The organism is Burkholderia lata (assembly GCF_902499335.1).
GTDB lineage: Bacteria > Pseudomonadota > Gammaproteobacteria > Burkholderiales > Burkholderiaceae > Burkholderia > Burkholderia lata_B.
Genome location: NZ_CABVQK010000022.1, coordinates 1 through 104177, shown reverse-complemented (window position 1 = coordinate 104177; position 104177 = coordinate 1). Strand labels below are relative to the sequence as shown.

At 67.3% G+C, this 104177-nt stretch carries 84 protein-coding genes and 1 riboswitch; of the genes, 40 read left to right on the top strand and 44 right to left on the bottom strand.

Features of this window, described 5'->3' with window-relative positions; genetic code table 11:
• Positions 1-143: 143 nt before the first annotated feature.
• Both BCO18175_RS38080 and BCO18175_RS38075 read right to left on the bottom strand, forming a co-directional pair.
• Positions 144-1736, bottom strand: coding sequence for an inorganic phosphate transporter (locus BCO18175_RS38080; RefSeq protein WP_174988756.1), 1593 nt, complete (start codon positions 1734-1736; stop codon positions 144-146).
• Positions 1737-1921: 185 nt separating this feature from the next.
• Positions 1922-2509 (bottom strand): histidine phosphatase family protein, encoded by a 588-nt coding sequence (locus tag BCO18175_RS38075; protein WP_174988754.1) that lies wholly within the window; start codon positions 2507-2509, stop codon positions 1922-1924.
• Between the two features lie 49 nt (positions 2510-2558).
• Positions 2559-2696: riboswitch (cobalamin riboswitch) on the top strand.
• Positions 2697-2729: 33 nt separating this feature from the next.
• On the opposite strand from BCO18175_RS38075, the gene BCO18175_RS38070 reads away from it, so the two are divergent.
• Together BCO18175_RS38070 and BCO18175_RS38065 are read left to right on the top strand one after the other, a co-directional pair.
• Complete coding sequence (locus BCO18175_RS38070; RefSeq protein WP_006488502.1) at positions 2730-2939, top strand: CbtB domain-containing protein; 210 nt, start codon at positions 2730-2732, stop codon at positions 2937-2939.
• Positions 2940-2952: 13 nt separating this feature from the next.
• A complete protein-coding gene (locus tag BCO18175_RS38065; RefSeq protein WP_174988752.1) occupies positions 2953-3675 on the top strand; it encodes a CbtA family protein in 723 nt (240 codons plus the stop codon).
• 22 nt (positions 3676-3697) lie between these two features.
• Here BCO18175_RS38065 and BCO18175_RS38060 read toward each other — a convergent pair whose 3' ends face one another.
• Positions 3698-4606, bottom strand: a complete 909-nt coding sequence (locus BCO18175_RS38060; protein ID WP_174971938.1) for a LysR family transcriptional regulator — start codon at positions 4604-4606, stop codon at positions 3698-3700.
• Positions 4607-4733: 127 nt separating this feature from the next.
• Here BCO18175_RS38060 and metE point away from each other — a divergent pair, with 127 nt between their 5' ends.
• Positions 4734-7028, top strand: coding sequence for a 5-methyltetrahydropteroyltriglutamate--homocysteine S-methyltransferase (metE, locus tag BCO18175_RS38055; RefSeq protein WP_174988750.1), 2295 nt, complete (start codon positions 4734-4736; stop codon positions 7026-7028).
• Positions 7029-7127: 99 nt separating this feature from the next.
• On the opposite strand, the gene BCO18175_RS38050 is transcribed toward metE, so the two are convergent.
• Positions 7128-8453 (bottom strand): MFS transporter, encoded by a 1326-nt coding sequence (locus tag BCO18175_RS38050; protein WP_174971942.1) that lies wholly within the window; start codon positions 8451-8453, stop codon positions 7128-7130.
• 55 nt (positions 8454-8508) lie between these two features.
• On the bottom strand, positions 8509-9465 hold the full coding sequence (speB, locus tag BCO18175_RS38045) for an agmatinase (RefSeq protein ID WP_174971944.1): 957 nt from the start codon (positions 9463-9465) through the stop codon (positions 8509-8511).
• A gap of 138 nt (positions 9466-9603) precedes the next feature.
• On the opposite strand from speB, the gene BCO18175_RS38040 reads away from it, so the two are divergent.
• A complete protein-coding gene (locus BCO18175_RS38040) occupies positions 9604-10515 on the top strand; it encodes a LysR family transcriptional regulator (protein WP_174971946.1) in 912 nt (303 codons plus the stop codon).
• Positions 10516-10641: 126 nt separating this feature from the next.
• Here BCO18175_RS38040 and BCO18175_RS38035 read toward each other — a convergent pair whose 3' ends face one another.
• Positions 10642-11106: an Lrp/AsnC family transcriptional regulator gene (locus BCO18175_RS38035; RefSeq protein ID WP_174917129.1), complete on the bottom strand. Its 465-nt coding sequence runs from the start codon at positions 11104-11106 to the stop codon at positions 10642-10644.
• Between the two features lie 134 nt (positions 11107-11240).
• On the opposite strand from BCO18175_RS38035, the gene BCO18175_RS38030 reads away from it, so the two are divergent.
• From BCO18175_RS38030 to BCO18175_RS38020, 3 genes are all read left to right on the top strand, one after another.
• Positions 11241-11867, top strand: a complete 627-nt coding sequence (locus BCO18175_RS38030) for a LysE family translocator (protein WP_174971948.1) — start codon at positions 11241-11243, stop codon at positions 11865-11867.
• A gap of 248 nt (positions 11868-12115) precedes the next feature.
• Complete coding sequence (locus BCO18175_RS38025; RefSeq protein WP_174988748.1) at positions 12116-13720, top strand: S53 family peptidase; 1605 nt, start codon at positions 12116-12118, stop codon at positions 13718-13720.
• Positions 13721-13795: 75 nt separating this feature from the next.
• The gene (locus BCO18175_RS38020; RefSeq protein ID WP_174988746.1) at positions 13796-15472 is read left to right on the top strand and encodes a S10 family peptidase; all 1677 of its coding nucleotides are present in this window, start codon (positions 13796-13798) and stop codon (positions 15470-15472) included.
• 75 nt (positions 15473-15547) lie between these two features.
• Here BCO18175_RS38020 and nadE read toward each other — a convergent pair whose 3' ends face one another.
• From nadE to BCO18175_RS38005, 3 genes are all read right to left on the bottom strand, one after another.
• A complete protein-coding gene (gene nadE, locus BCO18175_RS38015) occupies positions 15548-16396 on the bottom strand; it encodes an ammonia-dependent NAD(+) synthetase (RefSeq protein WP_174988744.1) in 849 nt (282 codons plus the stop codon).
• A 242-nt stretch (positions 16397-16638) separates the two neighbouring features.
• The gene (locus BCO18175_RS38010) at positions 16639-17508 is read right to left on the bottom strand and encodes a DMT family transporter (protein ID WP_174988735.1); all 870 of its coding nucleotides are present in this window, start codon (positions 17506-17508) and stop codon (positions 16639-16641) included.
• A gap of 191 nt (positions 17509-17699) precedes the next feature.
• Positions 17700-17885, bottom strand: a complete 186-nt coding sequence (locus BCO18175_RS38005; protein ID WP_006480515.1) for a hypothetical protein — start codon at positions 17883-17885, stop codon at positions 17700-17702.
• Between the two features lie 208 nt (positions 17886-18093).
• Here BCO18175_RS38005 and BCO18175_RS38000 point away from each other — a divergent pair, with 208 nt between their 5' ends.
• Together BCO18175_RS38000 and BCO18175_RS37995 are read left to right on the top strand one after the other, a co-directional pair.
• A complete protein-coding gene (locus BCO18175_RS38000; RefSeq protein ID WP_174988733.1) occupies positions 18094-18852 on the top strand; it encodes a DeoR/GlpR family DNA-binding transcription regulator in 759 nt (252 codons plus the stop codon).
• A gap of 105 nt (positions 18853-18957) precedes the next feature.
• The gene (locus tag BCO18175_RS37995) at positions 18958-20751 is read left to right on the top strand and encodes a phospholipase D-like domain-containing protein (RefSeq protein ID WP_174988731.1); all 1794 of its coding nucleotides are present in this window, start codon (positions 18958-18960) and stop codon (positions 20749-20751) included.
• Between the two features lie 75 nt (positions 20752-20826).
• Here BCO18175_RS37995 and BCO18175_RS37990 read toward each other — a convergent pair whose 3' ends face one another.
• From BCO18175_RS37990 to BCO18175_RS37980, 3 genes are all read right to left on the bottom strand, one after another.
• On the bottom strand, positions 20827-21501 hold the full coding sequence (locus BCO18175_RS37990) for a TetR family transcriptional regulator (RefSeq protein ID WP_011353990.1): 675 nt from the start codon (positions 21499-21501) through the stop codon (positions 20827-20829).
• A gap of 116 nt (positions 21502-21617) precedes the next feature.
• Positions 21618-22886 carry an NAD(P)/FAD-dependent oxidoreductase gene (locus BCO18175_RS37985; protein WP_174988730.1) on the bottom strand — a complete coding sequence of 423 codons (1269 nt, stop codon included), beginning with the start codon at positions 22884-22886 and terminating at the stop codon, positions 21618-21620.
• A gap of 144 nt (positions 22887-23030) precedes the next feature.
• Positions 23031-24611 (bottom strand): amino acid permease, encoded by a 1581-nt coding sequence (locus tag BCO18175_RS37980; RefSeq protein WP_174988728.1) that lies wholly within the window; start codon positions 24609-24611, stop codon positions 23031-23033.
• A gap of 634 nt (positions 24612-25245) precedes the next feature.
• Between BCO18175_RS37980 and amaB the strand changes: the two genes are divergently transcribed.
• Positions 25246-26757: an L-piperidine-6-carboxylate dehydrogenase gene (gene amaB / locus BCO18175_RS37975; RefSeq protein ID WP_174988726.1), complete on the top strand. Its 1512-nt coding sequence runs from the start codon at positions 25246-25248 to the stop codon at positions 26755-26757.
• A 105-nt stretch (positions 26758-26862) separates the two neighbouring features.
• Here amaB and BCO18175_RS37970 read toward each other — a convergent pair whose 3' ends face one another.
• Positions 26863-29310 carry a DUF3772 domain-containing protein gene (locus BCO18175_RS37970; protein WP_174988724.1) on the bottom strand — a complete coding sequence of 816 codons (2448 nt, stop codon included), beginning with the start codon at positions 29308-29310 and terminating at the stop codon, positions 26863-26865.
• A gap of 451 nt (positions 29311-29761) precedes the next feature.
• Here BCO18175_RS37970 and BCO18175_RS37965 point away from each other — a divergent pair, with 451 nt between their 5' ends.
• The 4 genes from BCO18175_RS37965 to BCO18175_RS37950 all read left to right on the top strand — a co-directional run bounded on the left by BCO18175_RS37965 (position 29762) and on the right by BCO18175_RS37950 (position 35216).
• A complete protein-coding gene (locus BCO18175_RS37965) occupies positions 29762-31180 on the top strand; it encodes an MFS transporter (RefSeq protein ID WP_174988723.1) in 1419 nt (472 codons plus the stop codon).
• A gap of 421 nt (positions 31181-31601) precedes the next feature.
• Positions 31602-32879, top strand: coding sequence for a hypothetical protein (locus tag BCO18175_RS37960; protein ID WP_174988721.1), 1278 nt, complete (start codon positions 31602-31604; stop codon positions 32877-32879).
• Between the two features lie 161 nt (positions 32880-33040).
• Positions 33041-34153 carry a porin gene (locus tag BCO18175_RS37955; protein WP_124629489.1) on the top strand — a complete coding sequence of 371 codons (1113 nt, stop codon included), beginning with the start codon at positions 33041-33043 and terminating at the stop codon, positions 34151-34153.
• A gap of 10 nt (positions 34154-34163) precedes the next feature.
• Positions 34164-35216, top strand: a complete 1053-nt coding sequence (locus tag BCO18175_RS37950) for a nucleoside hydrolase (RefSeq protein WP_174988719.1) — start codon at positions 34164-34166, stop codon at positions 35214-35216.
• Between the two features lie 6 nt (positions 35217-35222).
• Here BCO18175_RS37950 and BCO18175_RS37945 read toward each other — a convergent pair whose 3' ends face one another.
• Positions 35223-36134, bottom strand: a complete 912-nt coding sequence (locus tag BCO18175_RS37945; RefSeq protein WP_174988717.1) for a LysR family transcriptional regulator — start codon at positions 36132-36134, stop codon at positions 35223-35225.
• Between the two features lie 94 nt (positions 36135-36228).
• Here BCO18175_RS37945 and BCO18175_RS37940 point away from each other — a divergent pair, with 94 nt between their 5' ends.
• A complete protein-coding gene (locus tag BCO18175_RS37940; RefSeq protein WP_174988716.1) occupies positions 36229-37578 on the top strand; it encodes an NCS2 family permease in 1350 nt (449 codons plus the stop codon).
• A 46-nt stretch (positions 37579-37624) separates the two neighbouring features.
• On the top strand, positions 37625-38725 hold the full coding sequence (gene add / locus BCO18175_RS37935) for an adenosine deaminase (RefSeq protein WP_174988714.1): 1101 nt from the start codon (positions 37625-37627) through the stop codon (positions 38723-38725).
• 30 nt (positions 38726-38755) lie between these two features.
• Here add and BCO18175_RS37930 read toward each other — a convergent pair whose 3' ends face one another.
• Positions 38756-39208 carry a nuclear transport factor 2 family protein gene (locus BCO18175_RS37930; protein WP_174988713.1) on the bottom strand — a complete coding sequence of 151 codons (453 nt, stop codon included), beginning with the start codon at positions 39206-39208 and terminating at the stop codon, positions 38756-38758.
• A 258-nt stretch (positions 39209-39466) separates the two neighbouring features.
• On the opposite strand from BCO18175_RS37930, the gene BCO18175_RS40715 reads away from it, so the two are divergent.
• Together BCO18175_RS40715 and BCO18175_RS37920 are read left to right on the top strand one after the other, a co-directional pair.
• Positions 39467-40729 carry a hypothetical protein gene (locus tag BCO18175_RS40715; RefSeq protein ID WP_254608233.1) on the top strand — a complete coding sequence of 421 codons (1263 nt, stop codon included), beginning with the start codon at positions 39467-39469 and terminating at the stop codon, positions 40727-40729.
• Between the two features lie 48 nt (positions 40730-40777).
• Positions 40778-42664 (top strand): WG repeat-containing protein, encoded by a 1887-nt coding sequence (locus BCO18175_RS37920; protein ID WP_174988711.1) that lies wholly within the window; start codon positions 40778-40780, stop codon positions 42662-42664.
• A gap of 33 nt (positions 42665-42697) precedes the next feature.
• Here BCO18175_RS37920 and BCO18175_RS37915 read toward each other — a convergent pair whose 3' ends face one another.
• Positions 42698-44926: a penicillin-binding protein 1A gene (locus tag BCO18175_RS37915; protein WP_174988709.1), complete on the bottom strand. Its 2229-nt coding sequence runs from the start codon at positions 44924-44926 to the stop codon at positions 42698-42700.
• A 194-nt stretch (positions 44927-45120) separates the two neighbouring features.
• Entirely contained in the window at positions 45121-46626 is a 1506-nt protein-coding gene (locus BCO18175_RS37910; protein WP_174988707.1) for a PLP-dependent aminotransferase family protein, read from the bottom strand.
• 123 nt (positions 46627-46749) lie between these two features.
• On the opposite strand from BCO18175_RS37910, the gene BCO18175_RS37905 reads away from it, so the two are divergent.
• Complete coding sequence (locus BCO18175_RS37905) at positions 46750-47388, top strand: FMN-binding negative transcriptional regulator (RefSeq protein ID WP_174988705.1); 639 nt, start codon at positions 46750-46752, stop codon at positions 47386-47388.
• Between the two features lie 55 nt (positions 47389-47443).
• Here the strand turns inward: BCO18175_RS37905 and BCO18175_RS37900 are convergent, their stop codons facing one another.
• Positions 47444-48025 carry a thioredoxin family protein gene (locus BCO18175_RS37900; protein WP_174988703.1) on the bottom strand — a complete coding sequence of 194 codons (582 nt, stop codon included), beginning with the start codon at positions 48023-48025 and terminating at the stop codon, positions 47444-47446.
• Between the two features lie 227 nt (positions 48026-48252).
• Here BCO18175_RS37900 and BCO18175_RS37895 point away from each other — a divergent pair, with 227 nt between their 5' ends.
• Both BCO18175_RS37895 and BCO18175_RS37890 read left to right on the top strand, forming a co-directional pair.
• Positions 48253-48993 carry a response regulator gene (locus BCO18175_RS37895; protein ID WP_034190595.1) on the top strand — a complete coding sequence of 247 codons (741 nt, stop codon included), beginning with the start codon at positions 48253-48255 and terminating at the stop codon, positions 48991-48993.
• Positions 48990-50312, top strand: a complete 1323-nt coding sequence (locus BCO18175_RS37890) for an ATP-binding protein (protein WP_174988701.1) — start codon at positions 48990-48992, stop codon at positions 50310-50312. Before BCO18175_RS37895 ends, BCO18175_RS37890 begins: the two co-directional genes overlap by 4 nt.
• A 72-nt stretch (positions 50313-50384) precedes the next feature.
• On the opposite strand, the gene BCO18175_RS37885 is transcribed toward BCO18175_RS37890, so the two are convergent.
• The 4 genes from BCO18175_RS37885 to BCO18175_RS37870 form a co-directional block, all read right to left on the bottom strand.
• On the bottom strand, positions 50385-50996 hold the full coding sequence (locus BCO18175_RS37885; RefSeq protein WP_174988699.1) for an alpha/beta fold hydrolase: 612 nt from the start codon (positions 50994-50996) through the stop codon (positions 50385-50387).
• A gap of 52 nt (positions 50997-51048) precedes the next feature.
• On the bottom strand, positions 51049-51783 hold the full coding sequence (locus BCO18175_RS37880; RefSeq protein ID WP_174988697.1) for a metallophosphoesterase family protein: 735 nt from the start codon (positions 51781-51783) through the stop codon (positions 51049-51051).
• 111 nt (positions 51784-51894) lie between these two features.
• A complete protein-coding gene (locus BCO18175_RS37875; protein WP_174988695.1) occupies positions 51895-52431 on the bottom strand; it encodes a GNAT family N-acetyltransferase in 537 nt (178 codons plus the stop codon).
• A gap of 12 nt (positions 52432-52443) precedes the next feature.
• Complete coding sequence (locus tag BCO18175_RS37870) at positions 52444-53076, bottom strand: LysE family translocator (protein WP_174988693.1); 633 nt, start codon at positions 53074-53076, stop codon at positions 52444-52446.
• A 304-nt stretch (positions 53077-53380) separates the two neighbouring features.
• On the opposite strand from BCO18175_RS37870, the gene BCO18175_RS37865 reads away from it, so the two are divergent.
• The gene (locus tag BCO18175_RS37865; RefSeq protein WP_174988691.1) at positions 53381-54574 is read left to right on the top strand and encodes a porin; all 1194 of its coding nucleotides are present in this window, start codon (positions 53381-53383) and stop codon (positions 54572-54574) included.
• Between the two features lie 100 nt (positions 54575-54674).
• Entirely contained in the window at positions 54675-55106 is a 432-nt protein-coding gene (locus tag BCO18175_RS37860) for a GFA family protein (RefSeq protein WP_174988689.1), read from the top strand.
• 143 nt (positions 55107-55249) lie between these two features.
• Here the strand turns inward: BCO18175_RS37860 and BCO18175_RS37855 are convergent, their stop codons facing one another.
• Complete coding sequence (locus tag BCO18175_RS37855) at positions 55250-55510, bottom strand: hypothetical protein (RefSeq protein WP_174988687.1); 261 nt, start codon at positions 55508-55510, stop codon at positions 55250-55252.
• A 59-nt stretch (positions 55511-55569) separates the two neighbouring features.
• Between BCO18175_RS37855 and BCO18175_RS37850 the strand changes: the two genes are divergently transcribed.
• The gene (locus BCO18175_RS37850; protein WP_174988685.1) at positions 55570-57492 is read left to right on the top strand and encodes an SMP-30/gluconolactonase/LRE family protein; all 1923 of its coding nucleotides are present in this window, start codon (positions 55570-55572) and stop codon (positions 57490-57492) included.
• A 52-nt stretch (positions 57493-57544) separates the two neighbouring features.
• Here the strand turns inward: BCO18175_RS37850 and BCO18175_RS37845 are convergent, their stop codons facing one another.
• The 6 genes from BCO18175_RS37845 to BCO18175_RS37820 all read right to left on the bottom strand — a co-directional run bounded on the left by BCO18175_RS37845 (position 57545) and on the right by BCO18175_RS37820 (position 64206).
• Positions 57545-58486 (bottom strand): c-type cytochrome, encoded by a 942-nt coding sequence (locus tag BCO18175_RS37845; RefSeq protein WP_174988683.1) that lies wholly within the window; start codon positions 58484-58486, stop codon positions 57545-57547.
• On the bottom strand, positions 58483-59169 hold the full coding sequence (locus BCO18175_RS37840) for a c-type cytochrome (RefSeq protein ID WP_174988681.1): 687 nt from the start codon (positions 59167-59169) through the stop codon (positions 58483-58485). Before BCO18175_RS37840 ends, BCO18175_RS37845 begins: the two co-directional genes overlap by 4 nt.
• Positions 59170-59227: 58 nt before the next feature.
• Positions 59228-60286 carry a molybdate ABC transporter substrate-binding protein gene (locus tag BCO18175_RS37835; protein WP_174988679.1) on the bottom strand — a complete coding sequence of 353 codons (1059 nt, stop codon included), beginning with the start codon at positions 60284-60286 and terminating at the stop codon, positions 59228-59230.
• Between the two features lie 7 nt (positions 60287-60293).
• Positions 60294-61085 (bottom strand): transcriptional initiation protein Tat, encoded by a 792-nt coding sequence (tetH, locus tag BCO18175_RS37830; protein ID WP_174988677.1) that lies wholly within the window; start codon positions 61083-61085, stop codon positions 60294-60296.
• Positions 61086-61306: 221 nt separating this feature from the next.
• Positions 61307-62602, bottom strand: coding sequence for an MFS transporter (locus tag BCO18175_RS37825; protein WP_174988675.1), 1296 nt, complete (start codon positions 62600-62602; stop codon positions 61307-61309).
• A gap of 140 nt (positions 62603-62742) precedes the next feature.
• The gene (locus tag BCO18175_RS37820) at positions 62743-64206 is read right to left on the bottom strand and encodes a mannitol dehydrogenase family protein (RefSeq protein ID WP_174988673.1); all 1464 of its coding nucleotides are present in this window, start codon (positions 64204-64206) and stop codon (positions 62743-62745) included.
• A 157-nt stretch (positions 64207-64363) separates the two neighbouring features.
• On the opposite strand from BCO18175_RS37820, the gene BCO18175_RS37815 reads away from it, so the two are divergent.
• The 5 genes from BCO18175_RS37815 to BCO18175_RS37795 all read left to right on the top strand — a co-directional run bounded on the left by BCO18175_RS37815 (position 64364) and on the right by BCO18175_RS37795 (position 69975).
• A complete protein-coding gene (locus tag BCO18175_RS37815; protein WP_174917093.1) occupies positions 64364-65095 on the top strand; it encodes a GntR family transcriptional regulator in 732 nt (243 codons plus the stop codon).
• A 21-nt stretch (positions 65096-65116) separates the two neighbouring features.
• Positions 65117-66325 carry a D-mannonate dehydratase ManD gene (gene manD / locus BCO18175_RS37810; protein WP_174972011.1) on the top strand — a complete coding sequence of 403 codons (1209 nt, stop codon included), beginning with the start codon at positions 65117-65119 and terminating at the stop codon, positions 66323-66325.
• 29 nt (positions 66326-66354) lie between these two features.
• Positions 66355-67386, top strand: coding sequence for a Zn-dependent oxidoreductase (locus BCO18175_RS37805; RefSeq protein ID WP_174988671.1), 1032 nt, complete (start codon positions 66355-66357; stop codon positions 67384-67386).
• 179 nt (positions 67387-67565) lie between these two features.
• Positions 67566-68600: a 3-dehydro-L-gulonate 2-dehydrogenase gene (gene yiaK, locus BCO18175_RS37800; protein WP_174988669.1), complete on the top strand. Its 1035-nt coding sequence runs from the start codon at positions 67566-67568 to the stop codon at positions 68598-68600.
• Between the two features lie 85 nt (positions 68601-68685).
• Positions 68686-69975, top strand: a complete 1290-nt coding sequence (locus BCO18175_RS37795) for an MFS transporter (protein ID WP_174988667.1) — start codon at positions 68686-68688, stop codon at positions 69973-69975.
• Positions 69976-70011: 36 nt separating this feature from the next.
• Here the strand turns inward: BCO18175_RS37795 and BCO18175_RS37790 are convergent, their stop codons facing one another.
• Complete coding sequence (locus BCO18175_RS37790; RefSeq protein WP_174988665.1) at positions 70012-72201, bottom strand: TonB-dependent siderophore receptor; 2190 nt, start codon at positions 72199-72201, stop codon at positions 70012-70014.
• Positions 72202-72600: 399 nt separating this feature from the next.
• Between BCO18175_RS37790 and BCO18175_RS37785 the strand changes: the two genes are divergently transcribed.
• Positions 72601-73047 carry a hypothetical protein gene (locus BCO18175_RS37785; RefSeq protein ID WP_174988663.1) on the top strand — a complete coding sequence of 149 codons (447 nt, stop codon included), beginning with the start codon at positions 72601-72603 and terminating at the stop codon, positions 73045-73047.
• 25 nt (positions 73048-73072) lie between these two features.
• Here the strand turns inward: BCO18175_RS37785 and BCO18175_RS37780 are convergent, their stop codons facing one another.
• The 5 genes from BCO18175_RS37780 to BCO18175_RS37760 all read right to left on the bottom strand — a co-directional run bounded on the left by BCO18175_RS37780 (position 73073) and on the right by BCO18175_RS37760 (position 78922).
• A complete protein-coding gene (locus tag BCO18175_RS37780; protein ID WP_174972023.1) occupies positions 73073-74167 on the bottom strand; it encodes a porin in 1095 nt (364 codons plus the stop codon).
• Positions 74168-74269: 102 nt separating this feature from the next.
• Positions 74270-75613, bottom strand: a complete 1344-nt coding sequence (locus BCO18175_RS37775; protein WP_174988662.1) for an MFS transporter — start codon at positions 75611-75613, stop codon at positions 74270-74272.
• A gap of 156 nt (positions 75614-75769) precedes the next feature.
• Positions 75770-76831: a Rieske 2Fe-2S domain-containing protein gene (locus tag BCO18175_RS37770; RefSeq protein WP_174988661.1), complete on the bottom strand. Its 1062-nt coding sequence runs from the start codon at positions 76829-76831 to the stop codon at positions 75770-75772.
• A 49-nt stretch (positions 76832-76880) separates the two neighbouring features.
• Complete coding sequence (locus tag BCO18175_RS37765) at positions 76881-77846, bottom strand: PDR/VanB family oxidoreductase (protein WP_174988660.1); 966 nt, start codon at positions 77844-77846, stop codon at positions 76881-76883.
• Positions 77843-78922, bottom strand: a complete 1080-nt coding sequence (locus tag BCO18175_RS37760; RefSeq protein WP_174988759.1) for an aromatic ring-hydroxylating dioxygenase subunit alpha — start codon at positions 78920-78922, stop codon at positions 77843-77845. Before BCO18175_RS37760 ends, BCO18175_RS37765 begins: the two co-directional genes overlap by 4 nt.
• A gap of 198 nt (positions 78923-79120) precedes the next feature.
• On the opposite strand from BCO18175_RS37760, the gene BCO18175_RS37755 reads away from it, so the two are divergent.
• Entirely contained in the window at positions 79121-79609 is a 489-nt protein-coding gene (locus tag BCO18175_RS37755; RefSeq protein WP_089426730.1) for a MarR family winged helix-turn-helix transcriptional regulator, read from the top strand.
• A 62-nt stretch (positions 79610-79671) separates the two neighbouring features.
• Here BCO18175_RS37755 and BCO18175_RS37750 read toward each other — a convergent pair whose 3' ends face one another.
• Entirely contained in the window at positions 79672-80418 is a 747-nt protein-coding gene (locus tag BCO18175_RS37750) for a TetR/AcrR family transcriptional regulator (RefSeq protein ID WP_174988659.1), read from the bottom strand.
• 170 nt (positions 80419-80588) lie between these two features.
• On the opposite strand from BCO18175_RS37750, the gene BCO18175_RS37745 reads away from it, so the two are divergent.
• The 6 genes from BCO18175_RS37745 (at position 80589) to BCO18175_RS37720 (ending at position 88935) form a co-directional block, all read left to right on the top strand.
• Complete coding sequence (locus BCO18175_RS37745) at positions 80589-81770, top strand: isovaleryl-CoA dehydrogenase (RefSeq protein WP_041493178.1); 1182 nt, start codon at positions 80589-80591, stop codon at positions 81768-81770.
• A gap of 31 nt (positions 81771-81801) precedes the next feature.
• Positions 81802-83409, top strand: a complete 1608-nt coding sequence (locus BCO18175_RS37740) for a carboxyl transferase domain-containing protein (RefSeq protein WP_174917080.1) — start codon at positions 81802-81804, stop codon at positions 83407-83409.
• A gap of 19 nt (positions 83410-83428) precedes the next feature.
• Complete coding sequence (locus BCO18175_RS37735; protein WP_174917079.1) at positions 83429-84214, top strand: enoyl-CoA hydratase/isomerase family protein; 786 nt, start codon at positions 83429-83431, stop codon at positions 84212-84214.
• A gap of 45 nt (positions 84215-84259) precedes the next feature.
• Entirely contained in the window at positions 84260-86257 is a 1998-nt protein-coding gene (locus BCO18175_RS37730; protein WP_174988658.1) for an acetyl-CoA carboxylase biotin carboxylase subunit, read from the top strand.
• A 317-nt stretch (positions 86258-86574) separates the two neighbouring features.
• A complete protein-coding gene (locus BCO18175_RS37725) occupies positions 86575-86778 on the top strand; it encodes a hypothetical protein (RefSeq protein ID WP_174917077.1) in 204 nt (67 codons plus the stop codon).
• Between the two features lie 42 nt (positions 86779-86820).
• Positions 86821-88935, top strand: coding sequence for a phosphocholine-specific phospholipase C (locus tag BCO18175_RS37720; RefSeq protein WP_174988657.1), 2115 nt, complete (start codon positions 86821-86823; stop codon positions 88933-88935).
• A gap of 176 nt (positions 88936-89111) precedes the next feature.
• Here BCO18175_RS37720 and BCO18175_RS37715 read toward each other — a convergent pair whose 3' ends face one another.
• Both BCO18175_RS37715 and BCO18175_RS37710 read right to left on the bottom strand, forming a co-directional pair.
• Entirely contained in the window at positions 89112-89810 is a 699-nt protein-coding gene (locus BCO18175_RS37715; RefSeq protein WP_174972039.1) for a class I SAM-dependent methyltransferase, read from the bottom strand.
• A 100-nt stretch (positions 89811-89910) separates the two neighbouring features.
• Positions 89911-91233: a galactosyl transferase GMA12/MNN10 domain protein gene (locus tag BCO18175_RS37710; protein ID WP_174988656.1), complete on the bottom strand. Its 1323-nt coding sequence runs from the start codon at positions 91231-91233 to the stop codon at positions 89911-89913.
• Positions 91234-91676: 443 nt separating this feature from the next.
• Here BCO18175_RS37710 and BCO18175_RS37705 point away from each other — a divergent pair, with 443 nt between their 5' ends.
• The 3 genes from BCO18175_RS37705 (at position 91677) to BCO18175_RS37695 (ending at position 94921) form a co-directional block, all read left to right on the top strand.
• Complete coding sequence (locus BCO18175_RS37705; RefSeq protein WP_174988655.1) at positions 91677-92819, top strand: DUF2827 domain-containing protein; 1143 nt, start codon at positions 91677-91679, stop codon at positions 92817-92819.
• 788 nt (positions 92820-93607) lie between these two features.
• Entirely contained in the window at positions 93608-94411 is an 804-nt protein-coding gene (locus tag BCO18175_RS37700) for an EAL domain-containing protein (RefSeq protein ID WP_174972045.1), read from the top strand.
• A 93-nt stretch (positions 94412-94504) separates the two neighbouring features.
• Positions 94505-94921 carry a hypothetical protein gene (locus BCO18175_RS37695; protein ID WP_174988654.1) on the top strand — a complete coding sequence of 139 codons (417 nt, stop codon included), beginning with the start codon at positions 94505-94507 and terminating at the stop codon, positions 94919-94921.
• 205 nt (positions 94922-95126) lie between these two features.
• Here the strand turns inward: BCO18175_RS37695 and BCO18175_RS37690 are convergent, their stop codons facing one another.
• The 6 genes from BCO18175_RS37690 to BCO18175_RS37665 all read right to left on the bottom strand — a co-directional run.
• On the bottom strand, positions 95127-96263 hold the full coding sequence (locus BCO18175_RS37690) for a DUF2827 family protein (protein WP_174988653.1): 1137 nt from the start codon (positions 96261-96263) through the stop codon (positions 95127-95129).
• Between the two features lie 28 nt (positions 96264-96291).
• Entirely contained in the window at positions 96292-96759 is a 468-nt protein-coding gene (locus BCO18175_RS37685) for a DUF4019 domain-containing protein (RefSeq protein ID WP_174972049.1), read from the bottom strand.
• Between the two features lie 25 nt (positions 96760-96784).
• Positions 96785-97939 carry a DUF2827 domain-containing protein gene (locus BCO18175_RS37680; RefSeq protein WP_174917068.1) on the bottom strand — a complete coding sequence of 385 codons (1155 nt, stop codon included), beginning with the start codon at positions 97937-97939 and terminating at the stop codon, positions 96785-96787.
• Between the two features lie 14 nt (positions 97940-97953).
• The gene (locus BCO18175_RS37675; RefSeq protein ID WP_174988652.1) at positions 97954-99099 is read right to left on the bottom strand and encodes a DUF2827 domain-containing protein; all 1146 of its coding nucleotides are present in this window, start codon (positions 99097-99099) and stop codon (positions 97954-97956) included.
• A gap of 403 nt (positions 99100-99502) precedes the next feature.
• The gene (locus tag BCO18175_RS37670; protein WP_174917066.1) at positions 99503-100171 is read right to left on the bottom strand and encodes an OmpA family protein; all 669 of its coding nucleotides are present in this window, start codon (positions 100169-100171) and stop codon (positions 99503-99505) included.
• 124 nt (positions 100172-100295) lie between these two features.
• The coding region (locus BCO18175_RS37665; protein ID WP_174988758.1) for a YadA family autotransporter adhesin at positions 100296-104177 on the bottom strand (3882 nt) is incomplete at its 5' end.

Sequence of the window (104177 nt, the reverse complement as noted above, 5' to 3'; positions counted from 1 at the left end):
GCGGAGAAGCGGAGAAGCGGAGAAGCGGAGAAGCGGAGAAGCGGAGAAGCGGAGAAGCGGAGAAGCGGAGAAGCGGAGAAGCGGAAAGGCGAATCTTTTGCAGCAGGCAGCCGGCTCCTGCCGGCCACCCACCGCATCACCGCTTACGCCACCGTCCGGAACAGCCAATAGAGCCCGCCAGCGAGCACGATCGACGCCGGCAGCGTCAGCACCCACGCCAGCACGAGGCTGCGCACCGTGCCCCATTGCAAGCCCGATCCGTTCGCCGCCATCGTGCCCGCGACGCCCGACGACAGCACGTGCGTCGTCGACACCGGCAATCCGTACACGTCGGCCGCGCCGATCGTGAGCATCGCGACGAGTTCCGCCGACGCGCCCTGTCCGTAGGTCAGATGCTGCTTGCCGATTTTCTCGCCGACGGTCACGACGATCCGCTTCCAGCCGACCATCGTGCCGAGGCCCAGTGCGATCGCGACCGCTACCTTCACCCACGTCGGAATGAACTTGGTCGCGTGGTCGAGCTGCTTGCGATAGTTGTCGATCGCGAGCTTGTCGTCGGCAGCGAACGCGGGCTGTCCGGACTTCTCGATCAGGCGGATTGCTTCGGATACCAGATACATCGTGTTGCGCACGTTGTCGACGTCGCGTTGCGGCACGGCCGCCATCGAGCCCGACGCGCCGACCGCGGTCGCGAGCGACGTGGACAACTGCTGCACGGCGGGGATCACGGCCGGCGTCAGTTCGCGATGCTGCACGTAAAGCTCGACGTCGGCGCGCGGGTTCGCGGACGGCGCGACGCCGTTCGTGTACTTCCCGAAGGTCGCGGCTGCCTGGTTCGCGACCGCAACGAAGGTCTGCGTCTCGGCCGGCGTCACGGCCTTGTTCAGTGCATAGGCGGTCGGCACCGTGCCGATCAGGATCAGCATGATGAGGCCCATCCCTTTCTGACCGTCGTTCGAGCCGTGCGCGAACGACACGCCCGTGCAGGTCAGGATCAGCAGGCAGCGAATCCAGCACGGCGGCGGCTGGTCCTTCGGCGGCTCCTTGTACAGTTCCGGAATCCGCACGAGCGTTTTCAGCACGAGCAGCAGCAGCGCAGCACACAGGAAGCCGACGATCGGCGAGAGCAGTAGCGACTTGCCGACACCGAGCGCCTGGCCCCAGTCGACGCCGCTCGTGCCGGACGGCCCGTGCATCAGCTGGTTCATCAGCCCGACGCCGATGATCGAGCCGATCAGCGTATGCGAGCTCGACGACGGCAACCCGAAATACCAGGTCGCGAGGTTCCACACGATCGCGGCGATCAGCAGCGCGAACACCATCGCGAAGCCCGCGCCGCTGCCGACCTGCAGGATCAGCTCGACCGGCAGCAGTTGCAGGATGCCGAACGCGACGGCGCCGCTCGAGATCATCACGCCGAGGAAGTTCCACAGGCCGGACCAGATCACCGCGACGTTCGGTGTCAGCGAGTGCGTATAGATCACGGTGGCCACCGCGTTTGCGGTGTCGTGGAAACCGTTGACGAATTCGAAGCCGAGCGCGATCAGCAGTGCGGCGCCGAGCATCAGGTACGGGAACAACGACCCTTCGCGCATCGGCGACAGATCGTCGATCAGGTGCGTGGCGATATAGATCGCACCGATCGCGAGCACCAGCAGGAAGACGGCATAGCCGAGCTGCCTGGTGCGCTCGACGGAACCCGAATTGTTCGGGGCAGACGAAGCAGGTTGATTCATGACGGTATCTCGTAAGGGAACCGCGACCGATCCTAGCTTCGGCTAGCAGTCAGTTTGATGACAGCAGGGAGTGCGAACGGTGTGTCTTACAGCAACGTAAGGTGAGCATCGCCAAGCGATTGCGATACGACGTGACACGTCGGCCTGCGTCGTGGTCGACATCGCGAACGCTACACGGCGGGAGGCTATGCGACAGTGTCGCGCCGATCGTCGGCGGCGATCAACATCCATCCGTGTGGCGACGCAGCGAACGACGTGCACGACAGCGGTGCGACGTCGATGCGGGTTGCCGCGTCGGGATCCATCCGCAGCGCATGCGCGATGGCCGCGCGAACGATCGGTGCATGTGTGATGGCGACGATGTCGCGGTCGTGCTGCAGCGCATTCAACCATGTGCCGACGCGGCGCATCGCGGCATCGAACGATTCGCCGCCGTGCGGCGACGCGGACGGATCGCCGATCCACGCACCCAGTTCGTCAGGCAGGTCGCGCGCGAGGTCGTGCAGCCGCTTACCGCGCCAGTTTCGGTAGTCGATGTCGCGCAGTGCGTCATCGATGTCCGCACACAGCCCGAGTGCATCGGCGGTCTGCACCGCACAGCGGGCCGGGCTGCACAGCACGAGCGAGCCTGCGACGCCCGTCCACCGGTCGCGCAGCGCCGCGGCTTCGGCGAGCCCGTGCGCGTCGAGCGGATCGTCGTCGGGAAACGTGCCGGTGCGCATCGCCCGGGTCGACGCATGTGCAATCAGGCGCAGCGAGGCATGCATGTTCATGTCGGTTTTCGGATGATCCGGGACGGACGCACTCGTCCACCTGCCGCCGCTTCAATACGCGAACGTTCGCGCGTACAATTCGCCGGATACGAAACGCGGAAGCCGGTGCAATCCCGGCGCGGTCGCGCCACTGTAACCGGTGATCCATGATCCCGGAAGCCAGACCTGCCTTCGTACCCATCCAACATTTGTCGGGGCGCGATTCCCCTGAGGTGCATCCATGAGCGAAGCAGTGCTGAAGCCGGCGGTCGTGCCGGCACCCATCCCCGTCCGTGAACTGTTGCCGTGGGCCGTGTTCGTCGGCCTGATCCTGTTGCTCGCACTGTATTTCGTCGGTGCGGAACAAGGTGCGACGTCGCTCGTGCCGGGCATGTATGTCCACGAGTTCGTCCACGACGGCCGCCATCTGCTCGGCTTCCCCTGCCACTGACGCGGAGCTCACGATGGTCGGAAAGCTGCTCATGCGCGGGATGCTCGCAGGCATCGCCGCAGGCCTCCTCACGTTCGGTTTCGCGAAAGTCGTCGGCGAACCGCAAGTCGATCAGGCAATCTCCTTCGAAGAAAAAACCGAAGCCACCCACGGCGAAGCACCGGAACCCGAACTGGTCAGCCGCCACACGCAAGCCGGCCTCGGTCTGCTGACGGGCGTCGTGACCTACGGCGCGGCATTCGGCGGGCTGTTCTCGCTGGTCTTTGCATATGCGTATGGCCGAGGCAGCCGTCTCCCGGCACGGCCGCTGGCTGCGTGGCTCGCGCTGGCGTCGTTCGTCGCGCTCGTGATCGTGCCGAACATCAAGTACCCGGCCAATCCGCCGTCGGTTGGAGACCCCGACACGATCGGCTATCGCACGGGGTTGTTCTTCCTGATGATTGCGATCTCGGTCGCGACGATGGTGTTCTCGGTCAGCGTGCGCCGCCATCTGCTGGCGAAGCTCGGGCAGTGGAACGCGTCGATCGTCGCCGGGCTCGTGTTCGTCGCGATCATCGCGGCCGTGCAGATCGGGCTGCCGTCGGTCAGCGAGTTGCCGGCCGATTTCCCGGCGGCCTTGCTGTGGAAGTTCCGCGTGGCGGCCATCGGCATGCAGGTGATCATGTGGACGACGATCGGCCTGTTGTTCGGTGCGTGGGTCGAGCGCAGCGAACGCGTCGGCGTGCGCGCGGCCTGACGCACTTGAGAACCGGGCGCGCCTAGCGCAGCATGCGCGGCGCGCTCCACGTCGACTCGCGCGCCAGCGCGACGAACGCGGCCAGATAGTCGATCGATGCATCCGTGTCGCGGATGCCGAGGAAGATCTGCTTCGCGATTCCCTTCTTGCCGAGCTTGACCGGCACGACCGGCATCCGGTCCGCGTATTCGTCGGCAAGCCACCTCGGCAGCGCGGCCACGCCGCGCCCGCTCGCCACCATCTGCAGCATGATGTCGGTCGTCTCGATCGACTTGTGCCGCCTCGGCACGATGCCGGCCGGCGTCAGGAACTGGTTGTAGATGTCGAGCCGGTCGGTTTCGACCGGGTAGGTGATCAGGATCTCGTCGGTCAGCTGCTCGGGCGTCACGTAGTCGGCGTTCGCGAACCGATGTGAATCGGCGACCACCAGCACCTGCTCGTAGTCGAACACAGGGTCGAAGCGCAGGCCCGGCTTGTTCAGCGGATCGGGCGTCACGAGCACGTCGATGTCATAGCCGAACAGCGCGCCGATGCCGCCGAACTGGAAGCGCTGCTTCACGTCCACGTCGACGTCGGGCCAGCGCGACAGGTAGGGCGACACGACCTTCAGCAGCCACTGGTAGCACGGGTGGCACTCCATCCCGATGCGCAGCGTGCCGCGTTCACCCTTCGCGTACTGCTTCATCCGCTCCTCGGCGAGCTCGAACTGCGGCAGCAGCCGGTTCGCCAGCTTCAGCAAATACTGTCCGCCCTGCGTGAGCCGCAGGCCGCGACCCTCCCGATCCCAGATCGGCGTGCCGAGCTGCTGCTCGATTTTCCGGACGGTATGGCTGAGCGCCGATTGCGTGAGGTGCAGCGCATTGGCGGCCGCGGTCAGCGAGCCCTGACGCTCGACTTCACGAATGACGACGAGATGGAATCGTTCCAGCATGGTTAGCGCTCGCGCAACAGATACATGAATAACTTTAATGGATGAATGAAATAATGCCATTTTATTTCATGGTTTGAAATCCCTATCATGGCTGCCGGATCTTCAAATTTCTTCTGGACGACAGCTCATGGTCACGACACACAACCTCGGTTTTCCGCGCATCGGCGCGAAGCGCGAACTCAAGTTCGGTCTCGAACGCTACTGGAAAGGCGAATCGTCGCGCGACGAGCTGAAGGCGCTTGGCGCCGAGCTGCGCCAGCGTCACTGGAACGATCAGCGCGACCTTGACCTGGCGCCGATCGGCGACTTCGCGTTCTACGATCAGGTGCTCGACATGAGCTTCACGCTCGGCAACCTGCCGAAGCGCGTGCAGGGCTTCCACGGCGACGTGCTCGACAACTATTTCCGTGTCGCGCGCGGCCGTTCGGCGCAGTCGGCGGAAGAGCATGCCGCGTGCTGCGGCGGGGTCGCGGCCGGTGAAATGACGAAGTGGTTCGACACGAACTACCACTACATCGTGCCGGAATTCCACGCGGACACGAACTTCTCGCTCGACCCGTCGCGCCTGCTCCAGCAACTGGCGGAAGCCCTGGCGCAGGGCGTGGCCGCGAAGCCGGTGATCCTCGGCCCCGTCACGTACCTGTGGCTCGGCAAGGCGAAGGACGATTCCGACCGCCTCGCACTGCTGCCGAAGCTGCTGCCGGTGTACGGTGCGCTGCTCGACACGCTGACCGCGCAAGGTGTCGAATGGGTGCAGATCGACGAACCGATTCTCGTCACCGAACTCGACGCCGAGTGGCAACAAGCATTCAAGACCGCGTACGCCGCGCTCGAAACGCGCCGCATCAAGGTGCTGCTCGCGACGTACTTCGGCCAGCTTCAGGACAACCTGGCGCTGGCGAGCTCGCTGCCGGTCGACGGCCTGCATGTGGATGCGATCAACGCACGCGGCGAAGTCGACGCACTGGTGCGTGAACTGCCGGCCGAGCGCGTGCTGTCAGTGGGCGCGATCAACGGCCGCAACATCTGGAAGACGGACCTGAACGCGACGCTCGACTGGCTCGAACCGCTCGCGAAGCAACTGGGCGAGCGCCTGTGGCTCGCGCCGTCGTGCTCGCTGCTGCACGTGCCGGTCGATCTCGCGAGCGAGGACAAGCTCGATGCGGAAATCCGTTCGTGGCTCGCGTTCGCGCTGCAGAAGCTCGACGAGCTGAAAGTGCTCGCAACCGCACTGAACGAAGGTCGCGACAAGGTGGCCGATGCGCTGGCCGCGAACGCCGCCGCGATTCATTCGCGCCGCAATTCGCCGCGCGTGAACAACCCGGCGGTGAAGGCCGCGATCGCCCGGATCGACGCGCAGCTCGGCAACCGCGTGAGCCCCTACACGCAGCGCGCGCCGAAGCAGTCGGCACGCCTGAACCTGCCGGCGTTCCCGACGACAACGATCGGCTCGTTCCCGCAGACCGGCACAATCCGCCAGGCCCGCAGCCAGTTCAAGGCCGGCGCGCTGGATGAGGCCGGTTACCGCGCGGCGATGCAGGCCGAGATCGAACGCAGCGTCCGCGAACAGGAATCGCTCGAACTCGATGTGCTCGTGCACGGCGAAGCCGAACGCAACGACATGGTCGAATACTTCGGCGAGCAGCTCGACGGCTACGCGTTCAGCCAGTTCGGCTGGGTGCAGTCGTACGGTTCGCGCTGCGTGAAGCCGCCGATCCTGTTCGGCGACATCAGCCGCCCGAAGGCGATGACGGTCGAATGGATCACGTATGCGCAGTCGCTGACGAACAAGCCGATGAAGGGCATGCTGACCGGCCCCGTGACGATCCTGAACTGGTCGTTCGTGCGCGACGACCAGCCGCGCTCGGTGTCGTGCTACCAGCTCGCGCTGGCGATCCGCGAGGAAGTGCTCGATCTCGAGAAGGCCGGCGTGCGCGTGATCCAGATCGACGAGGCTGCGCTGCGCGAAGGGCTGCCGCTGCGCCGAGCGCAGTGGGGCGAGTACCTGAAGTGGGCGGTCGAATCGTTCCGCATCACCGCGAACGGCGTGCAGGACGATACGCAGATCCACACGCACATGTGTTATTCGGAGTTCAACGACATCATCGCGTCGATCGCCGACATGGATGCGGACGTGATCACGATCGAGACCTCGCGCTCGGACATGGAGCTGCTCGACGCGTTCGACAACTTCAAGTATCCGAACGAAATCGGGCCGGGCGTGTACGACATTCACTCGCCGAACATCCCGACGCAGGAGCACATCGTCGGCCTGATGAAGAAGGCGGCTGAACGGATTCCGGCGGAACGCCTGTGGGTGAACCCGGACTGCGGCCTGAAGACGCGCCAGTGGGCGGAGGTAATTCCGGCGCTGACGAACATGGTCGCCGCCGCGAAGACGCTGCGCAACCAGGTGCACTGATCGGGGCGCGGTCCGGAAAACAAGAAGGGCGGCCAGACGGCCGCCCCCGGATGTACGAGGCCCGGGCGGGCGAAGCCGCCAGCCCGGTGCACGTGTGCGTTACGCAGTGCGTACTGCGTGCGGCAACGTGTCGGCCACCTTGCGGGGCGCACCCGCATCGTCGATGCTCACACGCCGCGAGATCAGCCACACGCACAACGACGACAGGATCGCGGCGCTGGTGTACTGGAGCGCGAGCGGCCACCATTGCGGCGCGGTGTTCTGCGCGATGATGGTCGCGACGAGCGGCGTGAGGCCGCCGGCGAGTGCGCCGCACACCTGGTACGCGATCGAGATCGCCGTGTAGCGGATGCGAGCGACGAAGATGCCGCTGACGAAGCCCGCGACCACCGAGTAGTAGCCCGATTCCGCGAGCGTCGCGAGGCCGACGCCGACTGTGATCGACAGCGGCGTGCCCATGTGCACGAGCGGCAGCATGACGAACGGGACGATCGCGGCCCATGCGCCGGTGATCAGCAGCACGCGCGTGGTGCCGAAGCGCTGCGCGAGAAACGCGGCCGCGAGCTGCACGACGAACTGCAGCACGGCGACGATCGTCATGCAATGCAGCACCATCGACCGGTCGAGCGACAGGAACTGCGTCGCATAGCTGATCATGAAGATGTTGCTGAAATACACGCCGGCGATGCCGTACACGTTCGCGCCGATCGCGAGCAGCAGCAGCGGCCAGTACTTGAGCGCTTCTCGCAGCGGTTTCTGCGCGATGTTGCCGCTCTTCTTGATTTCCTCGAACTCGGGCGATTCCGACACGCTCGCACGGATCACGAAGCCGACGATCAGCAGTACGGAACTTGCCAGGAACGGCACGCGCCAGCCCCAGCTCATCATGTCTTCCTTCGACAGCGTGCTGATCGCGCCGAATGCGAGCATCGACAGGATCAGGCCGCTCGCGCTGCCGAGCTGTGCGAACGATGCGAAGAACGTGCGCTTGCCTTCCGGCGCATGCTCGCCGGCGAGCAGTACCGCGCCGCCCCATTCGCCGCCGACCGCGATGCCTTGCAGCACGCGCATCAGCACGAGCAGGATCGGTGCGATCACACCGGCTTGCGCATGGGTCGGCAGCAGGCCGATCGCGACCGTCGACACGGCCATCAGCATCAGCGTCGCGAGCAGCGAACGCTTGCGGCCGAAGCGGTCGCCGAGGTAGCCGAACATCACGCCGCCGAGCGGCCGCGCGAAGAAGCCGACCGCGAACGAGCCGAACGATGCGAGCAGGCTGATGAAGCGGTTTTCGCCGGGAAAGAACAGCGGCCCGAACACGATGGCGGCGGCGGTCGCGTAGCTATAGAAGTCGTACCACTCGATCGTGGTGCCGACGAACGACGCGAGCGCCGCCCGCTTGGGTTGCTTGACGGAAGTCCCCATCTTTATTTGTGCTCCTCTTGAATCCTCTGATTTGGAATAGGTGGCGGTGCGGGGATCAGTCGCGGTACGCGACGCCCGGCAGCACGCACAGCAGCTCGTACGCGAGGTTCGCGCCGAGCAGCGCCGTGGTGCCGAACGGGTCGTACGGCGGCGCGACTTCGACGAGATCGCAGCCCACGATGTTCAGCCCCTTCGCGCCGCGGATGATCTCGAGCGCCTGCGGCACCGTGAGGCCCGCGATTTCCGGCGTGCCGGTGCCCGGCGCGTAGGCCGGATCGATGCCGTCGATGTCGAAGGTGATGTAGACGGGCGTGTCGCCGACGCGCGCGCGCACTTCCTCCATCAGCGGCGCGAGCGACTTGTTCCAGCATTCCTCCGCCTGGACGACGCGGAAGCCCTGCTCGCGGCACCAGTCGAAATCCTCGGCCGCGTAGCCGGTGCCGCGCAGGCCGATCTGCGTGACCTTGTCGCCGTGCAGCAGGCCTTCCTCGACCGCGCGGCGGAACGGCGTGCCGTGCGCGATCTTTTCGCCCATCATCGTGTCGTTCACGTCGGCGTGTGCATCGACGTGGATCAATGCAACCTTGCCGTGCTTGCGGTGGATCGCGCGCAGGATCGGCAGCGCGATCGTATGGTCGCCGCCGAGCGTGATCGGCTTGCAGTCGTGCTCGAGGATCGCGTCATATGCGGCTTCGATGCGTGCGATGGAATCGTGCAGGTTGTACGGATTGATCGCGACGTCGCCGATGTCGGCGATCTGCAGCGAGTCGAAAGGGGCCGCGCGCGTGGCCATGTTGTACGGGCGCAGCAGCACGGATTCGGTGCGGATCTGGCGCGGGCCGAAGCGCGCGCCGGTGCGGTTGGAGGTGCCGAGATCGAACGGCACGCCGACGAAGCAGGCGTCGAGGCCTTCGGCGCTCGCCACGTGCGGCAGGCGCATCATCGTCGCGATGCCGCCGCAGCGCGGCATTTCATTGCCGCCGAGCGGCTGGAAATGGGTGTGGTCGTTCATGGCTGTCTCTTCCGATGTGGGGTTGCCGTATCATGCGACGCGGCTTGGCGCACAGTTTTACGCGCTCCGCCGGGAAAGAAGAATGCGAAGATATCGACGTAAACATCGATTTTCATCGATGTATGGAAGGGGATGAGCGTGCTGGGGAATCTGTCGACCCTCGATCTGCGGTTGATCCGCGTGTTTCTCGCGGTCACGGACGCGGGCGGCGTATCGGCCGCGCAGGCCGTGCTGAACGTCGGGCAGTCGACGATCAGCGCGCAGCTTTCGTCGCTCGAGACGCGGCTCGGCTACCGGCTCTGCGAGCGCGGCCGCAGCGGTTTCCGGCTTACGCCGAAGGGTGAGCGCTTCCACGCGATGAGCCGCAAGCTGCTCGCGGCGCTCGACGAATTCGGGATGGCCGCGCGGCATATGGACCGCCAGCTGGTCGGCACGCTGAACATCGGCCTGATCGGCCATACGCCGGTGAGCCAGAACGCGCGGATCGCCGAGGCGATCGCCGCGTTCCGCACCCGCGACGAGGCCGTGCGATTCTCGATCTCCGTGCGCGCGCCGGGCGATCTCGAGGAGCGACTGCTGAGCGACGAGATCCAGATCGCGGTCGGCTACTTCTGGCACCGGGTGCCGTCGCTGCACTACACGCCGCTGTTCATCGAGCGCCAGGTCGCGTACTGCGGGCGCGGCCATCCGCTGTTCGACGGCGCCGGCGCGCTGACGCCGGCCGACGTCGCGGGCTTCGAATGGGCGTGGCGCTCGTATCCGCTGCCCGAAGCGCAGATGTCGACGACGCCCGACCGCGTGACCGCGACCGCCGACAACATGGAGGCCGTCGCGCTGCTGATCCTGTCCGGCCACCACCTCGGCTACCTGCCGCAGCACTTCGCGGCGCCATACGTCGCACAAGGGTTGCTCACGCCGCTCAATCCGGAGCAACTGCGCTACGACGTGACGTTCCACATGGTCGTCGCGCGCAACGGGCGCGGCAATCCGCTCGTGGAAGCGTTTCTCGAGGATCTCGAACGCGCGCACCAGCCGCCCGACATCGCGTAGGCCGCCGGCCTCAACAATGTGAACGAGTGTTGCGGCGGCGCGGCCCGATGCGGCCCACATCGATCGGCGTCGAAGTGACGGATCGGGCGCCGGGTTCGGTTTGCGAGCGGCGTCCGCCCGCTCGCATCACGGCACCGGCAGCCCCGCGTCATGCTTGACCTCGCGCAGCGACAGCGCCGATTCGATCGACGTCACGCCCGGCAGCATCCGCAGCGACTCGCGCAGGAACGTGCCGTAGTCGTCGAGATCGCGCGCGACGACCTGCAGCAGATAGTCCGCGGTGCCGGCCACGTTGTGGCACGCCAGGATCCGCTCGATGCCGATCACCTCCCGCTCGAAACGGTCGGCGGTCTTGCGGTCGTGCGTCGCGAACCGCACGAGCACGAACGCAACGACGCCGAAACCGAGCGCCTGGCGCGACAGCTGCGCGCGGTAGCGCTCGATGTAGCCGTCGTTCTCGAGGCGCTTCAGGCGCCGCGCGCACGGGGTCTCGGAGAGGCCCACGGTGTCGGCGAGGCGGGCGATCGGCAGGCGGCCGTCGCGCTGCACCGCGGCAAGGATGGCGCGGTCGGTTTTGTCGAGTTCGGTCATATTGGCGGATTCCTGGTGCAGATTCGGTGATTGTGGCGGATTCCCCTATGAATCGCCAATCCTGAACCAAATATGGCCAATAATCCCTCGCACTCTGGCGGCAATATATCGCCGTAAGAGGACAGGGGCAGACCATGATTTCCACGCATTTGCTGTTGATTTATCTCGCCGCGCTGGCGGCCATCTATGCAGTGCCGGGGCCGGACATGGCGCTCGTGCTGCAGACCAGCATCGGCCGCGGCGTGCGGCCGGGGATGGCGGCGGCGGCCGGCCTGTCGCTCGCGCGCACCGCGCACGTGACGCTGTCCGCGTGCGGCGTCGCGGCGCTGATCCGCAGCGCGCCGTGGCTGTACGAAGTGATCCGCTACGGCGGCGCGCTCTATCTCGCCTATGTCGCGATCCAGGTGTTCCGTTCGCCCGTGTTCGCGCTCGGCGACGGCGACGCGGCGGCCACGGCGGGCGAACTGCGCCAGTCGTTCGTGAAGGGCCTGCTCACCAACCTGCTGAACCCGAAGGCGCTGCTGTTCTGCTCGGTGCTGCTGCCGCAGTTCGTGCGCCCCGAGGCCGGGCCGGTCGTGTTGCAGATGTTCGAGCTGGGCGGGCTGCTGGTGGCGGCCGGCGTGTGCTTCGACCTCGCATGCGTGTTCGGCGCGTCGCGGATCGCCGCTTGGATGCGCGCGCATCCGCTCGCGCAGACGGTGCAGCGCTGGACGTTTTCCGCGGCGCTGATCGGCTTTGCGCTGCGCCTGTCGATGGACTGAGTGCCGAGGCGGCGTCGCGCCGGCGCAGGTCGCGCGGCGTGTCGCCGCACCGGGTGAAGGCCGCGCGCAACGCCGGCCCGCGCGTGCGCCCCGTCGCAGAAGGGCGTGCGCGTAAATCGTCTGACTGTTCTAAACTCCCTGTTACTTCGCGCTGCGCGAACCCGACCGACCGAACGGAACCGTCTCCCGCCGGCCCTGTCCGATTTCCTGGCTGTTCCGTGCAACGCGGTACCAAGGAGGGTCTGAACATGGCAAGGCATCTTCACGCCGACCGTGAACCCCGAATCGTCGCCGAGTCCAAGTGCCTCGGTCCGTGCGATCCGGCAGAACGCATCCACGTCACGATCATGTTGCGGCGGCAGGAAGAAGGGCAACTCGATACGCTGCTTCACCAGCTCGCCACCGGCGACGCGCAAGCGAAACCGGTGTCGCGCGAAACCTTCGCGCAACGTTTTTCCGCCAATCCCGACGACATTCGCAAGGCCGAGGACTTCGCGCGTCACCACCAGTTGACGGTCGATCGCGTCGATCCCGTTGAAAGCGTCGTCGTGCTGTCCGGCACGATCCAGCAGTTCGAAGCCGCGTTCGGCGTCAAGCTCGAACGCTTCGAGCATCAGTCGATCGGCCAGTATCGCGGCCGCTCCGGCCCGATCGCGCTGCCCGACGATCTCGGCGACGCCGTCACGGCCGTGCTCGGCCTCGACAGCCGTCCGCAGGCGCGGCCGCACTTCCGGCTGCGTCCGCCGTTCAAGCCCGCGCGCGGCGGTGCGGCGGGCGTCACGTTCACCCCGATCCAGCTGGCGTCGCTGTACGGCTTTCCGGCCGGCGACGGTGCCGGGCAATGCATCGCGATCATCGAGCTCGGCGGCGGTTACCGCGCGGCCGACATCCAGCAGTATTTCCGCGGGCTCGGCATCAAGACACCGCCGACACTCGTCGACGTGAACGTCGGCACCGGCCGCAATACGCCGACCGGCGACCCGAGCGGCCCGGACGGCGAAGTCGCGCTCGACATCGAGATCGCCGGTGCAATCGCGCCGGCCGCGAAGATCGCCGTCTACTTTGCGCCGAACAGCGATGCGGGCTTCATCCAGGCCGTCAACGCGGCCGTCAGCGACACGACCAACAAGCCGTCGGTGATCTCGATCAGCTGGGGCGGACCGGAGGCGATCTGGCAGACCCAGTCCGCACAGGCGTTCAACCGCGTGCTGCAGGCGGCCGCCGCCCAAGGCATCACGGTGTGCGCGGCATCGGGCGACAGCGGCTCGGGCGACGGGCTGCAGGACGGCGCCGATCATGTCGACTTCCCCGCATCGAGCCCGTACGTGCTCGGCTGCGGCGGCACACAGCTCGACGCGCTGCCGGGGCAGGGCATCCGCAGCGAGGTCACGTGGAACGACGAGGCGGCCGGCGGCGGCGCGGGCGGGGGCGGCGTCAGCACGCTGTTCGACCTGCCGGCGTGGCAGCAGGGGCTCGCTGCCACGCTGGCTGACGGTAGCCGCGTGCCGCTCGCGAAGCGCGGCGTGCCGGACGTCGCGGGCGATGCGTCGCCGCAGACGGGCTACGAAGTGTCGATCGCGGGCACGGCCACGGTGATGGGCGGCACGAGCGCGGTCGCGCCGCTGTGGGCCGCGCTGATCGCGCGGATCAATGCGGCGGCGAGTGCGGCGGGCGGTGCGGCCGCCGGCTGGGTCAACCCGGTGCTGTACAAGAATCCGGGCGCGCTGCGCGACATCACGCAGGGCTCGAACGGTACGTATGCTGCCGCGCAAGGCTGGGATGCATGCACGGGCCTCGGCAGCCCGAACGGCGCGCAGCTCGCGGCGATCCTGACGCGCAAGCCGTCGAGCTGACGGCCGCGGTACACGGCTTTCCGTATGGCGCGGGCTTCCTGCCCGCGCCTTTTTCTCACCTCCAGGAGCAGCACGATGGGCATCGATTCCGCATCTTCCGGCGGCGTGTATCCGCTGCATCACGGCGACCACAATTCGCATGGCGTGCCGCCGACCGTCAACCCGGTCGCGCTCAGCCACGGCCGCGACCAGCCGTTCTTCGATCCGGTCGCGTACGGCAACGGCCCCGACGATTCGGTGACCGACACGACCGAGGCGGCCGCGATCACGCATCACACGATCCTGATCGACGGGAAGCGCATCGCCTACACGGCGACGGCGGGCCACCTCGTGACGGTCGACCCGAGCAGTTCGCAGCCGGCCGCGAAGATCTTCTACGTCGCGTTCACGGCCGACGGCGCGAAGGAAGAAACGCGGCCCGTGACGTTCTTCTATAACGGCGGGCCGGGCTCGTCGTCGGTGTTCGTGCTATTGGGCTCGTTCGCGCCGAAGCGCATCAAGACGTCGATGCCGGGGTTCACGCCGCCCGCGCCGTACCAGATGGAAGACAACCCGGACAGCATGATCGACCACAGCGACCTGGTGTTCATCAACCCGGTCGGCACCGGCTATTCGGCGGCCGTCGCGCCGAACAAGAACCGCAACTTCTGGGGCGTCGACCAGGATGCCGATTCGCTGAAGCAGTTCATCAAGCGCTACCTGACGAAGAACAACCGCTGGAATTCGCCGAAATACCTGTTCGGTGAATCGTACGGCACCGCGCGCAGCTGCGTGCTCGCGTACAAGCTGCACGAGGACGGCGTCGATCTGAACGGCGTCACGCTGCAATCGTCGATCCTCGACTACCGGCAGGCCGGCAACCCGGTCGGCGCGCTGCCGACCGCGGCGGCCGATGCGTGGTATCACAAGAAACTCGGCGTCACGCCGGCGCCGACCGATCTCGGCGCGTTCGTCGAGGAAGTCGCGCAGTTCTCGCGCACCGACTACCTGAACGCGCTGCGCACGGTCCCGCATGCGGACCCGGCCACCGTGCAGAAGCTGTCGCAATACACGGGTATCGACACGGCGACGCTGCAGTCGTGGAGTCTCAATATCGCGGGCTACAACGCGCGCGGCAATTCGCTGTTCCTGACGACGTTGCTGCAGGCGCAGGGGCTGGCTCTCGGTTCGTACGACGGCCGCGTGACCGGGATCTCGTCGGGCATCGCCGGCAAGATCGACCCGAACTCGGGCGGCAACGATCCGACGATGACGGCCGTGACGGGCGTCTATACGGCGATGTGGAACAGCTACCTGAACGAGCAGCTGAAGTTCACGTCGAATTCCGCGTTCACCGACCTGAACGACCAGGCGTTCCAGAACTGGGATTTCAGCCACATCGACCCGACCGGCGCGCAGCAGGGCATCGATGCGCAGGGGAACGTGATTCTCTACACGGCCGGCGATCTCGCCGCGGTGATGGCGTTGAACGTCGACCTGAAGGTGCTGTCGGCGAACGGCTTCTACGATTTCGTCACGCCGTTCTACCAGACCGTGATCGACCTGCAGCAGATGCCGCTCGAGGATCAGAAGGTGCGGCAGAACCTGTCCGCGCGTTTCTATCCGTCGGGGCACATGGTGTATCTCGACGGCGGCTCGCGTACCGCGCTCAAGCGCGATCTCGCGACGATGTACGACGCGACGGTCAGCGATACGGGCGCGCGGATGCGGATTCGTGCGCTGCAGACGAAGAAGACGGCCGGGCACGCGTAGCGTTGCCCGTCGTCGGACCGCCGCGCGCAGCCGCTACGGTGCGCGCGGCGGTATTTTTCAGCCTGGGCTGCCGGCTTATGCGGCCGGCCAGTCGAACGGCGTGTACGGCAGCGCGCGCTTGTGGCGCGAAGCGTCGTAGAAGCGCAGCACCGTTTCGTACACGTTGTCGGCCACCGGCTTGCCTTCGAGGAAATCGTCGATCTCGTCGTAGGTGACGCCGTACGCGTGCTCGTCGGGGCGCAGCGGGCGCAGTTCCTCGAGGTCGGCCGTCGGCACCTTCATCACGATCAGTTCCTCGCCGCCGAGCGCACGCGCCACCGCGCGCACGCGACGCTTGTTCAGCCCCGCGAGCGGCAGGATGTCCGCGCCGCCGTCACCGAATTTCGTGAAGAAACCCATCAGCGACTCGGCTGCGTGATCGGTGCCGATCACGATGCCGCGCCGCGCCCCGGCTACCGCGTACTGCGCGATCATGCGCTCGCGCGCCTTGACGTTGCCATGCACGAAGTCCCGCTGGGCCGGCGTCTCGAACGCGTGGCCGGATGCGTCCAGCGCGCCGAGCATCGCGTCGGCCGCCGGCTTCACGTTGACGGTCAGTTCCTCGTCCGCGCGCACGAACGCGAGCGCGCGCTGCGCATCGGCTTCGTCGTTCTGCACGCCGTTCGGCAAGCGCATGGCAATGAAGCGCGCATCGTAGCCGTCGGCGCGCAGCTTTTCGACCGACAGTTGCGCGAGCCGGCCGGCCGTCGACGAATCGACGCCGCCGCTGATGCCGAGCACGTAGGTCCGCAGGCCGGTCGAACGAAGGTATTGCGCGAGGAACTCGACGCGGCGGGCGATCTCGGCCTCGGCGTCGAAGTGCGAGGCGACGTTCAGTTCGGCAATGATCGCGCGTTGGCGGCTGGCGTAATCGGCGGATGTCATGAAGGGAGTTCCGGAACGAAATCAAGGCGCCCATCATAAGCGCAATCGCGGCGCGGCGCCGCGCCGGGCATACGATCCGGCGATTTCGCGTTGCTTCGGCGAGACGGGTTGCATCGCCGTGGTGCATGGTGCGCCGGGCGGGTGCAACGATGCCGCGGAACGGGCGTTCGCGCGGTCGGAATTCGATGCGCGTGGCGGCCGGCGTGCATGCAGCCGCACGACCGCGCGCACGGTGGCGCGCGTCAGCGCCGCGCGAGCACGACGCCCACCAGCGCGAGCGCGAAGCCGGCGAGCTGGATCGCCGCGAGCGTCTCGCCGAACAGCCAGTAGCCCTGCAGCGCGGCCAGCGGCGGCGCGAGGAACAGCAGCGACGTCGCGCGCGCGGCGTTGCCGCGCCGCAGCATCCACATCAGCATCGTGACCGCACCGCCGGACAGGAACACGACGCCCCACACGAGCGATACCCACAGCGCCGGCGCGCCGATCCAGCGCGTCTCGTGGAGCAGCGCGACGAAGATCGCCGCGACGATCGCCGCACCGAAGTTCTGGATGGCAACCGCCGTGCGCAGGTCGCTCCGCGCGAGCTTGCCTTTCTGGTACAGCGAGCCGGCGGTGATCGACCCGACCGCGAGCACCGAGACCGCGACGACGAGCCACGCAGGCGCGGCGCCCGGCGGCGGCGCGACACCGCCCATGACCTTCGGCGCCAGCACGAGCGCGACACCGGCGAGCCCGAGCGCCATCCCGAACCAGCCGCGCGCGGGCAGGCGCTCGTTGAACAGCGGGACGGCGAGCACGGCGGTGGCGAGCGGCTGCAGTGCGCCGAGCAGCGCCATGACGCCCGCGTTCAGCCCCTGCGCAACGGCCCAGTAGCTCGCGCCGAGATAGACGCCCTGCAGCAGCGCGCCCGCGATCAGGTGGCGCGGCCATTCGCGGCGGGCCGGCCACGGCGCGCGCGTGACAAGTGCCACCGCGCCGAACAGCGCGGCCGTGCCCGCGAAACGCGCGAGCAGGAACAGGTTGGGATCGGCGTAGGGCTTGATTGCCCGCGCGACGATGAAGCCGGTGGACCAGAGTGCAACGAAAGCGGCGGCGACGATCGAGGTCAGCATGCGTGGCGGGCCGCGAGGCGGCCGGACAGAATCGTGAAGTCGGCCAGTATCGGGGGAAGCGATGCGGGCGTCTTGTCGAATCCTGCACTCATGCTGCGTGCCGCGCATGCGGCCGCCAGGGCGGGCGGTGCCGGAGGAAGCGAAGGGGCGCCGCCCCGGAGGCGAAGCGGGCGAGCGCGAAGCCGCGGAGATCAGTCGATCGAGAACGTGTCGAGCGGCTGGTTGGCGCGAGCGTCAGTCGCGAAGCGCGCGGCGAGCTGTTCGTAGAGCCGGCGGGCCTCGTCGAGCGTCAGGTCGATCCAGTACGGATCGCCGGCTGCGTCGTTGAGACGTTCGGGCGGAAACTGGATTTCGATCACACTGCCTTTGCGATACATGGCGCGAGCCCCTTTGCTTGGTCTGTCGTTCGGCGAAGCGCAAAGTGTAGCAACCGGCGCCGCGCCGATTCGCGCGCGTCAGGCAATACAGAATTTCGCTTTCGGGAAACGCGGCCTGGCGGGTTTCCCGGCGCAGTCAAATGCCGGTCAAACGGCCGTAATACAATGGGCGGCTTACCCATTACCAGTCGCCTCGGGCGCACACGCGATGCTGGCGGAACAACGTCATCAATTCATCCTGTCGGAGCTCGGACGGTCGGGCGCATTGTCGGTCGCGGAACTCGTCCGCTCGCTCGACGTGTCGCGCGAGACCGTGCGGCGCGACCTGAACGCACTGGCCGCACGCGGCCTGCTCGTGATGACGCACGGCGGCGCGCTGGCCGCGGATCGCCGCGAGCCGAGCCTGTCGGAGCGCGAAGCCGCGAATGCGGAAGCCAAGCGCACGATCGGGCGGCGCGCGGCCGAATTCGTGCCCGACGACGCATCGGTGCTGATCGATTCGGGCAGCACGCCGCATGCGGTTGCGCTCGCGCTCGCCGACCGGCACCGGCTGTCGATCTACACGAACGACTGGCGCACCGCGTTCGTGCTCGCGCGGCGCAACGGCAACCGCGTGACGCTGCTCGGCGGCGAGCTGTCCGACGACGAGGACGCCACCTTCGGGCTCGACACGATCCAGCAGCTCGCGCAGTACCACGTCGATTTCGCGTTCGTCGGCGCCGGCGGCATCACACCCGATGGCGAATGCACCGACTACTCGCGGCTCGCGGCCGAGGTGCGCAGCAGGATGATCGCGGCGGCTGGCACCGCGATGATCGTCGCCGACCATTCGAAATTCGGACGTGTGACGCCGGTGCGGATCAACGGCACGGGCGCGGCCCGCTATCTCGTGACCGAGCGCTCGCCCGACAAGGCTGTGCGCCGTGCGCTGACCGCACGCGGGATCGAGCTGCTCGTGTGCGACTGACGCGCGTCCGACATACAAGGTTCATCGAACCGTCATCCCCAGGGAAGAACCGCCGTCAAGACTGACCCATTCACCTCGACCGGCCGCAAGGCCAGGGAGCAACGAATGACCGTCAGCGTGCGCAGCTATCTTTCCCCCACCCTGGTCCTGCTGGCCTTCGACTGGCCCGATGCGGCGTCGCGCGCCGATTTCCTCGGCTTCGCGATCCGGCGCACGCCGGGCTTCTGGTCGGCCGACGGCAAGACGCGCGCGCCGGACAGCTGGCTGCCGAACCGCCTGACGTTCGACGGCCCGGCCGCGCACACGCAGGGCGACGCGCCGACCGACCAGGCGCCGATCCAGAAATTCATGTGGTGGGACGCGCGCATCGATCCGCAGGATCGCGGCGCGTCGTTCCGCTACGACGTGTATCCGGTCGTCGGCACGCCGGCGAACCTGCAGGTGCTCGATGCGCAAGCCGGCGTGTGCGACGTCGTGCTGCCCGCGCACATCGAGGACGGCATCGGCACGTGGTTCAACCGTGCGGTGGTCAGCTCGCAGGCCTTCGCGAAGCAGGTCGCTGCGCTGGGCCTCGCGCCGAATGCGGCGCCGAGCGATGCGCAGGCGCTGAAGCTGCGCACGTGGCTCGCGAACGACATGGAGCAGGTGTTCGCGGAGATGCTCGACCCCGCGTCGCGCGCGGCGTCGGCCGTCTATCACCTGACCGACACGCTGTGGGCGCTGCCCGCGTTCGACGCGTTCGGACGCCAGCACGGTGAAGCGTCGCTCGCGATCGTCTACGACGCGCACACGACGGCGCGCAAGGGCAAGCCGCCGTTGCCGTCGCCGAACCAGCCGGCTGTCGATGCGTTGCAGGGTCTCGCGACGCTCGCGCCGCGCGACAAGACGCACATCATGCACGACAAGTTCATCGTGACCGATGCGGCGTCGAATGCGGTGCCCTCCCGCGTGCTGACCGGTTCCGCGAACTTCACGACCGAGGGGCTCACGGAGCAGGCGAACGTGCTGCACGCATTCGACTCGCCCGCGCTCGCCGCGCTGTACAACGATCGTGCGCATGCACTGGCCGGGAATCCGTCGATCGCGGAGACGGCGAAGCTGTCGCCGGGCTGGTCGGAGCCGATGACGATCGGCAGTGCGCAGGTGCGGCTCGCGTTTTCGCCGGAGCCGGCGGGGCAGCGCACCGAGATCGACACGATCGTCGCCGCGATCGCGGCCGCGAAGCATTCGGTGTCGTTCTGTCTGTTCATGCCGACCGACGCGGCGCTGCGCGACGCGTGCTTCGCGGCCGGCGACCGCGGGCTCATGATGTTCGGGCTGGTGAACAAGATCAATGTCGGCAGCGCGACGAAGGCCGATGCCGAGCAGCAGGCCGGCCAGACGCTCGATGCGGCGACGCTCGCGAACCTCGAGCTGTACCACCGCAGCCGCGACAACCACGACGTGATCGATGCCGCGTATTTCTCGCCGGCGACCGTGCCGCAGGGTTTCGAGCCGGAATTACGGTTGTTTCCGGGCGAACCGGCGCCCGCCTTTCCGCCTGTCGTGATCCACCACAAGTTCATCGTGATCGATGCCGAAGGCGCGAATCCGGTCGTCTATACGGGCTCGGCGAACATGAGCCGCAATTCCGAGCAGTACAACGACGAGAACCTGCTCGAGATCCGCGACCAGCGGATCGCGGCGATCTATCTCGCGGAATTCCTGCGGCTTTATGAACACTATCGCGCGCGGGCACTGACGATCAATGCGAAGCAGCGCGGCACGGACGCAGGCACGGGCGCGCATGCGCGGCTCGCGCTTGCGCCCGATTCGAGCTGGGCGAAGAAGTATTACGTGGCGGGGAGCCCGGAAGCCAAGGCGCGGATCGCGCTGGCGTCGACCGCGCCGACGGACTGACGCATCGGAGAACGCCGGGCGCGGCTGGGGTGCGCCCGGTGTGAGGCTGGCCGGGAAACCGGCTGACGCCGCCGCTTACGCGGCGACGTAGCGCAGCACGGCGTCGGCGATCGTGTCGCGATGCCGCGCGCGCAGGCGCGGTGCCGACGGATCGCGGCCGAACGCGGCGCCGAACGTGTAGCGGTTCGACACGCGGTGGAAGCAGAACGAGCTGATCAGCAGGTGCAGGTCGAACGCGTCGATGTCCTTGCGGAACGCGCCGCTCGCCGCGCCGCGCTCGACCAGTTCCTCGAGCGTCTTGATGATGCTGACGTTGCGGTTCTTGAACGACTTGAGCTGTTCGAGATACTTCGCGCCGTGGATGTTCTCGATCGACACGAGGCGGACGAAGTCGCGATGCTTGTCGTGATAGTCGAACGTGAATTCGACGAGGCGGCGCATGCCCTCACGCGGCTCCATGTCGCCGACGTGCAGCTCCTGCTCGAGTGCGCGGATGTCGCCGTACACCTTCTCCAGCACGGCCTCGTACAAGCCTTCCTTGCTTTCGAAGTAGTAGTAGAGCATGCGCTTCGTCGTGTTCGTGCGCTCGGCGATGGCATCGACGCGCGCGCCGGCGAGGCCCATCGCGGAGAATTCCTGCGTGGCGACGTCGAGGATGTTGCGCTTGGTTTGCTCGGGATCGTATTTGCGCCGCGCATCGGACGGAAGCGCGCGGGTGTCGGACGTGGCGGCCTTGCTTCCTGCTTTCATGTGAATTTATTGTGGCTTCGGCGGCTTGGAAAAGCCATTCTAGCATGTGGGAAATCCCCGCCCGGCCGACCTTCCGCTCTAATCGGCAGGGCGGTTTCGGCCGCCGTGGCCACCGCTCAGCGGCGGCAGGACGCGAGCGCGTCGCGGGCTTGGTACGCCGTGTACGTGAGCTGCGCGGCGGCGAGGCCCGCCAGCCCGAACGTGCGCGTGAGCCCGAACGCGTTGAAGCCTTCCGGCACCGGCCGGCCTTCGGCCAGCGCGGCCGCGAGCGCTTCGCCGGCAACCGTGGTCGGCGCCATCCCGTGGCCGCCGAACGCGATCGCGTGCCACACGCCGTCCGCGTCGCGGCCGATCTGCGGCATCTTGTGCCGCGCGTAGCTCATCAGCCCGCCCCACGCGTAGTCGACCTTGACGCCTTCCAGTTGCGGATACACGCGCAGCAGGTCGCGCCGCAGCAGGCGGGCGATCGCGTCGGGGCCGCGGTCGAGCACGGAGATCCGGCCGCCCCACAGGATGCGCGTGTCCTTCAGCGGGCGGTAATAGTCGAATGCGAAACGCGTGTCGTAGATCGCGTACGGCGCGTCGATCGCGTCGGGCAGGCGCGCGCCGAGTGGCTCGGTCGCGATCACGTAGGTCGCGATCGGCAGCACCGCGCGCTCGATGCGCGGCGACACGCCGCGCGCGTAGCCGCCGCCGGCAAACACGACGTCCTTCGCGCGCACCGTGCCGTGCGCCGTGCGCACGACGTACCCGGCGCCTTCGCGCGCGATGCTGAGCGCGGCCGAGCGTTCGTACACGCGCGCGCCGCCGCGCGATGCCGCCGCCGCGACGCCGAGCACGTACTTGAGCGGATGGAAATGGAAGGCATTCGGCTCGAACAGGCCGCCGTAATAGCGCTGCGTCTTCAGCCGCTTGCGCAGCGCGTCCGTCGAAACGGGTTCCCAGTCGACGCCGAGTTCATCCTTCATCAGCGTGCGCACGCTGTCGAGCCGGGACGGATCGTCGAACCAGTTCGCGAGCATCACGCCCTGGTCGACGATGTCGCAGTCGATGCCGTAGCGCGCGATCCGCGCGCGGATCAGGTCGACCGCATCGACGGTGAGCCGGTACAGCCGGCGCCCTTCGTCGCGGCCGAGCGTGCGCAGCAGGTCGGCGTTGTCGAGGCTGTAGCCGCCGAAGACGAAACCGCCATTGCGGCCCGATGCGCCGAAGCCGACCCGTTCGCTGTCGAGCACGACGACGTCGTGCACGCCGCGCTCGACGAGGCCGAGCGCGGTGCACAGGCCGGCGAGGCCGCCGCCGACGATGCAGACCTGCGTGTCGATCGTGCCGGTCAGTTGCGGGTAGGGCTGGCGGGTAACGGTGGCTTCGTAGAAGTTCTGCATGCGATTTCGTTGACTCGTAACGGCGGAAAAACAGACGGCGCGCGTCGATCTTGCCTGAACGCGCGCGCCGCGTCGAATGGGGGTGTCAGCGCACCGGCCGCCGCGCTCGGGCGGCGGCTGGTGCGTGCGGGCCGATCCGCGCGGTCAGGCGCCCGGCGTCGGGTTGGCCGGGCGGGCGACGTAGCCCGCGTAGCCGGTTTCAGCCTGCGGGGCGGGTTCGGGCGCCGCGTTGCGTTCGATCCACGGCGCGATCTCCATGTCTTCGTAGCGCACGAGGCGGCATTTGCGCACGAGCGCGTAGCCGAGCCAGATCGCGAGGAAGAACGGCAGGCCGATGTAGGTCGCGGCGATGCCGACCCAGTCGATCTTGTCGGAGAGGAACGCCTGGTAATCCTGGCCGAGCGCGACGACCGCGCACAGCGCGAACGCGAACAGCGGGCCGAACGGGAACCACTTCGACCGGTACGGCAGCTGGTCGAGCCGGTAGCCCTGCTTCAGGAAGCCCTTGCGGAACCGGTAGTGGCTGACCGCGATGCCGAGCCACGTGATGAAGCCGGCCATGCCCGACGTGTTCAGCAGCCACAGGTACACGGTCTTGTCGCCGTACAGCGACGTGAGGAAACACAAGGCGCCTACGGCCGTCGTCGCATACAGCGCGTTGCGCGGCACGCCGCCGCGCGACAGCCTCGCGAAGATCTTCGGCGCGCGGCCTTCGACCGCGAGGTTGTAGAGCATCCGCGTGGACGCATACATGCCCGAGTTGCCGGCCGACAGCACGGCCGTCAGGATCACCGCGTTCATCACACCGGCCGCGAACGCGAGGCCCGCGTGGCGGAACACGAGCGTGAACGGGCTCACGCCGATGTCGGTCACGTCGCTCTTCAGCAGGCTCGGGTCGGTATAGGGAATCAGCACGCCGATCACGAAGATCGCGAACACGTAGAACAGCAGGATGCGCCAGAAGATCTGGCTCACCGCGCGCGGGATCGTCGTGCGCGGGTTTTCCGATTCGCCGGCCGCGACGCCGATCATTTCAGTGCCCTGGAACGAGAAGCCCGCGATCATCGCGACGCCGAGCATCGTTGCCCAGCCGCCGGCGAACGGCGCGTCGCCGATCGTGAAGTTGCCCCAGCCGGCGCTCGGGCCGCCCTGCATGATCCCGAAGATCATCAGCAGGCCGACGCCGACGAATGCGAGCACCGTCAGCACCTTGATCAGCGCGAACCAGTACTCGGCTTCGCCGAAGCCGCGCACCGACAGCGCGTTGAGCGCGAAGATCAACGTGAGGAACAGCGCGCTCCACCACATGCCCGGCACGTGCGGGAACCAGTAGTTCATCACGAGCTGCGCGGCGACCAGTTCCACCGCCAACGTGACGGCCCAGCTGTACCAGTAGTTCCAGCCTAGCGCGAAGCCGAAGCCTTCGTCGACGAACTTCGCGCCGTAGGTCGCGAACGAGCCCGACACGGGCATGAACGCGGCCATTTCGCCGAGGCTCGTCATCAGGAAATAGACCATCAGGCCGATCACCATGTACGCGAGCATCGCGCCGCCGGGGCCGGCCTGCGAGATCGACGCGCCGGACGCGACGAACAGGCCCGTGCCGATCGAGCCGCCGATCGCGATCATTCGCAGATGGCGGGCCTGCAGCGCACGGTGGAGGGACGGCTTCGCGGGCGGCGAGCCAGACGGACGGGGTGAATCGGGGCGGGCATCTGAATGCATGGCGGGCGCTGGGCGCTGTCTCCGGGATTGTTTTTCGGTGACGAAGCGCGACGCGTTGCCGGCCGCGGGCCGGGCAGCGGTGATGCGGTGCCGGAACGGGCCGGATGAACCGGGCCGCGATGCGTGTCGCCTTCGTCAGTCGTCCGGCAGCCGTCATGGCGGCCGGCGGCGCGCCGGGTGCATTGCACCTCGACGTCGCCCCGATTGTGTGGGCCGGATGAGCAGGCAGCAAACGATATTTCCGCACAGGGTGATGCGACTTTGTCATCAACTTGCATCTTGCTCCGACCTGTCCGATAGCCTGTCTGTGGGCTTGAGAAGCGTCCGATCTCGGTATGAAAACGCATCGATCCGACGTACGGAGGTGTTGCGCTTTCGGAATGAAGTCGTGAGTTAATATCAATAGCGGCCCGACTTGTGGCCACCGACAATGTGTTTCATGGATCGTGCCTTGCGAGGCGGGAGCGCGCCGTCCAGCCGGGCTTCCGGCGGCGGCGCGGCGCGATGCGCCGAATGGCGCACCGGGCCTGCCGCGCGGCGCATCCGCTTGCACAGGGCGCGCGAACGCGCTCCAATCGAATCACGCGGGCGGCGCTGCCGCCGCACCGATCAATCTGTCCCTGAAGAGGAAGTGATGCAATTCAACGACATTCTTGCCGCGCTCGATATCGATCTCGCCCAGTGGAAAGGCAATGCGCTGACCGCGCGTTCGCCGCTCGACGGCGCGACGCTCGCGACGCTGGCCGTCGACACGCCCGCCGACGCCGAGCGCAAGATCGACGCCGCGCACGACGCATTCCTCAAGTGGCGCACGGTGCCGGCGCCGGTGCGCGGCGAACTCGTGCGCGTGTTTGGCAACGTGCTGCGTGAGCACAAGGCCGAACTCGGCCGCCTCGTCACGCTCGAAGCCGGCAAGATTACGTCGGAAGGCCTCGGCGAAGTGCAGGAAATGATCGACATCTGCGATTTCGCGGTCGGTCTGTCGCGCCAGCTTTACGGCCTCACGATCGCATCCGAGCGCCCGGGCCACCGGATGATGGAAACGTGGCACCCGATCGGCGTGTGCGGCGTGATCTCGGCGTTCAACTTCCCGGTCGCCGTGTGGGCATGGAACGCGGCGCTCGCATTCGTGTGCGGCGATTCGGTCGTGTGGAAGCCGTCCGAGAAGACGCCGCTTACCGCGATCGCATGCCACGTGCTGCTGCAGAAGGCGATCCGCGAATTCGAAAAGACCCACCCGGGCGTCGCGCCGGCGGAGCTGAGCCAGCTGGTGCTCGGCATGCGCGATGTCGGCGAGGTGCTGACGGCATCGAAGAAGGTGCCGGTCGTCAGCGCGACGGGCAGCGTGCGGATGGGCCAGGAAGTCGCGAAGGTGCTGAGCCAGCGTCTCGCGCGCGGCATCCTCGAACTCGGCGGCAACAACGGGATGATCGTCGCGCCGAGCGCGGATCTGGATCTCGTGGTGCGTGCGGTCACGTTCGCGGCGGTCGGCACGGCCGGCCAGCGCTGCACGACGCTGCGCCGCCTGATCGTGCATCGCAGCCTGGTCGAACAGCTGCTGCCGCGCATCGAGAAGGCCTACACGTCGGTGAAGGTCGGCAACCCGCTTGAAGAAGGCACGCTGGTCGGCCCGCTGGTCGATCGCGCGTCGTTCGATGCAATGCAGAAGGCGTTGGGCGATGCACGCGAGCAGGGCGGCGAGGTGAAGGGCGGCGAGCGCGTCGACGTCGGTCACGCGGATGCGTACTACGTGCGTCCGGCCATCGTGCGGATGCCGAAGCAATCGGCGGTGGTCGAGCGCGAAACGTTCGCACCGATCCTGTACGTGATGGTCTACGACAACTTCGACGACGCGGTCGAACTGCACAACGCGGTGCCGCAAGGCCTGTCGTCGGCGATCTTCACGAACGACATGCGCGAGGCCGAGCAGTTCATGTCGGCAGCGGGCAGCGACTGCGGGATCGTCAACGTGAACATCGGCACGAGCGGCGCGGAGATCGGCGGCGCGTTCGGCGGCGAGAAGGAAACGGGCGGCGGCCGCGAGTCGGGTTCGGATGCGTGGAAGGCTTACATGCGCCGTGCGACGAACACGATCAACTACAGCCGTCAGCTGCCGCTGGCGCAGGGCGTGAAGTTCGACGTCTGATGCGGGGCGCCCGGACGGGCGCTGCGCAGGAGTAGAAAGGGCCGGCTGCCGCGTTGCGGTGCCGGCCCTTCGTTCATCTGCGCGACGGCAAGCGTGCGAGCCGCGTCATGCGTCTCCCACCGCCGGCATGTTCTGCACGACCAGCATCTGCGGGCTCGACAGCGTGATCCCCGCCGCGCGCAACTGCTTCAGGATCTCGAACAGCAGATCGCTCTTCGTCGAACTCGCGATCCGCGGGCTCGACACGTAACCCGTCACGCTCAGCGTGATGCCGTCCGGCGTGAGCTGGCTGAACGTCACCGACGGCGCCGGCTTCTCGAGAATCGCCTCATGCGAGCGATACGCTTCGAGCAGCAGGTCGCGCACCTGCTCGGGATCGGTGTTCAGCGGGAACGTCAGCACCAGCGTCGCGACGCCCTGCGTGCTGTTGCCCATCGTCACGTTGCGCAGGTTCTGCGAGATCAGTTGCGAGTTCGGCACGATCACGGTCGAACGGTCGCTGAGCTGGATCTCGGTCGCGCGCACGTTGATGCGGCGGATATCGCCTTCGACGCCCGCGATGCTGATCATGTCGCCCACCTTCACCGGGCGCTCGGTCAGCAGGATCAGCCCCGACACGAAGTTCTTCACGATCTCCTGCAGGCCGAAACCGATACCCACCGACAACGCACTGACGATCCACGCGAGGTTGTTCCACCTGACGCCGAGCAGCCCGAGCGTCATCAGCACGAGCAGCACGTAGCCGACGTTGGTGAACAGCGTGATCAGCGACACGCGCATCCCGGTATCCATGCCGAGCGCGGGCATGAACTCGCTGTCGAGCCAGCGGCGCAGCGAGCGCAGCAGGTAGAAGCCGATCGCGAACCCGATCACGGCGTTCATGATCCGGTCGGGCATGATGTTCAGGCTCTGCAGCCGCTGGCTGCCGATCATCGCGACCGCGCTGTCGAGCAGGTCGCCCGGCGTCGTGCCGAAACCGCCCGTCAGCAGCGCAATGGCCGCGATCAGCATCAGCAGGCTCGTGCCGAAACCGGACAGGACCGTGCGGGCCTGGTCGAGGTGACGATCCTCGAGCGCGAAAAGGTGCTTGATCTGCTGGCCCGTCGGCAGGCTCGACGAGAACAGGCTTTCGCTCGCGTCGCGCGTCAACTGGATCAGGATGTAGGTGGCGCCCAGCACGATCTCGAACCACACGAGCTCGTAGGTGATGAAGCGCGCGACCGTGATATAGCCGATCAGCAGCGCGATCAGGGTCGCGATGATGGCCAGCGTGACGGCCGCATGGATCAGCCCGGCGAGCGTCGAGCGCTGCTCGGGCGCTTCGCCGGCGGCCGCGAGCACGCTGCGGGCGCGGTTCGAGCGCAGCAGCGACGCACCGACCGTCACCGCGACGACGAGCGACACGATCCCGCGGCCGAACAGCGTGACCGACAGGCTGGTGTCGACGATCCGGTTGATCGATTCGAGCGTGCCGGACACCAGCAGCAGCGCGGCCAGGATGCCGGGGAACGGCTTCATCGCGAGCGCAACCGGATCGGCGAGCGCGGGGAGGCGCCACGACGGGTGCTTCGTGCAGAGCAGTGCGCGGCCGAGCCCGGCGATCAGTGCGCAGGTCGCGGCGAGCTTCGCGAACTGGTCCCACAGATCGGTCAGCGCCGGCGTGAGGTCGTAATGGCGCGCGACGGCGAGGTAAAGGATCTGGACGGCGAGGGCGGTTGCCAGCAGTGTCGACAGCGCGGTCGACAGCGCCAGCGCGCTGCGGCGCAAGCGGGTGGCCGGCAGGCGGTTCACGCAGAACCATGCGAGCCCGCGCTCGATGAGCCGGCGGCCGCCCATCCATGCCGCGAACGCGGCGACCAGCAGCAGCACGGTGATCGCCTTTTGTCCGGGCACCCACGACGAGCGCAGCATGTCGAGCATTTCTTCGTCGAAGTCCCCGAGCCGCTGGGCGTCGTCCGGCGCGAGATGGAACAGCGGCAGCCAGAACTGCGCACTGAAAATGCCGCCCGAACGGAACGCGAGCTGGTTCTTCAGCAGGCCGCGATGCAGCTTCGCGAACTGCTCGTTCAGGTTCGTGAGGCTGGTCTTCTGGTCGGCGGCCTGCTTCAGCGCCGCGTCGATCTGTGTCTTGCGCGCGTTCAGCGTGGCCCGCTGCTTCGCGACGGCCGGCGTTTCCGGCGCGGCGCCCTCGGCAGGCGGGGGGCCGAGCACGTCGAGTTGCCCCTGGATCTGCGCACGCTGCGGAACAAGATCGCTCTGCAGCTTCTCGACATCGGTGCTCAGCTCCTGCGTCGAGTCGCTGAGCCCGTCCAGTTCCTTGCTGTTGGACGCGGTCGAGGTCTGCTGCTTGATGCGGTCCAGTTCGGCCTGCATCTGCTTGAGCTGCGCGACGGCGTCGTTCAGCGAGATGGCCGGGACGGGCGCGCCGACGCCGCTCGCCAGCGGGGCCGATGCGGCCGCCGGAAACGCCGACGCGGTCGCGATCGCCGCGAACTGCAGCAATGCGATCAGCGCGATCCGGCGGGCGTAGGTGGATAGTCGTTGTATGAACATGGAATGCTTACGATTTGCCGACAATACCGGTCGCCGAAAGGCGCCCGGAAGCCGGTGGTTGGCCCGGTAGCATGTTACCGGGGTGTGGAACGCGTGGTTGTCCCGATTGCGTACCCCGTTTGTGGCGATTCCGGCGGCGCGCAGCCGCGCGAAACGGTGCACCAGGCCCGGGCGGTGGGGGCGGCGGCGCCACGGTGCGGCGACAGATGGCCGTTCTGGCGCGTTTTCCGTACCCGACAGACGGTTACGCAAGTTACACATTGACCGGCGCAAAAATGGGGTGTCCGAAGCGGTTCGGCGGCCGGGTGCGGCCGGCCCGTCGTCGCGTTCCGGATATCGGGGCCGGGGCGCGCGCGCCGGACGGACGTGCCGGTACAATGCAGCGATTCGCCCGACGGCGGCTCGCTGGTCGCCGGACAACAACACGACACGATCAGGAGACGCGCCCACGATGGCCTCAACGGACAGCCTTTCGCAGGCACCTGCCCATTCCTCACCCGTCGACCCCGGCTCCATCTCGGCCCGCCTCGACCGCCTGCCGCCCACCCGCACCGTCTGGAAGCTCGTCGTCCTGCTGAGCCTCGGCTTCTTCTTCGAACTCTACGACCTGCTCTACAGCGGCTACGTCGCCCCAGGCCTCGTGAAAAGCGGGATTCTCTCCGCGACGACGCACGGCCTGTTCGGCACCACGGGCGTCGCGAGCTTCATCGCCGCGCTGTTCTCCGGGCTCTTCATCGGCACGATCGCGTGCGGCTTCCTCGCCGACCGCTTCGGCCGCCGCGCGATCTTCACGTGGTCGCTGCTGTGGTACACGGCCGCCAACGTCGTGATGGCGTTCCAGGACACCGCCGCCGGGCTGAACTTCTGGCGCTTCGTCGTCGGCCTCGGCCTCGGCGTCGAGATGGTGACGATCGGCACGTACATTTCCGAGCTCGTGCCGAAGCAGATCCGCGGCCGCGCGTTCGCGTGCGAGCAGGCGGTCGGGTTCGTCGCGGTGCCCGTGGTTGCGTTCCTCGCGTACCTGCTCGTGCCGCACGCCCCGTTCGGCCTCGATGGCTGGCGCTGGGTCGTGCTGATCGGCGCGCACGGCGCGCTGTTCGTGTGGTGGATTCGCCGCGAACTGCCGGAAAGCCCGCGCTGGCTCGCGCAGCAGGGGCGGGTCGACGAAGCCGATCGCATCATGCGTGCGCTCGAGGCGAAGGTCGAAGCCGAATACGGACGGCCGCTGCCGCCGCCCGCGCCTGCGGAGCCCGTTCCGCCGCGCGGCAGCTTCCGCGACATGTGGGTGCAGCCGTATCGCAGCCGCACGATCATGATGACCATCTTCAACGTGTTCCAGACGGTCGGCTTCTACGGCTTCGCGAACTGGGTGCCGACGCTGCTGATCAAGCAGGGCATCACGATCACGTCGAGCCTGATGTATTCGAGCGTGATCGCGCTCGCCGCGCCGATCGGCCCGCTGATCGGCCTCGTGATCGCCGACCGCTTCGAGCGCAAGTCGGTGATCGTCGCGATGGCGGCGGCGATCGTCGTCTGCGGGCTGCTGTTCAGCCAGACGACGGTGGGCGCATTCCTGATCGTGCTCGGCATCGGCCTCACGCTCGCGAGCAACATCATGTCGTACAGCTTCCACGCGTATCAGGCCGAGCTGTTCCCGACGTCGATCCGCGCACGCGCCGTCGGCTTCGTCTATTCGTGGAGCCGCTTCTCGGCGATCTTCTCGTCGTTCGTGATCGCGGCCGTGCTGAAGGGCTTCGGCACCTTCGGCGTGTTCGCGTTCATCGCGGGCGCGATGGTGATCGTGATGGCCGCGATCGGGCTCATGGGGCCGCGCACGAAGGGCATCGCGCTCGAAGCCATCTCGAAGTAACCGGTAGATGTGCACGCGTGTCGCACGGTTCGTGCGGCATGCGTGCCATGCGATGACCTCGCATCGTGGGTATGGCGTATCGGAAATGATATGGCATGCGAATCGATTTGAGGAAGCCGTCGCTGCATAGCAGAAAGCACGGCTTCCCGTGTCGGTCTCGAATGCCCAATCGACTAGCTTGCCACGCAACGAAAGATGGGGCGGCAACGAGTTGAAACAAAGCGTGACGAAGCGCAAATCCGCCGTGAAACCGGGTGTTGCGCCGCTGCCGATTCTTGTCCGGACGCGTAAAATGAAGGGCCTGACGACTCATTAGCCGCCATCGGACCGGTCGCGTTGCATCAACGAACGGCTCCACCGCGAAGAGGCGTCGGCGCCGGGCGCACACGTGCGCCGGACGTGTCGATGGCTTGCGCGGAAGATGCGCCGCTCGCAACAGCAGCATGCGGCGGCCGGATCGGCCGATGGCTTCGAACGTATGATGTTTTTCAGCTTGATGCGGCGATTTGCGAAGCCGCGCTGTCTTGTTCGTGCCGCCGCTGCGTGTATTGGGCTCGCCGCGGCACTGCCGATCTCCGTGCTCGTCGAGCGGCCTGCCTTTGCGGCGTCCGACGCACCGTTGCCTGCCGCTACGTCATCCTCATCAGTCGAGTCGCCCGCATCGGCGGCTTCCCGCGCGCATGCCGCTTCGTCGGCGCATGCATCGTCGGGTGCGTCGGCGGCCCAGCCCGCGCGTGCCGCATCACACGCACATCCTGCGGCGCCTGCCAGCCCGGCGTCGGGCGTGTCGAGTGCATCGGGAGCATCTGCGGCTTCCGCCGCCGCACCTGCATCGGCCGCTTCCGCGACGCCCGCCAGCGAGGCCGAGGCACCCGCACCGACACCGCCGCGCCAGCATCCGCCGCTGTCAGCCGATGAGGCGAAAAATGCGACCGCACGCGCGGTCGACATGCGCAAGCGCTTCGCGCAGGAAGTCACGCGGCGCCTGAACGTGCCGGCAAGCGAGCAGCGCGCGTACGGCGAGCGGCTCCAGAAGACGCTCGCCGATGCGGATCTAGGCGCCCTCGCCGGCGAATACGTCGCGATGGTCGACCGCGCGCCGAACGTACAGGCACTGTTCATCTACTTCCGCGCGACGCCGGCCAACGCGTGGATGATGATCGGTGCATCGCCGGTCGGCACCGGGCTGCCGGGCAAGTACGACCATTTCCTGACACCGCTCGGCGTGTTCCATCACTCGCCGGACACCATGGATTTCCGCGCGGAAGGCACGACGAACGAGAACGGCATCCGCGGCTATGGCCGCCGCGACATGCGTATCTACGACTTCGGTTGGGTGGACGGCGAGCGCGGCTGGGGCAAGGGCGGCGTGTCGCCGATGCGCTTCCAGATGCATGCGACCGATCCCGATCGCCTCGAATCGCTGCTCGGGATCCGGCACTCGAAAGGATGCGTGCGGATTCCCGCGTCGCTGAACACGTTCTTCGACCGGCACGGCCTGCTCGACGACGATTACCAGGCGCGCGTCGAGACCGGCAAGTCGCTGTGGGTGCTGCGTCGCGATCGCGACATCACGCCGATCGCGGGCCGCTACCTGGTCGTGATCGACAGTGCACGCAAGACGCGGCCGGCGTGGTCGCCGTTGCCGGGGCGCAAGGCGTGGTCGAAGGTGCCGAAGGGCGGCGACACGGCGGACTGACGGCCGGTGCAGCCGGCGCGGGCGTGATCAGGATGAGAATAAATCCGTTTTATTGAACCATAACAAAAGCAAACTTTTATTATCCGATCCGGGTTCGTATAGTCGAGGCCAGTTTCGCGGAACCCTGCCGCGCCTGGACCACCACCGATCACACGACCCGCATGAAAACTCTCTACAAGCTCGCCCCGCTCGCGGTGCTCGGCGCCTTCGCGACGCATGCCTGTGCGCAAAGCAGCATCACGCTGTACGGTCTCATCTCGGCCGGTGTCGGGTTCGCGACCAACCAGGGCGGCAAGAACGCCTGGCAGGCGCTGTCCGGCACGAACCAGAACCCGCGCTGGGGGCTGAAGGGCAAGGAGGATCTCGGGCAGGGGCTGTCCGCAGTCTTCCAGCTGGAGAACGGCTTCAACGTGATGACGGGCACGGCCGCGCAGAATGGCCGCGAGTTCGGGCGGATGGCGTACGTCGGCCTCGCCGACCGCACCTACGGCGCGCTGACGTTCGGCCGCCAGTACGACGCGATCCACGACTACATCGGGCCCGTGATCATCGCGAGCAACGGCGTGAACATCGGCGACAACGACAACGGCTACAACGACATTCGCGTGCAGAACTCGGTGAAGTACGTGAGCCCCGTCTACTACGGCCTGAAATTCACCGCGCTGTACGGCTTCAGCAACGCGACCGGCTTCGCGAACAACAGCGCCTACAGCTTCGGCCTTGGCTACGAGCAGGGCCCGCTGCGCTGGAGCGTGGTCTACGCGCAGTACAACCATCCGTACAGCGCGACGAACCAGGATGGTGCGATCGCGAACGACTATGCGTCGCCGCTGCTGATCTTCAGCAAGAGCGCGATGTCGCCCGCGGCCTACGCGAGCCGGCAGCGGATCGCGGGCACCGGCGGCTTCTACACGATCGGCCGCGCGCAGTTCGCGGCGATGTTTACCGACGTGCGCTACGATTACCTCGACAATACGCACCTGCACCTGCAGAACCTCGGCGTGAACGTCGTCTACACGATGACGCCGCAGCTCTTTCTCGGCGCCGCGTATGCGTTCACGAACGGCAAGTACGACGTGATCGACAAGCGGCCGAAATGGCACCAGGTGAACCTGCAGGCCGATTACTACCTGTCGAAACGCACCGACGTCGCGCTGACGGTAATCGCGCAGCAGGCGGCCGGCGACGCGGACCACGCACAGATCTTTGCGTACGCGCGCTCGACCGGCACGCGCCAGATGATGGCGACGCTCGGCGTCCGGCACGTTTTCTGAGCGCCAGACCATGACCCATCCGATCGCATCACGCCGCACCTTCCTGAAACTGTCCGCCGCGCTGGCCGGCACCGCGCTGCTGCCCGAAACGGGCGCGTTTGCAGCCGGCGGCGACGCCGCGCGCCGCACGGTGATCATCGATACCGACCCGGGGCAGGACGACGCCATCGCGATCCTGTTCGCGCTGGGCGCGCAGGACCGGCTCGATGTCCGCGCGCTGACCGCCGTCGCGGGCAACGTGCCGCTCGACCTGACCGAACGCAATGCGCGGATCATCCGCGACTGGGCCGGCCGCACGAAGACGCTGCCCGTCTACGCGGGCTGCCCGCGTCCGCTCGTGCGCGACCTCGTGACGGCGGCGAATGTGCACGGCAAGACCGGGCTCGAAGGCGTCGAGCTGCACGAGCCGCGTGCCCCGCTTGCCGCCGGCCACGCTGTGTCGTATCTCGTCGATGCGTTGAGCCGCGCGGCGCCGAACAGCGTGACGCTGTGCGCGCTCGGCCCGCTGACGAACATCGCGACCGCGCTGGTCGAAGCGCCGCAGATTCGCGGCGCGCTGCGGGAAATCGTGCTGATGGGCGGCGCATTCTTCGAACGCGGCAACATCACGCCGGCCGCCGAGTTCAACATCTACGTCGATCCGCAGGCGGCCGAAGTCGTATTCGGCAGCGGCGTGCCGATCGTCGTGCTGCCCCGCGACGTCGCGGTGAAGGCGCCGATCACGCCGGCGCGTGTCGCGCCGTTCCGCGCGCTCGGCAACCGCTGCGGCGCGATCGTCGCGGACATCATGGATGCCGAACTGGCGTACAACAAGAAGCGACGCGGCGTCGAGGACGCGCCGATGTACGACCCGACCGCGGTCGGCTATCTCGTCGATCCGACGCTGTTCGGCGGACGCAAGGTGAACGTGATGGTCGAGACGACCGGGCAGTGGACGCTCGGCGAGACCGTCGTCGACTGGAACGGGCGCAGCGGCCGTGCGGCGAACGCGACGTGGATCAACGAGGTCGACGCGGACCGCTTCTACGCAGCGCTCGTCGAGCGCATCGCGAAGCTGCCCTGAACGCAATCAGATGTGCTTCGCAATCCACTCGCGGCAGGCCCGCACGTGCGGGCCGCGATCGTCGCCGGCGAGCGAAATCAGCGAGATCGCGCGCGTGACGCGCGGTTTGTCGACGCGCAGTGCGACGAGTTCGGGGTCGTGCAGATGCATGGTGTAGAGGCTCGGCAGCACGGCGGTCGCGAGGCCGTTGCGCGCGAGCGCGTAGAGCGGCTCGGTGTATTCCATCCGGTACGTGACGTTCAGGCGCAGCTTCTCGGCGCCGCCGGTGCGATGCAGCGATTCGCTGACGCTGCCGCGCACGAACACCGCGAGCTCGCGATCGACGAGCTTCGCCCACGTGACGCTCTTCGCGCGGGCGAGCGGATCGTCATGCCGCACGACGATCACGATCTCGTCCTCGAAGAGCTGCCGGTAGCGCAGCGTGCCGTCGTCGCTGTCCGGTTCGCGCACGCCGATGCCGAGATCCGCGACGCTGTCGCGCACGGCTTCGACGAGCGCGCTGTTCGGCAGGTCGGTGAGCGTGAAGCGCAGCGTCGGGTGTGCGTCGCGCAGTGCGTTGAGCGCGGGCAGCAGGCGGCCCGCGACCGACGGGATGAACGCGATGCGCACGGTCTGGATGCGTTCGCCGATGAGCCGCGTCATGTCGTCGAACGTGCCGCGCGCCTGGTTGAGCAGGCGTTCGGCGAGCGGCAGCACGGCTTCGCCCGCGGAGGTGAGCGTGAGCCGGTGCGCGGAGCGCGCGAACAGGCGCCCGCCGAGCAGGAACTCGATCTGGCGGGTCGACGCGGTGAGCGCGGGCTGCGTGAGCGACAGCGCCTGCGCGGCCTGCGTGAAGCTGCGTGCGTGGGCGAGCACGACGAAGTGCTGGACCTGCCGCAGCGTGAGTGCGGGCAGCAGCGACGAGCGGTCGGACGACATCGGGCAATAACGGTCGGGATGCGGTACGCGGCAGTATAAGACCGCGCTGCATGAATCGACACAGGACAATATTCGGAATCACAGGAGAACCACCATGTCAGCGACTGACACGATGCCGGCGCGAGCGCCGGCCAACTGGCTCGAACGCCGCTTCGCGCTCGCCGCGCGCGGCACGAGCGTGCGCACCGAGACGATCGCGGGTATCACGTCGTTTCTCGCGGCCGCGTACCTGCTCGTCGTGATTCCGTCGCTGCTGGCGACGGGCGGGATGGAGCGCGGCGCGGCGACGACCGCGACGATCATCGTGTTTGTGCTGTTCACCACGCTGATGGGGCTCTACGCGAACCTGCCGTTCCTCGTCGGCCCCGGCATCGGCGGCTCGGTGATCATCGGCGTGACGCTCGCGACGACGGAGCACGTCGGCTGGCAGACCGGCCTCGGCATCGCATGCGTGTCGGGCGTGCTGTTCTTCCTGCTGACGATCCTCGGTGCGCGCGGTGTCGTGGTGCGGCTGATACCGGTGCAGATCAAGCTCGGGCTCGGCGCGTCGATCGGGCTGTTCGTCACGATGCTCGGGCTGCGCAATGCGGGGATGGTCGTCGCGAACGCGAAGACCAATGCGTTCGCGCTCGGCGATTTCTCGCGGCCCGGCGCGCTCGTCGCGCTGATCGGCCTCGCGGTCGCGGTCGTGCTGCAGGCGCGCAAGGTGCCCGGCGCGATCCTGATCGCGATCCTCGTCGCGGCCGCGGCCGGTGTGCCGCTCGGCGTCACGCATCTGCCCGCGTCGTTCGTGTCGCTGCCGCACAGCATCGCGCCGATCGCGTTCAAGCTCGATATCGGCAGCGCGTTGAGCCTCGCGGCCGCGCCGTACCTGTTCGCGTTCTTCGCGGCGGAATTCTTCTCGACGCTCGGCACCGCGCTCGCGGTCGGCGCGAAGGCGAACCTGCTCGACGAACAGGGCAACCTGCCGAACATCAACCGGCCGTTCCTCGTCGATTCGCTCGCGGCGACGATCGGGCCCGTGTTAGGCATTCCCGCGCTGACCGCGCTGATCGAATCGGCGGCAGGCGTCGAGGCCGGGGGCCGAAGCGGGTTGTCGTCGCTGGCTGCGGCCGTGCTGTTCGCCGCGATGCTGCTGTTCGTGCCGGTCGCGCTCGCGATCCCGAAAGAGGCGACCGCGCCGGCGCTGATCCTGATCGGGCTGTCGATGTTCGCGACGATCCGCCATACGCATTTCGACGACTTCACCGATGCGCTGCCCGTGATGTCGATGGTGCTGCTCACGCTGATGTCGAACAGCTTCGGCACCGGCATCGCGGGCGGGCTACTGTGCTACGTGCTCGTCAAGCTGCTGGCCGGCCGCTGGCGCGACGTGTCGTGGGGGCTCGTCGTGCTCGCGATTCCGCTCGGCTATTACTTCTGGACCGTCGTGAAGCCGCACTGAGAGACGGCTTTCGCGACGCATCGGCACTACCCCAAAAGAGACTGCAATGAAGGCAACACCAGGTAACGTCCCGGCCGCGCGCACGGGCATCGAGATCACGCCGGCCCATCGGGCCTTCTTCCATGCGCTGCCGAAGGTCGAGCTGCATTGCCACCTGCTCGGCGCGGTGCGGCACGATACGTTCGTCGCGCTTGCGGAGCGCAGCGGCGCGCCGATCGAGCGCGCGGAGATCGACGCGTTCTATGCACGCGGCGAGAAGCCGGTCGGCGTGCTGCACGTGCTGCGCGCGCTCGACAAGTATCTGCTCACGCAGCCGGACGACCTGCGGCGGATCGCCTACGAGTATCTGGAGGATGCGGCCGCGCACAACGTCCGGCATGCGGAATTCTTCTGGAATCCGACAGGTACGGTGCGCGTGTCGGGCATCGCGTATGCGGACGCGCAGGCCGCGATCGTGACGGCGATCCGCGACGCCGCGCGCGACTTCGGGATCGGCGCGCGCCTGATCCCGAGCATCGACCGCGAGCAGGATCCGGATGAAGCGGTGGCGATCGTCGAATGGATGAAGGCGAACCGCGCGGACGAAGTGGCGGGGCTCGGGATCGACTACCGCGAGAACGACCGGCCGCCGGAACTGTTCTGGAAGGCTTACCGGAATGCGCGCGCGGCGGGTTTTCGCACGACCGCGCATGCGGGCGAGTTCGGGATGCCATGGCGCAACGTCGAGACGGCCGTCGATCTGCTGCAGGTCGATCGCGTCGATCACGGCTATACGATCGTCGACAACCCGGAGCTGTGCGCGCGCTATGCGGAACGCGGGATCGTCTTCACCGTCGTGCCGACGAATTCGTACTACCTGCGTACGCTGCCGCCGGAGCAATGGGCGGAACTGCACCCGATGCGCAAGATGCCGGGCCTCGGGCTGAAGATCCATCCGAACACCGACGATCCGACGCTGCACAAGGTCAATCCGTCGGAGGCGTGGGAGCTGATGTTCAGCCATTTCGGCTTCACTGTCGCCGAGCTGAAGCAGTTCATGCTGAACGGGATCGACGGCGCGTGGGTGACCGACGCGACGAAGGCCGCGTGGCGTGCGGCATGGGCGCCGGAGTTCGATGCGCTGGCAGAGACGCTCGCCGCAGGCTGAGCGCGGCTGCGTTTTGCGCCGGCCGGCGCTTCAACCGGCCGGCGATTCGCTCAGGGGCAGGTGGTAGCGCAGGTCGCCCGCGAAATCGAACAGCGTGTAATCGCGGAACGAAAAGCGCCACGCCCCGTCGACGCGTTCGAATGCGTCGTGATAGCGGCCCGCAGCGATCGGTTGCAGCGGGAACCCGTCGACGGCCTGCAGCACCGTGTAGTACGAGCGTGCTGTCGCGCGATGCGCGGCTTCGTCGATCTCGATGATCGGATTGCTCACCACATGCTTCGTGCGCGGCGTGCCGCACGGGTAGCGCTTCACACTCGCGCCGAACAGCGCGAGCAGTTCATCCGCGCCGATCGTCGGCGCACCTTCCCGCGTCTTGATGCGCGCGTGCCGGAACAGCCCGGCCACGCCCGGCAGGTCGCCGGCGTCTATGAGTTCCGCGTAGCGGTAAAGCAGGTTCGCGATATCGACTGCGCTTTGTGTCATGCGGGCTCCACCGTCGTTGAGCGATAACGACGATGGTGCGCGGTGCGCAGCAGGGCCGCTTCGTCCGGGTGGACTAATCCGGCGCTCCGCGCCACCCCTTTCCATTTCCCTGCACATCGCCGGTATGGGCCCGCGCCGGCTGGCACACGTCGCCCGCGTTCGCTATATTGGCGTCCGGTAGCGATCGGTCGTGTCGCAGCCGCCGTGCGCTGTCGCGCCGGACATTCCCAAAACAATTCGAAGAGAGAGGCTTCTACCGTGCGTACCCCTTTGTTCTGTCTGCTGTTGCTCGCGTCGCTGTCCGCGCGGGCCGGCACTGCCTGTGATGCATTGCTCGGCGATTACGCACCGGCGGCCGGCAAACCCGCGACGCTGCGCGTCGAGAAAGTGGGCGGCGAGATCGTGCTGCGCGTGCGCGACGCCGGCCAGTGGAGTGTCGAAACGTCCCCGACGCACGAGGCCGAGCTGGAAACCGAAGGCCCGGACAAGGCGCCGCCGGGTGCCTGCGTGCTCGACGTGCCGGGCGGCGAGCTGATCAAGATGCCGATCGGCGCGCCGTATCAGGTCACGTCGATTACCGGCAGCAACTTCGAGACGAAGCATTCGACGACAGGCGTCGTGATGCTGGCGATGCAGGGCTTCCAGGTCAACGGCATGGAACTGTATCCGGTCGCGCGCAGCGGCGATTCGCCGCCTGAACCCGTGAAGGCGGTGGCGGGCCGGGAGATCGCCGATGCGGGCCCGTGCCCGGGCCATCGTCCGCCGGACATGAGCCAGGCCGACTTCAACGCGCTGCCGGAACCCGTGCACACGTATTTCGCTGGACTCGAACCGCTGCGGCAGCGCGGGTTCGTGTGCGGTCAGGCGTTCGACGAGATCGTCGGCGACGGCCTGACGTCGAACAACGACAAGGAAGTCGAAACGATGTGGCGCTGGATCGGCGTGCTGTTGCGCGCGCATCAGGTGCCGCGTGACGATGTCGGCCGCGACGATCGCTGGCGCGTGGCCGGCCAGTTGCTGCGGCAGAACCGGCCGGACGCAGGCGCGCAGGCATCGCCCGATCGCGCGCGCCGGCAGGCGCTCGTGCTCGACGCGCTGGTGCCGAACCTGCCGCCGCCAGACACGTTGCGCGACGGCCGCGAAGAGCAGGCGAGCGACCTCGTCGCCGAAATCGTGAAGCTGCCGGAGCCGGATGCGCTCGCCGTGCTCGGCAAGCTCCAGGCACGAGGCATGTTGCGCTGGCAGCTCCATGACAACAACCCGTACCGGCTCGCCGACGTCGCGTTGCCGGACGCATTGAATCCGCCCGTGGCGGCTTCGGTCTTCACGCTGCTGGCGAAGGATGCAAACCCGGTCGTGCTGAACGACGATGCGCTGCTCGACGGCGAGGTCACCGCGCGCCGTGTCGACGGTGTGCAGCGCCTGCTCGACGCCGGCGTGAAGCCGTCCGCCAAAGTGCTGGCGGATGCCGCCGACACCCCGGAGATCCTGCGGCTGCTGAAGGCATCCACCGCACGCTGACGGCGATCGAGCCGACGCAAACCAACGATTACGAGGGCGACCCTTCCGATGGGCAATCGAGCATGGCTCTATCTCCAGGCCAGTGATGGAGACGACGCGCGGACGATCGAGTTCGCGGAATCCAACAATCACTTTCCGCTGCTGTGGCGCGTGCTGCTCGCCGACGGCGGCGCGGGCGACGCGATTACGGATCAGCGTGTGTTCGGCGACGCGGGCACGCCGAATCTCGCCAGCGATGCGCGTGCGGCGCATGCGCGACTCAGCCGGCTCGCGTCGTTCGTCGTCGCGCATCCGCTGCCCGGCGACGATCCGGCGCTCGCGCGCCAGTTCGATGCGGTCGTGCGTCATCTCGGCGAGTCGATCGACGCGCTCGGCGATGCGCATGGCGCGCCACGGTTTTCCGCGAATCTCGACGAGTTGTCATGGCTCGACGGCAGCGATCCGGACGCATTCATCAACCAGGAGCGGGACAACTGCACGCGCCTGTGGTGGCGGGTCGCGAACTGCATGGATTTCCGCGACGTGCGCGGGGTGCGCGACGCGCTCGAGATCGAATCGCGTTCCGACTGGCGCGACTGGGCGTGGGGCTTCGGGTTCGGCGGCATGTCGCATCACTATTTCGCGCGTCAGGAGCCGCCGCGCGGCGTGACGTTCGCCGAGATGTTCGATGCCGGCGAGGTGCACGGCCACTGGCTCGATCACGACACGTTCAGCTTTCGCGGGCGCAACGGCCTGTGGGGCGTGCGGCGCGAGAACGACGACGCATGGGACGTGATCGTGCAGCCGGAGTGGGCGAACCTGTGGCGCAGCGGCGCGCCCGACGACCGCTTGTTGTGGGTGGCGCGCGACGGGCAGGTCGGCCTGCTGCTCGCCGATGAGGACGGTGCACGGATCGTGCTCGAGCCGGCATTCGACGAAGTGTGGGACTTCACGGACGGCATCGCCTGCGTGCGCGTCGGCGAGCGCTTCGGGCTCGTGCGCACGGACGGCACGTGGGTGCTCGAGCCGTTGCTCGACAACTTCGGCGAGTTCTCCGGCGGGCTGGCGTCCGCGAGCCTGGGCGAACGCTGGGGTTTCGTCGACACGAACGGCGCATGGGTGATCCCGCCGCGTTTCGACGATGCGCAGGAGTTCGTGAACGGCACCGCCGTGGCGGTGCGCGAAGGCGAGCACTGGGGGCTGGCCGATCGCGACGGACGGTGGCTGGCGCGGCCCGAATGGACGTCGCTCGAATGGTCGTTCGAGTGCGGCGCATTTCTCGCGCAACGGGGCGATCACGTCGGTCTCGTCGATCTGAACGGCCGGACGGTCGTCGAGCCGCGTTACGCGGAAATTGCCAGGCTGATCGACGGCGAGCGGACGGAGACCGTGGCCGACCTTGGCGCGATCCGCCACATCGTGCGGCGCGACGACGGGCGTTGCGCAATTGTCGACGGGCAGGGCCGCGCGCTGACGCCGTTCGATTTCATCAACATGGGCGCGCTGTCGTGGCTGCCTGACGCGGAGGCGGTGCCGCGCGATTGGGTCAGGCGCTACGCGATCGGCATCCTGCCGGGTGAGCCGGTACATGTCGCGATCTGCGATCTCGATACGGGCGCGACGCTTGTGCAGGGGCGCTACGACGACGTGGACGGTGTGTCCTGGGGGGCAGGGCTCGGCTGGCTGGCCTGCGTGCAGGACGACGACGGCGACGATGTGCGGGCGACCGTGTTTCGCGCGGACGGCACCGTGCTGCATCCGGCGCGTTATACGCGGATCGGTGACGACTCGCTGTTCGACGAGCGTGCAGCGCACGCGTATCTGATGCCGTGGTATGTCCGCCGCGTCGCGATCGCGCGGAACTGGCGCAACGGCGAGCCGGTCGCGGCATTGCGCGACGACGGTGTGCCGGTCTGGTTGTACGCGGACGGGCGAGTGACGACGGCGCGTCGGTAAAACGCGCCGGCGTCGTGCCCACGGGCGGCGAGATCAGCGGAAGAACCTCAGCCAGTCGAACAGGCCCGGATGCGGCGCGCGCCGCCGCGGCGCCGGCGCGCTGCGCGGCCGGAAGTCTGGCGAGAACTGCACGCGCGGGTCGATCGCCCGCGCGCGCAGCGCCGCATCGTAGAACGTGCCGACGATCGGCAGCGCGCTGTGCGCGCCCGCGCCCCAGTAGTCGCTGCGCAGCGTCACGCTGCCGTCGTCGAAGCCGACCCACGCGCCGGCCACGAGCTGCGGATGCATCAGGATGAACCAGCCGTCCGCGTTGTCCTGCGTCGTACCCGTCTTGCCGGCGACGTCGATGCGGATCCCGTAGCGCGAACGGATATCGGCGCCGGTGCCGCGATCGACGACGTCGCGCATCACGTCGACGAGCGTCTGTGCCGCGGGCTCGGGCAGCGCACGTTCGGGCGGCGCGCTGCCGAAGGCGGCGAGCACCTTGCCGTCGCGATCCTCGATGCGCGTGATCATCTGCGGCGCGACGTACACGCCGCGGTTCGCGATCGTGCCGTACGCAGACACCATCTCCTTCAGCGTGACGGGGCTCGTGCCGAGCGCGAGCGACGGCACTGCGTCGAGCGGGCTCTCGCGCACGCCCATCGCGCGCGCGAGCTGCACGACCTTCGTCGCGCCTTCCTGCTGCATCACCTGCGCGGTGATGCGGTTGCGCGACAGCGCGAGCGCGTCGCGCAGCGTCATCGGTTCGCCCGTGGGCGGCTCCTCGTCGGTCGGGCGCCAGACCGCGCGGCCGCCGATCGGGATCGCCACGGGGCGATCGACGAACGTATCGCCCGGCCGCATGCCGTCCGCGAACGCGGCGCCATAGACGAACGGCTTGAACGTCGAGCCGGGCTGGCGCCGCGCCTGCGACACGTGATCGAACGGCTCGCTGCCGAAATCGGGGCTGCCGACCCACGCGCGGATCGCGCCGTTGCGCGGGTCGATCGCGACGAAGCCGGCCTGCACCTGCGTCTTGCGCTCGCACAGCGCGCGCATGAATTCCCGATTGGCGCCGAGCTGCTTCAGCGCCGCGACATCGGTGAGCCCCGTGTCGCGGGCCTGCCGGTAGTCGGGCGTCTGGCGAATGAAGCCGCGGAACAGGTCATTGCGCAGCCCGCAGCCGGACGGGCCGCGCCACGCGCTGTCGGCGATCGCCTGCAACCGTTCGGTCTGCCCTGTCAGCGCCTGCGTGGCCATGTCCTGCAGCCGCGCGTCGAGCGTCGTGCGCACGACGAGGCCGTCCGAGTACAGGTCGTAGTTGTTGCGATCGGCCCACGCGATCAGCCATTTGCGCAACTGCACCGCGAAGTGCGGGGCGAGGCCGGGCTGCCCCGACTGCGGCTCGAAGTCGACGCGCAGCGGCTGGCGCTGCAGTTTCGCGAGCTGCCGCGGCGTCAGCATGTGCATCTGCGCCATCCGGTCGAGCACGATGTTGCGCCGCTGTACCGCGCGTTCGGGATTCAGCACCGGGTTGTAGTAGCTGTTGCCCTTCAGCATCCCGACGAGCGTCGCGCTTTCGACGATGTCGAGCTGGTCGGCCGATTTGCCGAAGTAGGTGCGCGCGGCCATTTCGACGCCGTACGCGTTGTACAGGAACGGCACGGTGTTCAGGTAGGTCTCGAGAATCTCGTCCTTGCTGTACACCGACTCGATCTTGAACGCGGTGATCAGCTCCTTCACCTTGCGCGTGAGCGTCGGCGCGCGGCCGACTTCATCCGGATACAGGTTGCGTGCGAGCTGCTGCGTGATCGTCGAGCCGCCCTGGCGGTTGCCCGAAAACGTGTGCAACCCGGCCGCGAGCGTGCGGCGCAAGTCGATGCCGTGATGCGTGTAGAAGCGGTGATCCTCGGTCGCGATCAGCGCATCGACCATGTGCGGCGAGATCTGCTTGAGCGGCACCCATTCGCGGTTGACGGGCCGGAACTCGGCGATCAGCTGGCCGTCGGCGGACAGCACGCGCGCGGGGCGGTCGATGCGCGCCTTGCGGATGTCGCCGATGCTCGGCGTGAACGGAACGAACGCGAGCAGCACCAGCAGGCCCAGCACCGGTATCGCGGCGAGCGTCAGCGCGACGCCGCGGCGTGTCGGATGACGCAGGCGATGCAGCACGCCGGCGCCCAGCGCGCGGATGCGCGCGCGGCAGGCAGCGGCGAACGGTGCGACGCGGGCGCGGCAACGGAGCCACGCGTCTCGAAGAAGCGGCACGAAGCGATTCAAGGCGGCAGGAGCGCGGATGGAAGAGGCGCGATCCTAGCAAACGGCGCAGGTGCGCCGGCCGTGAAAACGGTCGTTTGCTTGCAGGATTTACAGACGATTACGTTTGTTGCTCGCTGACAATCATTTGCGGCACGCGCGGTCGCGATTCCGCAGACGAATCGCTGCCTGCCGGCCGTTGCGCGGGTGCCGCCCGATCAGCGCTGCGCGACGCCGGTGGCCGTGGCGACCACATCCGCGAGCCGCTGCGCGGCCGCTTCCATCTGCGCGCGGCCGAACCCGCCGAAGCCCAGCACGAGCCCCGGGCGGGCCGTGCCGGGCGCGAACATCGGCGACACCGCGCGCACCGCGACACCGGCTTGCGCGGCGCGCTCGACCACGTCGAGATCGTCGATCCCTTCCGCGAGCCACAGCACGACATGCATCCCCTGGTCGCCCGGCTGTACCCACGCGCGTTCGCGCGGCAGCCGCGCACCGAGCGTGTCGATCAGCAGCGCGCGCTGCTCCGCGTACACGCCGCGCACGCGGCGGATGTGGCGGTCGAGATGGCCTTCCGCGATGAACGCGGCCAGCACGTGCTGGTCGGCGGTCGGCACATGACGATCCATCAGCACGCGAGCGCCACAGAACGCGGGCACGAGATCGTCGGGCGCGATCACGTAGCCGAGCCGCAGCGACGGAAACAGGATCTTGCTGAACGTGCCGAGGTAGATCACGCGGTCGGGGTCGAGCCCCTGCAGCGACGGGAACGGATAGCCTTCGTAGCGCAGCTCGCTGTCGTAGTCGTCCTCGACCACCCACGCGCGCTGCGCACGCGCCCACGCGAGCAGCGCATTGCGCCGCGCCATGCTGAGCGGCATGCCCAGCGGGTACTGGTGCGACGGCGTGACGAACGCGACCCGCGCGTGCGGCGCGAGACGGATGCCGGCGTCGACATCAAGACCGTCGGCGTCGACCGGCACCCGCACCATCGCGTCGCCCCGCCCCGTGCTGTCGAGCAGCGCGGTGATGCCGCGATAGGCCGGATTCTCGACCCACGCCTGATCGTCCGCGCCGAGCAGCACCTGGCTCGCGAGATGCAGCCCCTGCTGCGTGCCGCTCGTGATCACGACCTGGTCGGCATGGCAGCGCACCGAGCGCGAGCGGCGCACGTAGTCGGCGATCGCCTCGCGCAACGGCAGCGCGCCTTGCGGATCGGCATAGCCGGACGGCGCGCCGGCGCCGCGTGCGCGCAGCCGGTTGCCGAGCCGTCGCCAGATGTCGTCGGGGGCGGTGAGGCCGATCGGCACCGAGATCGCGAACGGCATGGCCGGCAGCGGACGGAATTCGCCGGCGATCCGCGCGAAGGTGGCGGCCGGCTCGGGCAGGCCGGTGTGCGCCGGAGGGCGGCGCGGCGCGGACGGTGCGGGTTCGGGGCCGGGCGGCGACTCCGCGAGCGCGTTCGCGATCCGCGTGCCCGCGCCGCCGCGTGATTCGAGAAAGCCTTCGGCGATCAGTTGCGCATACGCATCGACGACGGTGCCGCGTGCCACCTGCAGCGACGTGGCGAGCAGCCGTGTGGACGGCAGCGTGTCGCCGGGCCGGACGTCGCCGCGCCGCACGGCTTCGCGCAGCGCCTGCGCGAGCTGGCGGCTCAGGTCGCCGGCGCCACGATCGAGCGCGCCGAGCGACGGGATTTCGACGTTCCGGGTCGTTCTTGCCATGATTCTGGTCTGCTGAAATTGTTCCAAACCGGCTCTACAGCATAAACCAGTTTGGAGCCACAATCGCCGCATGACGGGCCAGCGCCTGATCCATTCCAACCCCCGCATGACCGTGGAGCCGACATGTACGTCCCCGCCGATTTCAACGAACCCAACCCCGACGCGCTGCGCGAGCTGATCGTGCAGCATCCGTTCGGCAGCCTGATCACGCACGGCAACAGCGGGCTCGACGCGAACCACATCCCGTTCGAGTTGCTGCCCAGCGATGGCGGGCTCGGCGAACTGCATGCACACGTCGCGCGGGCGAATCCGGTCTGGCAGGACGTCGCGAACGGCGACGAGGTGCTCGTGATCTTCCGCGCGGGCGACGCATACATCTCGCCGACCTGGTATCCGAGCAAGCATGTCGCGCACCGGCAGGTGCCGACGTGGAACTACGTGGTCGTGCATGCGCACGGCCGCATCACGGTGCGCGACGACGAGAAGTTCGTGCGTGGCGTGGTCGCCCGGCTGACGCGCACGCACGAGGCGTCACAGCCGGTGCCGTGGAAGATGGGCGACGCGCCGGCGGATTATCTCGACGAGATGCTGCAGTCGATCGTCGGGCTGCAGATCGAGATCACGCGGCTCGTCGGCAAGCGCAAGCTCGGGCAGAACAAGGCGGAGGCCGATATCCGCGGCGCCGGCGACGCGCTGGTCGCGAACGGCAACCTCGCGATCGGGGAAGCGATGATCGAGGCGGCCGACGCGAAGCGCGGGTGAGCGCCCCCGGCAGGCACGCGCGAGCGGGCAAGCGCCATGCCCGCTCGCCGGCCCGTTACTGCGTGCGCGTCGTGCCCTTCGCGCCTTCACCGGCCTGCGCGAGCGCTTGGCGAATCGCCGCCTCGGTCTTGTCGTACCCGCCTTCGCCATAGCGCGTATAGACGACCTTCCCGTTCGCGTCGATCAGGTACAGCGCGGGCCAGTACTGGTTGCCGTACGCACGCCACGTGTCGTAGCGGTTGTCCTGCGCGACCGGATACCGGATGCCGAAGCGCTTGATCGCATCGGCGACGTTGCCCGCGTCGCGCTCGAACGGGTACTCGGGCGTATGCACGCCGACCACGACGAGCCCCTGGTCGCGATACTTCCGGTCCCACTCCTTCACGTACGGAATCGTATGAATGCAGTTGATGCACGAGTACGTCCAGAAATCGACGAGCACGACCTTGCCGCGCAACTGGCCGAGCGTCAGCGGCGTGGTGTTGTGCCAGCGGTCGATGCCGGTGAAATCGGGCGCCGCCGTGCCGGCCTGCGAGGCCGGCATGCCCGCGTCGTCGCGGGTGCCCGCGAAGGCGGCGAGCCCGGCCGTGGCGGCAAGGGCGAAGACGAGGGCGGCGATCTTGAGTCGGGGCAGCATGGCGTTCTCCTGAGCGGGAGGCCGCTGCTCGCAGGCGGCGGCCGGACGGGTTTCGACAGGCCCCATTAGGCGTCGCAGACGTATCTGCGATGTGTCCGGCGAGCTACGCGTGTGCAATGTTGTGTGTCGTCACGGCGGCGCGATACATTGGGATACAAACGCATGCCCGCCGTGCGGTATAAAAGCGGACATCGCCTGCCCGAATACCTCGACACCGACAACGACTCATGGACAAGATCGACCACGTGCTGATCGTCGACGACGATCGCGCGATCCGCGAACTGATCGCGGATTATCTGGAAAAGAACGGCATGCGCGTCTCGCTGGCCGCGAACGGCCGCGAGATGCGCAACGTGCTGGACGACGGCGCGCCCGACCTGATCGTGCTCGACCTGATGATGCCGGGCGAGGACGGCCTCACGCTGTGCCGCGACCTGCGCGCCGGCAAGTTCCGGACGGTGCCCGTGCTGATGCTGACCGCGCGCGGCGAGGAAACCGACCGCATCATCGGCCTCGAGATGGGCGCCGACGATTACCTGGCCAAGCCGTTCGCGGTGCGCGAGCTGCTCGCGCGGATCCGCTCGGTGCTGCGCCGTGCACGCATGCTGCCGCCCGGCATGCAGGTGACGGAAACAGCGGAGATGCTCGCGTTCGGTGAATGGCGGCTCGACACGACCGGGCGCCACCTGCTCGATGCCGAAGGCACGCTGGTCGCGCTGAGCGGCGCCGAATACCGGCTGCTGCGCGTGTTTCTCGACAACCCGCAGCGCGTGCTGACGCGCGACCAGTTGCTCAATCTCACGCAGGGGCGGCAGTCCGACCCGTTCGACCGGTCGATCGACCTGCTCGTGAGCCGGCTGCGCCAGCGCCTGCGCGACGGTGCGCGCGAACCGCGCTACATCAAGACGCTGCGCAACGAGGGCTATGTGTTCTCGTCGGCCGTGACCGCCGTCGACGGTACGCCATGAGCGCGCGCATGCCGTGGCACTGGCCGCGCTCGCTGTTCGCGCGGCTCGCGCTGATCCTGTGCGTGGGCCTCGCGCTCGCGCAGACGCTGTCGTTCTGGCTCACCGTGACCGAGCGCGACCAGGCGACCACCAACCTGATGATGGGCTACATCGAGCGTGAGGTCGCGAGCTCGGTCGCGCTGCTCGACCACCTGCCGCCGGCCGAGCGCGCCGCGTGGCTGCCGCGCCTCGCGCGGCGCAGCTATGCGTTCATCCTCGGGCCCGGCGAGACCGGCACGCCGCCGGAAGCGCGGCTGTCGGCGCGCGTCGAGCGGTCGATCTCGGACGGCATCGGCGGAGACTACCCGCTGACCGCGAACGCGATTCCCGGCGACCGCGAACATCTGCAGGTGCACCTGCGCCTGACCGACGGGTCGCCGCTGACGATCGACATCCATCCGATGTCGACGGTGCCGCTGTCGGGCTGGCTGCCGGTCGTGCTGGTGCTGCAGCTCGCGGTGCTGGCCGCGTGCTGCTGGCTCGCGGTGCGGCTCGCGACGCGGCCGCTCAAGCAGCTCGCGCAGGCCGCCGATGCGCTCGGCCCCGACCTGAAGGGCGAGCGGCTGAACGAGGGCGGGCCGTCCGAAGTCGCGCGCGCCGCCCGGGCGTTCAACGCGATGCAGGATCGCATCGCGCAGTACATGGCCGAGCGCATGCAGATCCTCGCGTCGATCTCGCACGACCTGCAGACGCCGATCACGCGGATGCGCTTGCGCGCCGACATGATGGACGACGACGCGCAGGGCGCGAAGCTGCGCCAGGACCTGCTCGAGATGGAGCATCTGGTGAAGGAGGGGGTGGCTTACGCACGGACGCTGCACGGCACCGAGGAGGCCGCGCGCCGCATCGATCTCGATGCGCTGCTCGACAGCATCGTGTGCGACTACACGGATGCGGGGCAGGACGTCGCGCTGCATAGCCGCGCGCCGCTCGCGCTCGTCACGCGGCCGAAGGCGCTGCGCCGCATCGTCGGCAACCTCGTCGACAACGCGCTGAAGTTCGCGGGCGCGGCCGAGATCGACGTGCACGCCGCGCCGGACGGCGGCGCGGTGATCGCCGTGCTCGACCGCGGGCCCGGCATTCCGGACGATCAGCTCGACGCGGTGTTCGAACCGTTCCGGCGCGTGGAGACGTCGCGCAACCGCGAGACGGGCGGCACGGGGCTCGGCCTGGCGATCGCGCGGCAACTCGCGCTCGCGATGGGCGGCACGCTCACGCTGAGCAACCGGGCGGACGGCGGCGGGCTGGAGGCGCGGCTCACGCTGAAGAATGCGGGGTGATGTGATGCGGCGCGGTTTCGGGTTTGTGTCGAAACCGAACCGACGTCGAAGTCGAAGTCGAAGCGCGCGACGTCACGCGCGCCGCAGATGCGCATCGACGAGCGGTGCGAGCGTCTGCGCATGCACGGCAGCAAGATCGTGCCGGCCGCCGTGCAGGATATGCAGCCGGGCGTCGGGCAACCGTTCGAGCAGGCGCTGGCCGGCCGCGAGGGGGCTGATCGGATCGTCGTCGCCCCACAGCAGCAGTGTCGGCTGCGCGATGCGGCCGATTTCCCGCGACAGGTCCGCTCGGAACGTCAGGAACCAGTCGGGAAGCTGCGGATTGGCTTCCGCGAAACCGGTGCGCCAGTCCTGCGCGCCGAGCCCTGCCATGTCGAGTCCGCCGGACGTGACCGTCAGCACGAGGTGCGTGATCAGTTCGGGCTTGTCGAGCGCCGCGCGCATCGCGATCACGCCGCCCATCGATTGGGCGATCACGGCGGTCGGCCGGTCGATCGTTTCCAGCACATGACGCACGAGGCTGTCGAAATCGTCGACGGCCGGATCGCGCGGCGTGTCGCCGAAGCCCGGATAGCCGACGATCCGGCGCTCGGCCGGATGGGTCAGCAGATTGGCCAGCGGTTGCCAGAAGGCGGTGCTGCCCGATGCGCCGGGCAGGAAGAGCAGTTGCGACGGAACGGGCATGGCGGTGCGGTTTTCCGGTGAATGAAGTGAAGCGGAAGGGGGGCCAGGCGCATCAGCACCGGCCGGTACGCAGCGCGACGGTCCAGTCGTCGCGTCCGCGCGATGCCGCGGTGGCGGCCGCCGTGTGCCAGTCGTATTCGACCGCATGGAATTCGACGTTCCAGCCGGCCGCCGTGCGCGACACCATCGCGTAGCGCGCATGCGGCGACCCCGTCTCGATGCGGTGAGGATGCGGCAGGTCGTCCGCATACGCCTGCAGCCCGACGCTGCCCGGGTTGACGATCAGCCGGCCGTCGTCGAGTTTCGCCGTGCGCGGAATGTGCGTGTGGCCGCACAGGATCAGCGATGCCGGTTCGTCGCCCGCCCGCCGCGCGACTTCATCGGGCGTAGCCGCGCGGCAGCCGTCGGGCGTCACCGTCTCGAGGAAATAGACGAGGTCGCTGTCGGGCGTGCCGTGCACCATCAGCACGTCGTTGCCGAGCGTCATGCGTTCGGGCAGCGCGGCGATCCATTCGAGATGATCGGCGCGCAGCGTGTCGTGCGCCCAGCGATCCGACAGCCGCATCGACTCGCGATCGCCGGTGAGCAGTTGCCGTTCGTGATTGCCCTTGATGGTCGGCAGGTCGAGCGCGATCAGGCGGTCGGCCGTTTCGGCCGGATGGAGCGCGCCCGACAGGATGTCGCCGAGATTGACGATCACGTCGGCGCCGCGGCGGCGGACGTCGTCGAGCACCGCGTCGAGCGCGGCGAGGTTGCCGTGGATGTCGGACAGCGCGGCGATTTTCATGGCGGATCGTCGGGGAAGGGAACGGCGATTGTCGCCAATTCGGCACAGGCCGTCCAATGGCATGCGCGCGCGAAGCCGTGAGCGGTCCGACGCGAAGCCGCGGGTTGCGCGTCAGTCGGTCGCGAGGCGCGCGTACATCGCGAAATCGCCCGGCGTGCCGCGCACCATCCTGTATGCGCGTAACAGCCCTTCGTAACGGTAGCCGCACTTCTGCAGCACGTGCGCGGAGCCTGCGTTGCTGGTCAGCACGACGGCCTGCATGCGCATGAAGCCGCCGTCCGCGAATGCCCATGCGGTGACGGCCTCGCACAGCGTGCTCGCGATTCCACGCCCCCAGTGCGACGGCGCGAGATCGTACGCGATCTCCGCCGAGCGGTTCACGGTGGACACGGTATGCAGGCCGATCGTCCCGGCGAGCGCGCCCGATGCGTCGTCGATCACGGCGAGACGCCGGATCGAATCGGGGTCCGTCGATTCGATGGCGTCGAACAGCGGCAGCAGATCGTCGGGCGAGCGCAGGTTCCAGCTCGTATGGCGGAAGACGTCGGGGTTCGACAGGTACGCGTACCACGCGTCGAGGTCGGCGCGTTCGAGCTGGCGGAGCGACAGGCCGGGAAAGCCGGAGCGGGGCGGCGCAGCGATTTTCATCGGCATCCGCCCCTACGCCGCATGACGCCGGTACAGCGCCAGCGACCCGGCGAGCGCGAGCAGCATCGCGCCGCATGTGCGCTCGAGCCACAGCGCCCCCGCGCGCTTCAGCAGCCGCACCGCACGTGCGCCGAGCAGTGCGTAGCCGAACATCACGGCACCGTCGAGCAGCGCGAACGTGACCGCGAGCGCGACGTATTGCGGCGCGAGCGGCGCGGACGGATCGAGAAACTGCGGCAGGAACGCAGAGAAGAACAGATAGCCCTTCGGGTTCGTCACCGCCGTGAGGAAACTCTTCGCGAAGATCGACGCGTTGCGCCCGGATGCCGCGCCATCGTGCGCGACGGCGACATCGAGCGACCCCTTCGACATCAGCAGCCGGATGCCCACGTATGCGAGATACGCGGCGCCGAGCCACTTCACCACCGAGAACCAGAACGCCGACGCCATCAGCAGCGCGCCGAGGCCGAGTGCGACCGCGACGATCAGCACGAAATCGGACAGCATCGCGCCCGCGAAGCCGTAGGCCGCGCGGCGCACGCCGTAGCGCGAGCCGTTGGTCAGCGCGAGCAGCACGGTCGGGCCGGGTGTCGCGATGCCGACGAAGGCGACGGCGGCAAAGATCAGCAGGGTCGTTTCATGCATGAAGGCACTCCCGATGGACGGCGGCGTTCGATTATCGGCTGCGCCGGCCCACGCTGTACAGGTGCGGCGCGCCGCGCACACGGCCGCCCGGTCGACTATCTCGATTTTGGCAAGAAACTGTTTTCATTATTCCGCTTTCGAAAGGAACCGGTTCCAACTACCATGGCGGCCGCAGTGGGCATGCCCGCCGCGTCGTCGCGCGCGGACGCTGCCGGCCTCGCACCGCCGGCGGATCTCGCCGCCCGCGCGCTACTCGCAACTGACAGCCAGAACAACGGGTTCAACGCCCGGAGACACGACAATCATGAACAAGCAACTGATCGCAGCGCCGCTGCTGCTCTCGCTCGCGGGCATCGCCGCCGCGCAAAGCTCCGTCACGCTGTACGGCATCGTCGATGCGGGCGTGACCTATCGCAGCAACGAGCGGGTCGGCTCCGCGGGCGCGTACACCGGCCATTCGAACGTCGGGCTCACCACCGGCAACCTGTCCGGCAGCCGCTGGGGCATCAAGGGTTCCGAGGATCTCGGCGGCGGGATGCGCGCGCTGTTCGTCCTCGAGAACGGCTTCGACATCACGAACGGCACGTCGGGGCAGGGTGGCCGCCAGTTCGGCCGCCAGGCGTTCGTCGGCCTCGGCAGCGACCGCTACGGCACGGTCACGCTCGGCCGCCAGTACACGTCACTCGACGACTTCGTGAGCCCGGTCGGCCCGTCGTCGTACATCGGCGGCTTCGGCGCGCACCCGGGCGACATCGACGACCTCGACCAGACCGCGCGCGTCGACAGCTCGATCAAGTACACGAGCGCCAACTACTCGGGCTTCACGTTCGGCGCGCTGTACGGCTTCGGCAGCCAGCCGGGCAGCATGAAGCAGCGCAACACGTGGAGCGTCGGCGCGGCGTACGCAGCGGGCCCGCTGCGTGTCGGCGTCGGCTACGAGCGGTCGGACAACAGCAAGACGGGGGCGACCGACCCGACGGCGGGCAAGTGGCAGAGCACCGACGACGGGCTGTTCAACTCGTCGATCAACGAAGGCTACGCGAGCGCGCAATCGCAGCAGATCATCGCGACCGGCGCGACCTACGACTTCGGCCCGGCCGTCGTCGGCGTGAACTACAGCAACGTGCAGTACCGCAGCGGCGGCCAGTCGCTGTTCGCGGGCCACGCGACGTTCAATGTCGCGGGTGTGTTCACGCGCTGGAACGTGCGCCCGCAGACGCAACTGTTCGCGGGCTACAGCTACACGCGCGGCAGCGATGTCGACGGCGTGGACGACCGCGCGCAGTATCACAACGTCACGCTCGGCGCCGTCTACGACCTGTCGAAGCGCACCAGCGTGTACCTGCTCGGCGCGTACCAGCATGCATCGGGCATGACGCTCGACGCGCTGGGCCGGCCGGTGGCCGCGACCGCGTCCGTCTCGGACAAGGCGAACGGCCACTCGTCCGATTCGCGCTCGCAGGCCATCGTCAGCCTCGGCCTGCGCCAGAAGTTCTGACGCATCGCGATCGTTGCGGCCGCAACGTTGCCGGCAGCCGATGCCGGCAGCGTTGCCCGCATGCTCCTATACTGTCGCCTCCTTTCTTCGAGGAGACGACATGATCCGAACGCATTCCGCGAGTTGCCTGTGCGGAACCGTCACCGTGACGCTGCGCGGCGAGCCGGCCGCGCGCGCGAACTGCCATTGCGCGACCTGCCGCGATTTCTACGGCACGCCGGTGCTGTCGGCGACCGCGTGGCCGCCCGAGCAGGTTGCCGTCGAAGGCGCCAGCGCGACGTTCCCGCATCCGGCGAAGTCGATGTCGCGCACGTACTGCGCGTCGTGCGGCGAGATCGTGTTCGGCACCAACCGGCTCGGCATGCGCGTCGTGCCGAACAGCCTGGCCGCGCGTGCGCACGGCGGGCAGCTGCCCGGCGACCTGCAGCCGACGATGCACCTGTTCTACCGGCACCGCGTGATCGACGTCGTCGACGCGCTGCCGAAATTCCTCGACGGCTGGGACGGCCCGACGCTCGACGACGCGAGCTGAACGATCGCGGCCGCGTGCCGGCACGGCCGGCGCGCGGTTCGGGGTTTCTCCGCCGTATCCCGCTTTCCCCTCCTTTCCTCCCGCCGCATGCCGCTGCGCTGAATCGCGACGACGCGATTTCACCGGATAATATTTTTTCTCTTTCATTTTAATTTCGATTTGTAATCATCGAGCCCATTTCCGGGGAATGAAAAAGGCAATGCGGACATTTCAGAAAAAATGACGCATTCGTATTGAGCGACCCGGAAGAAAGTGCCGGGGAAAAGCACCGAAACCGTGCGGCCGGCAAGCCGTTGCGGCACGGTGAACGGGTTTGACCATCGTTGACGGAAAAGCGCCGGACGGCAAAAAAGAGCGGAGTGAATAATTCGGGATGACGGCGAATGCGCTTTAGCCGGAATCACCAATATTTCATGCGCCGCGATTTACAGTGTCGACAATTGAACGTTCGGGAGCACTATTCATGTCAATGAAACAAATTCGGGCGGCATTGCTGGGAATGTGCGTGGCGGTGCTGGCGCCGGCGAGTCACGCGCAGGTGCCATACTCGACCGACTGGCTCGCGAACACGTACGGCACGCTGGCCCAGCACGTCGGCAATGCCGCGCGCTCGATGTGGGTCGCGCCCGAGGGCGTGATCTACACGGCGTCGCGCTGGGACGAGAACGCGGGCGGCGTCGCGCTCTACCAGAACGGCCAGCCGATGGGCACGATCGGCATCCACGACGAATTCCAGGGCGGCGCGATTACCGGCAACGCGACGTCGCTGTTCGTCGCGCTCGGCTACAACCGCACCTTCGGCAGCGGTTCGGTGGGCCGCTACGATCGCAGCACGAACAAACGCGACCTGCGCATCCCGGTCAGCACGTGGACGGGCCTCCCGAACCCGGACGTGATCACCGGCCTCGCGACGGCCGGCAACCTGCTGTACGCGAGCGATTTCTACGGCAACCGCGTGCGCGTCTATACGACCGACGGCGTGTGGCAGCGCGACATCGGCGTGACCGGGCCCGGCGCACTGGCGCTCGATGCGGCCGGCAACCTGTGGGTCGCGCGCATGAGCGCGGGTGTGGTCGTGCAGTACAGCGCGACGGGCACGCTGATGAACACGCTCCAGATGGCGGCCGGCGCGCGGCCATCGGCGCTGTATTTCGACGCATCGACGGGGCAGTTGCTGGTGGGCGACCAGGGCCCGGAGATGAACATCAAGCTCTACAGCTTCGCCGGGTTGCCGCAGCAGATCGGCACGTTCGGCGTGCGGGGCGGCTATCTCGACACGACATCGGGCATCAAGGGGCAGGTCGGCGACAAGCGCTTCACGCGCGTGGTGGGCATCGGCAAGGATTCGGGCGGCAACCTGTACGTGCTCAACAACGCGTGGGGCGGCGGCTGGGATCTCGGGCGCAACGGCAGCACCGACCTGCATTCGTACAGCCCGACGGGCGCGCTGCAATGGAAGCTGCAGGCGCTGAACTTCGAGGCGATCGCCGCGCCCGACCCGGCCACCGACGGCGCGTTCTTCTACAGCGGCAACAACGTGTATACGGGCTCGGCGGGCGGCACGTTCGTCGCGAACACGGTCGATCCGTTCACCTATCCGAAGGACCCGCGCCTCGACATGAACGACTACCAGCGCGGCCAGCACTTCGGCCAGCTCGTGACGGTGGGCGGCAACCGGATTCTCGTCGCGTCGGGCCAGAACCCCGGCAACTTCAATTTCTATTACTTCACGCCGGCGACCGGCTATATCGCGAATCCGGCCGGCTCGCTGCCGGGCAAGCCGTTCAACACGTCGCTGCAGGTCACGACCGGTTTCGACATCGACGGCAACGGCGACGTGTGGGCCGGGCTGAACGGCTCCAACGCGATTACCCGCTACCCGATGACGGGCTTCGACGCGACCGGCAAGCCGTCATGGGGCAAGCCGGTGACGACGCCGGTGCCGAGCACCGTGGCGCCGACCACGCGCATCATCTACCAGGCGGACAGCGACACGATGATCCTCGCGCAGGGCCTCGCGAACAACTGGGACTGGACCGCGATGAACGGGCATATCGAGGTCTATCACGGCTGGAAGAACGGCAACACGAGCGCGCCGAACCCGGTGATCAACCTGACGAGCGCGAACCCGAAATCGATCGCGGCGGCCGGCCACTACCTGTTCGTCGGCTACGTGCACACCGTGCCGAACGTCGACGTGTTCGATCTCAACACAGGCGCGCTCGTGACGACGCTGACCAACTCGAACACGTCGGCGATGGACGTCGGCAACGACGTCGACTCGATGTACGGGATTCGCGCGTACCTGCGCTCGACCGGCGAATACGTGATCACGAAGGACAACTACAACGGCACGAGCATGATCGTGTATCGCTGGCACCCGTGAACGTGCAGGCAGCGCTGGCCGTGCGGGCCGGATGGCCTGCACGGCGCATGCATCACGGCGCGCCGAGCACGCGCCCGTTCACGTTGAGCCCGTACATCGAATCGGGCGAATCGTGGAACTTCGCGCGCGTGTCCTTCACCGAGCCCGTGAAGCGCGGGTCTTGCGGGCGTTCGTGGCTGTCCATGAAGGTCGCGACGTCCCACGCTTCCTGATCGGTCAGCGTGCCGCCGAGCCCGAGCGGCATGTTGGCCTTGATGAAGCCGGCCGCATTGCGGATGTCGCCCATCCCCGCGCCCCAGTTGAACGAACGCGCGCCCCACAGCGCCGGGAAGACCGCCTTGCCGCCGCTCGACTGCCCCTGGCCGTCCGCGCCGTGGCACAGCGCGCAGTGCTGCGTGTAGACGGCGGCGCCGCGTGCATAGTCGGCCTTCTGCGCGGGCGGCGGCAGTTTCAGGAAACCCTGCCCCGGCAGCTTCGTGCCGACCGGCGCGCCTTTCGCGAGCCAGTACGAATAGGTCTCGAGCGCGACGAGGATCGGGTCGCCGGCCGGCGGCGCCTTGCCGTTCATGCTGTAGCGGAAGCAGCCCTGCAGGCGCTCGGCGAACGTGTTCACGTGGCCGTTCTTGCTGCGGTACGCCGGATACAGCAGGTACGCGGCCCACATCGGGCTCGAATCGGGCCGCCGGCCTGCGTCGAGGTGGCAGCTCGCGCAGGTCAGCTTGTTGCCGACGTACTTGCCCGCGAACTCGGGCGTGTGCAGGAAGATCTGCTCGCCGAGCTTCACGGTCTTGCCGAACTCGTCGGCGGGTATCGCGGATTCGGCGGGCGGCGCGAACGGCCTGGCTGCCGTCGCCGCTGTGACAGGCGCGGGTGCGGAAGCGACGGCCGGTGCCGGTGCATCCTGCGGCGCGGCCGCGAACGCAAGCGCGGGCATCCAGGCCGCGCCGAGCAGGGCCGCGCGGGTGCGGCGGATCAGCGTCGTGCGGTCGATCATCGCTTGTCTCCTTGTGCTGCGCCGCCGCGCGCGTAGTAGGCGGCCACCGCGTCGACGTCGGCATCGGACAGCTTGCCGGCGATCGCCGGCATCAGCGCCATCGGCCCGGGCGGGCGCGTGCCGTGTTTCCAGCCGTTCAGCTGGCCGGCAATGTACGCGGCGGGCTGGCCCGCGAGCGGCGGAAACGCGGTGCCCACGCCGAGGCCGCCGGGGCCATGGCATTGGGCGCACGCGGGCAGGCCCTGCGACCAGCGTCCGCGCGTCGCGAGCCACGCGCCGGTGTTCGCCGGGTCGATCGACGTGTCGTCGGCGGCGACGATGCCGGCCGGCGCGGGCAGGCTCGCGAAGTACGCGGATACCGCATCGCGCTCGTGCGGCGTCAGCAGTTTCGAGAGCGGCTGCATGACCGGGTTCTGGCGGCTGCCGTCCGCGAACGCGGCAAGCTGCGCGGACAGATACGCGGCGTGGGTGCCCGCGAGGCGCGGGAAGCCGGCCGCCGCGTTGCCTTCGCCCTGGCTGCCGTGGCAGCCGATGCAGGCGGCGACGCCCGTCGTCGTGCCCTGTGTGGCGATCGTCTTGCCGAGCGCGGCGTCGTCCGCGTGCGCCTGGCCGGCCAGCAGCGCGGCCGCTGCGAGCAGCAGCGGCGCGAACCGGCGTCGCGATGTGTCCACCGTATCGTTCACGTGTCCCCTCCTTGTTGTCGGTCGCGTGCGCGCCGCCGGACTGCCGGCGCGGCCGCGGTCAGCCCGCGTCGGGCTGCTTCTGCTCCGGCGCGAGGTGCTGCGCCGGTGTCGCCGCATCGTATCGGCCAAAGCCGTAGCGCTGGAAAATCCGGAACGCTTCCGGCGACCGGATGAACGCGAGCCACGTGCGTGCGGCTTCCGGATGCGGCGCGTCCTTCACCATCGCCCCCGCATAGATTGCCGTCGTATTCTGCTCGGCAGGAATGTCGATGTGCATCAGCGGATGCCCGACCTGTTCCTGGAATGCCGCTTCGGATTGCCACAGCACGCCCGCGTCCGCGCGCCCCTGCATCAGGAACAGTGCGGTTTCCCGATGGTGGATGTGCGTGAGCTCGGTCGTGCCTGCGTGCACCTTGTCGTCGTAGACGGTACGCGCGAGCGTGTCGCCGCCGGCCTTCACGAGCGACGCGCGGATCTGCCGCGCGACGCCTTCGAACGCCGGATTGGGCATCGCAAGCTGCACGTCGGGCCGTGCGAGGTCGTTCAGCGACGCGATGCGCTTCGGATTGCCCGCGCGCACCATGATCGTCAACTGGTTCGTCACGTACGGCACGGCCGGGCCGGTGAGCGTGCCGTCCTCGATCAGCCCGTTGATCTTGCCGAGCCCCGCGAAATACGCATCGGGCTTGACCGTCCACGTCATGTTGCCGACGGTGATCGTGCCGCCCGCCTGGATCTGCTTCACCAGCAGGCCGGGCGGGATCGTTTCCCAGTAGATGCGGCCGCGGTATTCGGGATGGTCTTCCTCGAACTTCGCGACGAGCGGCGCCATCGCGAAAAAATAGTTGCCGCCGACGAACAGCACCAGCTTCGGCGCGGTGAGGTCGCCGTGGAAATCGGCGAGCACGTCGACCTGAGGCACCGTGAATTCGAGGCCGCGGTGCATCGCGTCGTTGTTGCGGCCGTCCTGCCAGGGCGGAAAGCGGGTTGCGGCGGTGTCGGCGGGCGCGGCGAGCGACAGTGCCGATGCGCAGCACAGCCACGCGGCCAGCGCGGCGCGCAGCGTGCGCCGACGGCGGTGCGGCGGCGATGGCGGTTGCATGGGGATCGATGTCATCGCGGGCTCATTTGGCGTACGTGAAGCCGGCCTGCTGCAGCTCGGGCAGCGTGCCGACCGCGCCCGGCGTGACGATCGCCGACGGGATCACGTGGTTGGTCAGGTCGGCCGCGAGCGCATCGAGCGGCAGCTTGTCGGGATTCGCGTTCGCGCCGTCGAGCCGTTCCGCGAGTTCCCAGATCGCGTTGTGGCACGACAGGAACACGACGCCGCGCTGCTGCAGCGCGGCGAGGCTGTTGTCGTGCGACGAGAATGCGCCGTCGGGCAACGCGTGGTCTTGCGCGCCCTTCGATTGCGCGGGCTTCGCATCGAGCAGCGTGTTGGTCGGGAACGCGGCGCCGGCGAATTTCGCGAGGCCGTACTTGTCCCATGCGGCCTGGTCGAACAGCGCGAGATGCGCGCTACCGTGCGTGGCCGATACGACGAGGAAATCCGGATGACGGTACGACCAGATCTGCGCGTTCAGCGAATTGCGCATCAGGTTCAGCCACGGGCCGCCGAGCTCGGTGTTGTCCCACACCTGCTTCGGCCCGCCGCGGTAGCCGGTCACTTCGGCGAGCGCCGCGTGATCCCACTGGTCGGGGCGGTCGAGGATCATCGGCACCGTCTTGAAGTCGCGCCGTCTCGGTGCGGCCGCGAGGCGGCGCGTGAGGTCGGCGAGGCGCGTGGCGCCGCCGGGCAGCAGCGCGCCGGTTTCAGGCGTGGCGGCGTGAGCGGGACGCGCGGCGGCGAGCAGCGCGGTGCCGGCCGCGAGGCCGAGTGTCTTGAGCGCGCCTCGGCGCGCATGCCGGTCGGACATTGAATTCTCCCGGATCGTTGTTGTGGGGGGGCGGGCCGCATCGCCGTGCCGTGCCGTGGTGGAGCGTCGCCATCGCGTAGCCAGTCTAGAGGCGTGCGATCGATACCGGAAATCGCGATATCGGATGAGAGATATTCGAGGGTCTGATGATTGGCGGAAACGACAAGGCCGCGAGGCGCCGACTCATGCGGCGCCGCGCGGCCTTCGTCGACCGTGGGCGATCAGTGCGCGGTGCGTTCGCGCAGCACGCCCGCGGGCCGCGCGTTGCGGACGAACAAGCCGGCCAGCACCGCGCCCGCGAGTGCGATCGCGCCGGCCAGCACGAACGCGGACGCGAACGAGCCGCTGCGCTCGACGATGAAGCCGGTCACCGCCGGCCCGATCACGCCCGACAGGCTGCCCATGCAATGCAGGAAACCGCTGACGCCGCCGACGCGCGCCGGATGCACGACGTCCTGCACGATCGCCCAGTAGATCGCGCCCGTCACGTACAGGAAGAACAGCGACACGGACATCAGCGCGACCGCGCCCTGCGTCGACTGCACGGCGCCCGCGACGGCCACGCACGCGCCGGCGCCGAGCAGGCAGGTGACGAGCACGATCCGGCGCGACAGCAGCAGGTTGCCGGTGAGCCGGTACAGCGCATCCGAGATCGCGCCGCCGCAGGCGAGACCGACCGTGCCGACGAGCCAGGGCACGACGGTGGCGACGCTCATTTCCTTGATGTTCAGGTGGTGCGCCCGCACGAGGTAGCTCGGGAACCAGCTCAGGAAGAAGAACAGCACGTAGTTGTAGCTGAAGAACGCGGCGGCCGTCGCGAGGATGCGCGGCTGGCGCACGTAGTGCGACAGCGTGTGCGCCGGCGTCGCGGCGTCGGCCGCCGCCGGCATGTGGGCGGTCGACGCGGCGAGCGTTGCCGCGGACGTGTGCGGCGCGCCGTTGACCGGCGTGGCCGGGCGATCCGACGTCGACATCATCCACACGACGACCCACGCGAGCCCGATCGCGCACACGATCCAGAACGCCGGCCGCCAGCCGAACTGCGCGGCCAGCAGGCCGACTATCGGCCCGGCGATCGCGCCGCCGAGCGGCGAACCGGCGCTGAGCAGGCCCATCGCGGTCGCGGCGGCGTCGCGCGGCAGCCAGTTGTTGACCATCTTGTTCGCGGCCGAGCACAGCGGCCCTTCGGCCATGCCGAACAGCAGCCGCACGATCAGCAGGCTCACGAAGCCGACGGTGAGCGCGGTCATCCCGCAAAACACCGACCACAGGCCGACCGACAGCACGTACACGAGCTTCGGCCCGAGCCGGTCGGACGCGAGCCCGCCGATGAAGTTGAACAGCGCGTAGCCGATGAAGAACGTGCTGAACACGAGGCCCATCTGCGCGGCGTCGATGCCGAGATCGGTCTGCACGATCGGCGCGACGATCGACAGCGCGACGCGGTCGAGATAGTTGATCCCGTACACCAGGAACAGCAGGAACACCGTGAACCACGCCTGCGACTTCTGCTTCATGTCCGTCTCCTTCGTGCCGGTGGGCCGGCCGTCATGGTTGTCTCGTCGATCGTTTGCCGCGCCGGTCTCTGTATCGGCGGGCTGCGAAGCGGTATTGCGCGGTTCGCGTCGGGTGCGCGCGAACCGGGGAAAGCGGTCGTTCAGCGCGCGTGCAACGGTGCGAGCAACGCGTCGGTGCCGTGCGCGCGCAGCGTCGACAGGTGCGCACCGATACGCGCGATCAATGCATCGGGCCACGCGGTCGAGCCGGCAAGCGCGGTGCTGCCGAGGGCGGCTCGAACCGCATCGGCGGCATCGCCGGCCGCCGACAACGTCGCGCCGAGCGCGGCGGCACCCGGATCGCTGATCGTGAGCGGCCGACCCGATTCGTCCTGCGCGGTGGCGAGGTAGTGCAGCCACAGCGCGAGCGCGCGTTCGAGGTACGGGCGCTCGACACCGGCCGCCGCGCTTTCGCCGAGCGCGGGCAGCCAGCGCAGCGGCACCTTCTGCGTGCCGTCCATGGCGATTTGTTCGGTGCGATGCGCGAGCGTCGGATTGCGGAAGCGCTGCACGAGCGTCGCGCAATAGCCATGCGCGTCGTAACCGGACGGCACGTCGACGGTCGCGAGCAGGTCACGCGTCATCACACCGTCGACGAGCGCCGCGATCGCCGGATCGGCCATCGCGTCGGACACGGTCGCGCGGCCGCGTAACTGCCCCGCATACGCGATCGCCGAATGCGAGCCGTTCAGCAGCCGCAGCTTCATCGTTTCGTAGGGCCGTACGTCGCCGACGAGGTGCGCGCCGGCGTCTTCCCAGCGCGGGCGCGGGCCGGCGAAGCGATCCTCGAGCACCCATTGCGAGAACGGCTCGCAGACGATCGCGGCCGCGTCGCGTGCCCCGAGATGCGCGTGCGCCCAGTCGAGCGATTCGGGCGTCGCGGCCGGCACGATCCGGTCGACCATGCTGTTCGGGAACGCGACGTCGTCGCGGATACGCCGCGCGAGCGCGCCGTCGATGCGTTCCGCGTAGTCGATCAGCAGCGCGCGCAGCGTGTCGCCGTTCGACGTCATGTTGTCGCAGCAGACGACGGTCAGCGGCGCATGGGCCGGCCGCAGGCGCAGGCCGGCCGCGATCACGCCGAGTGCAGTGCGCGGCGCGTCGGGCGTCGCGAGATCCTGACGAATCGCGGGATCGTCGGCATCGAGCCCGCCGCCGGGGCGGCGGCAATAACCTTTCTCGGTCACGGTCAGGCTGACGATCGACACGGCCGGATCGGCGATCAGCGCCAGCAGCGCGGGCAGCGATTCGGGCGCGAACAGCGCGCCGTGCACCGCGCCGACGATCCGCGTGCGCGCGCCGTGGCCGTCGCGTTCGGTCACCGTGTACAGGTGATCCTGCGCGGCGAGCAGATCGACGGTATGGCGCCGCCGCAGTTCGACGCCGACGATCCCCCAGCGGAGGTCGCCTTGTTCGAGCACCGTTTCGGTATGCAGCGCCTGGTGCGCGCGATGGAACGCGCCGAGGCCGAGATGGACGATGCCGGTGCGGACCGCCTGCCGGTCATAACCGGGGCGGCGCGTGCCGGGCGGCGCGGTGCGCAGGAAATCGGGGGCGGATGGCATGACGTTTGACAGCGGCTTGTACCATGGTAGATGTCGAGGTGTGTGCAGGTTATTTCGACTTTTAACGGGAAGTTATCGGTGTAAACGCTAGATCGCCTGAATCCGGTGGCTTATGTACCATGGTAGTCATCGATATCGAGTCGGATCAATCGCAACCATGAGCGAAACGGCAGCACTGGAAGAAGCGGACGTCGTGGTCACGGCGTTGCAGGGGTTCTCGCTGGACGAGAGCCGGTCATATACGGAGCAGGTGCATGCGCTGCTGCGCCACGCGATCGTGCGCGGCGCGCTGCCGCCGCGCACCGCGCTGTCGGAGGCGGTGATCTCCACCACGATCAAGGTCAGCCGCACGCCGGTGCGCGAAGCATTCGCGCAGCTCGCCGACGAGCGGCTCGTGCAGATCATCCGGAAGGTCGGCACGCTGGTCGCGCCGATTCCGGTGTCGATCCTCGAGGAAGGGCGCTTCGCGCGCAGCACGCTCGAATGCGCGAACCATGTCGAGCTCGCGCAGAAGATCACGCCGGCGCAGCTCGCGGAGCTGTCGCGGATCATCGACGCGCAGCGCGAGGCCGTGGCGGCCGGCGACGTCGAAGCGTTCTTCGATCTCGACGAGGCGATGCACGGCCGGATGTTCGCGTTCGCGGGCCGGCCCCACGTGTGGGAAATGCTGCAGCCGATGAAGCGCCAGTTCGACCGCGTGCGCTGGCTGCTGCTCGACCGCGTCGAGGATCACGCGCGCCGCGCGCTGCAGGAACACGAACAGATCCTCGCGCACATCGCGTCGCGCAACATGGCGCTGCTCGGTGCATCGGTCGCGATGCACGTCGACCGGATCGGCTCGCATCTGCCGGAAGTGCGCAGCCGCGCGCCCCATTACTTTGTCGACTGAAACGCCCGCTGGAGGAGCGCAGTGAAAATCGAACGCTTGCAGACCATCGTCACGTGTCCGGGCCGGAACTTCGTGACGGTGAAGATCGTGACCGATGAAGGCGTGTACGGCCTCGGCGACGCGACGCTCAACGGGCGCGAGCTCGCGGTGCGCGCGTACCTGGAAGACCACGTGTTCCCGTGCCTCGTCGGCCGCGACCCGCGCAACATCGAGGACATCTGGCAATACCTGTATCGCGGCGCGTACTGGCGGCGCGGGCCCGTGACGATGACGGCGATCGCGGCGATCGACATGGCGCTGTGGGATATCAAGGGCAAGCTCGCGGGCATGCCCGTCTATCAGCTGCTCGGCGGCAAGAGCCGCGACGGGCTGATGGTGTACGGCCACGCGAACGGGCGCGATCATGAAGAAGCGGTCGACGCGGTGCGCGCGCACATCGAGGAAGGCTACCGTGCGATCCGCGTGCAATCGGGCGTGCCGGGGCTCGACAAGGTGTACGGCGTCGGCAAGACCGCAGGCGCATACGAGCCCGCCGAGAAGGGGTTGCCGCCCGAGGAGCCGTGGGACACCGCGCTCTACCTGCGCCACACGCCGGAACTGTTCCGCAAGGTGCGCGACGCGGTCGGCGATGCGCCGCACCTGCTGCACGACGCGCATCACCGCCTCACGCCGATCGAGGCCGCGCGGCTCGGCCGCGATCTCGAGCCGCACCGGCTGTTCTGGCTCGAGGATGCGACGCCCGCGGAGAACCAGGACGCATTCCGCCTGATCCGCCAGCACACGACGACGCCGCTCGCGGTCGGCGAGGTGTTCAACTCGATCTGGGATTGCAAGGACCTGATCCGCGACCAGCTGATCGACTACATCCGCGCGACGATCGTGCATGCGGGCGGCATCACGCACGTGCGGCGCATCGCCGACTACGCGGCGATGTACCAGGTGCGCACCGGTTTCCACGGCGCGACCGACCTGTCGCCCGTCTGCATGGCGGCGGCCGTGAACTTCGGGCTGTGGGCGCCGAACTTCGGCATCCAGGAGCTGATGCCGCACAGCCCGCTGACCGATGAAGTGTTTCCGCACAGCTACCGATTCGAGGACGGCTATCTCGTGATGGACGACGTGCCGGGCCTCGGCGTCGACATCGACGAGACGCTGGCCGCGAAATATCCGTACGAGCGCGCGTACCTGCCGGTCGCCCGGCTGCGCGACGGCTCGATGTGGAACTGGTAAGCGCCGAAGATCAGAAGGAGAGAAACGAAATGTTGAGTGTCGTTGTCGATCGTCCGAACAGCATGGGCGTGCGTGAGGTTCCGCTGCCCGTGCCCGCCGCCGGCGAAGTGCGCGTGAAGGTGCGCTATGCGGGCATCTGCGGGTCGGACCTGCACATCTTTCACGGCAAGAATCCGTTCGTGTCGTACCCGCGCATCATCGGCCACGAGTTCGTCGGCACGATCGAGTCGGTCGGCGCGGGCGTCGATGCCGCACGGCTCGGCGAGACCGTCGCGGTCGACCCGGTGATCAGCTGCGGGCATTGCCACGCGTGCACGATCGGCCGCCGCAACGTGTGCCGCCACCTGACCGTGCTCGGCGTGCATCGCGACGGCGGCTTCAGCCAGTACACGTGCGTGCCGGCCGGCAATGCGTACCGGATTCCGGAAGCGATCGCCGATACCTGCGCCGCGATCGTCGAGCCGTTCGCGGTGGCCGCGAACGCGACGTCGCGCACCGGCGTGCTGCCGGGCGATGTCGCGCTGATCTACGGCGCCGGCACCGTCGGGCTGACGATCCTGCAGGTGCTCAAGCGCGTGTACGGCATCCGCGCGTTCATCACCGACCGGCTCGATGCGCGGCTGCAGCTCGCGCGCAAGTGCGGCGCGGCGGAGGACGAGATCATCAACACGACCGTCGAGTCGCTGCCCGACGCGCTGGAACGGCGCGGCGTCGACGGCGGCCCGACGCTGATCTTCGATGCCGTGTGCCATCCGTCGATTCTCGAGGAGGCCGTGCGGATCGCCGCGCCGGCCGGCCGGATCGGCGTGCTCGGTTTTTCATCGGAACCGTCGGCGATCGTGCAGGCCGAGCTGACGAAGAAGGAGCTGACGCTCGCGGCGTCGCGGCTGAACTGCGCGATGTTCCCGCAGGTGATCGACTGGATCGCCCGCGGGCTGATCGAGCCCGAGCATATCGTCACGCACAAGGTGGGCTTTCGCGATGTCGCGCACGCGTTCGACATGGCGGAACGCAATCCGGCGGAAAGCTGCAAGATCCTGCTCGATTTCTCGGGCGGCTGATCGCGGTTCCATCCCGTTTCGTGTCGCCGGCCGGAGCGTGTCGCGCGTGTCGCGCCGCACCGGCCGCATGACGCGATCGCTCGCCGGCGACGGGCCAGGGCGGTGCGAATCCCGCGCGCCGCATCGGGGGCAGGTTCGGGATCGAACACATCGATATCCACCATCAGGAGACATGCACCGTGACCCGGATTCCCTTCGAAGACATGCAGCGTGCGATCCATGCGGCGCTCGTGCATGCCGGCATGCGCGAACGCGACGCCGAGATTTGCGCGCGGGTGCATACCGAATCGACCTGCGACGGCGTCAATTCGCACGGCATCAATCGCGTCGCACGATTCGTCGACTATCTGGACAACGGGTGGGTGAACCTTGACGGCGTGCGTGAGCGCGTCAAGCAATTCGGTGCGATCGAGGTCTGCGACGGCCATCGCGGCCCGGGCATTCTCAACGCGCTGTCCGCGACCGACCGGGCCATCGATATCGCCGACGAGCAGGGTGTCGGCATCGTGGCGATGCGTAATGCAACCCACTGGATGCGGGGCGGCACCTATGGCTGGCACGCTGCCGAGCGCGGCTACATCGCGATCTGCTGGACCAACACCGAATCCTGCATGCCGGGCTGGGGCGGCAAGAATACGCGCGTCGGCAACAACCCGTTCGTGATGGCGGTGCCGCGCGAGCGCGGCCATATCGTGCTCGACATGGCGATGTCGCAGTACTCGTACGGCAAGCTGCAGGCCACCCGCCTCAAGGGGAGGAACATGCCGTTTCCGGCAGGCTTCGACAGCAGCGGGAAGCTGACCGCCGAGCCCGGCCCGATCGAGGCGTCGATGCGCATTTTGCCGATGGGCTACTGGAAGGGTTCGGGTTTCGCGATCATGCTCGACGTGCTCGCGGCGGTGCTGTCCGAAGGGCTCGCGACGAACGGGATCGATGCGATTCAGCAGGGAAGCTGCACCGGGTGCTCGCAGGTCTTCATCGTGATCGACCCGCGCAAGCTCGGCGGCGAAGCGTTCACGAACCATGTGGCCGACGGCGTGGCGGACTACGTGAACGCGTCCGAGCTCGCGGAAGACAGCAGCGAAGTGCTTTATCCGGGGCAGAGCGCGCTGCGCACCCGGATCGAACAGCGGCAGCACGGTATCGCCGTCGACGACGGAATCTGGGCCGACGTGCTCGCGCTCGCGGAGCGCCGGGCACCGCCGCATCGCTGACGACACGACGGCGGCCACGCCGGCACGAACCGACGGATCGAACCCATTGCTGCAAGGACGCTTGCTTTCATCGGGAGAACTGACCATGAGGGCGGATGTCGCGCTTGCGCTGGACGCAGGCATCGAGGCACGGAACGAAGATGCGTTGTACCGGAAAGTGATACTGAGGATCGTTCCGCTGTTCTTTCTCGGTTTCATCATGTCCTACCTGGACCGCGTCAACATCGGGTTCGCGAAACTGCAGATGGCGGCCGATTTCGGTCTGACGAATGCGTCGTTCGCACTCGGTGCGAGCGTGTTCTTCTGGGGCTACATGCTGTTCGAGATCCCGAGCAACCTGATCCTGCGACGTGTCGGCGCGCGGGCATGGATCGCGCGGATCATGATCACCTGGGGGATCGTGTCGATCCTGATGATCTTCTCGAGGAACGAGGCCGCGTTCTATTCGCTGCGGTTCCTGCTGGGCGTCTGTGAGGCCGGCTTCGTCCCGGGCGTCATGTACTACACGAACACGTGGCTGCCGGCCCGGCGCCAAAGCGGCATGTATTCGCTGTTCCTGATGGCGTTGCCGGTCGCCGTCGTGTTCGGCGCGCCGCTGTCCGGCGCGATCATGGAGACGATGAACGGCGTGGCGGGCATCCGCGGGTGGCAGTGGCTGTTCCTGATCGAAGGGCTGCCGTCGGTGGTGCTGGGCGTCGTCATCCTGATGCTGCTGCGAAACAGTCCGGCCGACGTGGACTGGCTGAGCGCGCGCGAGAAGCAGATCATCGAGGCGAACGTCGCGAAGGAGGCGGCCGTCAAGTCGCATCGCGTGGCCGATGCATTCCGGTCGCCGAAGATCTACGCGCTGATCGTCGTGATGATCCTGTTCAACACCGGGTTCTACGGACTGACGTTCTGGATGCCGACGCTGTTTCACGATGCGGGGGTGGCGAACAGCCTGACGGTCGGGCTGCTGACCGCCATCCCGTTCGGCGTGGCCGCCATCTGCATGTACGTGAACGCGAAACGCGCGGAGCAATCCGGGCGGTTGCGCCGGCACGGCGTGATACCCGTCGCGCTGGCCGCGATCGGCTTGTTCGTCGCGACGATTGCGCACGACAACTTCTGGCTCGCCCTGGTGATGTTGACCGTCGCGACATCGGGCATCCTGTCGCTGATGCCGATCTACTGGACGCTGCCGGGGCGCGTGCTGTCCGGCCCGGCGGCCGCGGCCGGCTTCGCGCTGATCAATGCGTGCGGGAGCCTGTCCGGCATCCTCGGCGCGACGATCATCGGCTATGCGGGCCTGCGGATCGGCATGACCATCCTGGCCGGATTCCTCGCGTTGTGCAGCATCGTGTTCTACCGGGTCTGTCCGCCCACGGCGGACTAGCCGCGCGCCAAACCGCGGCCGGCCGCACGATGGCGGTCAGAACGACACCGTCGTCGTCAGCGTGACGAGCCGCGGCTCGCCGACCGCGACGATCAGGTTGGTGTTGCTCGACGGGTAGTAGGTCTTGTCGAGCAGATTCTTCACGTTGAGCTGGAAGCGCGTAGGGAATTTCCCGATCGTCGTTTCGTAGGCTGCGAATGCGTCGACGGTCACGTAGCCGGGCAGCGTGAAGCTGTTCGCGGTGTCGCCGGAGCGTGCGCCGACGAGACGTGCGCCGCCGCCGAAGCGCCAGCGGCCGGGCAGGTTCGCGATCGCCGTGTCGTACACCGCGAACAGGCTGCCCGTGTGGCGCGCAACGTTGACGAGCGGCGTGTTGCTGTCGCGGTCGTTTGCGTTCGTATAGGCGTAGCTGCCGATCACGCTCAGGTGGCGCGTGATCTGCCCCGCGACGTCGAGTTCGATCCCGCGCGAGCGCGCGGTGCCGATCGTCGACGTGAGGTCGCCCACCGTGACCGCGACGTTGCGCTTGTCGATCTGGTAGACCGCGAGCGTGCCGGTGATCGCGGGCTTCAGGCTGAACTTCAGCCCGGCCTCGAGCACGCGGCCGTATTCCGGCGCGAGCGGCGCCGCGACGTTCGTGGCGACGTTCGACTTGAACGAGCGGCTCACGTTCGCGTAGGCGGTCAGCGCCGGCGTGAGCGCATACGCGAGCCCGAACTGCGGCAGCCACACGGTGCCGCGCGAGCGGTCGGCGAACACGAACGGCCGCCCCATCCCCGATTCCTGCTGCCAGTTTTCCCAGCGCAGCCCGCCTACCGCCGTGAGCCGGTCGGTGAGCTTCACCGAGTCCTGCACGATCGTCGAATACGCATGGACCACCGAGCGCGAATCGCTCTGCTTCGGGTTGGGCGTGCCGCCCGGCGCGAGCAGGTCGTACACGGGGTCGTACAGATTGAAGCCCTTGGTCGCCTTGCCGCGGATCGTGTCGCCGCGGAAGCTGCGCTGCCGCTCGTATTCACCGCCGATGTAGATCGCGTGGTTCATCCCGGCGAGCGTCACGTTGCCGAGCAGGCCGAGCGTCGCGATCTGGTCGGAATCGTTGCGCCCGAGGTTCGCATCGGACGAGCGCGTCAATGCGCCGGTCGTGCTGTTGAATGCGGTGGCGCGGGTGATGGTTTGGTCGTAGCGATCGCGACCCCAGCCGTAGGTTGCACGCACGCGCCACGCATCGGAAAAGCGGTGCTCGACGCGCGCGCGCAGCGTTTCCTGGATGCCGTTGCTCTGCGACCATGCTTCCTCGTAGCGGCGATAGCGCAGCGCATCGTCGAGCTGGCCGTTCACGAGCACGGTGCCGCGATCGAACGGCGTCGTGTAGTCGACGTACTGGTAGCTGACATCGATCGACGTGTTCGCGTCGTGCCACGACAGCGCAGGCGCGATCAGCGCGTCGCGCTGGCGGCCGAAGCTGCGCCAGTAGCGGCTCGTGTCGTATTGCCCGGTTAGCCGGAACGCGAGCGTGCCGCCCGCGACCTGGCCCGGCTTGCCGAGCGGGCCCGTGAGATCGAACGTCGCGCTGCTGCCGCCGTGGCTCGTGCGCGAGGCCGAGATCGAGCCGCCGAACGTGTCTTCCGGCTTGCGCGTGACGAGGTTGATCACGCCGCCCGGATCCTGCATCCCGTAGAGCAACGACGCCGGGCCCTTCAGCACTTCGACGCGGTCGATCGTCGCGAGGTAGCTGTGCAGCACCGGCGTGCGCACGCCGTCGACGAGCACGGAGCCGTCGTTGTTCGACCCGAAGCCGCGCTTGATGAACGCGTCGCGCGTGCCGCCGAGCGTGTTGGTCTGCGTGACGCCGCTGATGTTGCCGAGCACGTCGTCGAGCGAGCGTGCCTGCTGGTCCTGCATCACGCTGCTGCTGACCACCGCGACCGATTGCGGAATCTCCTTGATCGAACGGTTGTCGCCGCCTGCGATGCTCGTGGTGCGCGGCTGATAGCCGACCGTCGGATCGACGGTTGCCGATGCGCTGACGCTGATGGCCGGGAGTTCGCGCGCGGCCGGTGTCGCCGGCGCAGAGGTGGATGCAGGGGCGGCCGGCTCTGCGCCGGCGCGTTCGGCGGCGGATGCCTGCGTGCCGCTCGCGACGCACAGGGTGATCAGGGCAGGCAGGCTCGTGTGCCACGGACGCAGGGTCCGGGCGCGGCGGGGCGTTCGACGGGATGGCATGAATCGATGCAGGACGGAGTACTAAGGATCGTGTCGCGGGCCGCAGCGTTCCACCGCGACCAGGGGGTGAATAATATATGTAATGAGAATCATTTGCAATTGTAATGAGGTGATCGGCGGCACGCGGGCCTTGGTTGCCGGGCCGTCGGCCGTCTGCTACCGTAGCGACCAAAATCAGACGTAGTGAAATTCAATGAGAGAGCCGGGGGCCGCACCATGTCATCTTCCTGTCACGTCGCGTTCAGCGCGACGCTGCGCACCGCGCACGACCATGCGGGTGGTGAAGTGATCGCAGCCGTGTTCCGCCATTCGAACGATTAAAGCAACGGAAGCGAATTCGTCCGGCGCAAGCGCCGGGCTTCAATTACTTCAACCACCACGTTAGACGGGAGACCACCCATGAAGAAGATTTCCGCGCCGTTCGCGGCGGCCGCGCTTGCGGCGTGCACGATGCTGGCGGGCGTTCACCAGACCGCCTGCGCCGCGTCGGACACCGAGCCCGCGATCGACGCGCGTTACGGCGCCGTGATCGAGGCCTATACGCAGGACATGGCCGCCGCGAAGACGAAGTACGACGGCAAGCGCCTCGTGTTCGTCGGCGCCGTGATCCGGATGGGCAGCGACCCGGGCGGCACCTATTTCGGCGCGCTGACGGCCGACGGCGAGCAGTTCGACACGCATTTCGACGTGGCCGACCAGGATGCACTGAAGCCGAAATTCCCCGGCGGCGAGATCAAGCCGTTCGTCACGTCGGCCGCGTTCCGCTTCAGCTGCGTGAACGAAGGCTATATCGATGCGCCCGTCCTGCCGGGGTTGAAGCTCTCGCACTGCCGGCTCGCCAACTGACCTGCGCTGGCGCGGTGTCCGGCGTTCAGAACTTCTGCTGGATGCCGGCCATCACGCCGAGCTGGTTCATTCCGGTCCCGACCGTCCCGCCGGCAGCGACCGCGTTCGCAGCCAGCGTGCTGTTGAACATGTAGCCCACCGACGTATAGACGGTCGTCCGCTTCGACAGGAAATAGTTCGCGCGGCCGACGAGCAGCGTGGCATTCGTGCCGCCTTCACTGTTTTCGCGGCGCTGCAGGTAGCGTACGCCCTGAAGGTCGAGCGCGAGGTAGGGCGTCGCGTAGTACGTGCCGCCGGCGAACACGATATCGGCCTGCAGGTGTTCGGCCGCCGCGAGGTTGCGGCGGATCCATCCGGCGCCCAGTTTCGCGGGCCCGATCTTCACGTAGCCGGCGACGATGTCGCGCGTGTCGGTGTACGCCGGATTGTTCAGCGGGGCCAGCGCGCCGCCGCCGCCGCGCATTACGTCGTGCGACGCGGCGAGCCCGAAGTTGCTCGCGTCATACGCGAGCATCGCCGTGTACTGACGGCAGGCGACGATATCACCGGGCACCTGTCCGGCGCAGCCCGTCGCCGACGGCCCTGCCGGCCCGGCCGCGTCGCGGCCGAAGCTGTAGGTGGCGCCGAGCGTCACGCCGTGGAACGTGCCCTTGTAGCCGATCGCATTGTCGCTGCGCGCGTTCGGCAGATAGGAATCGAAATCCGCCATCGAGTGAATCGACGGGCCGATCACGTCGGCATTGGTCAGCACGATCATCGACATGTTCATCTGGCGGCCGAGGGTCAGCGCGCCGAACGGACTGTTCACGCCGACGTTCGCCTGTCGCCCGAACAGGCGCCCGCCGTAGTTCAGTGCACCGGTGCCGGGCTGGAAGCCGTTTTCGAGCACGAAGAAGGCCTGATAGCCGCCGCCGAGATCCTCCGTGCCTCTCAGCCCCCACCGTGACGGCACCTCGCCGGTCAGCGTCGGCATGCCCGTGAACGATCCGCCGTGCGCGGCGTTGTTGTAGTAGGACACGCCGGTATCGATGATCCCGTACAGCGTGACGCTGCTTTGCGCACAGGCCGGTCCGGCCAGCGCCATTGCCGTCGCGAGTGCGACACCCAGTTTCGTTTTCATGGCTGTCTCCAAACAGTATGTAGATATGCTTATCGATTTTTTTATTGAACCGGACGGATCCGGAATGCCGACGCGTATCGGCAGGACTGCGGGCGTCGCGTGTTACGACATCGCCGGGTCGTGTTGCCGGCGCGGCGCCGCGGCACGCGAGCCCACCATGAAGACGGCGATTGCCGCGCCGGCCATCGGCACGAGGAACGCGAGATAGAGATGGGACACGGACCAGCCGTCATCCAGCAGCGCACCGACCGTCATCGGCGACAGGATCGCGCCGAGGCGGCCGATACCGACCGCAAGGCCGATGCCGGTCGTGCGGATTTCGGCGGGGTACGGCGTCGGCGACAGCGCATACATGCCGGCCACGCACGCATTGATCACCGCGCCGAGGAATACCCCGACGGTCATCCCGATGCCGAGCGAGCCCGTGTTCGCGCCGAACACGACCATCAGCGCGCCGCCGAGCAGCAGGGTCGCGCCCAACAGATTGCGCAGGCCGAAACGCGTCGACAGCAGGCTGAAGAGCGACGCGCCCGCGATGCCGCCGAGGTTGAGCAGTACGCCGCCGGTGACGCCCTGCGATGCCGACAGCCCGGCCTGGACCAGCAGCTTCGGCGTCCAGCTCACGACGAAGTAGAAGCTGCCCATCACGAGGAAGAACGCGATCCACAACGCGATCGTGCGGCGCGCGAGCGGAGCGCGCAGCACGGCCGTCCAGCTCGACGCGGGGCTCGCCGCGCCGGTGGACGAGGTCGCGATCGGCAGCGAGTCGATCGGTGCGCGCTTCATTCTCGCGAGGATGCGGTTGATTTTCCGCAGCGCGTCGTCCGGACGCCTCGCCAGCAGGAAATCGAGCGATTCCGGCAGCAGCGCAAGCACCATCGGGATCGCCAGCAAGGTCAGGATGCCGCCGAACGCGAACACGCTGCGCCATCCCCACGTCGACAGCAGGTAGCCGGCGATGACGCCGCCGGCGGTGGCGCCGATCGCGTAGCCGGTCGACTGCATGCCGATCGCGGCGCTGCGCCATTTGTTCGATGCGTACTCGCCGCTGATCACGGTCAGGCTCGCCAGCATGCCGCCGATGCCGAGCCCCGTGTACGCCCGCGCGATGGCGAGTTGCAGCGTACCGTGCGTGGCCGCACAGGCAAGCATCCCGGTCGAGATCACTGCGAGGCAGAACAGGATGATGCGGCGGCGGCCGACGCGGTCGGCCAGCGGCGCGATCAGCACCGAGCCGATGCCCATGCCGGCCAGCCCGGCGCTCAACAGCAGGCCGATTTCCTTGCCGCTCAGTTTCCATTCGGCCGCCAGGTGCGGCGCGGCGAACGCGACGGCCAGCACGTCGAAGCCATCGAGCATGTTCAGCACGACGCAGGCCGTAACCGCCATCGTCTGGAACGCGCTCATCGGGGATTCGTCGATCGTATTGCGGATATTTGCACTCACGTCAAAGATCCTTCATAAAATAGTATGACTAATCAAATGGAATGGAATCGAAGCCGGCGGTAGCGGATGGGATGAAACCGAATGCGCGGGATGACGGGCATCCCCGGGAAACACCCGCCGCGGCCGGCAGGCGCCGCTAGTGCGCCGGCACGATGCTTACGCGGGTTCGGGTTGCAGCAGCAGTCGTTCGATCACGCGCCGCGCGCGATTGGGGCCTGCGTCGACGTGAATGTCGAGCTGGCGGCCGTCTGGAAAACGCAGCTGATTCCGGTATTGCGCTTCGATCACGGTCTTGTCCTCGTCGAACGTCGCGGCGGATTGCTCGATGACCGTTTGCGCGACGCGCTCGACGTCGTGTTGCGGATTGGTCGCGACGGTCCAGAAGTAGTGCGTCGTGGTTTCCGTCTCGGGCGTGATGCCGTGGAAGCCGCGCATGTGAAAGCCGCCACGCGCCGGATCGTGCAGGTCGCCGGTACCGGCGTCCATCGCGCCGGTCCAGATCCGGATGTGCGACACGTGGAACTCGATTTCCTGCCACCGATCGACGCGGGCCGCGAACGGCCATGCGGCGGTGTAGGTCGGCGGCGGGACGGAATCCGGCATCCGGCGAACCAGTGTCACCGTGTCGCCGTCGCTGCTGACGCGGGTTTCCGCGCCCATGTGCAGCGGTGCGTTGCCGCCGATCGTTTTCAGATGGACATAGCCGAGGTGGCTCAGGTCCATCAGGTTGTCGTGAATCAGTTGATACGGTGCGTCGTAATGGTAGTTGCCGCCGCCGAACCGGTATTGCGGATCCCCGTGGAACGCGTAGCGCGGCGGCGCGTAGGTCGGTCGAGCGTGCGCGTCGGCGCCGATCCAGATCCACACGATCGCGTCCTGCTCCTGCACCGGGTACGACGACACGCACGCCTTGGCCGGAATCCGGTCCTGGCCGGGAATCTCGACGCATGCGCCGTCGCGGTCGAACAGCAGGCCGTGATAGCCGCAGCGCAGGCCGCGCGCTTCGAGCGAGCCGCACGACAGCGGCAGCGACTTGTGGCAGCAGCGATCCTCCAGCGCACCGACTTCCCCGGACGGCAACCGGAACAGGACGACCGGATGGCCGAGCAGCGTGCGGGCGACGGGTTTGTCCGTCAGTTCGGATGACAGCGCGGCGACCCACCATCGGTCGACCGGGAATTTAGCAGTATTGAATGATGACCGGGTAGGTTGTTCCATTGATCGTCTCCAGTATTGTGGTTGGCCGCCTCGGGTCGGGCGGGTCCGTCTACAGATCGAGTACCAGCAGGTCGCTGCGCGACCGCGAACAGCACGGCATGAACTGGTCGCCGGCCGCCTGTTCCTGTTCGGTCAGATACGAATCGCGATGATCGGGCTCGCCTTGCAGCACGCGCGTCGCGCAGGTACCGCAGACGCCTTGCTCGCACGACGTCAGCACGTCGACGCCGTTCGCGGCCAGCGCCGCGATGACCGTGCATTCGGCCGGCACGTCGATCACCTTGCCGCTGCTCGCGATCCGGACCTGGAACGCGCGGTCCGAGCCGGACGACGCAACCGCACCGCCGAAGAATTCGTAGTGCAGTCGCGCTTCGGCCCAGCCGCCCTCGCGCGCGGCGTTCAGCACCGCATCCATGAAGCCGCGCGGCCCGCATACGTACAGGTGCGTGCCGTCGGGCGCCGCGGCGAGCACGGCGGCCAGGTCGAAGCGTTGCGCGGGGGCGCCGTCGTCGACGTGGAGGCGGGCGCGGTCATGGAACCCGGCTGCGTTGATCCGCTCGACGAACGCCATGCGGTCGGTCGAGCGCGCGCAATAGTGCAGGTCGAATGGCAAGCCGGAGGAGAACAGCCGTTCCGCCATGGAGAGAATCGGCGTGACGCCGATCCCGCCTGCGAGCAGCAGGTGGTGCGGTGCGTCGGGGGCGAGCGAAAACTGATTGCGCGGCACGCCGATCCGCACGGTATCGCCTTGCCGCACTTCGTCGTGAATGGCACGCGACCCACCGCGACCGTCGGCATCGCGCAGCACGGCGATCTGATAGCGGTCGCCGTGCTCCGGGTGGTTGCACAGCGAATACTGGCGCACGAGGCCACCCGGCAGATGCACGTCGATATGGGCGCCGGCATCGAAGCGCGGCAGCGGCGAGCCGTCATCGCTGACGAATTCGAAGCCGCAGATGTCGCGTGCTTCCTGCCACTTGCGGGCCACCCGGACCGTCAGCGTCGCGGTGCTCATGACGCCTCCTTGATCTGCGCAACCGGGATCACGGGCCGCTGCGGGCTCGACGCGTTTTCGTCGGCGAGCAGCCGCTCGATCACCTTGCGCGACAGCACGCCGCCCGCGTCGATGTTGAGTTTGAGCAGCTTGCGATCGGGCCACTTCTCCAGGTTGAGCTGCTGGCGCTCGAGCATCTCGAGATCCTCGGCGAAGATCTTGCCCTGGCCTTCGCGGATCTCGGTGGTCAGTGCGTGATCGTCGGGCCGGAAGTTGCGCGCCATCCCCCAGAAGTACCAGATCGAGGTGTCCGTCTCGGGCGTGATGAAATCGACGACGATCGACGACGCCTTCAGTCCGGCCGGCGCGTCGTAGCCGCCGTGGCCCGCATGCGCGACACCGACTTCGATCATCACGTGGCTCGGCGGCGTGAAGCGACAGATCTGCCAGCGATCGACCGGCACGTCGTCGGCCAGCCCGTTGCCGCGCAACCCCATTTGCCAGAACGGCGGCGGCATCACGTTTTCCATGAAGCGGCTCGTGACGACTTCGTCGCCGTGGCTGGTGGTCTTCGGCGGCGCTTCGTCGATTTCCTTCTGGCCGATGCTCGTCGCATGGACGTAGGTTTCGTGCGTGAGATCCATCAGGTTGTCGATCATCAGCCGGTAGTCGCAGCGGATGTGATACAGGCCGCCGCCGTGGGCCCAGGCCGGATCCTCGGCCCACGCCAGCGCGGGCAGTTTGGCGGGATCGGCTTCCGACGCGTCGCCTGGCCAGACCCAGATGAATCCGTAGCGCTCGATCGCCGGGAAGCTGCGAATCGGCGGGAAGCCGCCGACACGCTGGCCCGGCATGCCGGCCGCCTTGCCGTTGCAGCCCATTTCCAGCCCGTGATAGCCGCACACGAGTACGCCGTCGCGCACGAATCCCAGCGACAGCGGTGCACCGCGGTGCGGGCAGAAGTCCTCGAGTGCGGCGACCCGGCCATCCGCCGCGCGGTAAAACACCATCGACTCGTTGCAGATCTTGCGGCCCAGCGGCTTGCCGTCGATTTCATCGGGTGTGCACGCCACGTACCAAGCATTCTTGAGAAACACGTTCGTCGTCTCCGTCAGGTCGATGCCGCCGGTACGCGGCATCTCTTCATTCCGTGTACTGAATGAGATTCAGTGTACTCATTGAGATTGGCTGGGGCAAGGCGAGCGGTATACTGGTTTTCCCGGGAAATGGCGCGAGGCAGCGCCATGCCGTCGGCGCGCGCAACCGGCTCGCGCCGCTTATGTCATCGACTATTCATGGAAAAAACGAATCCCGCCGACCTGCCGGTTTTCCCGCTCGATCTGTACGACGAACCGGGGCACCTGATCCGGCGCGCGCACCAGATCGCGGTTGCGATGTTCTACGAGAAGCTGGGCCGGGACGTGACGCCGGTGCAGTACGCGGTCCTGCGGATGCTGTACGAGTGCCCGGGGCTCGATCAGGTGACGCTCGCGCAGCGGGTCGCGCTCGACACGTCGACGACCGCGGATCTCGCGGTCCGGCTCGAAGCGAAAGGATTGATCGTGCGCGAAGTGCTGCCGCGGCGTCAGCGCCGCCTGCTGCTGACGCCGGCGGGCGTCGAACTGCTCACACATCTGATTCCGTCGGTGAAGGAGCTGCGTGCCGGCCTGTTCGACGGAATGGGAGAGGACGATTCGCAGGAACTGGTGCGCCTGTTGCGCAAGTTCGTCCATTTGAACAACGAGCAGAGCCGCGCACCGCTGCGCGTCGGCGACGAGTCATAGCGCGCCCGAACCCCACGACGGTGGGGAGACGATGAGGCGGCGGGCGCGCCGCCCGCCGCGCGTCACCCGCGCGTGCTGTCGCCTTCCAGCCGCCGCACGGCTTCCGCCACTTCGTTCCTGAAACGCACGAGCGCCGCCTGTTCCGGCGCCGGCGGCTGCACGGCGGCCCACAGCATGTCGACGAGCTGCGTGGCCGTCGTTTCCGTGTCGAGCTTGCGGTGCCCGAGGATCGCATCCCACAGCACGTGCTCGATCGGCCCGAACACCATCGAGCGCAGCAGGCTCAGCGGCAGGTCGGTGCGTACCTGCCCGGCCGCCTGGCCGCGCGCGAGCACGTCCATCAACGGCGCGGTGTAGCGGCGCTGCAGCGCGGTGAGCTCGTCGCTCAGCACATGCTGCTTCGCGCGGCCTTCCGACAGCACCAGCGCGCACAGGCCCGTGCCGTTCACCAGCATCAGCCGCAGGTGGGTGCGCACGATGAACGCGAACTGCTGCTGCACCGACGCGTCCTGCGGCATCCCGTGCTCGAACGCGGCGATGTTTTCGTCGTACCAATCCGCGATGACACGCGCGCACAGCTCGCGCTTACCGCGGAAGTAGCTGAACACCGTCGCCTCCGACACACCCACCCGCTGCGCGATCTCGGCGGCCGTCGCATGCTCGTAACCTTTTTCGGCGAACACTTCCCGGCCGGCGCGCAGAATGTCCTGCACGCGTTGCTGGGATTTGCGCCCGGCGGGCGCGCGCGACGTGTCGGCGCGGTCGGCTTTGACGGTGGCGGTCATGGTGTCGGCGGTAGCGGCTGTCATCTCGACATCATATCTGAGTCTCACTCAAAAAACTATTGACGCCGAACCCGACGAGGCGCGAAACTGTGCAAAATTTACGCTGTATTGGTCAATGAATCTGAGCATTCATTCGATTTGAGCGAAACTCAGAAATCGGTGGATGCCACACACTTTCTGGAGACGGAGGAGACATGATCAACCTGCCCGGTGTGCAATTCATGCTCGGTGAAGACATCGAGATGCTGCGCGACGCCGTCGCGACGTTCGCGGCGAAGGAAATCACGCCGCGCGCGGCGGAGGTCGACCGCACCGACCAGTTTCCGATGGATCTGTGGAAGAAGTTCGGCGATCTCGGCGTGCTCGGCATGACGGTGGCCGAGGAATACGGCGGCGCGAACATGGGCTACACCGCGCACATGGTCGCGATGGAGGAGATCTCGCGCGCATCGGCGTCGATCGGCCTGTCGTACGGCGCGCACTCGAACCTGTGCGTGAACCAGATCCATCGCAACGGCACCGACGCGCAGAAGCAGAAATACCTGCCGAAGCTCGTGTCGGGCGAACACATCGGCGCGCTCGCGATGAGCGAGCCGAACGCGGGCTCCGACGTCGTCAGCATGAAGCTGCGCGCCGACAAGCGCGGCGATCGCTACGTGCTGAACGGCACGAAGATGTGGATCACCAATGGCCCCGATTGCGACACACTCGTCGTCTACGCGAAGACGGATGTCGAAGCCAACTCGCGCGGCATCACCGCGTTCATCGTCGAGAAGGGCATGAAGGGCTTCTCGGTCGCGCAGAAGCTCGACAAGCTCGGCATGCGCGGCTCGCACACGGGCGAGCTGGTGTTCCAGGACGTCGAAGTGCCGGAGGAAAACATCCTCGGCCAGCTCAACGGCGGCGTGAAGGTGCTGATGAGCGGCCTCGACTACGAGCGCGCGGTGCTGTCGGGCGGCCCGACGGGCATCATGGCCGCGTGCCTCGACGCGGTGGTGCCGTATATCCACGACCGCAAGCAGTTCGGCCAGTCGATCGGCGAATTCCAGCTGATCCAGGGCAAGGTCGCCGACATGTACACCACGTTCCAGGCGTGCCGCGCGTACCTGTACGCGGTCGGCCGCCACCTCGACTCGGCCGGCAGCGACCACATCCGCCAGGTGCGCAAGGATTGCGCGGGCGTGATCCTCTACACGGCCGAGAAAGCGACGTGGATGGCCGGCGAGGCGATCCAGATCCTCGGCGGCAACGGCTACATCAACGAATACCCGGTCGGGCGCCTGTGGCGCGATGCGAAGCTGTACGAGATCGGCGCCGGCACGAGCGAGATCCGCCGGATGCTGATCGGCCGCGAGCTGTTCGCGGAAACGATGTAACGCCCCACGTCACGCGAACGGAGCCCCGTCGATGCCGATCATCGAATCGAAACTGAACCCGCGCTCGGAAGACTTCCGCGCGAATGCCGCCGCGCTCGAGGCGGTCGTCGCCGACCTGCGCGCGAAGATCGAACAGCTCGCGCAGGGCGGCGGCCAGGCCGCGCGCGACAAGCACCTGTCGCGCGGCAAGCTGCTGCCGCGCGACCGCATTGCGCAACTGCTCGATCCGGGCGCGCCGTTCCTCGAGTTCTCGCAGCTCGCGGCGAACGGCATGTACAACGACGACGCGCCGGGCGCGGGCGTCATCACCGGGATCGGCCGGATCGCCGGTCGCGAATGCGTGATCGTGTGCAACGACGCGACGGTCAAGGGCGGCACTTACTACCCGGTCACCGTGAAGAAGCACGTGCGCGCGCAGGAAATCGCCGCGGAAAACCGGCTGCCGTGCGTGTACCTCGTCGATTCGGGCGGCGCGAACCTGCCGAACCAGGACGACGTGTTTCCCGATCGCGACCACTTCGGCCGCATCTTCTTCAACCAGGCGACGATGTCGGCGGCGGGGATCGCGCAGATCGCCGTCGTGATGGGCTCGTGCACGGCGGGCGGCGCGTATGTGCCGGCGATGAGCGACGAGTCGATCATCGTGAAGGAGCAGGGCACGATTTTCCTCGGCGGGCCGCCGCTCGTGAAGGCCGCGACCGGCGAGGAAGTGAGTGCCGAGGATCTCGGCGGCGGTGATGTGCATACGCGCCTGTCGGGCGTGGCCGACCATCTCGCGCAGAACGACGCGCATGCGCTGTCGATCGCGCGCAACATCGTCGATCATCTCGCGCCGAAGATCGCGACGCCGGTGACGCTGCGCGAGCCGAAGCCGCCCCGCTACGACGCGAAGAGCGTGTACGGCGTGATTCCGGTCGATACGCGCAAGCCGTTCGACGTGCGCGAGGTGATCGCGCGCATCGTCGACGATTCCGAGTTCGACGAATTCAAGGCCCGCTACGGCACGACGCTCGTCACGGGCTTCGCGCACATCTGGGGCCACCCGGTCGGGATCGTCGCGAACAACGGCATCCTGTTCTCCGAATCGGCGGTGAAGGGCGCGCATTTCATCGAGCTGTGCTGCCAGCGCAAGATTCCGCTCGTGTTCCTGCAGAACATCACGGGCTTCATGGTCGGGCGCAAGTACGAGAACGAAGGCATCGCGCGGCACGGCGCGAAGATGGTGACGGCCGTGTCGAACGCGAAGGTGCCGAAGTTCACGGTGATCATCGGCGGCTCGTTCGGCGCCGGCAACTACGGGATGTGCGGCCGTGCATTCGCGCCGCGCTTCCTGTGGATGTGGCCGAACGCACGCATTTCGGTGATGGGCGGCGAGCAGGCCGCATCGGTGCTCGCGACGGTACGCCGCGACGGCATCGAGGCGAAGGGCGGTTCGTGGTCCACCGAGGAAGAGGATGCGTTCAAGCAGCCGATCCGCGACCAGTACGAGCGCCAGGGCCATCCGTATTACGCGAGCGCACGATTGTGGGACGACGGCGTGATCGACCCCGCGCAGACGCGCGACGTGCTGGGCCTCGGCCTCGCCGCGTCGATGAACGCGCCGATCGAAGAGACGCGCTTCGGCGTGTTCCGCATGTAACGGCCGGGAGGGCTGAACGATGCGATACGAAACGATCAAGGTAAGTGAAGCCGCCCGCGTGGCGACCGTCACGCTCGCGCGTCCGGATGTGCGCAACGCGTTCAACGAGACGACGATCGCCGAGCTGACCACCGCGTTCGAATGGCTCGACGCGCACGAAGGCGTGCGCGCGATCGTGCTCGCCGCGGAAGGCGCGGCGTTCTGCGCGGGCGCGGACCTGAACTGGATGAAGAAGATGGCCGGTTACTCGGACGACGAGAACCGTGCCGATGCGCGCAAGCTGGCGCGAATGCTCGAGGCGATCCATCGCTGCGGCAAGCCGGTGATCGCGCGCGTGCATGGCGACGCGTATGCGGGCGGCGTGGGCCTGGTGGCAGCGGCCGACATCGCGATCGCCGCCGACGGCGTGAAGTTCTGCCTGTCGGAAGCGCGGCTCGGGCTGATCCCCGCGACGATCGCGCCGTACGTGGTGCGTGCGATGGGCGAGCGCGCGGCGCGCCGCTACTTCACGACGGCCGAAGTGTTCGACAGCGCGCGCGCGGCGTCGCTCGGCTTCATTCACGACGCGGTGCCGGCCGAGGCGCTCGACGACACGGTCGCGAAGCTGGCCGCGACGCTCGTCGCGAACGGCCCCGACGCGGTGAAGGCGTGCAAGCGGCTCGTCGCCGATGTGGCCGGCCGCCCGCTCGACGCGACGCTGATCGAGCAGACCGCCGACTGGATCGCGCGCACCCGCGCCGGCGCGGAAGCGCGCGAAGGGATTGCGTCCTTCCTCGAAAAGCGCACGCCGTCGTGGCGTGAATGATCGCGCAGCGCGCGTGACCCACTCTTTCCGGACGACACCGAAGCCATGTTCGACAAGATTCTGATCGCCAACCGCGGCGAAATCGCGTGCCGCGTTGCCGCGACGTGCAAACGTCTCGGGATCGCGAGCGTCGCCGTCTATTCCGACGCGGACGCGAACGCGAAACACGTGGCCGCGTGCGACGAAGCCGTGCACATCGGCGGCTCGGCCGCGGCCGACAGCTACCTGCGCATCGAGCGCATCATCGAAGCCGCGCGCGCCACCGGCGCGCAGGCGATCCACCCCGGCTACGGCTTTCTGTCGGAGAACGAAGATTTCGCGCATGCGTGCGAAGCGGCCGGCATCGTCTTCATCGGGCCGCCGGTCGACGCGATCGCGGCGATGGGTTCGAAGGCCGCCGCGAAGGCGCTGATGCACGCGGCCGCCGTGCCGCTCGTGCCCGGCTATCACGGCGACGACCAGATCGCGGGCAACCTGCATCGCGAAGCCGACGAGATCGGCTATCCGGTGCTGCTGAAGGCCAGCGCGGGCGGCGGCGGCAAGGGGATGCGCGTGGTCGAGCGCTCCGGCGATTTCCCGGCCGCGCTCGTGTCGTGCCAGCGCGAAGCCGCGAGCAGCTTCGGCAATGATCGCGTGCTGATCGAGAAATACCTGACGCGCCCGCGCCACGTCGAGGTGCAGGTGTTCGGCGACACGCACGGCAATACCGTGTACCTGTTCGATCGCGACTGCTCGGTGCAGCGCCGTCACCAGAAGGTGCTCGAAGAAGCGCCGGCGCCGGGCCTGCCCGACGACGTGCGCCGCGCGATGGGCGAAGCGGCCGTCGCGGCCGCGCGCGCGGTCGGCTATGTCGGCGCGGGCACCGTCGAATTCATCATGACGGGCGACGCGTTCTACTTCATGGAAATGAACACGCGCCTGCAGGTCGAGCATCCGGTCACCGAGATGGTCACGGGGCTCGATCTCGTCGAATGGCAACTGCGCGTCGCATCCGGCGAGCCGCTGCCGCTGAAGCAGGACGAACTGCGCGTGCAGGGTCATGCGCTCGAGGCGCGCCTCTATGCGGAGAACCCGGCGCGCGGCTTCCTGCCGTCGACGGGCACGCTGAAGCACCTGCGGCTGCCGGCGGGCGTCGAGTTCGCGATCGGTGCGTCGGTGCGCGTCGACAGCGGCGTGCGCGAAGGCGATGCGATCACGCCGTTCTACGATCCGATGATCGCGAAGCTGATCGTCCATGGCACGGATCGCGCGGAAGCGCTGAGCCTGATGCTGCGCGCGCTGCGTGCCTGTGAAGTGGTCGGCCTGCACACGAACGCCGCGTTCCTGCAGCGGATCGTTGCGTGCGAACCGTTCGCGACGGCCGATCTGGACACGGGCCTGATCGAGCGCAACCACGACGCGCTGTTCGCGCCGCAAGAGCCGCCGCGCGCGATGCTTGCGCTCGCGTGCGCGGCGCTGCTCGCACGCGAACGCGGCGCGGCCGCGCAGGGTGCATCGCCGTGGGGCGCGCTGCCGGACTGGCGGCTGAACGGCGGCTATCGCCGTACGCTCGAATGGCACGCGGCCGAGCGCGAAGCGGACGTGACGGTCACGTACGAGGATGACGGCGCGGTTGCGCACCTCGCGACCGGCGACGCAGCCGCGCAGCCGTTCGCGTGGGCGCGCGGCGCTACGCCGCTCGATTTCGACGTGACGCTTGGCGGCGTGCGCAGCAGCGGCCGCGTGTATGCGGACGGCGACAGCTTCCACGTGTTCACGCAAGGCACGGCCGAGACGTTCGAATGGCGCAACCTGCTCGCGCATGCGGGTGACGCGGAGCAGGGCGGTGGCCGCCTGACCGCACCGATGCCCGGCAAGGTGATCGCGGTGCTGGTCGAGCCCGGCCAGAAGGTCGAAGCGGGTACGCCGCTGATCGTGATGGAAGCGATGAAGATGGAGCACACGATCGGCGCGCCGAGCGCGGGCGTCGTCGCGGAAGTGCTGTACGGCGTCGGCGACCAGGTCTCGGATGGTGCGCAGTTGCTGATGATGGCGGAAGGCTGAGCATCGCCTGTTTCGCTGGTTGCGGGCCGGCTGCTGCGGCTGCCGGCCCGTAAAAAACGCTTCGCGATTCGTTGCACGCCCGGTACCGCGACGGACCTGCTTCGATCGCTTCGGCAAAACGAAGCAATGCGAATCTTTCGATTGCATTACGCCTCTCGTTCTCCCCTCCGACACGACACGTGCCGCCACCGGCGTGCACGTCACACTCCTTTTTACGCGACACCGTCGTGTAACACGTCGAACTTAGCATCTCGCCGTCGATACGACCAGTGCGCACCCGCGCCTGTGTCAAGTCATCACATTCACGGAGAGACGTTATGCGAAAGTCGGCCCTACGGCCCTTCGCGGTCGTTGGTCTGATCGCGCTGACAGCACTCCTCGGTGCCTGCAACGACGACGTGACCGCACCCGCCGCGCCCGTCGCGCAGCAGAAGGCCGCCTGCGGCGGCGGCGTGGTCGCCACCGCACAGATGCACTGTCCGCCCGGTTTCACCGCGCCTGCCTCGTCGCCCGCTTCCTGATCCAGGCCGTTTCCACCAGAAATCCAATCAAGAGCAACCAGCATGGCCATCCATTCGCGACGCGACTTTCTGAAGTTCTCCGCCGGCCTCGCCGGCGCGACCGCCGCCACCGCACTGCTTCCCGAATCGATCCGCAAGGCGCTGGCGATCGAGCCGAATACCGTGACGGGCACGATCCAGGATGTGCAGCACATCGTCGTGTTCATGCAGGAAAACCGCTCGTTCGACCACTATCTCGGCCACCTGAGCGGCGTGCGCGGCTACAACGACCGCTTCCCGGTCACGCTGCCGAACGGCAAGCCGGTGTGGTTCCAGCCGCGGCAGGAGGACAAGACGAGCGTGATCGCGCCGTTCCGCTACGACACGACCAACCCGGGCGTCAATGCGCAGTGCATCGGCGGCCTGCCGCATACGTGGGCGACGACGCACGGTGCGATCGACAACGGCCGCGCGGATCAGTGGGCGGTGCAGAAGTCGAACATGACGATGGGCTACCACGTCCGCGACGACATCCCGTTCCATTACGCGCTCGCGGATGCGTTCACCGTGTGCGACAACTACTTCTGTTCGATTCCGGGCAACACGCACCCGAACCGCATGTACCTGATGACGGGCATGGTCGACCCGCTCGGCACGGGCGGCGGCCCGCTGCTCGACAACACCGACTACATCGACAACCAGTTCGACAAGATCCAGTTGCCGCCCTTCAGCTGGACGACGTACCCGGAGCGCCTCGAGAAAGCGGGCATCTCGTGGCAGGTCTACCAGCAGGGCACCGGGTTCGACAATTTCACCGGCAACTACGGCACGAACATGCTCGCGTGCTTCAACAACTTCGTGAACGCGCCGGCCGGCTCGTCGCTGCAGACGCGGGGGATGAGCACGCGTCCGATCACGCAGCTGAAGGCCGACGTGCAGGCGAACGCGCTGCCGCAGGTATCGTGGCTGCTGCCGCCCGCCGCGTATTCGGAACATCCGAAGTTCACGCCGCTGTATGGCGCGTACTACCTGTCGACGATTCTCGATGCGCTGACGTCGAATCCGGAGGTATGGAGCAAGACCGTCCTGCTCATCATGTACGACGAGAACGACGGCTTTTTCGATCACGTCGTGCCGCCGTCGGCACCGACGCTGCCGGGCTCGGGCATGAGCACCGTGGATGTCTCGCTCGAGCGGCACAACGTCGTGACGTCGACGCAGACCGGCACGTACACGGCCGACAACCTGCCGTACGGTCTCGGCCCGCGCGTGCCGATGTTCGTCGTTTCGCCGTGGTCGAAGGGCGGCTTCGTGTGCTCGCAGGTCTTCGATCACACGTCGGTGCTGCAATTCATCGAGAAGCGCTTCGGCGTGATGGAAACGAACATCTCGCCGTGGCGCCGCGCGATCTGCGGCGACCTGACGTCGGCGCTCGACTTCTCGAAATCGGATGCCACGCTGCCGACCCTGCCGAGCACGCAGGCGTATGTCGCGCAGGCGGACCTGCAGTGCTCACGCGCGTCGTCGCAGACCGCGCCGGCCAGCACCGCGCAGCAGGTCGTGACGGCGCAGGAGCCCGGCACGCGGCCGGCACGCGCGCTGCCGTACGAACTGCACGTGACGGGCCAACTCCAGGCGCAGGGCTACGCGCTGACGTTCGCGAACACCGGCACGCAGGGCGCGCACTTCTGGGTCTATACGGGCGACGCGACCGCGATGCCGCGCCGCTATACGGTCGAAGCGGGCAAGCAGCTGACCGATACGTGGGCGCTCGACGCGAACGGCAACTACCTGGTGAGCGTGTGGGGGCCGAACGGCTATTTCCGGCGCTTCGCGGGATCGGCCGCCGCGGATGCCGGCGCGAAGCCTGAAATCACGCCGTGCTACGACACGGCCAACGGCGACGTGTACGTGACGATCGCCAACGCGGGCACCGGCACGCTCACGGTCACGGCGACCGATGTCGCGTACGGCAGCGCAGCGCGCACGCTGACGGTTCCGGCGGGGCAGCGTGTCGAAGCGCACTGGGACCTGTCGTGCAGCAGCCACTGGTACGACCTGCAGTTCGCGGTGGCGGGGAACGCCGGCTGGACGCGCCGCATCGCGGGGCACGTCGAAACCGGCAAGGCCAGCCTGACCGACCCGGCGGCCGTGGCGCCGACGATTGCGCCGGTCTGAGGGCAATCCGTGTGTGCCGGCTCCCGCCGGCACGCGATGAGCGCCTTCGCGGGGCCGCGCCTGGCTTCTGGCTCCGCGAGCGTGTCGTCAATCGCGAAAAAGGCGCCGCACGGCGCCTTTTTCATTCATCGTGCGAGCAATGCGCGTCGATTGCCGATTGAATCCATCCCGCGACATCAAATCGGGCGGAACACTGCATATTGGTCGCCATCGATCTTTTCCATGTACCGGCTGTCATGGAGCGTCAGGTTGACCGGCTGGAGCAATTTTTCATTGGCGGCCTCCAGTTCGCTGCTGGCGCGCGTATTGAACAGATTCGACGAGTTTGCGGAGTTCACGAGAGCGTCAAGACGCATTGCGTTCCAGTCGAGGTGCCCTCTGAGCAGGTAAAAGTGCATGATCCCGCATTGCTGATGCGCCCAGAAGTCATGCCACGTGAATGAATCGGGCCGCCAGACGGAGTTGTGGCTCTCGAAGTACGAGGCGCCGCTCATCGGCATGCACTCGGGGGTCGAGATGATGATGTATCGCGATCGATAGTTGAGAAACTCCAGCAAATCGCGACCATGGGAGTGACGCATGTGTTCAATGACGTCTCCCAGAATGACCGTGTCGTACGCGTCGCCGGATCGTTCGTAAAGCGTGTCGCTGACGCCGGAAATGATGTCGTCGTACCCGTTCTCGATCAGGAAGGGATGGGTCTCCTCGTCGCACTCCAGCGCCGTAAACCGGCAATCCGGCACGACATGCTTCAGCAGGCGCCCGTACTTCCCGCCTCCGGCCCCGATATCCAGAATCCTGTTCGGGTTGATTGACTTGATCAGGTGCTGAGTGAGTTGATCAAAGGTTGGCCACGAATATCCGATCTGTTCCAATCTGACCTCCGGTCAAGGCTGGTTCGAAAAGTTGATCGTCATCATGTAACACGGATTCACGCATTCATGCGCTGTCGTGTCGGCCACCTGAACGAGGGCGTCAGCTCAGCACGCCGTCGTCGTGCGCCATCATCAGCGCCCGCATCGCGGACCACATCCCGTAGTAATGCACGATGTAGCTGTCCGCGCGGCGAAACAGCCAGGGCGTGTTGAAGCGGACGAGATCGGCCACGCCTTCGCCTTGCAATTGCCCGTCGCGTTCCATCGCGCGAATGAAATGCAGCTGGTCGCCGTCGCTCGCATAGACGCTCGACCGGTCGTGCAGCGCGGCGATCGTCGTCATCATGTCGCGCAGCATTGCGTCGTTGCGCCCGGTGCGCCGGAACGCCATCACGCCGGAGTTGAACGCCCACTGGCCGATGTCGTGCGCGAGCAGCCAGTCGCGGCCTTCGAGCAGTGGCGCCAGCGCTTTCTGCTGGTCCGCGATCAGCACGTCGGCATCGAGCCACACGACCCATTCATGATGCTGCAGGTACGCATGCAGCAGCCACGGCTTGAACCAGTTGCCGGTCGCGTTCAGGCCGATCTCGGCGGGAATGTCGCGATGCACGTAGAGCGTGTAGCCGTGTGCGTCGCAGTAGCGCCGGAAATTCCGTTCGGCGACGCGCGCATAGCTGCCGATGTTCGGCGTGTAGAGCGTCATCAACGCAATCGGGCGGCCCGGATTGTAGGTGCTGCGCTCGGCGGCTTCGTCCGGCGTGTTCGCGGCATCGTGATCGAACGAGAACATCGGCCGGCCGGCGGCGCGGCATCGATTGATGTACGCCACGAGCGTGTCGCGGAAGCGGGCCGTCGTGCCTTTCCGGTCGGGATCGCGCGGCGTGTCGTCGATGCTGATCGCGAACGTCGGTTCGCGGCTCCACATCGGATCGAGGTCGGGGCTGGTCGGCATGACCGGATACAGCCCGTCGATCCGCGTCATGTAGTGATGCGTGTCGAGTTCCGCGAACAGCGCGGCCTCCGAGGTCAGCCGCGGCTCGCTGCCGAGCTTGCAGCGCTGCACGAGCTGCATCACGATCGCCCGCACGGCCGCCGTATTGCGCCAGATCTGCACGTCGACCTGCGGCAGCGGGGGCGCGAACGCGTCGACGAACAGCATGTCGCGGCCGCTCATCAGGCGATCGAGCGCGACGGGCTCGATGACCGCCGCATCTTCGCTGAGCAGCAGCACGAGTTCGTCGGGCTGCGCGCCGCGCAGCACATGGAGCAGCGATTCGTAGCGATACAGCGGCCGCAACGGCAGCGCCTGCGGCATCGCGGACGCATCGACGATTTCGTGGCGATATCCGTGCGCCTGCGCGTACTGCCGGTGATTTTCGAGGCTGGCGGGTGCGTCGTGACTGAAATGGCTGAGGACGATCATCGCGCGCTCCGAAGGCCGTGAAGCGGGCGACGGCGGGTGGCCGGTGCCGGGTGTTTCGGCGCGGCATCGCGGCCGGGCACGCGTTCCTGCGCGTGCCGCCCCTGTTCGTGACGGATTGTCCGGAAGACTTGCGCGGCGTCGCGTTCCATTCTGTCAGCCATTGTTTCAGCAGCGTTGCTGCGAGGTCGTTTTCTGCCCGCGCTGGATGCCGATACCGCCCGGCACCCCCGGCACCCCGGTGGCGCGACTGGTCGCCGGAGTATCGCATAACCCACTCGCGGATTTTCATGTGCCGGCCGCGCGCTGACCATCCCTGACAGTATGCGGCTGGCGCTCCGCTAGAATGCCGGGTTGCCGCCGGCGTGCGCTGCTTGACGCGGGCGGCGCTTCGCGCGCTACACTGCGTTCATTCCATCCCCATCCAACCTTCCATCCCGCCGACGATGACGTCCCCTGTCCTGAACGGCCTGCGCATCGGTATCACGATCGGACTGCGTGCCCCCGACGAAAGCCTGTGGATCAACGGCATCAAGCAGAACGCGCTGTTTCTCGCGAAGCTGCTGATGGCGTCGCAGCACGGCTACCGCGTGACGCTGGTCAACACCACCGATGTGCCGCTCACCGACGCGCTGCCGTGGGATCGCAACGTGTACGACACGCGCGCGTTCGCCGACATGAAGGATTCGCTCGACGTGGTGATCGAGCTCGGCGGGCAGATCGACGGCGAGCAGACGGCCTACCTGAAGTCGCGCGGCGCGAAGCTCGTCAGCTATTGCTGCGGCGTCGAGTACATCAACGCGATGGAATCGATGCTGTTTGGCCGCCGGCTGTGGGATTCGCTGTTCATCAACCGCGGCTACGACGAAGTGTGGGCGATTCCGCAGATCGCGCCTTCGTCGCTGCCGTTCCTGCAGTCGCTGCGCCGCTGCCCGGGGCGGGTCGTGCCGTTCGTGTGGGACCCGATGTTCCTGAGCGCGCGCGCTGCGTCGTTGCCCGGGCACGGCGAATACCGGCCGCGCAGCGAGCCCGGCAAGCGGCTGACCGTGATGGAGCCGAACCACAACGTCGTGAAGTTCTGCGTGTATCCGATGCTGATCATCGACGAAGCGTATCGCCGTGATCCCGACGCGATCTGCTTCACGCACGTGACGAACGCCGACCGCCTCGCGCACGACAGCCCCGAGTTCGTGATGCTGATGAACTACCTCGACGTCGTGCGCGCGGGCAAGGCGAGCTTCGTCGGGCGCTTCGATACGCCGCTGTTCCTGGCCGACCTGACCGATATCGTCGTGTCGCACCAATGGTCGAACCCGCTCAACTATTTCTATTTCGACGTGTGCTGGCAGGGCTATCCGCTCGTGCACAACGCGAGCCTCGCGCCCGATCTCGGCTACTACTATCCGGACAACGACGTGCAGCAGGGCGCCGATGCGCTGCTGCGCGCGCTGCATACGCACGATGACGACTGGGAAGCGTACACGCGGCGCCAGCGCGAGATCCTCGGCCGCTATACGTCGGCGAATCCGGCGCTCGTCGCCGAATACGACGCACTGCTCGCGAACCTGGTCGGCGCATCGGCCGCATAAGGCCCGATTTTTCGCGCGACGCACACCGTCGCGCCGAATCCCGCCATCGGGATTGTCCCGCCCTAATGTCTGACGAAATAATGCCGTTAAAAAAGAAACCGCCGAACCCGATCGGTTCGACGGTTTTTGAAGGCACGAAATCGACGGCTCCGAGGGAAGTCCGTCGGAAATCATTTTAGAGGTTAACAAGTCTTTAAGATTGTTAAACATGTTTCAATCGATAATCATCATATGATTTAACTTGATATTATCGATTCAAGGCAGCTTGATTCTGTTTAGAAATTTAATAATTCGTTTGAAACGGGAAAATTGAACGCTGCGATGATCGAATGACGTGCGGCGGCCGATTCTCGGTGCAGGGAAAGCCAGGTGGCCGGCTTCCGCGACGGGCCTGACAACGGGCCATGGCAGTGCTTTCCCGGCCGGTATTTATATGATCAATTGAAAGTTTCGTGATTTGCGGGGCATGCAAATTGCGAAGGGAATTGATTCGGGCAAGGTTGTTTGTATGAAAAGAATAAACGGTATCTGGATCGGGGTTCCGTAATTTGCGTTAGTGTGACCTGTCGCACATTCGGTATCGTGCGCACATGGTGTATTTCAAGTAACTGAATATCGTTGAAAAATATCGAATTTGACGGCGCGCCGAAGCGAAAAGTACGCTCCCGGAAAAGATCGACATAACAGAATGGGCCGGGTAGGCGGCGGAGCGCGTCATGATCGGCTTGCTCCGCATGTTTTTTGAGGTCGAGCCGCGATCGGCGGCTCGCCATTTGCCGGAGCGCCGGATGAATGCGGTCGAAGCTCGCCAGGAGGCGAATCGGGAAGCGAATCGTGACGAAATCGATCTCGTGTTCGGCGCCCCCGACGATCATCCCGACCTCGCGTCGGTACGCAGTTTCGTGGAAAGCCGGCTCGGGTTCGCGCAAGAGCCCGTGTGCCGGGCCGACCTGTCGGGCGGTGTGCTGTACCAGGAATGCCTGGCGCGATTGCGGTGGGGCGAGCGCGAGGTGCTGCCGCCGGTCGCGTTCCTGCCACGCCTCGAGGCGCTCGGACTGATGCGGTGGTTCGACCGGCTGGTGGTCGGCCGGACGATCGACGCGCTGCGAGCCGATCCGGCTGCCGTCTACGGCTGCAATCTGGCGGCGGCGAGTGCGGTGGTCGACGACGCGTGGCTGGCCATCTTCAGGCGGCTGGAGCGCGAGCCGTCGGTCGCGGCGCGGCTGGTGGTCGAGATCACGGAGACGGGGCCGCTGAATCCTGTCGCGGGTCGTTCGTTCGTGAACCGCTTCCGGCAGGCCGGGTGCCGCATCGCGATCGACGATTTCGGTGTCGGCTTCAGCGCATTGAACAACCTGGTGGTCGGCAATCCCGACATCGTGAAGCTCGACCGGTCGATCCTGTCGATGATCAAGCGCAACGCGATCGGGCGTTACCAATTCCGCCGGCTGATCGCGTTCGCGCATGAAGGTGCGCGACACGTCGTCGTCGAAGGCGTGGAGAGCGAGATCGACCGGCAGATCATCGTCGATGCCGGCGTGGCGTGGGCGCAGGGCATCCGTTTTTCATGGCGGTCGCCGGCCGCCGCGTGACGGCGCGGGAACAGGCGGGGCGGCGTGCATGAGGTACGCCGGTGTCGGGCGTGGCCGGCGCGTGGCCGGGACGAATCGCAAAGGGGCGTGAGCATGGCGGGGACGAAGGCCGGAGGCGGAACGGGCACGCAGGCGGCCGGTGCACGCGAGCTCGTCGCGATCGCCGAGCTGGCCGACATGCTGTGGCAGCTGGGCGCTGAATCGACCGAGGTGCCGATCGACGTCGCGCCGTATCTCGACGGCCTGAAGGCCATCGCACGTCGCATTCAGCGGATGAAGCCGCTCGACGCCGGCAGTCGTGAGCTGGCAGCGCGGCACTATTACGCGGGTGTCATCGCGGGCGCGTGCGGCGACGATTCGGCGATCGCGCGTGGGGTATCCGACAGCCTCGTCAAGCAATCCGGCGGCGCCAGCCGGCCGGTGGCGCGCTGCTTCGCCGTGCTCGCGCGGACGGGGCGGCGGCATGGCCGTGTGTTTGCGGCGCAGAGCGGCGATCGGGTACTGGTCTAGCACCCGTTCACGCCGGAGACGGGCGCCGGCACGGCGCGAGACGTGCGGCCCGCGTCTGCATCATCCGCACGCAGCGGCCCGAACCCGCATCAAATCTATCGATCCTTCCCGAATCCGCCGAGCACGAACGCCATTGCGCGGTCGACCGCGTCGTCCCGTCACGCGCAGTGCCGGGTGATGACGAACGGGCCGTGGACGAATGCGATCAGCCGAGCGAGCGGCCTGCGAACAGCTGCTGGATCTGCGCGGAATACGCGTGGACGTTGTGCTCGGCGAGCGTGTCGACCTGGTGCAGGCAGCGGCGGGCCGCGACTGCGTATTCGTCGAGCCGCCCATCGTGCGTCTGCGCGGCGGTCGCGATCGCACGCGCCGCATCGAAGATCTCGAAGTCCGGGTAGTAGTAGCCGACGTCGCGCAGGAACGGCGAGTTGTGCACGAGCGGGTAGTTGCCGTACAGCGCGTCGTACAGCAGGTAGTTGAGGCCGTTTTCCCAGTGGTGGGACACGACGATGTCGGTGTGATGCGCGGCCCACGCGACGAACGGCGCACGCACGTCGGCGGTCGCCTTGCCGTCGCGCACCATCTCGAGCCCGAGCGCGAGATGCTTGAAGGCGACGTTCTCCTTCTTGTCGAACGTGTTGGTCATGTACACGTGCTCGACGAGCTCCGGATGCTCGACGTAGCACGCGTTCGCCGCGAGCATCGGTACGATCGAGCTCTTCACGACGTTCAGGTTCGGTTCGAAGAATGCGATGCGTTTCGCGGTGCCGTGGTTGCGATAGCCGAAGCGCGCCTTCAGTTCAGGATCCGCGTCGAGGCTGCGTTCGATGAAGTACGGCGACCAGATGTGCGGCAGCTCGAACACCGGCGCGCGATAGACGGCCTTGAAGTATGCCGCGCACGTGTGCATGTGCTGCGGATTGGTCCAGATCTCGTCGAACTGCACGCGGTGCGGGTTCGGCCGCCACGGGTTCTTCTCGAAGTTGATCGTCTCGACGGCGATCACGTAGTCGTTGCCGAAGCGGTACGACACGCACTTGCCGCCGCGCCGGCGCACGGCGTCCGTATGCGACGTATCGACGAACGCGTTCATCTCGATCAGCAGGTCGGTCTGGTGGACGACGGCCGACAGCGGCCGAAGCGCGTCGCCGAACGCGTCCATCATCAGCGCCTGCGGATAGTCGGTGATGCCGTCGTCGTGCGCGAGCCAAACTTCGCCGATCAGCGGCGACTGCTTCAGCAGCATGTACAGGTACACGCAGTGCTGGTTCGCGCCGTTGTACCAGATCGACTGCGTCGCGTCGCGCTGCACGTTCATCGTTATCGCGACATTGAGTTTCATGGCGGCTCCGGAGTGCAGGGGGCGCGACTTACGGCGTGTAGTTCTGAGCCTGGCGCGGCACGTAGCCGGTCAGGTGCCACTGGCCGTCGTCCTCGAGGCGAAAGCTCAGCTTCTCGAACATGGTCGCGCCGTTCGTCAGCGTGGTCGTATAGTCGACGTTCGCATAGAGTCCGTCGGGCGTCGTGCCCGCGTTCGTGTAGCGGATGCGCGTGATCTGCGCCCAGCCGCGATGGCGCACCGCGCCGACGGACTGGCGGGCACGCTGCATGTCCGCCGCGAACTGGTCCTGCTTGATGCGCGACTTCACGAACGGGGCCGCGTCGGTCCATACCGCGACGTACTGGCCGGCGTCGAGTTGCTTGAACACCGCATCCGAGTCGCGGAGCAGCGCGTCGGCCGATTCGCCGGACGATTGCGCGTGCGCGCCGATCGCGATCGAAGCGACGGCGCAGCCGATCAGCCATTTGGCGCGGGTGAGGGGCGGGCGTACGTTCATGTCGGAGTCCGGAAAGGGCGGCGCGTCACGCGTCGCGATAGAGGGTGGCGATTGCGTCCGTATAAGCGGCGACGTTCTCGGGGTTGTAGATGCTGACGGAGCTGAGCACGTGCTTCGACTGCTCGCGATATGCCTCGAGGTTCGCATCGTGCTCGGCGAATGCCTGCAGCAGCGCGCGGCCGCCGGCCTGGCAGTCGAAGTCCGGATAGAAATACCCGGCCTTGCCGAGGAACGGCGAGTTGTGGATCAGCGGGTAGTCGCCGTACAGCAGCTCGTAGTACAGGTAGTTCTGCGCGTTTTCCCACGTGTGCGACACCACCGCATCACCGTACGCGGCCATGAACTCGTACACCGCGTAGCGGCTCTCGAACGTCGTGATCCCGTGGTTCACGATGTCGAGGCTCTTCGCGAAATGGACGAACGTCGCATGTTCCTTCAGGTGCAGCGTGTTGCACACGCGCACGAACTCGATGAAATCAGGCTTGGCCCGATACGCTTCCTCGGCCACCAGCATCGGGATGACGCTCGTCTTCACCATGCAGATGTTCGGCTCGAACATCGTCACGCGCCAGCGCGGCTTGCCGGGCTCATAGCCGAACGACAGGCCGGCGCCGAGCGTCGCGCGCGCCTTGTCGAACAGCATCGGGTGCCAGATGTGCGGGACGATCGTGACGGGCGCGCGCAGGCCCGTCTGGTAATAGTGCAGGCACGAGCGCTCGAATTCGGGAATCGTCCACACGGCGTCGTACGGCGCGCCCGAGAACAGGAAACCCGACGGCTTGTTGAACATCGCGCGTTCGATGTCGATCACGTAGTCGTTGCCGACCCGCATCGTGACGACCTTGCCGCCGCGCTCGCGGAACGCGCGCAGGTAGTCCGCACCGAACTGCGCGCTCATTTCGATCAGTACGTCGCAGCGCTGCAGCGCTTCGTCCATCGACAGCAGCGGCACGTCCCATTCGCCGAGCATCATCTGCGGATCGGCGACCTGTTCGCCGCCGTTCACCATCACGGCTTCCGCGACGAGCGGCGACTGGCGCAGCAGCAGGATCAGCAGCAGGCAGTTCTGGAAGATGCCGTTTTCCCACAGCGACTGGCCGGCGCCGCGCACGAACAGCGACACGCCGACGACGAGACGCTTGCCCTCGCCGGGCGCTTGACGGGCATTGGAGTCCGACATGCGTATGCTCCGGTTCAGGCGACCAGACGCGAGACAAACGCGTCGAGGTTCGCGGGGTTGTCGATCGAGACCGACTGCAGCAGCCGGCCGGCCTTCGCGCGGTAGTCGTCGAGGCGTTCGTCATGATGCAGCCACGCGTCGAGCAGCGCCCGGCCGCCTGCCGCGGAATCGAAGTCCGGGTAGTAATAGCCGGCGTCGCCGATCAGCGTCGAGTTGTGGATCAGCGGATAGCCGCCGTACAGCACGTCGTAATACAGATAGTTCTGCCCGTTTTCCCAGTGGTGCGACACGACCGCGTCGGCATGGCGGGCCATGAAGCCCGGCAGGTCGAGGCGCGGCTCGAAGGTCGCCTTGTGCTGGCGCACGAGATCGAGACTGTTCGCGAAGTGCACGAAGGTCGGATGCTCCTTCATGTGCAACGCGTTCACGACGAACATGTGTTGAACTGCGTCCGGACGCGCACGATAGAACTCGTCGCACGCGAGCATCGGGTAGTGGCAGGACTTGGCGACCGAGATGTTCGGTTCGAGCATCGCCAGGTGCCACGGGCGGCGGCCGGGCCGATAGCCGAACGTCGCGCCTTCCGCGGCGAGCGCGGCGATGCGGCGGTCGAGGAAGTACGGCGACCAGATGTGCGGCATCAGGTGTACCGGCGCGCGCAGGATGGTCTGCAGCATCGGCGCGGCCGTCTTGTCGTATTGCGGCAGCAGCCACACTTCGTCGAACGGTGCACCGTTGAAGACGTGCCCCGACGGTTTGCCGAAGATCGGGGTTTCGCACAGGCCGGCATACACGTGACCGCAAAAGAACGCGGCGATTTTCTTGCCGAGCGCCTTCATGTGCCGGAGCCATTCGACCGGCAGCTGCGCGCCCATTTCAATCACGACGTCGACTTCGTGCGTGACGTCGGAGGGCTTCACGAGCGGGATGTCGAGGCCGTCGAGTTCGAGGCCGGCCGGCAGCGCGCTGGCGTCGCCGCCGTTCAGGAAGTAGACGGGGCCGACGCGATCCGAGCGCTTGAGCATCATCGCGAGGAACGCGATGTTCTGGTGTATGCCGTTTTCCCAGATCGCCTGGCCGTCGCGCGCAAACAGCGAGATGCCGACGGCCGGCCGTTGCTTGCGGGTGCCGCCCGAGGCGGCTTCATTGATGTCCGTCACCGGTTGGTTTCCTCTGCGGCGTCGTGCGTCCGGGCATCGCGTCGAGCGTCTGGCCTGGAAGCGGCGCGCCGTGGATTGTCATGGTTGCATTTGCGCCGGTGCGCCGCGGCGGGCGAATCGGGCGGCCTGGTTCGCGAGGGCGGCAGCCGGTTTCCGGCATGTCATCGGGCGCGCCTGGCACGGCGCGCGATTCGGGCAGGTTGCCCCGGCGACTGTCTGCGGCGATTGTGGCACGGAAACCGCCGGTTTTGGCGGGACGTGACGAACTTTGACATAGCCGCCGGCCAATGTGAGCAGGGCGCCGGCGAAGCGGCGCCCGGGTTGTCCGGCGGAGGTCGGGGGCGGGTCCGGCGCGGCGCTGGCGGCCTGCCGGATCGGGGTGCCGCGCGCGGCGGCGGCCCGGTCAGTGCTGCAGCCGGATTTCGACGCGGCGGTTGCTGGCGCGGCCTTCGGGCGTCGCGTTCGACGCGACCGGATCGGCCTTGCCGCGGCCCGAGACCGTCAGCGAGTCCGTCTTCAGGCCGTGCGCCTTCAGGTATGCCGCGACGGATTCGGCGCGGCGCTTCGACAGCGCCAGGTTGTAGTCGTCGCTGCCCACCGAATCCGTAAAGCCGGTGACGCTCACCTGCGAGTACGTGTGGTCGGCGCGCTCGCTCAGCAACCGGTCGAGCGATTCGCGCGCGGTCGGGGCGAGCGTCGCGTGGTCGGTTGCGAACAGCGCGTCGCCCGACAGGTTCACCTGTTCGACGACGGCGGCGGCCGGCGCGGCGGCCGAGGCCGAAGCCGCCTCGGCCGGTGCGGCGCCGCACTGGAATACGAGCGTCGCGGGATCGGATTTGTCGCGCAGCGCGCGGGCCGAGTCGAGGGCGCGCACGGGCTCTTCGCCGCAAATCTTGCGGGCGGCCTTCATGCAGGTCTCCGGGCCCGACAGCAGGCCGTGGCAGTCCACCTGGAAGGTGCGCACGCCGTCGCGCGGCTGCAGTTCGGAGGCGCTGAAGGTCGGGCCGGATGCGGTCGAGCACGCGGCGAGGGCCGTTGCGGAAAGCGCGAGCGCAAGAGCGAGTTTGTTCACGGTTACATCCTCAATACTTGGGTTGACTGAAGCCCGCCACGGGTGGCGCGGCGGGCTCGTCTGGCCGTCGGGGCCGCCGTGGGCCGTCCGGCTGGCGAGCCGGGCGGCCTGGCGGCGCGACGCGTTACTTCCACTGGTACAGCATGCCGGCGCCGATCACCTTCTGACCGCCGCTGAAACCGCCGTTGATCGACGCCTTCAGGTTTTCCGTGATGCGGGCCTGCATGTTGACCGCCATTGCCTTCTGGCCGAGGAAGGTCGACGTACCCACACCCATCCCGAAGTTGGCGTCGCGATCGAGCTGCGGGATCGAGGCCATCGCGCCGACGGCCGCGATACCCTGCTTCGCCATCTGGTCGGTCTGCTGCAGTTGCGAACCCAGCGAGTTGATCTGCGCCTGCTGGCCCGACAGTGCCGTCGACAGGGTCGTCTGCACCTGCGTCAGCTGGTTCACGTTCACCGCGTCGGTGCCTTGCGTACCCGGCGCGACGTTCGTGATCTGGCGCTGCTGCGTGTCGTTGCCGACCGACACCACGTTCGAGCGGCCGCCGTCGTTGGAGCCTGCGCCGATCGCCACCGAGTTCGAACCCGTGGTGACGGTCGGGACGTCGGTGCCCTTGCCGTTCATGTCGGCCGCGATGCCGTTGTTGTTGGCGGCGCGCGTCGTGTTGTTGTTGATCGTCGTCGACAGCGAGTTCAACGTGTTGTTGATGTTGTTCACGCCGGTCGACAGCGAGGCCACGTTGCTGTTCGTCGTGCTCAGGCCGGTGGACAGCGAGCCGATGCCGGTCGAAGTCGACGTCGACAGCGAGTTGACGTTGCTGTTCGTCGTGCTCAGGCCCGTCGACAGCGAGTTGATCGCGGTCGAGGTCGACGTGGACAGCGACGACACCGAGCTGTTCGTGCTGCTCAGGCCGGTGGACAGCGAGTTGATGCCCGTCGACAGCGACGCGACGTTCGACGCGGTGGACGTCGACAGCGTGTTGATCGCATTGTTCGTCGCGTTGAGCTGGCTGCCGTTGATCGCGTCCGTGCTGCTGGCCGAGATCTGGCCGGCGGCGACGTTCGTGATCTGGCGTTCCTGGCCCGGTGCGCCGACGCTCACCACGCCAACCGGCGAGCTGCCCGCGAAGAAGTACGTGGTGCCGCCGATCGTTGCGCTCGACGTCGGGTTCGCGGCACTCGTGACCGAGTTCGCGCCGAGTGCGATCGAGTTGGCGACGTTGGCCTGCGCATTCGTGCCGAAGGCGAGCGCGTCGGCGGCCGTTGCCTTGGCAGCGGAGCCGTACGCTTGCGCGCCGGTGGCGCTTGCCGTGGCCTGGTTGCCGAGCGCGATCGTGTTGTCCGCGGTGGCCTGGTTCGAGCTGCCGAGTGCGAGCGCGCTCGCGCCGTTGGCCGTGTTCGCGTTGCCGAGCGCCACTGCGCCGTTGCCGGTCGCCGTGTCGTTCGCGCCCATCGCCACTGCGCCGGTACCCGTTGCGATGCTCGGGTCGCCGATCGCGACCGCGCCGTCGCCGCTTGCCGTGTTGCCGGAGCCGATCGACACGGCCTTGCCGCCCGTTGCCGATGCGTTCTGGCCGATGGCGACCGCGCCTGCCGACTGCGCGTTCGAACCGTCGCCGACCGCGACGCTGCTGGCGCCTGCTGCGCTGGCGTTCACGCCGGCTGCGATGGCGTTGGTGCCTGTTGCGCCCGTGTTGTCGTAGTTGGCTTGCTGCACGCCGTTGTCGTTGACGCTGTAGTAGTGCGTCTTCGCGGCGTTGATCGCGGTCGAGGTCGAAGTCGACAGCGACGTCACCGAGCTGTTCGTGCTGCTCAGGCCGGTGGACAGCGAGCCGATGCCGGTCGACGTCGACGTGGACAGCGACACGATCGTGCTGTCCGTGCTGCTCAGGCCGGTGGACAGCGAGCTGATGCCGGTCGAGGTCGACGTGGACAGCGACGTGATCGAGCTGTTGGCCGACGAGAGGCCGGTCGACGTCGAGGTCGACAGCGAGCTGATCGAGCTGTTGGCCGAGGACAGGCCCGTCGAGGTCGAGGTCGACAGCGACGTGATCGAGCTGTTGGCCGACGAGAGGCCCGTCGACGTCGAAGTCGACAGCGACGTGATCGAACTGTTAGCCGACGAAAGACCCGTCGAGGTTGAAGTCGACAGCGAAGTGATCGAGCTGTTGGCCGAGGACAGACCGGTCGAGGTCGAGGTCGACAGCGAGGTGATCGAGCTGTTGGCCGACGAAAGACCCGTCGAGGTTGAAGTCGACAGCGAAGTGATCGAGCTGTTGGCCGAGGACAGACCGGTCGAGGTCGAGGTCGACAGCGAGGTGATCGAGCTGTCAGCCGACGACAGGCCCGTCGACGTCGAGGTGGACAGCGAATCGATCGAGCTATTTGCCGACGACAGGCCGGTCGACGTCGAAGTGGACAGCGACGTAATCGAGCTGTTCGCCGACGAGAGGCCGGTCGAGGTCGAGGTGGACAGCGAATCGATCGAGCTATTCGCCGACGAGAGGCCCGTCGAGGTCGAGGTCGACAGCGACGTGATCGAGCTGTTAGCCGATGAGAGGCCCGTCGAGGTCGAAGTCGACAGCGACGTGATCGAGCTGTTCGCCGACGACAGACCCGTCGAGGTCGAAGTCGACAGCGACGTGATCGAGCTGTTGGCCGACGACAGGCCGGTCGAAGTCGAGGTCGACAGCGACGTGATCGAGCTGTTGGCCGACGAGAGACCCGTCGAGGTCGAAGTCGACAGCGAATCGATCGAGCTGTTAGCCGTGGACAGACCGGTCGAGGTCGAGGTCGACAGCGACGTGATCGAGCTGTTCGCCGAGGACAGACCCGTCGACGTCGAAGTCGAGAGCGAGGTGATCGAGCTGTTGGCCGACGACAAGCCCGTCGAGGTCGAAGTCGACAGCGACGTGATCGAGCTGTCAGCCGAGGACAGACCGGTCGAGGTCGAAGTCGACAGCGAATCGATCGAGCTGTTCGCCGTGGACAGGCCCGTCGACGTCGAGGTCGACAGCGACGTGATCGAACTGTTGGCCGACGACAGGCCCGTCGAGGTCGAAGTCGAGAGCGAGGTGATCGAGCTGTTAGCCGAGGACAGACCGGTCGAGGTCGAGGTCGACAGCGAGGTGATCGAGCTGTCAGCCGAGGACAGACCGGTCGAGGTCGAGGTCGACAGCGACGTGATCGAGCTGTTGGCCGACGACAGACCCGTCGAGGTCGAAGTCGACAGCGAGGTGATCGAGCTGTTAGCCGACGACAGGCCGGTCGACGTCGAAGTCGAGAGCGACGTGATCGAGCTGTTGGCCGACGACAGACCCGTCGAGGTCGAGGTCGACAGCGAGGTGATCGAGCTGTCAGCCGACGACAGACCGGTCGAGGTCGAGGTCGACAGCGAATCGATCGAGCTGTTCGCCGTGGACAGGCCCGTCGAGGTCGAAGTGGACAACGACGTGATCGAGCTGTTGGCCGAGGAGAGGCCGGTCGAAGTCGAAGTCGACAGCGAGGTGATCGAGCTGTTCGCCGACGACAGACCGGTCGACGTGGAAGTCGACAGCGACGTGATCGAGCTGTCAGCCGACGACAGACCCGTCGACGTCGAAGTCGACAGCGAATCGATCGAGCTGTTCGCCGTGGACAGGCCCGTCGACGTCGAGGTCGACAACGACGTGATCGAGCTGTTAGCCGACGACAAGCCGGTCGAGGTCGAGGTCGACAGCGACGTGATCGAGCTGTTGGCCGAGGAGAGGCCGGTCGACGTGGAAGTCGACAGCGACGTGATCGAGCTGTTGGCCGACGAAAGCCCCGTCGACGTCGAAGTCGAGAGCGAGGTGATCGAGCTGTCAGCCGACGACAGACCGGTCGAGGTCGAGGTGGACAACGACGTGATCGAGCTGTTCGCCGAGGACAGACCCGTCGATGTGGAAGTCGACAGCGACGTGATCGAGCTGTTGGCCGAGGAGAGGCCGGTCGACGTGGAAGTCGACAGCGACGTGATCGAGCT

Bases quoted from the DNA above. Each gene is read 5' to 3' on its own strand.
- BCO18175_RS37785 (WP_174988663.1), top strand. From the start codon at position 72,601: ATGAAGAAGATTTCCGCGCCGTTCGCGGCGGCCGCGCTTGCGGCGTGC.
- BCO18175_RS37735 (WP_174917079.1), top strand. From the start codon at position 83,429: ATGCGATACGAAACGATCAAGGTAAGTGAAGCCGCCCGCGTGGCGACC.
- BCO18175_RS37710 (WP_174988656.1), bottom strand. From the start codon at position 91,233: ATGATCGTCCTCAGCCATTTCAGTCACGACGCACCCGCCAGCCTCGAA.
- BCO18175_RS38010 (WP_174988735.1), bottom strand. From the start codon at position 17,508: ATGCTGACCTCGATCGTCGCCGCCGCTTTCGTTGCACTCTGGTCCACC.
- BCO18175_RS37780 (WP_174972023.1), bottom strand. From the start codon at position 74,167: ATGAAAACGAAACTGGGTGTCGCACTCGCGACGGCAATGGCGCTGGCC.
- BCO18175_RS38060 (WP_174971938.1), bottom strand. From the start codon at position 4,606: ATGCTGGAACGATTCCATCTCGTCGTCATTCGTGAAGTCGAGCGTCAG.
- BCO18175_RS38070 (WP_006488502.1), top strand. From the start codon at position 2,730: ATGAGCGAAGCAGTGCTGAAGCCGGCGGTCGTGCCGGCACCCATCCCC.
- add (WP_174988714.1), top strand. From the start codon at position 37,625: ATGAAGGCAACACCAGGTAACGTCCCGGCCGCGCGCACGGGCATCGAG.
- BCO18175_RS37970 (WP_174988724.1), bottom strand. From the start codon at position 29,310: ATGTTCATACAACGACTATCCACCTACGCCCGCCGGATCGCGCTGATC.
- BCO18175_RS37955 (WP_124629489.1), top strand. From the start codon at position 33,041: ATGAAAACTCTCTACAAGCTCGCCCCGCTCGCGGTGCTCGGCGCCTTC.
- BCO18175_RS37740 (WP_174917080.1), top strand. From the start codon at position 81,802: ATGCCGATCATCGAATCGAAACTGAACCCGCGCTCGGAAGACTTCCGC.
- BCO18175_RS37765 (WP_174988660.1), bottom strand. From the start codon at position 77,846: ATGAGCACCGCGACGCTGACGGTCCGGGTGGCCCGCAAGTGGCAGGAA.
- BCO18175_RS37700 (WP_174972045.1), top strand. From the start codon at position 93,608: ATGAATGCGGTCGAAGCTCGCCAGGAGGCGAATCGGGAAGCGAATCGT.
- BCO18175_RS37900 (WP_174988703.1), bottom strand. From the start codon at position 48,025: ATGCTGCCCCGACTCAAGATCGCCGCCCTCGTCTTCGCCCTTGCCGCC.
- BCO18175_RS37995 (WP_174988731.1), top strand. From the start codon at position 18,958: ATGACCGTCAGCGTGCGCAGCTATCTTTCCCCCACCCTGGTCCTGCTG.
- BCO18175_RS37950 (WP_174988719.1), top strand. From the start codon at position 34,164: ATGACCCATCCGATCGCATCACGCCGCACCTTCCTGAAACTGTCCGCC.
- amaB (WP_174988726.1), top strand. From the start codon at position 25,246: ATGCAATTCAACGACATTCTTGCCGCGCTCGATATCGATCTCGCCCAG.
- nadE (WP_174988744.1), bottom strand. From the start codon at position 16,396: ATGACATCCGCCGATTACGCCAGCCGCCAACGCGCGATCATTGCCGAA.
- BCO18175_RS37865 (WP_174988691.1), top strand. From the start codon at position 53,381: ATGAACAAGCAACTGATCGCAGCGCCGCTGCTGCTCTCGCTCGCGGGC.
- BCO18175_RS38020 (WP_174988746.1), top strand. From the start codon at position 13,796: ATGGGCATCGATTCCGCATCTTCCGGCGGCGTGTATCCGCTGCATCAC.
- BCO18175_RS37825 (WP_174988675.1), bottom strand. From the start codon at position 62,602: ATGAAGCAGAAGTCGCAGGCGTGGTTCACGGTGTTCCTGCTGTTCCTG.
- BCO18175_RS37750 (WP_174988659.1), bottom strand. From the start codon at position 80,418: ATGACAGCCGCTACCGCCGACACCATGACCGCCACCGTCAAAGCCGAC.
- BCO18175_RS37985 (WP_174988730.1), bottom strand. From the start codon at position 22,886: ATGCAGAACTTCTACGAAGCCACCGTTACCCGCCAGCCCTACCCGCAA.
- BCO18175_RS37965 (WP_174988723.1), top strand. From the start codon at position 29,762: ATGGCCTCAACGGACAGCCTTTCGCAGGCACCTGCCCATTCCTCACCC.
- BCO18175_RS37795 (WP_174988667.1), top strand. From the start codon at position 68,686: ATGAGGGCGGATGTCGCGCTTGCGCTGGACGCAGGCATCGAGGCACGG.
- BCO18175_RS37920 (WP_174988711.1), top strand. From the start codon at position 40,778: ATGGGCAATCGAGCATGGCTCTATCTCCAGGCCAGTGATGGAGACGAC.
- metE (WP_174988750.1), top strand. From the start codon at position 4,734: ATGGTCACGACACACAACCTCGGTTTTCCGCGCATCGGCGCGAAGCGC.
- BCO18175_RS37705 (WP_174988655.1), top strand. From the start codon at position 91,677: ATGACGTCCCCTGTCCTGAACGGCCTGCGCATCGGTATCACGATCGGA.
- BCO18175_RS38065 (WP_174988752.1), top strand. From the start codon at position 2,953: ATGGTCGGAAAGCTGCTCATGCGCGGGATGCTCGCAGGCATCGCCGCA.
- BCO18175_RS38050 (WP_174971942.1), bottom strand. From the start codon at position 8,453: ATGGGGACTTCCGTCAAGCAACCCAAGCGGGCGGCGCTCGCGTCGTTC.
- BCO18175_RS37880 (WP_174988697.1), bottom strand. From the start codon at position 51,783: ATGAAAATCGCCGCGCTGTCCGACATCCACGGCAACCTCGCCGCGCTC.
- BCO18175_RS37905 (WP_174988705.1), top strand. From the start codon at position 46,750: ATGTACGTCCCCGCCGATTTCAACGAACCCAACCCCGACGCGCTGCGC.
- BCO18175_RS37960 (WP_174988721.1), top strand. From the start codon at position 31,602: ATGCGCCGCTCGCAACAGCAGCATGCGGCGGCCGGATCGGCCGATGGC.
- BCO18175_RS37745 (WP_041493178.1), top strand. From the start codon at position 80,589: ATGATCAACCTGCCCGGTGTGCAATTCATGCTCGGTGAAGACATCGAG.
- BCO18175_RS38005 (WP_006480515.1), bottom strand. From the start codon at position 17,885: ATGTATCGCAAAGGCAGTGTGATCGAAATCCAGTTTCCGCCCGAACGT.
- BCO18175_RS37685 (WP_174972049.1), bottom strand. From the start codon at position 96,759: ATGAACGTACGCCCGCCCCTCACCCGCGCCAAATGGCTGATCGGCTGC.
- BCO18175_RS38000 (WP_174988733.1), top strand. From the start codon at position 18,094: ATGCTGGCGGAACAACGTCATCAATTCATCCTGTCGGAGCTCGGACGG.
- BCO18175_RS37980 (WP_174988728.1), bottom strand. From the start codon at position 24,611: ATGCATTCAGATGCCCGCCCCGATTCACCCCGTCCGTCTGGCTCGCCG.
- BCO18175_RS37945 (WP_174988717.1), bottom strand. From the start codon at position 36,134: ATGTCGTCCGACCGCTCGTCGCTGCTGCCCGCACTCACGCTGCGGCAG.
- BCO18175_RS37870 (WP_174988693.1), bottom strand. From the start codon at position 53,076: ATGCATGAAACGACCCTGCTGATCTTTGCCGCCGTCGCCTTCGTCGGC.
- BCO18175_RS37815 (WP_174917093.1), top strand. From the start codon at position 64,364: ATGAGCGAAACGGCAGCACTGGAAGAAGCGGACGTCGTGGTCACGGCG.
- BCO18175_RS37875 (WP_174988695.1), bottom strand. From the start codon at position 52,431: ATGAAAATCGCTGCGCCGCCCCGCTCCGGCTTTCCCGGCCTGTCGCTC.
- BCO18175_RS37895 (WP_034190595.1), top strand. From the start codon at position 48,253: ATGGACAAGATCGACCACGTGCTGATCGTCGACGACGATCGCGCGATC.
- BCO18175_RS37885 (WP_174988699.1), bottom strand. From the start codon at position 50,996: ATGCCCGTTCCGTCGCAACTGCTCTTCCTGCCCGGCGCATCGGGCAGC.
- BCO18175_RS37890 (WP_174988701.1), top strand. From the start codon at position 48,990: ATGAGCGCGCGCATGCCGTGGCACTGGCCGCGCTCGCTGTTCGCGCGG.
- BCO18175_RS37990 (WP_011353990.1), bottom strand. From the start codon at position 21,501: ATGAAAGCAGGAAGCAAGGCCGCCACGTCCGACACCCGCGCGCTTCCG.
- BCO18175_RS38080 (WP_174988756.1), bottom strand. From the start codon at position 1,736: ATGAATCAACCTGCTTCGTCTGCCCCGAACAATTCGGGTTCCGTCGAG.
- BCO18175_RS37730 (WP_174988658.1), top strand. From the start codon at position 84,260: ATGTTCGACAAGATTCTGATCGCCAACCGCGGCGAAATCGCGTGCCGC.
- BCO18175_RS37725 (WP_174917077.1), top strand. From the start codon at position 86,575: ATGCGAAAGTCGGCCCTACGGCCCTTCGCGGTCGTTGGTCTGATCGCG.
- BCO18175_RS37845 (WP_174988683.1), bottom strand. From the start codon at position 58,486: ATGATCGACCGCACGACGCTGATCCGCCGCACCCGCGCGGCCCTGCTC.
- BCO18175_RS38075 (WP_174988754.1), bottom strand. From the start codon at position 2,509: ATGAACATGCATGCCTCGCTGCGCCTGATTGCACATGCGTCGACCCGG.
- BCO18175_RS37860 (WP_174988689.1), top strand. From the start codon at position 54,675: ATGATCCGAACGCATTCCGCGAGTTGCCTGTGCGGAACCGTCACCGTG.
- BCO18175_RS37720 (WP_174988657.1), top strand. From the start codon at position 86,821: ATGGCCATCCATTCGCGACGCGACTTTCTGAAGTTCTCCGCCGGCCTC.
- BCO18175_RS37835 (WP_174988679.1), bottom strand. From the start codon at position 60,286: ATGACATCGATCCCCATGCAACCGCCATCGCCGCCGCACCGCCGTCGG.
- BCO18175_RS37695 (WP_174988654.1), top strand. From the start codon at position 94,505: ATGGCGGGGACGAAGGCCGGAGGCGGAACGGGCACGCAGGCGGCCGGT.
- BCO18175_RS37940 (WP_174988716.1), top strand. From the start codon at position 36,229: ATGTCAGCGACTGACACGATGCCGGCGCGAGCGCCGGCCAACTGGCTC.
- BCO18175_RS37770 (WP_174988661.1), bottom strand. From the start codon at position 76,831: ATGGAACAACCTACCCGGTCATCATTCAATACTGCTAAATTCCCGGTC.
- BCO18175_RS37910 (WP_174988707.1), bottom strand. From the start codon at position 46,626: ATGGCAAGAACGACCCGGAACGTCGAAATCCCGTCGCTCGGCGCGCTC.
- BCO18175_RS37805 (WP_174988671.1), top strand. From the start codon at position 66,355: ATGTTGAGTGTCGTTGTCGATCGTCCGAACAGCATGGGCGTGCGTGAG.
- BCO18175_RS38025 (WP_174988748.1), top strand. From the start codon at position 12,116: ATGGCAAGGCATCTTCACGCCGACCGTGAACCCCGAATCGTCGCCGAG.
- BCO18175_RS37790 (WP_174988665.1), bottom strand. From the start codon at position 72,201: ATGCCATCCCGTCGAACGCCCCGCCGCGCCCGGACCCTGCGTCCGTGG.
- tetH (WP_174988677.1), bottom strand. From the start codon at position 61,085: ATGTCCGACCGGCATGCGCGCCGAGGCGCGCTCAAGACACTCGGCCTC.
- BCO18175_RS37930 (WP_174988713.1), bottom strand. From the start codon at position 39,208: ATGACACAAAGCGCAGTCGATATCGCGAACCTGCTTTACCGCTACGCG.
- BCO18175_RS38030 (WP_174971948.1), top strand. From the start codon at position 11,241: ATGATTTCCACGCATTTGCTGTTGATTTATCTCGCCGCGCTGGCGGCC.
- BCO18175_RS37755 (WP_089426730.1), top strand. From the start codon at position 79,121: ATGGAAAAAACGAATCCCGCCGACCTGCCGGTTTTCCCGCTCGATCTG.
- speB (WP_174971944.1), bottom strand. From the start codon at position 9,465: ATGAACGACCACACCCATTTCCAGCCGCTCGGCGGCAATGAAATGCCG.
- BCO18175_RS37680 (WP_174917068.1), bottom strand. From the start codon at position 97,939: ATGTCGGACTCCAATGCCCGTCAAGCGCCCGGCGAGGGCAAGCGTCTC.
- BCO18175_RS38035 (WP_174917129.1), bottom strand. From the start codon at position 11,106: ATGACCGAACTCGACAAAACCGACCGCGCCATCCTTGCCGCGGTGCAG.
- BCO18175_RS37850 (WP_174988685.1), top strand. From the start codon at position 55,570: ATGTCAATGAAACAAATTCGGGCGGCATTGCTGGGAATGTGCGTGGCG.
- BCO18175_RS37690 (WP_174988653.1), bottom strand. From the start codon at position 96,263: ATGAAACTCAATGTCGCGATAACGATGAACGTGCAGCGCGACGCGACG.
- BCO18175_RS37820 (WP_174988673.1), bottom strand. From the start codon at position 64,206: ATGCCATCCGCCCCCGATTTCCTGCGCACCGCGCCGCCCGGCACGCGC.